This window comes from Martelella sp. FLE1502, assembly GCF_053484255.1.
This window is the reverse complement of sequence record NZ_JBAKFQ010000004.1, coordinates 1-115,343: the sequence shown is the minus strand read 5'-3', so window position 1 is coordinate 115,343 and position 115,343 is coordinate 1. Positions and strand designations below refer to the sequence as shown.

The window sequence follows — 115,343 nt, the reverse complement described above, 5'->3', positions numbered from 1 at the left end:
GAGAGCGGGGCCAAGGCTCAGTTCGGCACTGATTTGCGGCAGGAACAGGCCGAAGGCAAAACGGGCAAAGCCATAGCAGACCGCGATCAGACCGAAGCCCACGGCGCCGACAAGAAGAGCAGGGTTCATTGGCGCGCCGCCTCCAGCAAAACAGCGGCCGCCGACCGGGCAGCGGACACGGCCTCATCCCCGCGATAGGCCGCGGCATGGGTCGCCCCTTCAAAGAGGATGAGCAGCTGATCGGCCAGGGCCGGATCGGCATGGCCAAGCTCGGCGGAGACAATATCGCCAATCCGTTGCCGCAATGCCGCCTTGTGCGCGGCGACCGCCTCATAGATTTCCGGAATGTCACCGCCGGTCTCGGCAAGGGCGCGAAGGAACAGGCAACCCCGCATCCCCTCGCTCCGGATCCAGTCCGCAAGAGCGGCAAAGAGCGCATCCACGCTCTCCACCTTCATCCTCGCCATGAACCGCCGGTCACGTTCCGCAAGCACCCGCACCATGAGCTGGGCCTTGCTGCCGGCATGCTTGTAGAGCGTCCGGCTCGACATTCCCGCGGCCGCCGTCAGCAGGTCCATCCCTGTCCCCATATAACCGTGGCGGTCGAAAAGCTGTTCGGCGGCGACCGTGAGCCTGGTCGTTATGTCCATGGTCATCTTCCCTCGTGAAACGGAGGAAGATGTAAAACGATCGTTTTACTTATTCAAGTCCATGGAGGCCAAAAGCAATGAAACCGGCGTCTTCATCGCCCCGCCCCGGTACTGCCGCCGGATATCGCCGCGGCGGTACCGGGACCTTGCAAGGTGGCATCGAGCGCCGCGCGACCGCTTCCGGCAAGCCAGGACCGAAACGAGAGCAGTTCGGGATTGAGTTCACGCATGAGGTCGAAATCGACCTGTTCTGCAAGCGGGCCGTTTTCCAAACTTGATGCCATCTGCGCCAGATCGGCATTGGCGGCCAGAATCTCATCGGGAAACCGGGCATAGGCGATGGGCCTGCCTGCAACCTCGGTGAACGCGGCGGCCAATTCGTGGCCGGTCACCCGGTCGCTGGCGATTTTCATCGCCACGCCTGCAAACCGGGCCTTGTCCGCGAAGATCGCAGCGACAATCTTGCCGATGTCTTCCACGGCGATGAGCTGCATTGCGTGATCGGGACGGATCAGCGAGACGAGCCGCCCTTCCTCCAGTCCGAAGTCGGGCCGGACCAGCATTTCCATGAAGATCATCGGCCGGACAATGGTTGCGGCAAGCGGCAGATCACGGATATGCGCCTCGATACGCGGTTTGGCATCGAAGCGCGGAATACCGGTCAGTTTCTCACCGACGCTTGCGCCCGAGGAATAGACGAAATGGTCGACCCGGCTCTTTGCGGCGAGATCGGCGATGGTTTTCCCGTATCGGACCTCGTCTTGCGCCGACAGGGTGCCGGGCAGCACGCTGAAGACGCCATGGACGCCCTTCATTGCGGCCTCGATTGTCGCGGTTTCTTCGAATGACCCGCGCATGAGTTCGGCACCGGCCTGCTGCAAGGCAAGCGCGGCCGGTTTGGAAGGATCGGACACGAAGGCTCGGACAGGCCATCCGGCCTTCAGCAATGCTCTGGCCACCGATCCGCCCTGCCGCCCGGTGGCGCCGAAAACCAGAATGGAATGTCGATCATGTGTCATGGGTTACCCTCGCGTTGAACAAGGGCTATCCATATATACGGTTTTCGCCGGGCCGGAAGACGGCACATTTCTGAGCCTCAGGCACAAGAATGTAGCTTTTGGAGACAATCATGACCGACAAAACCGAGGATGGCGGCTCCTTCAGGCCATATCCATCCAATGGCATTTGCGCAAAACTGGGCGACAAATGGACCGCTCAGGTGCTCTGGCAGCTGTCACACGCCGACGGGCAAAAGCTGCGCTACTCCGCGCTTAAATCCGCCATGGATGGAATCACTCAGCGTATGCTGACGCTGACCCTGCGCAATCTCGAACGGGACGGTCTGGTGGCCCGTCATTCCTTTCCCGAGGTGCCGCCACGCGTCGAATATGAATTGACCTATATGGGCGCGGACTTGTTACGTGCGCTCGAAGGCGTCAACGCCTGGATATGGGATAATCTGCCGCGCGTTGAGGAAAGCCGGCGAAACTACGATCATGCTGACAACTGACTGACCCGGTTGCGGTCACTCGGGTTCGCTGCCTTGTCGGGCCTTGAGAGCGGACCTGACACCTTCCCTTGTCTTCTGCCATAGCTCAAGCAGTTCGCGGCGACGCCGTGGCGGTTTACGTTCCAGAACCCTGATCCCGGACATGCGCTCGGCGCGAAAATGGCGGATGGCATCGCGCTCTTCGCACCAGGCGATCAACAGGCAATGCGTATCGTCATAGCCGAGAAGGATCGGCCAGACGCTGCGCTCGCTGACGGTGCCTTCCAGAGAGCGGTAAGTGAAGGCCAGCACCCGTCCCCGCCGAAGCGCGTCGCGCAGCAATGTCGTATCCGGCCTCTCCTCCTGTGGCGTGACGTCAGCGGGACGTATGCCCAGTGTCGGCTGTTCCAGCACGAAACGGCTACCTTCAGGCAAGGCAAACCGGATCTTTGACAAGGCATCCTGCGCCAGCCGGGCAAGCGCCTGATCGGGATGCCGGGCGACCCATTGCGCGCCGAGCGCAAGCGCCTCGGCCTCTTCGGGGCTCAGCGCCAGCGGCGGCATCTCATAGTCTCAGCACATATCCAAGGCCCGCTTCGCCCTGGATCGGAACTCTTTGACCAATCAGTTCGGCAATATCCCGGTAGACCGTGCGCCGCGACACCTCGATCTCTGCCGCAATCGCCGCAGCCGTGACCGGCCGCGATGTGCGGCGCAGGATTTGAATGATCTGAAAAAGACGGTCGGCGCTGCGCATTCTGGACTCCTGTTGCCACAATGCTGGCAGCAGCGCTCATTTACAAGGCTCCTTCTCCGATCGTCGATCGCTTCCAAACAGGAGACCAAAATGAAATTCGCCTCTCTTCGCCTCATCGCGCGGGACATCAATGGCCTTGTCGCCTTTTATGAAATGGTTACCGGCTTGAAGGCCGAATGGCTGGCGCCCGTCTTTGCCGAAATCGTGACGCCATCGGCGGCTCTCGCCATCGGCAGCGCCGACACCGTCGCGCTTTTTAAGGAAGGGACGGCGGAGCCCGGGGCCAATCGTACCGCCATCATCGAACTGCAGGTGGCCGATCTGGATGCCGAGTTCGAGCGACTGAAAGGACTTGTTGAGATCGTTCATCCGCCGAAGCTCCTGCCCTGGGGCAACCGGACCTTCCAGCTACGCGACCCGGAAGGAGCGTTGATCAGCCTCTATATGCCGGTAACCGATGCGGCCAAGGCGCGTTTCGGAAACCGCTGATACTGATCGATTTTTATCCGGCTCGGTGCGCACACTATGCTGCCAGCCGTTTCGGCCCGCGAGGGCGATCCCGCTATCGAGATCAGGGAATGTCAAGCAGATGGGACGATAGGGATCGTCATTTGCGGTCCAGCCCACAAGAAGCCCGACGGCCGACGCTCGAGCCGACTCAAACCCGAGTATCCAAAATTGCCGCCTAATTGGGATGGAGCGACCCGTCCTGTAGATCAACGCTGTCAGCACGTTGGGAGGTGTCAGGCCAGTTCCGAGGATTTTCGATAGAAACGGGGCGCTGTTGTGTCCTTTCATGATGGTTTTCACCTCTTTTCGGGTTGCGGCACCGGCGGCGTCAACGCCGCCGGTGCGAGAGCGATCATTAGGCGGCAGGCTCAGCCTCTTCGCCATCGCGATCGCCGGGCTTGTCGGGGGCTCCGGTCTCTCCTGCGCTCTCCAGCTTTTCAAACTTGATCTTCCGATCATCCACGGCCCAGGTGACGCGTACCTTGTCGCCGTCCTCGATCCGGCCTGAAAGCATCTCGCGGGCGAGCTCGGTTTCCAGTTCCGACCGGATTAGCCGTCGCAATTCGCGGGCTCCGAACTCCGGCCGGAAGCCCACCGCTCCGAAATGCTCCGCAACGCTTTTGTCGTAGTCGAGTTCGACCCCTTGAGTCATCGCCGTGCGAGCGACACGGGCCAGTTGCAGCTCGACGATCTGCCGAATTTCCGACTGGTTCAGCGAATGGAAGACGATGATCTCGTCGATCCGGTTGATGAACTCGGGCCGGAAATGAACGCGCAGAACGTCCATCAGTTCGGCCTTCTGCCCGGCCTCGTCGAACTCCTTGGTTCCGCGCTTGCGAAGGTTGCGCTGGATGATGTCGGAGCCGAGGTTAGACGTGGCAATGATGATGGTGTTGGTGAAATCCACCACGCGACCCTTGCCATCGGTCAGGCGGCCTTCATCGAAGACCTGAAGCAGGATGTTATATACATCCGCATGCGCCTTCTCGATCTCGTCGAGCAGCACGACAGAATATGGCCGGCGCCGGACCCGTTCCGTCAACTGCCCCCCCTCGTCGTAGCCGACATAGCCCGGCGGGGCGCCAATCAGCCGCGCGACCGCGTGACGTTCGCCATATTCGGACATGTCGATGCGGATCATTGCGTCCTGATCACCGAAGATCGTCTCGGCCAAGGTCTTGGCCAACTCGGTCTTGCCTACGCCGGTCGGGCCGAGGAACAGGAAGGTTGCGGTCGGGCCGGAGCCCTCGCGCAGTCCGGCGCGCGCCAGTCGCACGGCATCGGCAACGGCATGAATGGCCTCTTCCTGGCCGATTACACGCTCATGCAACTTTTCCTCTAGCTTCAGGAGTTTTTCGCGCTCTTCCGTGGTCAGTTCGCTCACTGGCACGCCCGTCAATTTAGAGACGATCTGCGCCACGTGGTCGGCGCGTACCTCGGCCGTGGCAGAGGCCCGGTCTCGCTTCCAGGTCGCCATCAATTCGTCGAGTTCGACCTGTTTCGCGTCCAGTTCCTTCTTTAGCTCTCCAGCGCGGTCGAATTGCTTGCGACCGGCGGCGTAGTCCTGTTCGCGCCTGATCTGAGCGACCTCAGCTTCCAGTTCCTGCACGTCGACGGGTCGCGCGGTGGCGCTGATCTTCACCCGGGCGGCGGCCTGGTCTATCAGGTCGATGGCCTTGTCGGGCATGAAACGGCCGGTGACGTAGCGGTCGGAAAGCTCGGCTGCTGCGACGATGGCCTCGTCGGTAATCGTCACCTTGTGGTGGCTTTCCAGCGTGTCGCGAAGGCCGCGCAGAATCATGATCGTCTGTGCCACCGTCGGCTCGTCCACATATACCGGCTGGAAGCGGCGCTCTAGCGCGGCGTCCTTCTCGATATATTTCTGGTACTCGTTCAGTGTGGTCGCACCGATCAGATTCAACTCGCCACGAGCCAGTGCCGGCTTGAACGTATTGGCGATGTCCAGCCCACCTTCGCCGCCGCCCTGTCCAGCTCCGACGATGGTGTGGATCTCGTCAATGAACAGGATCATGTCGGCCTTGTTGGCCTCGATCTCTTTCAGGATCTTCTGGACCCGCTCCTCGAACTCGCCGCGATACTTGGACCCGGCGACCATCGAGTTGATATTGAGCTCGACCAGCCGCTTGTCGCGTAGCGCCTCGGGCACTTCCCCCGCGACGATGCGCTGCGCCAGCCCCTCGATGATTGCAGTCTTGCCGACACCGGGTTCGCCGATCAGCACCGGATTGTTCTTCTTGCGACGCGCCAGAACCTCGATCGTCGTCTCGATCTCTCGCGCCCGGCCGATCACCGGGTCAAGCTTGCCCTCGCGCGCCAACTTCGTCAGATCGCGGCTGTATTCATCGAGATCGGGAGTGCTCGATGGGGTCTCGACGCGGCCTTCCTCGGCCCCCTGACCGACGGCCTTCGTCACCTGTTGGCGTAGCGCCTGCGGCGTCAGGCCCAGCCGGTTCAGGATGCTCGACGCCACGCCCTCACCCTCTTCGGCAAGGCCGATCAGCAGGTGTTCGGGGCCGACATAGGAATGGCCCAACTCGTTTGAGGCTATGAAAGCGCGGTTCAGCGCATCTTTGACCCGCGGGCTGACCCCGATCTCGCGATCCTCGTGAGTGGCGTCGCCCTTCTTCGCCTCGCGCTCGATTTGGCGGCGTAGATCGTCGACGTCGATCTTGACCTGCCCCAACACCGTGCGGACAACGTCGGAGCCGGTCAGCGCCAGCAGAAGGTGTTCCGTATCGACCTCGGTGCGGCCGAATTCGTGCGCTTTCTGGCCCGCCTGTTGCAAAAGCTTGTTAGCCTGTTCGCTCAAGCGGTCGGCAATATTGATGCCGCCGCGCCGCGCGCCGCGTCCCACCTGTCGGATCGGGACGGCTTGCCCCTGATCCTCGCCCAAGCGGTCGAAAAGGCCACCGCTATCGCCGAAGAATTCATCGAAGAGCGAGCGTCCGCTGAATAGGGATTCCAACGGCGATGCGCTGCGGCCCTGCCGTCGGGCGATCCTGCGGTAGTCCTCGTCGCAAAGCTCCATCACCTTGCGTTCACCGTTTGCAGAGACCTGCGCACGAAAGCTGGCAGGTCGGGATTTGCAGATATCACAGATGCCATTTGCCATTTTCTACCTCCGTCAGGTTCCCAGTCGAACAATCCGGGCTGGGTCTATGTTTTCAGGCCGCTTCTCCCTTCTTCGCGCGGACCTGTTCTGCGATGGCCCGAAGGTCGGGCTCATTCAGCGTCTCGCGGTCGAGCAGATCGCGCGACGTTCCCTCCAGCAGCGCCCGGTTCGCCTCAAGAAGCGCGACCGTACGCGCGAAGATGTCATCGATGATTGCCTTGACAGCTACATCCATCCGCTCGGCCGTTGCCTCGCTGTGGCGGCGGTTGAGCCAAGCGGATTGATCACCCGTGCCAAGGAAGCCGGGCCGCTCGTTGTCATAGCTGACATGGCCCAGATCGGGGTCCATGCCGTAGCGTGCGACCATGCACGGGCGATGTCGGTCGCCTTCACCAGGTCATCCGCGGCACCAGTCGAGAGGTGATCGTAGATGACCTTCTCGGCCGCGCGCCCGCCCAGAAGAACGGCAATCTTATTTTCCAGCTCCTCGCGGGTCATCAGAAAGCGGTCCTCGGTCGGGCGCTGGATGGTGTAACCGAGCGCGCCGATCCCGCACGGGATGATCGAGACCTTGTGCACGGGATCGCTCCCGAGCAGCACCATTGCGACCAGCGCGTGCCCCATTTCATGATGCGCGACGATTTCCCGCGTCACTACACCAACTCCGCTAGCAACAAGGACCGCAAGGCTCTCACCAAGAAGTTTGCCCGCCCCCTATAACGAGAGGACGGGCACGATACGCTATCAAGTCTTCAATGCGGAATTCCCTCCATCATCTCGCCAGCGTCGCCAGACCGGAAACGCAATTGCAAGAATACTGAAGACAAACTGAACGGCCAAAAATGGTACGGTTACCTCCATGAAGAATATCCATGGGATAAAGGCGGCCCAAATGCCAGCAGCCATGCGCAGCCAATCGAACTCCTCACGCTTTCGCCAAACCGCAAGAGCACTTAAAACGGCAATCAGCCCCCCCATCGAAACCGAACACCAGAATGCCGCACCGGCGATTTCCGCGTAAAATGCTAGCCCGACAAGACAAACACCTGCCAGAAGGCTGATGATTTCGCCCAGTTTTTCGTTATCAGATAGCCAGTTCCTGTTCATTTCACGCCTCCCATTAATCCCGAGTTGGCCGCATCAATGACAATTGTCGTGGTTTGGTGGCAGAGAGAAAATTAGTCAGATCATCCTCGCTGATTGCACGACTTGCTATTTCCTTCATCGCCAGTTCGGCCAGTGAGCACTCAGCATCATCGACCAATGGCTGCGCACCGGCTTTCAACGCATGCCCGCGCGCGCTTGCGGCCAGAACGAGGCCGAAATGATCCGGCACGACCTTTTTCGCATCTATTACGATATATGGATTCATCACTCCACCTCCTTTCCTCACGCGGCCACGGCCTGATCGATGTGCCCTTCCAATGCCCGCAATGCCCTCTCAATCTCTTCGGTGAGCGGAGGGAGATCGGGGACCGGCATGCCATCGGTGCTGGCCTGATCCTGTAGGTATTCGTCATAGGCCCAGTTCATCAGGATCGAACGCCGTGCCTCTATCGGTAGCGATGCGTCCCGCGCCACTTCCATCGGTGAGCGTCCGTCGGCTCCGCCGACAGGGTCGCCACGCTCTGTCGCCTTCGCCATTGCCTCGCGATAGGCCACGCGGTGGCGATGAAGAGCGAGCCGTTCCAGCGTCGCATCGGAAAAGGCCGCCACGGCTCGGCCCGATCGCGCCGTATCTTTCTGCCTTGTATCGACGGACGGATGTACCGCATAGGCAACGCCCATCCGCTCGGCATGCCGAACCGCCGCCTCCAAGGTTGGAAATTCAAGCTCAATCTGCTGCAGTGTGTCGGCACTCGCGGTCCAGCCCATCACCGGCTCGATTGTACGCGGCCGGCGCGGTTCAAACCGCAGCCGCCATTTCCTCGTGCGTGCTTTGCCAGACGTCGTTGCCGATCGGGCCGGTTTGAAGATGCGCGCAACCGCATCCTCGGGGAAGATCGAACCGCCGAAAAGCGGACTTGTCGCACTCCCCGGCCTGAAACCGGTATGTGTTTTCGGTGTAAACTGTCCCAGTATCACATTCATGCTTGCGCTCTCCATTCTCAATGAAGCACACCCGGCCGCCGCAAGCGCGACGGCCGGAACGCTGAAGCTTGGCGACAACGGCCTTAACCGTTGATCGCTATGCGCTTGACCTGGGCCTGCGCCTTTTCGGATTTGGGCAGGGTAATGTTCAGAACGCCATTGGCGAACTTCGCATCGATCTTACTTTCATCGACTTCGACGGGTAGAGGAATCCGCCGTTCAAAGTGCCCGTAGAAGTGCTCTGAGAACTGACGGTCCTGATCCTCGTTCTTAGCGGTTTTCTCTCCGCGTATGGTGAGGACTCCGTTGTCGAGCAGCAGTTCGACATCCTTTTCCTCCATACCCGGCAGTTCGACGTTCACGCGGATTTCCTTGTCGGTCTCGGAAACCTCAACACTCGGCCAACCGCCGACACCGCCTTTTCCTGACCCGACAAAAGCTGGCAGACGACCATCGAAGGATCGCCAGAAATCATCGAAAAGACGGTCGAATTCACGATGGAAAGCAACAAAGGGATCGCTGCTTTCATTGCGCCAGGACGCAAGAGCCTGTTCGTCGCGGCCCTTGGCCCACGGGATCAAATCACGTACAGACATCTAAATTCTCCTTTCTGTTTTCTGGGTTGCCTCGAGAACGCGCCGGACACCCGGCGCGCCCACCGTTACGCCGCACCTCAGGCCGCAACAGGTTCTGCCTTGGTTTTACGCGCGGTTTCGATCTGCGGCACCTGTTTGCCCGGCAGGGTTTCCTGCGTCGCGATTTCAATCCGGCGCGGTTTCAGCGCTTCGGGAACCTCGCGCTTCAGCGCGATGGTCAACAGGCCCTTATCAAGACGTGCGCCTTCGACCCGCACATGGTCGGCAAGTTCGAAACGGCGCTCGAACGCATTGCCAGCAATGCCACGGTAAAGATAGCTCTGGCCATCCTCAGGCGCTTCCTTGCGTCCAGAGATAACCAGCATATTGCCGTTCTGGGTGAGGGTCAGTTCGTCCTCGGTAAAACCGGCCACCGCCATATCGATGCGGTAAACGTCTTCACCGTTCTTGACGATGTCATAAGGCGGCCATGTATCGAGTGTTTCCACCCGGTTTGCGGCCTCCAAGGCGTCGAGCATACGATCAAAGCCGATGCTCGAACGGAACAGGGGAGAAAAATCTACTCTGGTTGCCATAACCATATCCTCCTTTTGAAGCAACATGGATACTGACGTTGGATACGCTTTGTTTTCCGCGCATCCAGTGGCCCAACCCCTTGCATGGGCGATTGAGCATTAGTTCATTTAGAACAGCGTGTTAGTCTTTCAAGATCATTCTGAATATTTTTGTCTCCGGTATCATTTCGGTGCCGCCGAACAGCACATTGTCCTTGGTTCATCAACGATAGTGACCAAGGCCCCGAAAGCGCGACGGTGGTGACGGCTGCACGTCTGGAATACGCAGCGGAGGCTGAGACGATAGCAAAGGACTCGGTCGCGCCAACATCACCTGCAGCCGAGCGATCCGTTGTTCTGTTGGCGGATGGGTACGCAGTAGTGAGGGCTCAGGAATGCGCCGCCCCGGCAGGAAGACTTCTTCCCAGAAACGCCCTACTCTACGCTCAAGCTTAACCAACGCCCCCGCAAGTCCGCCCGGATCACCGGTCAATTCAATGGCCCCACGATCTGCGTCGAATTCACGGCTGCGCGACAGAGCTAGCTGCAGCAGCGCCATCAATGTTGGCGAAAACACCAGCAACAGCGGAACATGCCAGGGAATATAGGCCGCACCGCTGAAGAACAGCGGTAAGTTCATCAGGAGGATTATCTGCCCGATCCACGAAACCACAGAAACGATCCGGGACATGGCGTCGGCGACACTCATGATCCAAAGATCGCGATGCGCGATATGGGCAATTTCATGGGCTAGCACGCCCTGCAACTCACGCCGATCGAGTAGTTTCAGCAGGCCATCGGTAATGCAGACAGCGCTTTCGTCCGGCCCGCCAACGGCAAATGCATTAGGCAAACGACTCGGAACGTAGTAAAGCTCCGGCATACGCGGCAGACCGGCCTTGCGAGCAAGCGCTGCCAACATGGCGATCCCTTCGGGAAATTCCCTGCCACTTAGCCTGCGCGCGCCATAGGACGATAGCAGCAGCCTCTTGGGCAATGTCGGCGCCAGAACGAGCCCCAGCATCGCGCCCGACACGATCAAGGTCGTTATCACGGGATCGGAAAGCGTCGACACTACGCTCCACGCGATCATCCCCATACCGCTTATCAGCAAGATAGATTGAAGAAGATTGTACAACCGATGCCGTTTTGTCGGATTCATGTTCTCCTCGCGTTTTCAGCCGGAAATCTGTGATCCATTCCATCTCTTGAAGGCGACAATATCCGAACACATCTATCGTATACAGAATGTATGTATGCATAGGATGTTCGGCAAGATGACAAACCCTCAAAATGATACGGTCGGCACATTGCTGCATGATACGGCACATCTTGTCCGACTGAGGCTCGACCGGGCACTTAAACCCTTCAATCTGACGCGCACCACGTGGCTGGCGATCGGCACCATTGCGCGCCATGAAAGCCTTTCACAGGCGGACCTTGCACGCGAACTTGAACTGGGCGCGGCCACCACCGGGGCACTCGTTGACAGGCTCGAGCAACGCGACCTTGTCCTTCGTCATAGCGATCCCGGCGACAGACGCCTCAACCTGCTGACACTGACCGACAAGGCCCGCAAACAACTGAGGACGCTGGAAACGCTTGATGCGGAAATCCGCGAGGATGTGCTGCGCGATCTCGACTGCAGAGAACGCCAACAACTGGCAGAACTGTTGGGCCGGATCAAGACGAGTATGATGGAACAAACGGAAGAAAGGAAAAATAGAAATACAGGTGGATAGCGATGGAGAAGAAAACCGAATTCAACATCTGGTATTGGGTCTTGGCCTTTTTGGCCGTCATCTTCATTCACAATTACGTTGTCGGCACACGCAACGTTGTACCGATCAGTTACAGTCAGTTTGAAACCTATCTTCAGGAAGACCGCATCAACAACGTCGCCGTCGGTGCCGACCGGATCTTCGGAACATTCTCCGAGCCGGTCGACGGACACAGACAATTCGTCACCACAATCGTTGATCCGGCGATCCTTGACCGCATCGACAAGTCCGATGTCGACATTACCGGCCTGCCGCAGAATACTTGGCTGAACACGCTCCTTTCATGGATCGTCCCGGCGCTGATATTCTTCGCGATCTGGATGCTGCTTTTCCGAAAATTCGCCGAAAAGCAGGGACTCGGCGGTTTCATGCAGGTCGGCAAGAGCCGCGCCAAGGTTTACATGGAGAAAGAAACTGGTGTGAGCTTCGCCGATGTTGCCGGCGTTGATGAATCCAAGGCCGAACTTGAGGAGATCGTCGAATTTCTGAAGGACCCAGAAAGCCATGGCAGGCTCGGCGCGCGCATTCCCAAAGGTGTGCTTCTGGTTGGTCCGCCCGGCACCGGCAAGACGCTTCTGGCGCGCGCCGTGGCGGGAGAAGCGGGCGTGACCTTCCTATCGATCTCCGGTTCGGAATTCGTCGAAATGTTTGTGGGCGTTGGTGCTGCGCGCGTGCGTGATCTGTTCGAACAGGCCCGCAAGAACGCCCCGGCAATCATCTTCATCGATGAACTGGACGCACTCGGACGTGCTCGTGCATCCGGCCAGCATCCGGGCGGCAATGACGAGCGCGAACAGACGCTGAACCAGTTGCTGACTGAGCTAGACGGCTTCGATTCCACCTCCGGCATCGTGTTACTCGCAGCCACTAACCGACCCGAAATCCTCGATCCCGCTCTATTGCGTGCCGGTCGCTTCGACCGCCAGGTTCTAGTCGACAAGCCCGACAAGAAAGGGCGAATCGCAATTCTAAAAGTGCATATGAAAAAGGTCGGCCTTGCCGATGATGTCGACGCTGAAAACGTGGCTGCGCTGACGCCCGGCTTTTCCGGCGCAGACCTCGCCAATCTCGTCAACGAGGCCGCCCTGCTCGCCACCCGGCGCAAGGCTGACGCCGTGGCGATGACGGATTTCAGCAATGCCGTCGAGCGGATCGTCGCGGGACTGGAGAAGAAGAATCGGGTTCTCAATCCACGCGAACGCGAGATCGTCGCCTATCACGAGATGGGTCACGCACTGGTAGCGATGGCGCTGCCCGGCGTCGACCCTGTCCACAAGGTGTCAATCATACCGCGAGGCATTGGCGCTCTCGGCTATACCATCCAGCGCCCTACCGAGGATCGCTTCCTGATGACCCGTGATGAACTTGAAAGCAAGATCGCCGTGCTCCTTGGCGGACGGGCGGCGGAAAAGACCGTCTACGGTCACCTGTCAACCGGAGCCGCCGACGACCTGGTCAAGGCCACCGACATCGCCCGCGCTATCGTCGGACGCTACGGCATGGATCCAGAACTCGGTCATGTCTGCTATGACAGCGATCGGCCAGGCTTTCTCGCCACCGGAGACCAACAGGCATGGGCCGCCCGGCGCTATAGCGAGGCCACGGCCGAACACATGGACAAAGTGGTGCGGAGCCTGATCGAGCAAATTTTTGCTCGCACGGTCGAACTGATCGAAGCCAACCGGTCCCTCCTCGAGGAGGCGGCGTGCGATCTACTAGCGCGTGAAACCCTGGTAGAAGCCGATCTGCAGGCCGTCGCCGAACGCGTGGTGAAGCCCCAGCAGAAGACATGATCGCCGAACTTGGGCGCTACCAAACAAGGGCACCGCCTCATTGCGGTGCCTTTTTGCCTTCAGCCTCGCCCGTTCCATGGCGGTGCAGTGGCAACGCTGCATGGCTGGTGCTAGGCGTGGCGACATAACTTTGTTTATCAGCCGCCGCTGTTTTCTTGCGTCGACGAATGCGCAGAGCGCCGAAAAGGGCAAAGGCCATCAGTACCGCCGTCATGGCAAAAAACAGACCGGACGCGCCAACCTGCCCCATGACCAGACTGGCGGTCACAGGCCCGGCTGCCGAACCAACGCCATAAATCAGAACGAATCCGCCGGCGGCGGCGATCAATTCGCTTTCATCGATGCGGTCGTTGGCCTCGGCCAAACAGACCGAGTAGAGCGGCATGATGGCACCTCCAAGTAGAAAGCACAAAACCAGAACAAAAGGCATTGGTGACACGCCAAGACTGCCGGCTAGCAGCATGGAAAACAGCGCAGCGGCCAGACTTCCACCCAGGATGATATACCTTCGATCCATCATGTCGGACAGCCATCCGAGCGGCCACTGAAAGACAAGCGCTCCGACCAGGGGGGCGGACAGAAGCACGCCAATTTCGGCGTCACTGAGCCCCGCGCTCTGCCCGACCACCGGCCCCATTCCGAAAAAGGCCGCGACCACTGCACCTAGAACGAACGAGCCGACCAACGCTGTTGGAGAGATCGCAATCAGCCGTACAAGCCCCAGCCGCTTGGCGCTGACCACGCCTGGATCACCAGTTCGCGAGAGCGTTATGGGAACAAGTGACAAAGACAAGCAGATCGACACCAGAGCAAACAGGACGAATCCCTTTGGAGAGGCGATCGCTACAAGCGGCTGGCTTAGAGCCCACGCGCTATAGATCACGACCATATAGACGGCAAGAACGCGACCACGCGCGCTGCGCTCAGTTGCCGCGTTTAACCAGCTTTCGACCACGATTACCGCCCCGGCGTAGCAGGCTCCTTGCACTATGCGAAGCACAATCCAGGCAGACGGTGAGATGACGAGTACAAAGCAGAGGGCGATGGCCGAGATCGCCGAGGCAAAGGCCGCAAACGCCCTGATATGACCAACCTGCTGTATGACCCGAGGGGCAAAGAGCGAACCCAAAACAAAGCCAACGAAATAGGCCGACATCATAACGCCCACAGTTTCGTCGGAGTATCCCTCGATCCGCGCTCGCAATCCGATTACGGTCTGTTGCAGCCCGTTGCCGATATCCAGCAGAGCGATGCTGATGAGCAGCGACAGGAACCTCATTATCGTATGCTCTCTTCCGGCCATTCTTTGATTCCCAACTCACTACTGACACAAGGTTGCCATCAATACTTGTCGAACCGGTTAGTACCTCTCCCGTTCTCACTTCCAAGCTAACGTTTTAAGCGTCAATCGCAGCTGAGCGCATTGAGGAAGCTTTTACACCAGGAAAAAACATCATTGGCACGCAGCTTCTCGATCATTGCACGCCAACGTTCCTGGCGCGCCTCACGCGGCATGGAAAGCGCGGCATTAACAGCCGAAGCTACGGCGTCAAGGTCATATGGGTTAACGATCAAGGCACTGTCGAGTTCACGCGCCGCACCCGCAAAACGTGAAAGCACCAATACACCCGGATCATCCGGTGCCTGTGCGGCGACATATTCCTTAGCGACGAGATTCATACCATCCCGTAACGGCGTCACCAGCCCCACACGCGCCCGCCGATACAGACCGGCAAGAGGCGCGCGCCCGAGAGACTGATTGATATAGCGCACTGGTGACCAGTCAACCGTACCGAGTTCTCCGTTAACACGGCCTGCCAATTCAGCCACCGCTTTCTGCATGGCGGCGTATTCGGGCACGTTGGAACGCGACTTCGGTGTGACCTGTAGCAATGTCGTCTTGCCCAAGCGCGAAGGATTTTCACGTAAAAAACGGTGGAAGGCGTCAATACGCTGAGTAATACCTTTAGAATAATCGAGCCGGTCGACGCCGATCACCAGATCACTGGCGCCAAGGCTCATCTTCGTGCGGACGACCAACGGATCATCCACCGCGTCAACCGCCAGCCGTTCGAACTCGGCAGTGTCGATGCTGATCGGAAAGGCACTGCAGCGGAAAACCCTGCCATATGCACGGCAACTATTCTTTTCCAGCCGCTCGCCGACACCCTCCCGACGAAGACATTCGGAAAAATTGCCGACGTCGTAGTCAGTGTGGAATCCAACCAGATCATATGAAGAAAGCCCCCGCAGGATCACGTCATAAACCGGCATTGCAAACAGAATATCCGCCGGAGGCCATGGAATATGGAGGAAAAAGCCAATCTTGTTGGCACAGCCGCGCATACGCAACTCTTCCGCTAGCGGGATCAGATGGTAGTCGTGAACCCAAATTACGTCATCCGGCTCGATCAGCGGCATCAGCAAGTCGGCGAAAAGCCGGTTGACGCGATAATAGCCGGACATTTCACTCCGGGCATATTCACTGAGATCCAGACGGCAGTGAAAGGTCGGCCAGAGTACGCGGTTGGCGAAGCCATTGTAATATTCGGAAATATCCTTCTTCGTCAGATCCGTCAGCGCGTAGTCGATCCTTCCGATCCGCTGCCTGATTAAAGAAGGCTGTTCAGTACCGCTACACTGCCGACCAGACCACCCCATCCACAGGCCGTTCTGCTTTTCCAGCGCCGCGTGCAGGGCTATGGCAAGCCCACCCGGTGGAGGATTGCCATTCTTGTCCGGCAAGGGAACCCGGTTCGAAACGACGATAAGCCTACTCATCCTTCTGCCTCCCACTTTGCGACCGACTACCGGCAACCGACCTGAGACAAGCGCGAAGGGCAAAGGGCGACGGAAGCACCATGTCTGCAGCGGTGTCAGCTATATTGTGACCGATGCGGATTGCCGTTCCGCCCATCCGCTTTGCCGCGATGAACATATCTTCGTCCGTGAGATCATCACCGACGGCAACCGGCAGGCGTCCCTTAAAAATCGGAGTTTTCATGAAACATTTGAGGGCCTCTCCCTTGTTCGCCATAGCGGGCCTCAATTCGATTACCATCTTCCCATGTTGAATTTGCCAACCACCACCCGCAACGCGGGCGGCTTTCTTCATTAATGCCTTCACGGTTGGTGCCAGATCTGGCGCCAGACGATAGTGAAGCGCAACAGCTGCGCCTTTATCTTCAAAGATCACTTTTTCGGGCTCGGGCCGTTGGGCCTTCAACAAGGCTTTGGCAGCATCGAAACTTCGCGAGGGTTTGGTCGCGTAGTATGTTCCATCGGCATATCGAAGCTGAGCACCATGGAGTCCGGCCAAGGCAAATTGGTGTGGAGAAAAAAGTTTATCTGCGAAGGCTATACTTCTGCCCGTCAGAAGTGCCAAGGCTCCGGCAGTGCGATCAGACAGCGCTGCCAGATTTTCAGAAAGCCCCTCTGGCGCCACAACAGAATCTGGTGTCGGCGCGAGGTCGAGCAGCGTGCCGTCAATGTCGAAAAACAGAGCGAAGCAATCCGGCTCCGCATGAAATCTTTCACGCAGATCCCACAAAGACTGAGAAATATCGCCTGAGGAAAATGATGTTCCTTTCAACATCGGTTCGTGATCCCTTTCCATCACGCGAACGATATAGGCAAAGGTTTCTTGTGTTCAATGAACCTTTTAGCACTCTAGCGCCAAGAGTGCCAAAAAAAGGAATCGCGACTATTGAACAGATCGCCACACTGCCTAAATCTATAGCCGCCACGTTGATGCGTGGATGATCATTAGATCGCTGTCATTGATCGGAAGGAGCGTTTGCGAGACCGTTTCCGTCTGACCTTGTTGGCCTATTCTGCACGGCGGCAGGTTGTTTGCTAGAGCAAGCGGCGGAGCGCTTCTGCAATCCTCCCGAAGATATTGACCCGGGCAGCCTTACTGGTGTCCGGATCGCAGGCGGCAAACCCGCCTCCGGTGTTTTCATTGTCTGAACTTCGCTTCTCAAAGGAGGTTTTTTGATGAAAATCGCACAGATTGCACCATTGGCAGAACGAGTCCCACCAAAGCTCTACGGTGGAACAGAACGCATCGTCTCCTATCTGACGGAAGAACTGGTTAGGCAGGGCCATGACGTTACACTGTTTGCGAGCGGAGATTCCGTGACATCCGCCAAACTCGTGCGTTGTTCTAACATGGCGTTGAGGCTCAACCCGGCCATTCAGGACCCGATCCCGTATCATGTTATGATGCTCGAAGAGGTACGCAAGCGTGCTGATGAATTCGATATTCTGCATTTTCACATCGACCTTTTGCACTTCCCTCTGATCAGTACATTTGCTGGCAAAACCGTGACCACACTGCACGGACGGCTCGATCTGCCTGACCTCAAGCCTTTTTACGCGTCCTTTCCGAACGTTCCTCTCGTCTCGATTTCCGACGGCCAACGCCGTCCGATGCCTCCGGTCAACTGGGCTGGAACGGTCTACCATGGTCTGACAGCAGACGTTTTGCCCTTCACAGAAAAACCCAAAGGGGACTATCTCGCTTTCCTTGGCCGTATTTCTCCTGAAAAACGACCCGACCGGGCAATCGCCGTCGCCGCGCGCACGGGAATGAGACTGAAGATCGCAGCCAAGATTGACAAGGCCGACGAAGCCTATTGGCGGGACGAAATCGCACCTCTCATCCAAAAACACGACAATGTTGAATATGTCGGCGAGATCAACGAGGCACAAAAAGCCGATTTTCTCGGGAATGCACGCGCGCTGCTGTTTCCTATCGACTGGCCGGAACCGTTCGGACTGGTGATGATTGAGGCGATGGCTTGTGGCACCCCTGTCATAGCTTTCAACTGCGGTTCAGTTCCCGAAGTCATAGATGACGGCGTTTCCGGCTTCATTGTCCACAACCTTGAGGAGGCGGTAGATGCCGTCAGAAAACTGGAAGAATTCGACCGCAAAACAGTGCGCAACACCTTCGAGAAACGCTTCACATCAAGGAGAATGGCAAATGACTATGTCGACATCTACCGATCGCTTGTCAACCGATACAAGGCAGTCGGACAAATGCCGCTTCACGCTGCCAATGGCAATGCTACCTCCTTTGCGATTGGCGACACAGCCTGACCCACGCCTGATGCAGGAGCTTCGGACATGGTTACCGCAAACGCATTGATTGAAGGAAAGGAGCCAGCTCCGGCTGGCTCCGATGGCAACCAGGCAAATAGTGTTCCCGAAACCGCTGTTCGCTACGAACGCGGCTCGCGAACACTCAAACATGGTGATACGTTCGCCGTCTTCGACAATAACGGTGACGCCATCTCGTGGCCTGGCAACCCAGAAGGGATATTCCACCGTGACACGCGACATCTTTCTTACCTGAGCCTGACAGTCAACGGCCGTCATCCGCTGCTATTGTCGTCAACGTTACGCGATGACAATGCCACGTTAAGCTGCGACCTCACCAATCCCGAAATCCCTCTTGGGGGTGGCGAGATGCTTAGCCACGACCTGCTACATATCCGCAAGACGCGATTTTTGCTTAACGGTGTCTGCTACGAAAGGCTTTTACTGCGCAATTTTGATGATAAAGAATGCACAATCCGTCTCGATATCGCATTTGCAGCCGACTTTGCCGACCTGTTCGAAATTCGCGGCAAGGAACGAAACAAACGCGGAGAGATGACGGAACCGGAAGTTGCAAAAGATCGTGTGCATCTCGCTTATCACGGACTCGACGGACGAACACGCTCGACCACCCTAGTTTTCGATCCTGAACCCCAAGAAATAAGTGGGGATCGCGCCAAGTATAGGATCACGCTTGCGCCGCGTGAATCACGCTCCCTTTTCATAGAGATTATATGCGATGAAAGCGGAGAGGAAAAAGGACCGCCAAGGAAGGCGTTCTTCTCTGCCCTGCGGCGGGCGAGACGGGCGCTGCGCAAATCCTCCGCCCGCGCCGCCTCAATCGAAACCTCCAACGAGATATTCAATGAAGCCGTGCGCCGCAGCATTGCAGATCTCTATATGCTTCTCACCGATACGCCGGAGGGACCCTATCCGTATGCCGGCATCCCTTGGTTCAGCACGGTCTTTGGCCGCGACGCGTTGATAACGGCGCTGGAAACCCTATGGCTCGATCCCGCGATTGCGCGCGGTGTACTGAAGCACCTCGCGGCCAATCAGGCAACGGATTTCGACCCCCTGTCCGACGCCGAACCCGGCAAGATACTGCATGAGATGCGCTATGGCGAGATGGCCGAACTGGGGGAAGTGCCCTTCCGGCGTTATTATGGCAGCATTGATTCAACGCCGTTATTCGTCATGCTTGCTGGCGCCTATCTCGAAAGAACGGGAGACATCGACACCCTGCGCGGCCTGTGGCCGAACATCTCTGCAGCGCTCAAATGGATCACCCGTTTCGGTGATCGAGACGGAGATGGTTTCGTCGAATATGGCAGCCGCTCCGAAAAAGGTCTAGCCAATCAGGGTTGGAAGGACAGTCACGACGCTGTATTTCATGAAGATGGAAGGCTAGCCAAGGGCCCTATCGCACTGACAGAAGTTCAAGCCTATGTCTACGGTGCCTGGCGAGCGGCGGCGAACATCGCCCGACATCTGGAGAAAAACCAAGAGTCCCTTCGCTTCGAGCAGATGGCCGAAACATTGCGAATCCGGTTCGACAAAGCATTTTTCGACGAGGCGCTCCAGAGTTATATCTTGGCGCTCGACGGTGACAAGAAACCCTGCCGGGTCCGTTCATCCAATGCCGGCCACGCGTTATTTACCGGCATCGCGTTTCCTGAGCGTGCTGAGAAAGTCGTCCGGACGTTGATGGCTCAGTCTTCCTTCTGCGGTTGGGGCGTGCGCACTATTGCGGCCTCGGAGGCTCGTTACAACCCGATGAGTTATCACAACGGCTCGGTATGGCCGCACGATAACGCCTTGATAGCGGCGGGTTTCGTGCGCTATGGATACCGCAGTGAAGCCGCGCATATCTTCGAAGCGTTGTTTGCCGCCTCAACCTATATCGACCTTCGGCGATTGCCCGAACTCTATTGCGGCTTTGTCCGTCAACGCGGCAAAGGCCCTACCTTCTATCCCGTCTCTTGCATACCTCAGGCATGGGCTGCAGCAGCGCCTCTATTCTTACTGGCTACGGTAATCGGCCTCGGTTTCAATTCCCAAGCGGATCAACTCATGCTGGACCAGCCGGTGCTTCCGTCTTTTCTGGAGGAGGTCGTGCTTCGTCATTTGCGTTTGGGTTCTGCCTCAGTCGATATCGCCCTGCGCGGAAAACAATCCAAGGTAGTTGTCGATGTTCTCGAACGAACAGGAGAAATCAAAGTACTGACGACCAACTGATCGACTGGAACAGAGTGCGAGGCTTCATTCTTTACAGTCTCACGCAGTTTAGGGCTGATACTCATTTGTGAGCCGTTTGTTCACACACAGACAATACGGAAAGCTCTTTTCTGCGTGTCTCATAGCTCGATTTTGCTATGAGAATACGACGACGGTTTGATCGGCATGTGGTGCGGCTGGAATGGAACTTTCCATTTTCTCTTTCCGAAGAATATAAGGAGGTTTCGTGCCAATGAAACGCGAAGAAATAGAAATGACTTTGGGTCCTGTAGACGAGGCTCTTGCTGCCGAACTTATTGCAACAGGAGCAACTGCAGATGAACTTAGAGAGGCGTGGGGTTGGCTCAACAATGACGAAGCCCTGATGGGGTCCGGGCGGCCGCTTCCTAGCTTACGCATTGGCGAACTGATCGATATACTTGAAAGCAACGATGAATAGTCCAGCGTTCCCCAGAGGCCTCGTGTCCCAACTCCTGAGGAAAATGGCGGGGTCCTCGTTAAGGCCCCGCTGAGCACTCAGGCACGCCCCCAAGACCGCACATCCACCCCGCCGAACAGCATCTGCCGTGGAAGCTGGAAGATGAAGTAGGGGTTGATCATCGGTAGCGCACTTGCGGCCTCCAGGCGAGCTTGGTGGTCGTCGGACAATTGCAACGAAAGTGCGGCCATATTTGACGTAACCTGATCAGGGCGGCTTGCCCCTAACAGCAATGAACTGACCCCAGGCCGCGACAACACCCAAGCCAGTGCGACCTCCGCCATCGGTCGCTCCAGTTCTTTTGACACCGCGCTCAAAGCATCGACAATATCGAAATTGCGTTCGGTAAACAGCATCCCGCCATAGGGATTATCTCCAGTCAGGCGGTCGCTGTTGTCGACTTCAGTATCCATGGCACGATCGGGCACGCTGGCCACCCGCCCCGCTTCAGCCAGCATCTCTCGACCATATTTCCCGCTCAAAAGACCTCCTGCCAGCGGACTCCAAGGCATGACGCCCAGGCCGAACTCCTGCGCCATAGGCAACAGATCCATCTCGACCCCGCGGTCAATTAGGGACCAAGCATTCTGCAGTCCGACTGGACCAGGCAACCCATGAGCGATGGCCAAGGTTGCCACTTTCGCCACATACCAAGCAGGCGTATTCGAAAAGCCGTAATAAAGAATATCGCCTCGCGCCACTGCATCAGAAAGTGTACGCAGGACTTCGTCAGCTGGCGTGGTACGATCCCAGACATGCACCCAATAAAGGTCGACACGATCTGTACCGAGCCGCTTAAGCGAGCCTTCGATTCCCAGCCTGACATTGAAGGCACCGTTTCCGGCATGCATTGGATGTCCCTGCGAGCGGGAAAACCCGGATTTGGTAGAGACGACGAGACGGTCGCGCATACCGCTGTTCTTAAGGAACCGGCCCAGCATCTCTTCGCTTGCACCACCCGAATAGACATCGGCGCTATCGACGATATTCCCGCCCGCCTCGACATAGCGGTCGAAAATCGACCGCGCGCCCGCTTCTTCTGCGCCCCAGCGTCCGGCTCCGAAGGTCATGGTTCCAAGAGCGAGCGGGCTGACGATCAGGCCCGAGCGCCCGAAGCTGCGATAGGTGGTTATGGTCATAATTTTCTTCCTCAGCTGTTATGAAGCGGAAGATAGTGCCCTGAACCCTCTTAAATTAGCGGTTCCGGCTTGCATGGGCTTGTGAGTATAATTCAGCAATGACCCCATTACCTCTCAATGATCTGACCGTATTTTATGCCGTTGCAAGGCATCAGAGTTTTACCGCCGCGGCAGCGGAGTTAGGAGTCACGGCCTCGGCCCTCAGCCATGCGATGCGTGGGCTGGAAGACAGGCTGGGCGTTCGACTACTCGCTCGCTCCACCCGCTCCGTTGCGCCCACAGATGCCGGTACCGCACTTCTGGCCAGCCTTCAGCCTGCCCTGGCGCAGATTGAGGACGGGTTGAACTCTCTCTCGCACTGGCGAGAGAAACCCAGAGGGACAGTTCGCCTAACTACATTCCACTGGATCGCCTCGCGCTTTTTGGCCCAAAGGCTGCCAGGCTTTCTAATCGTAAACCCCGAGGTGTCCGTCGAGGTAAACGTCGATGATGCTCTGACCGATATCGTGGCAGCAGGGTTTGACGCAGGTATACGGCTTGGCGAAAATGTCGAAAAGGATATGATTGCCATAAGAATTGGGCCTCCGATGCGAACGATCGTGGTCGCCTCACCTGAATACTGGCGCAGACATGGCAAGCCCAAGCATCCGCGTGAATTACAGCACCATACCTGTATCGGTTACCGGCTGATATCAAGCGGGGCGATCCTGCCTTGGGACTTCGAGAAGGATGGAAAGGCTCTTCGCCTAAGGCTGTCCGGGCCACTCACCAGCAACTCGACAGATCTGGCGCTTGCCGCCGTGCGCCAAGGGATAGGGATCGGTTGGCATGTAGAGACCGATGTGGCCGCAGAACTCGCATCCGGCACCTTGGAAGAGGCTCTCAGCGACTGGAGCCCGCCCTTCGCCGGCGCACATATCTTCCATCCAAGCCACCGGCAGATGCCGCCTCCACTGCGTGCGATAATCGACTATCTTAAGCAGCATGCGGACTAGGGGCGCTTGCGAATTGATTAAATGTTTCAGATACTTCATCAAGATGGTTTAGGACCAGAAAGTTGAAACCCACCCTCTCCAAGCCTCCGTCGCGCCTTTGCAAACCCACGATCCGTGGCGATGAACCGTTCCAGCATGGGTATGATCAGCCTGACAGGATCGGGCGCGGGCTGGCAGGTCTCGTGTGCCAAAACCTCGGCATAGGCGACTAGATCGCGGTGCAACAGCGCGGGGAGTTCCACTGTCACTTTTACGGGTTTATCGTCTGGCAGCGGGCCAAGTTTCAGTTTCGTCATGGTCAACCTCCTGTGTTATCGAATATCAAGTCACGAGTGACGATGATCCTAACTGGGAAACCGGGCCGGATGGTCAGCGTGGGCGCGACCTGCAACTGGCGCTGGACGATCTGCTGGCCTGCCTGATTGACGGTATCTTGCGCCCCGTCGCGGATGGCGCGGATTAGCCGGTCCTCGTCGCTGGTCGCCAGCTCCGTGCCGACTGCGAGCAGCGTGGACAGCCCGGCGGCCTTCATCAGATCCCACCAGTGATAATCGACGCCATCCTCAAGCCCGGCATAGCCGCTGGCGTCCGCACCCGGCAGGCGCTCAAGGACGATAGAACGGCCGCCCGGCAGGATCAGGCGATTCCAGACCAGCAACACGCGGCGCTGGCCGAAGGTCACGCCGTCATCATATTGGCCGATGATGCGGGTTCCCTGCGGGATCAGGAGCAAGCTGCCGGTCGGGCTATCATAGACGTTCTCCGTCACCTGCGCGGTGATCTGGCCCGGAAGATCGGAACGGATGCCGGTGATAAGCGCGGCGGGAATGACTGCTCCCGCCTGAAGGATGTAAGGCGATGCTGGCGGCGTGACACGATCCGGCGCGACGATCTGGCGATCCACTGGCCCGTTGAGAAACGCGTGCCGGTCCTGCGAGGTGGACTGTCCTCCAAGGTCGAGACCGGCCAGACCGGGCATGGCGGTGCCGGCCGGCGCTGCCGTGCGCGGGCCGGACTGGAAAAAGACGTTGCTCAAGCGCGCGGCTTCTTCCTCGGCTCGGCGGCGTTCTTCTTCGGGATCGACGGCGGGCGTCGTGATGGCCGGTGTTGCAACGGGCTGCCCCCGGTTCTGCGCATCAAGGATCGGGCGGCCCAAATCTCCGGGCAGCGCGGGACCAAGCACCGGGCCGGTATAGTCACGCGGCAGGCCGAACAAACCGTCCGCCGTGGGTCGGTTCTCGGTCGAATAGAGTTCTTCGCCGCCCGGTCCTGCATCGCGGGTCTGGAGCGCATAGATCAGTGCGCCGCCGATGCCGAGAAGCGCGACGGCGCCAATGCCTGCCAGCATCTTGCGGGACAGGCGGGTGACGCGGGGCGGTTCTGCGCGCAGCCGCATGGGCGCGATGGTGTCGGTGATCGGGTTGTCTGTCATGACGGCGAGTCTCCGGTGGCTGCGGGCTGAGCGGCGGCCTGCCGTTGCTCGATACGGACGATCCTGACGACCTGCTGGCGGTTGCCGCTGCCAAGGCGCAGTTCGGCCGCGCCAAACAGACGGTCCACGATCAGGACGTTCCGGTGGATGCGGGAATTGACGATTTGCGGTTCGCCATCGGCACCCATGACGAAGATCGGAGGCATTTCGCCCTGCACGATCCCGGCCGGGAAGACGATGTAGACGCGGCGGCCGTCGTCGAAGACGGAAACCGGCCGCCATGGCGGGCTGTCGCCCTGCACCTGCAATCCGTAGCGATAGTTCCTCGCCGCCTCGACCGGGATGATTGGCGCGGTCGGAACGGTTCGGCGCTGGCCTGCCGGTGGCGCGGGATAGGCCCATGCAACGGAAGGCATGTAGAGGGCTTCCCGCGCGCGCAGTTCAATCATGTAGGTGCGCCGGTCGGTGGTGACGACAAGATTGGTCGAGATGTCGTCGCGGGTCGGTTTCACGAGGATATGGACACGGCGGTTTGTTCCGCTGCCGCTCTCGGTGTCGCCGATGATCCATCGGGCGGTGTCGCCGGCGGCGATCGGTCCCGCGCCGGTCAGGTTTTCGCCTGGCTCCAATGCGATATTGGTGATCTGACCAGGGGCGGCATAGACCTGATAGAGTGCGCCTTCGCTCCACGGGTAAATCTGGATGGCGTTATAGTAGCCTTCCCGGCGCGGTTCGACGCGGGCGGCGGCATTGGCGTTCTCGACGCGGCCGGTCGGTGTGCCCGCCCTCTCGCCGCCCCGTGCGACGGTCCAGGCCGGCGGAACATGCAGCGGTCGGGGCCTGTCCTCAGTCGAAGTCGCAGGCGGCGTCGGCAGCGGCGGCACGGCGTCGTCATAGGAGAATTGCGGGGTCCGGTTGGTCGCGCAGCCGGCCAGCATCGTGGCGGAAAGCAACAAGGCCGCCAAAGCGGGTTTGCGGAAAACCGGAAACCCGGCTTTACGGAACGTCGTGCGGGTCATTGGCTCATCTCCCGCGACCATGAGATTGCGTTGACGTAGATGCCGAGCGGATTGGCGCGCAGGCGTTCGGCGGTGCGCGGCGGCTGGATCACGATGGTCAGGATCGCGGTCCATCGCTCGGTGCCGGAAAGCTGGCCGTTTTCGTAATGGCGTTCGGTCCAGGCGATGCGGAAGGAGCCCGGCGATGCCCGGATGACGCTGGACACATCGACGGCGATCTGTTGGCGGCCGACGCGCGTGAACGGATCGTTGGTGCGGGCATAGTCGTTCAGGGCCGCAGCGCCCCGGTCGGTGGTGAACTCGTAGGCGCGAAGCCAGTTCTGGCGGACGATGATGGCATCGGCCGGGATGGCGCGGACCTGCTCGATGAAGCGGCCGAGATGGAAAGCGATCTGCGGGTCAGTCGGGCGATAGTCGGCGTTCGCCGGTGCGACGGTCTGGGCTTCGCCGAGCGCATCGACCTGCACCACCCAGGGCACCACGGTCCCGCGCGCCGATTGCCATACGAGGGCAGCAGCGAAACCCGTTGAAAGGATCAGCGAACCGAAGGCCATATAACGCCAGTTGCGGGCCTGCACGCGGGCCGAGCCGATGCGCTCGTCCCAGACCTGCGCGGCCTTCTGATAGGGGGTCTCGGGTTCCGGCGTCTTGCCGTAATGGGCTGCGGGTCGTTTGAAGATGCTCATGAGCGGTCACTTTCGGAAAGGTTGACGGAGGAACCGGAGCCGTGGCTGTCGCCGGAGCGGACGGCGTGCGCGGCCATGGTCGTGCCGTGGTTCATGGCCTGCGAGCGCCGCATCCGCTGCGCCCAGGCAGGCGGTGCGCCTGTGGCCGAGACGGACGCGGCAGGGGCGGATGCTTCCGCCGCTCCACCGACCGTTCCCATGGTGGACGTGCCACCACTCGCGCCGAAGCCGGCCTTGGCGCCTTCGGAGAAACTGGACTTGACGCTTTCGGACGTGCGGGAGGCAGCGCGTTTCAAAGGTGAGACGGCTGCCGATCCTGCCGCGCGAGCGACGCCGCCAACGCCGGAGGCGACGCCGGTCGCGCCAGTCTGGCCGAGCGAGCCGAGGCTGTAGGCTGCGGAAGCGGCTCCTGCGGCCGTCGCGCCGCCGCGAACGGCCGCGGCCCCGCCGGACAAAGCGGCAGCGCCGCCTTTTGCGCCGAGCATCGCCGCGCCACCCGCCGCCGCACCGCCCGCCAGCACCATGCCGCCGGCGGCGAGGCCGGTGCCCACGGCCGCGCCCGCGCCGAGCTGGGGGCCGCCCGAGACAAGGCCGGTGGCGATGCCGGGTCCGAAGATGCCGAGGCCGAGCAGCGCCAGGGCTGCCAGCACAATCGCCATGGCGTCGTCGATGGTCGGGGTCGCGCCGCCGAAACCGGCCGTGAACTGCGAGAACAGCGTCGAGCCGATGCCGATGATGACGGCCAACACCAGAACCTTGATGCCGGAAGAGATTACGTTGCCAAGCACACGCTCGGCCATGAAGGCGGTCTTGCCGAACAGGCCGAAGGGGATCAGCACGAAGCCGGCCAGCGTGGTCAGCTTGAACTCGATCAGCGTGACGAAGAGCTGGATCGCGAGGATGAAGAAGGCGAGGATAACCAGCGCCCAGGCGAACAGCAGGCAGGCGATCTGGATGAAGTTCTCGAAGAACGACCAGTAGCCCATCAGGTCGGAAATGGAATCGAGCAATGGTCGGCCGGCATCGAGGCCGGTCTGTGCCACCCGGCCTGGCCGCATGAGGTCGGCAGCGGAGAAGCCCGTGCCCGACGCCATGAGACCGAGACCGGCGAATGAGTCGAAGACGATGCGGGCGAGGTTGTTCCAGTTGCCGATGATGTAGGCGAAGACACCGACGAACAGGGTCTTCTTGACCAGCCTTGCGATAATGTCGTCATCCGCGCCCCAGGTCCAGAACAGCGCGGCAAGCGTCACGTCGATGACAATCAGGGTGGTGGCGATAAACGCCACTTCCCCACCGAGTAGGCCGAAGCCGGAATCTATGTAGCTGGTGAAGACCCCAAGAAACGAGTCGATGACGCCGGTTCCGCCCATGGATCACTGTTCCTCGTTCTGTCGCTGAGCGGTCTGCGCGGGCGTCCGGCCAAGAAAGCGGTCGCGGCTCTCGGCCCATGCGGAAAGGCAGGCCGGATCGCTCGTCGCTGCTTCCCCAAGCTGCTGGCACCGGCGGAGCGTCGCGCGGAGCGGATCGGAAGGCGGTTGCAACGCCGGTGTGGTGCTGACCGGCGCGGGATCGTCCTTGCGGGTCATCTCGATCACCGTGGCGGTGATGGCGATGGCGACGAATACGACAGCCCCGAGCCGGGCCAGCATCTTGCCGTCCATGGCGAGCCTCCCGGTCAGTTGTTGCCGTTGAACATCTGCGCATTGCCCGGCTGGTAGCCGCTGCCGGGGGTCAGGAAGCGCTCGCGCTGGACGCGGCCCTGTTCGGCGGCCGTGGCGCGCTCGGCCTCGATCAGCGCTTCCGATCGGCCGTTGGCGGCAAGCATGGCAATCAGGTCGGAAAGCTGCTGCGACTGGAGGGCGAGGATCTGATTGCCTGCCTGCGTCGCCTGCAATGCACCGGTGGCACCCTGGCTTTGGCCGACAAGCGTGGCCATCTCGGCGCGGTTGCTGTCGATGTTGCCGACGACACCGGCTTGCACCTTCATGGCGTCCTGCAAGCCGCCGACCGTGTTTTGCCAACGGTCGCGCGCATCGGCGACAAGCTGGGCGTCGGTCGCCGACAGCGAGACGTTGCCGTATTGGCTGTGGAACGCCTGGTCGATGTTCTGCACATCGAACGCGATGTTCTGCGCCTGCGCGAGAAGCTGCTGGGTGCGGCTGACGTTCTGTTGAATCTGCTGGAGCGACGAATACGGCAGGCTCGCCAGATTCCTCGCCTGGTTTATAAGCATCTGCGCTTCGTTCTGGAGGCTGGTGATCTGGTTGTTGATCTGCTCCAGCGTCCGGGCGGCCGTAAGCACGTTCTGCGCGTAGTTGCTCGGATCATAGACGATGCGGCCGAAGCCGAATTGCGCATGGGCCGGGCTTGCCAGCATGGGCGAAAGCGTGACCGGCACGGCGAGCGCCAGCGCGAGGGCCGAGGCCCCGACAAACTTGGAATAGGTCATGGAAGAATCTCCTGTGGGGTATCGAGCCGGGCCGGCGCGGCGAATTCCGGCCGGTCGGCAAGATTGGTGAGGTTCGGGATCAGGTCGGCCGCCCAATCGACACCGCGCTCGCGCAGCCATGCGGCGAGGAAGCCGTCGCGGCCATGCTCGGCGACGATCTGCGCAATGAGGGTCTGGTCGGACTTGGCGGATGCGGCGCAGAGCGCGAGGCCGACTTGCGACAGGCCAAGCTCGAACAGGCGATTGCCGCGCCGCGACTGGCAGTAATAATCCCGCTTGGGCGTGGCCCGCGCGAGGATTTCGATCTGCCGGTCATTGAGGCCGAAACGGCGATAGATGGCCGTGATCTGGGGCTCGATGGCGCGCTCGTTCGGCAGCAGGAGCCGCGTCGGGCAACTCTCGATGATGGCGGGCGCGATGTTGCTGTCGTCGATGTCGGACAGGCTTTGCGTGGCAAAGATGACGCTGGCGTTCTTCTTGCGCAGCGTCTTCAGCCATTCGCGGAGCTGGCCGGCGAATCCCTCGTCGTCGAGCGCAAGCCAGCCTTCATCGATGATGAGCAGCGTGGGGCGGCCGTCGAGTCGGTCGCCGATGCGATGGAACAGGTAGGACAGAACGGCCGGTGCCGCGCCGGTGCCGACCAGCCCTTCGATCTCGAACGCCTGCACGTCCGCCGATCCCAAATGCTCTGTCTCGGCGTCGAGCAACCGGCCATAGGCACCGCCGACGCAGAACGGCCGGAGCGCCTGTTTCAGATCGTTGGATTGCAACAGCACCGCAAGGCCGGTGATCGTGCGTTCTTCGACCGGCGCGGAGGCGAGCGAAGTCAGCGCCGTCCAAAGATACTCTTTGACCTCGGGCGTGATGGCGATGCCTTCGCGCATGAGGATGGCGGCAATCCAGTCCGCCGCCCATGCGCGTTCATAGGTGTCGTGGATGCGGGCAAGTGGCTGGAGCGAAACGGACGCCTCGTCCCCTTCCGTGAGGCCACCGCCCAAATCGTGCCAATCCCCGCCCATGGCGAGCGCGGCGGCGCGGATGCTGCCGCCGAAGTCGAAGGCGAAGACCTGCGATCCCTCATAGCGCCGGAACTGCAAGGCCATGAGGGCAAGCAACACGGATTTGCCCGCGCCCGTGGGGCCGACGACAAGGGTGTGGCCTACGTCGCCGACATGGAGACTTAGCCGGAACGGGGTAGAGCCTTCGGTCCTGGCGTAAAGCAATGGAGCGTCGCCGAAATGCTCATCCCGTTCCGGCCCCGCCCACACCGCCGAAAGCGGGATCATGTGGGCGAGATTCAAAGTGCTGATGGGCGGTTGGCGGACATTCGCGTAGGCGTGTCCGGGCAGGCTGCCGAGCCATGCGTCCACGGCGTTGACGGTTTCGGCCATGGCGGTGAAGTCGCGGCCCTGAACGATCTTCTCGACCAGGCGCAGCTTCTCTTGCGCCACGCGCGGGTCGGCATCCCATACCGTCACCGTGGCGGTGACGTAGGCCATACCCGCCACGTCCGCCCCGAGTTCCTGCAAGGCCATGTCGGCGTCGAGCGCCTTGTTGGCGGCGTCGGTGTCCACAAGAGCGGACGCCTCGTTCGTCATGACCTCTTTCAGGATCGCGGCGACGGATTTGCGCTTGGCGAACCACTGGCGACGGATGCGGGTCAGCAGCCGCGTGGCGTCGGTCTTGTCGAGCAGGATCGCCCGCGTGCTCCAGCGATATGGAAACGGCAGCCGGTTCATTTCGTCCAGCAGGCCGGGCGTCGTCGCGGTGGGGAATCCCACGATGGTGAGGACGCGCAGATGCGAATTGCCAAGGCGCGGCTCCAGCCCGCCGGTCAAGGGCTGGTCTGCGAGCAGCGCGTCGAGGTGCATCGGCACCTCGGGCACGCGCACGCGATGCTGGTTGGTCGAGATGGTGGAATGGAGATAGGTCAGCGTCGCGCCGTCATCCATCCAACGGCACTCGGGCATGAAGCCGTCGAGCAAGGCCAGCACGCGGTCGGTGCGGTCGATGAAGCCGCGCAGCAGCTCCCTTGGATCGACGCCCGCTTTCTCCCGGCCCTCATAGAGCCATGTTTCCGCCCGCGCAGCTTCCTCGGCCGGGGGAAGATAAAGGAAGGTCAGGAAGTAACCGGACACGAAATGCGCGTCCGCTTCCTCAAACCCGGCTTTCCGCTCCGCATCGACCAGCGCCGAGGCGGGATCGGGAAAGGTGCTGTCGGGATAGGTCGCCGCCTCGCTGCGCTGCGCCTCGACGAAGATGCTCCAGCCGGAGCCAAGACGGCGCACGGCGTTGTTGATACGGCCGGCGACGGCGACCAGTTCGGCCGCGACGGCGGAATCCAGATCGGGACCGCGAAACTTCGCGGTCCTCTGGAAACTCCCATCCTTGTTCAAGACGACGCCGGAGCTGACCAGCGCAGCCCATGGCAGATAGTCGGCAAGCCGGGTGGCGGTGCGGCGGTATTCGGAGAGGTTCATCATGGCCGCGCCCTCACACCGACAGAAAAGCCGGGATGCGCAGATGCCGCCGCCCGACCTCGACGAATTGGGGATCCCGCCTCGCCGCCCACACGGCCGCGAAATGGCCGATGGCCCATATCGCAAGGCCGACCAGCCAGAGGCGCAGGCCGAGGCCCACGGCCCCGGCAAGCGTTCCGTTCATGATGGCGATGGAGCGCGGAGCGCCGCCGAGCAGGATATGCTCGGTCAGCGCTCGATGGACCGGGATCGAGAATCCCGGCACCGCGTCGAGCTGTTCGAGGCCGCCCGCCATCAAACGAGCGCCCCGCCGCCGAACGAGAAGAACGACAGGAAAAAGCTCGATGCGGCGAAGGCGATGGACAGGCCGAACACGATCTGGATCAGGCGGCGGAAGCCGCCGCTGGTATCGCCGAAGGCCAGCGTCAGGCCGGTCACGATGATGATGATGACGGCGATGATCTTCGCGACCGGCCCCTCGATGGATTCGAGGATGGATTGCAGCGGCGCTTCCCATGGCATCGACGACCCGGAGGCATGGGCGGCCGGAGCCATGAAGAGGCTGACATAGGTGAAGGCCGCGGCCGTGGCGACGTGGCGGCGGATGCGCATGGCATGACGGATCATTCGGGTTCTCCTGTGCTGGTTGGGGGTGCCAAGGGGCCGGGGTGGGTGATGTGGAAATCGCCGTCCGGCCCCAGCCCTTCGACGCGGGCAAGCTCGGCCAGCCGGCGCGCGGAACCGCGCCCGGCCAGGACGGCAACCAGGTCGATGGTCTCGGCGATCAGCGCGCGCGGGACGGTGACGACGGCCTCTTGAATGAGCTGTTCAAGACGGCGGAGCGCGCCAATGCCGGTGCCTGCATGGATGGTGCCGATGCCGCCGGGGTGTCCCGTTCCCCAGGCTTTGAGAAGGTCGAGGGCTTCCGATCCGCGCACCTCGCCGATGGGGATGCGATCCGGGCGCAGGCGCAGCGAAGACCGGACCAGATCGGACAGCGTGGCGACGCCATCCTTGGTGCGCATCGCCACGAGATTGGACGCGGCGCATTGCAGTTCGCGCGTGTCCTCGATGATGACGACGCGATCCGCGCCCTTGGCGACTTCGGCCAGCAACGCGTTGGTCAGCGTGGTCTTCCCCGTCGAGGTACCGCCCGCAACAAGGATATTGGCGCGGGACGCGACGGCTTCGCGGAGCGTCGCGGCCTGGTCGGCGGACATGATGCCGGCCGCCACATAGTCGTCGAGCATGAAGACCGCGTCGGCGGGCTTGCGGATCGCGAAGGCCGGTGCTGCGACAACGGGGGGCAGCAAGCCCTCGAAGCGTTCGCCGCTCTCGGGAAGTTCGGCCGAGACGCGGGGACTGCGTGCATGGACCTCCACACCGACATGGTGTGCGACCAGCCGCACGATGCGCTCGCCATCGGCCGGCGACATCGTTTCGCCCGTATCCGCCAGCCCTTCGGAAAGCCGGTCGATCCAGATGCGGCCATCCGGGTTCAGCATCACCTCGACCACGGCCGGGTCTTCCAGAAACCGGGCAATGGCGGGACCGAGCGCGGTGCGCAGCATCCGCGCGCCGCGCTGGATCGCCTCCGCTCTGTGATGTGTGGCAGTCATGGTGGCCCCTCTTTCGACGGGGCGCGCGACAGTCGGTCCCCGCATCGGGGTCGATTAAAAGAACCTGATTTTTGGCTGACTCAACAACTATTTACGCGCGTGCGGCCATCGGCGGTGATCGGCGGCAAATAAGACGGTTTGAAAATTCAGGGTCGGCCGTTATCGGCATCGGACGGCCCCTGCGCGGGACTGTGCCCAGGCGAATCGACATCGCGCGACAGCTCCTTGAGGAATCTATCCCCCGTCGCAAGGCGCTTGCCGAGGGTCTGAATGAATCCCTCGAACCGTTCCACGCCTTTCGCACGGGCGGACGATTGCCCGGTGTCGGAGATCGGCGGCGTGATGGTCAGCCAGAACTGGACGAACAGCGAAAGCGTCTCGCCGAGCACGGCGAGATCTTCGTCGAGCCCGTCCATCTGGCGGCCGAGCTTGTCCAGACGGCGCGCCATGGCCGCTTCCATCCGATCCGCCGCATCGTTGGACAGGAAGGAGGCGACGGACGCCTCTACGATGGCGGATTTGGAAACATTGCGGCGCAGCGCCAGCATCTCGACCTGTTGCAGCAGGTCCGGGTCGAAATAGACGTTCATGCGGGTTCGTGTTGCCATTGGCGGTTTCCTCAAAGCTCAATGCCGTCATCGGGGTTCATCGACGCCTGACGGGCGACCGCGCGCATACGCTGGCGCAAGGCACGGGCCTTGGCCGTATCTAGGTCCGGTTCGTCGTCGAGGATGTCGAACTCCCGCGCCGAAGTTGGCGGTGGTGGAACGATGTCCTCATGTTCGGGTAATTCCGGTTTACGACGGATGCCGGCATTGTCGGGATCGCCTTCGGTCCCGCTGGCGGCATTCGTCGCCAGCTTGTTCGCCGTCACGATGACGCGGCTCGTCCAGTCATCGGTTGGAGTTGGCGGCGCGGCGGTCGATGCGGTTGCCAGTTCGGGCGGTGGCAGGATGCGCTCCTGCAATCGCACATCCTCGAAATAGCGCGCTTTCTCCGCCCGGATCGGCGGCGTGCCGGCGACCATGACGATTTCGTCGGTTGGCGGAAGCTGCATGATCTCGCCGGGCGTCATCAGCGCTCGCGCGGTCTCCTGCCGTGAGACCATCAGATGCCCAAGCCAGGGTGCGAGGCGATGGCCGGCATAGTTGGTGGAATCGCGCAGTTCCGTCGCGGTGCCGAGCGAGTCCGACACGCGCTTGGCGGTGCGCTCGTCGTTCGTGGCGAAGGCGACGCGGACATGACAGTTGTCGAGGATCGAATTGTTCTGGCCGTAGGCCCGCTCGATCTGGTTAAGGCTCTGTGCGATCAGGAAGGATTTGAGGCCGTAGCCCGCCATGAACGCAAGGGCGCTCTCAAAGAAGTCGAGCCGACCGAGAGCGGGAAACTCATCCAGCATCAAAAGCAGGCGATGGCGCTTGCCGGAGGCGGTCAAATCCTCGGTCAACCGTCGGCCGATCTGGTTGAGGATGAGCCTGATAAGCGGTTTTGTGCGGTTGATGTCGGATGGTGGTACAACAAGATAGAGGCTGACCGGCTCCTTGCCGCCGACCAGATCGGCAATGCGCCAGTCGCAGCGCGCTGTGACCCGCGCCACTACGGGATCACGGTACAGGCCGAGAAAGGACATCGCGGTGGAGAGTACGCCTGACCGTTCGTTCTCGGACTTGTTCAGCAACTCGCGGGCCGACGAGGCTATGACGGGATGAACCCCAGCCTCGCCGAGATGCGGCGTATCCATCATCGCGCGCAGTGTCGCTTCGACCGGGCGGCGGGGATCGGACAGGAAATTGGCGACGCCCGCCAACGTTTTATCCTTTTCCGCATAGAGAACATGCAGGATCGCGCCGACAAGAAGCGCATGCGAGGTCTTTTCCCAATGGTTGCGCTTCTCGAGACTGCCTTCGGGATCGACCAGAATATCCGCGATGTTCTGCACGTCACGGACTTCCCATTCACCCTGACGAACCTCCAGCAGCGGATTGTAGGCCGACGAATTCGCATTGGTTGGATCGAACAACAGAACGCGACCATGCTTCACGCGAAAACCCGCGGTCAGCGTCCAGTTCTCCCCTTTGATGTCGTGGACAATGCAGCTTCCCGGCCAGGTCAGCAGCGTCGGCACGACAAGGCCGACGCCCTTGCCGCTGCGGGTCGGGGCGAAACATAGGACATGCTCCGGCCCGTCATGGCGCAGATAGTCTTGGTCATATCGACCGAGCACGACGCCATCGGGACCGAGCAACCCGGCGGCACGGATATCACGATCTTCCGCCCATCGCGCCGAACCGAAGGTTGCCACGTTTTTTGCCTCCCGCGCCCGGATGATAGACATGAGGACGGCGGCGGCGATGGCGAGGAAGCCACCCGAGGCTGCGATTGTCGCCCCCTCGATGAAGATCGGCGGAGCGTAGGCGTCAAAAGAGAACCACCACCAGAAAAAAGCCGGCGGATAATAGACCGGCAGGCCCGCTAGCTTGAACCACGGTGCACCAAGCTGAGGCTGGAAGCCGAGGCGAAATGCTACCCATTGCGTCGCCGCCCAGGTCATCACTAGAACAATGGTGAAGACGACAGCGATCTGTCCCCAAAGGATTCGGCCTGCGCGCATAAGGATTCCAGTAGGCAAGAGAGACGGTGTCGATCAAAGAATAGTCAAATCTATTACACGCAACAAGAAATCGGATGCGGCCGGGCTGCCGGATACGATTGGCGGCAAATAGGACGGTTCATGTCATTGCGCGCCGTCGTGGCGCTCATTCTGAGCATCACCCTGAACCGATTCGTAGATAGGCCCCAGTTTACCCGCAAGGACCAGTATATTGCGGATGGCCGGATTTTGGCTAAATGGCGACCAGATAGCCGAGAACGAAATCGGCTCCGGCTCATCGGCTAGGGGCAAAAAAACAATACCGGTTGTCGGCAACAGTGCCGTCGCTGCCCCGACGATGGTGATGCCGAACCCCTGCTCCACCATGGACAGAAGCGTAACGCGTCCCACATCGAAACGCTGAATCGAGGGTGGAAACAAGCGTTCCGTAAGTCTCAGGACGATATGTTCGTGGACCTGCGGGCCGGTACCGCCGTAGCGCACGAGGAATGTCTCGCTCGCCAGATCAGGCCAAGTGACGGTCGACTGCCCGGCGAGCGGATGCCGTTCCGGCAGCACCGCCATTAGCGGCTCGTTCCAGACGTGCCTCGAGTGGAAATCGGGCAGTTTGGCTGGACCGGCTATAAACGCGAGGTCCAGTTGGTCGGCGCGCAGTTGCGTCAGCGCATCGCGGGCCGTGCTTTCTGCAATCTCGACCTTGATGCCCGGATGGGCATCCCGGTATTGCGCGATAAGTTTAGCGAGAAAGCTGCGTGGGATCATCGTGTGAATACCGAGACGCAAGCGACCGCGTTCGCCTGACGCGGCCATGCCCGCAGTCTTCACCGCATGGTCGAGTTGATCTACACCGACCGACACTTGTTCGATAAAGCGCCGACCGGCCTCAGTCAGCCGCACACCACGTGCATGACGCTCGAATAATAGGATACCCAGATCTTCCTCCAGGGTTTTCACACGAGCGCTGACACTCGAAACGCTGACCCCGAGTGCAGCAGCAGCATGACGGAAGTTAAGATACTCCGCGACAACAAGCGCCTGTATCAAAGACGCAAGGGGAATGCGCGAACCCAGCGGAGTCGGTATTCCCGATTGACGATCCATCATATGTGCTGATCGCCACCGACGCATCAACACCTCCCTATCAAATCCATTCGGTGAGGGACAAATCGCAGACGCAACTGTTGCCCGCGCTGAACACATTGCGAGTTACAGACCACATCAACTTCTCTTGGATGGTTTGGTAAACGGTTTTCAAACTGGACCGAAAGCCGAGACCCGGGCAAGCGGTTACGTGTGCTTGTCTCCTCTCGTATTCGATGCTGGAAAAATCCAGTCAGCTAAAGTACCGTTAAAAATGGAATCTGGTTCCATATATATGGAACCAGATTCCGCTTATCAAGCCTCAATACAATGCCGGAAACAAATGGACGACGACGGGAACAGTGAAAGCAATAGCAAACCTATGCGGGCGGATGCACAACGCAACATCGACTCGCTTCTGCGCGCAGCAGCGGAGGTCTTCGATAGATCAGGCGTGGATGCACCGGTAAAGGAGATTGCCGACAAGGCAGGGGTCGGAGTCGGGACGCTGTATCGCCATTTCCCTCAGCGGCCAGATCTCATCAAGGCAATCATTCGGCACGACGTCGATGCCTGCGCCGATGCGGCCTCGTTGTTTGCAACAAATCACCCGCCCTTGGAAGCATTAGCGGCATGGATGCAACGACTGGTGGATTTGGTGGCATCCAAACGGGGTTTGGCCGCCGCCCTCTATCCGAGTAACTCGTCCTATCGGTCACTCCCCGACTATGTGTTCAGCCAGTTGACACCCGCTTTGCGGGGGCTACTCGATGCTGCCTCAGATGCCGGTTCGATACGAAGCGGCGTAGACGCCCATGAATTGTTGCTCGCAAGTATGAGGGTCGCAACGTCAGCCAGCGAGGGGGATACTGAACAGGCGCGGCGCATGGTGGCGTTGATAGTGGACGGCCTACGCTTTGGGGCCACGAACACCGGTCACGGAGCCTGATATTATCCCAATAGCTCCCTGTTCATCACAAAAATAAACAATGATATATTAAAGGCTGATCCCCCTTTTCCGCCCCAACTGCCATGACACCGATCCACCCTGCACAATGCCCATGACCTCACGACCGAACTGACGGTCGATGACCGGCCGCCACGGGACCAGGGTGAACTCATGGGATTTCTCGACTACGGCAAACTTGCCGCTGGATAACTGCACTGTGCCGGTGAATTTGCCGCTGACGCTTTCGCCGTCCGCCGCCGCCCGGAACGGCAGCGCCTTACTGTCTGCCATCTCCGCGCCGACGCGAGCAACTTCACACTCGCGCAACGTGGCGAGAAGGTTGCGCCGGTAGAACACGCGGCCGTCCCGCGCGCGTTTGGCGTCACCCTGTTCAACGTGATGCTCACGGCGGCGGTCGATGGCCTCGCGCACCTCCTGACCGAATCCTGCTGCTGCAAGGTCGGCGGTCTCGCCGTGTATCATCCGGTGGTCGAGCCAAGTCACGCCGTCCGCGACGATCTGCTTTTCCAGATCGAACGCCGACAGGATGCGAACACTGGCCTGCCGGGTGCGGCCAGCGTCATAGGCAGCAGCGCGGCTCTCGAAATCCTCGGGGATGCGCCAGCGGTCGGCGTCGATCCGCTCGGCGAGCCCAGCACGGCGCAGCGCCTCCAGCCGGCGCACATGGGCATCGACATAGCCCTCATAGTCGCCGCCCGGAACGCGGCCCTCGAACTTCACCTGCTCCAGATGACGACTCGGGCGATAGATGCCGTCCTCGGTGATGGCGGCAATGGCGCGGTCGGACGGCCGTGCTGTCGCCTCGGCGTGGCCGATCTCGATTACGCTGCCAATCCGGGCGTCCTCCAACTGCATGGGGTCGATATTGGCGATGTGATGTGTCCGTCCGTCGATCCCGTCCACGACGACGGTCAGATTATCGCCCAGCTCGTTGGCGAGATATTTGTCGAGGACGCGACCAATGACAGGCGTTGCAGGTGCGTCCTCATGGATACGGAAGGTCATGGGATCTCGTTCGTTTCCATCGGCGGCGAGCGATCTCTGCATGGTGCGGATAATGTCTCCGCGCTCGCCAAGTTCGCGCAGGGTCGGTTCCAGCCGCTCGTTCAATTCCCAGACGCCAGGCGCGTGTTCGGTGGCGAGGCCCATACGCCACAGCTTGGCGAGCCGGCGCAGCCGAAGCGTCCGCTCGAACTGCCGCTTCGGCTCGCCCGGTTCGCGGCGGAGGTCAAGGAACCGCTTGTCGGCTTCCTCGACCATGGCCCGGTCGATGCGGGTGAAACGGTCCTGGTCGATCTCGGCCGTGAGCTTGCGGCTCTGCTCGATCTCGCTGACATGGCCGAGTTCCAGCGTCGCCAACTCGCTGGCCCTCTCGCGGATACCATGAACGATATAGTCGCCATTGATGACCAGATCCTGCCCCATCTCGTCCTTGCCCCGGACGATGACATGCACGTGAGGATGGCCGGTGTTATAGTGATTGACCGCCACCCAATCGAGCCCGGTGCCGAGGTCGGCTTCCATCCGGCCCATGAGGTCGCGGATATAGGCCGTGAGGTCGGACAGCTCTGCACCATCCTCGGGCGAAACGATGAACCGGAACTGGTGGCGGTCGTCCTGGCCGCGTTCCAGGAAAGCGTCGCCATCGGCACGGTCCTCGATGCCCGAATAGAGTCGACCGCGCTCGCCGTCGCGTGAGGTGCCGTCGCGTTGGATATAGCGCAGATGGGATTGTGCCTTCCGGCCCTTTCCGGGGTGAAGAATGTAGCGCTGCTGAACCATGACGCGACGCGCGCCCGGCTGCCGGTGATGCCAGCCGCCGCCGAGATTGCGGGTGCGGACGAAGACCGCGCCGCGCCCGTGCTTCACGCCCTTGCCACTCGACAAAACGGCATGGCGACCGGCGGGCGCGGATGGCGTGAACGCCGCCGTTCCGAGACTGACGCGAGACGAGGTGCGACGCTGCTGCCGGGCGATCTTCTTGGCCTGGGTAAGAAAGCTCTTTGTCTTGCCCGTGCGTGGCGCGTCCGGGCGGATACGGCCGGGCTTGGGCCGGAAGCGGTTTTCGTCATCGGCACTCATGGATGCGCCTCCGGCCGAAATCGCGGAAAATCGGGCAACCGGCGAGTATGGTGCCGGTCGAAACCCCGCAACGCTAAGGCGTTGCACGGAATCGCGGCACTCCGTCGCTCAAGATCATGGTGCCGGAAACGGCGGCCTAACCAGTGTGCAGACAACAAGAATTTCGGAAACCGATCCGACATGGTGCCGGTTCCTTCAATCTTGCCCTCCCTCCTTACCGCCCTTTCCGTCCTTCCCGCAGGGATTCCAGCCAAGCGCGAATCTGCCTGACTGGACACTGAGACGGCGCGCAGCGAACGCGTGAACGCAGTTCTCATGGCGTTCCTCCGTCGCTGCTGCGGGCCACGAACATGCTGCCGGGGTCGGGTTCCAATTCGGTGGAATTGCGCACCGGGACGGTCGCGCGCGCGTCGCCCGATTGCGCCCCGGATGTTTGCGCGGCGGCAGTCCGCGCGTCGGCCGGCCGTCTGGCAAACAGAGGTGCTTCGCGCCAGTCGGGTGGCAGCGCAGGCATCAACGAGGGAGCTTCGCCGTCCAGGACCGGCACGAGGGCAGCAACATAGGCGCGCGTCTCCGGTGGCAATGCACGGCCGGTTGCAAGGTATTCGTCGTAGCGACCGGGACCGGCATTGTAGGCCGCCAGCATCGCCGCGACATTGCCGTAGCGATCGAACATTTCGCGCAGGTAGGCCGTGCCTGCAAGAATGTTGGCGCGCGGCTCAAAGGGATCGCGGCTGAGCCGATGACGGATGCGCAGGCCCGCCCAGGTATCGGGCATGACCTGCATCAACCCCATCGCACCGGCCGATGATACCGCGCGCACGTCGGCAGCGCTCTCAGTGCGCAGCACGGCGACGATCCAGTGCTCAGGGATGCCGAAGCGCCGCGCCGCTTCGGCAATGTGGGCGGCATGAGGATCGACGGCGGCGGTTCGGACCATCGGCGTCGATTGCACAACGGCCATCGCCGATCCCGCGCCGAGCGACAGCATGGCGGCGGTCAGCAGAACGGCATAACGCCATGCCGCCCTGTCTCCGCTTTGAGCCCAGCCTGCCAGCGTGCTCGCTGCGGTCAAGGGCAAGGCGCAAGCGCCGGTGAAACGCCGCCCCTGACCTTCGCTGCGCGCTCCGGCCGTCCTGCGCCTGAGCGGGACGACGGGATGAGCCGGTCTTTCCGCGAACAACGGGATGAGGGTTATGAGCGCGGGGATGACGCCGGATCGCATGGCCTTAGTCCCGCTCGTCGCGCGGCTTCGGGCGACTCCAGTGCAGCGACCACGACGCGCCCGCGTCGTCGTCGCGGAACAGGTTGGCGCGGATTGGATGAAAGAATGTGGGATCGTCCAGCAGCACGGAAAGATACTCGCCGGCCTTCTCGCCGGTGCGTTTCCAGGCTGCGCCGATTTCCGGACCGGTTTCGTTGCTCAGGCTGTCGAAGAGGTGAACGCGATAGTCCGGTGCGTTCTCAGCGTCGGACGGCTCGGCCGCGACGATGATGATGTCCTGATGCAGCAAGAGCGTCCTGAGGTTCCCGATGAAGCCGGCATCGTCGCGTGTAAATTCACCAATCTGGGGCATGAGAGTCTCCTAGGCGGTGAGGTTGGGAAAACCATCGGGAGCACCGCTTCCGCCGATGGCGAAGCGGTCAGTGCGGCGCTGGGCTGATCCGGGCGCGCCATTCGTAGCGGCCGTCGCCTTCCTCATCGGTCCCGAGCGGGACCGCGCGACCGATGACGGAACTTGCGGGGATGGCTCCGAAGTAACGACCGTCGAGGCTGTCGGGAACGTCCGAATTCATGAGGAAGATTTCGCCGTCGCGGATGATGCGGCAGCCCTGCCAGACGGGCAGTTCGCGGCCGATCCGATCGCGCTCCAGAGCCTCGCCCATCTCGATCCCGTCCACCGTGATCGTAGATCGCAGACGGCAAATTCGCTGACCAGCCACGCCGAGGACGCGCTTCAGGAGCGGCACGCCGCGTCGGACATAGCCGCGTTCGACCATGAAGTCGGCGAGCGGTTCGGGCGGCATGACGGCGACTAATTCCGGCACTTCGATCGGGTCGGCCGGTTCAACGGTGTAGAAACCGATCGGTGCGCTCGCGGTGACGTTCCAGATCAGTTTCGTGGGCGTTGGAATGAACGTCGCAACGGCGAAGCTGACGCCCACAAAATACGTCACCATGACATATCCGAACCGCGTCATGGCGCTATCCTCCTGCGATGAAGCCAGGCGGCGTGACGCTCGGGCGTATAGGCGTGCGGCTCCAGACCGGCGGTCAGACGGTTGTGGACGTGCCGCCAGTGCTCCGGGGATATGTCGGCCGGATCGAGGCCGAGTGCTTCCACGGCGTCGATGGCCTGCAATGCGCGCTGCACCTTCACCCAGCCATGGACGCGCAATAGGATCTCACCACCGGGGCGGACGAAGGGCAGCGTCTGGAACGGTTTGCCTCGGTCGATGGTGCGCACGATATCGATGCGGGAAACAATCGTGCCATGCTCGCCGGCCGCCCATCGGACGAAGGCGAATATACTGCCCGGCGCGAAGCCGACAACGCTGCGGCGGCGGTCGAGGATCTGTTCGTAGCTCTTCCGGCCGAAGCGTATCCAGTGCTCGACCTTGCGTTTCTGGAAAGTCAGTTCGACCAATGTGGTGAAGGGCGCGGGATCGTCCGGAAGCGGACGGCCGTGCAAACGGCGGGCCGCCTTGCCGGTCATGTGAGGTCTCCATCTTTGGGCAGAAATTCTCGGGTGAGTAGACCACTCAGCATGTCAGTGACGGCGATGCCCCGTTGGAAGGCCACGACACTGACGCGGCAGAGCAACACCAGCCGGGTCTTGCTGACGCAGCCATTCTGAGTGAAGGACGCTACGATCATGGCGCACCTCGCCCCGACCCAAGAGAGTTGGCACCGGCACCATGGGTCGTGCGCACGCGCGTCAAAGAAGAAGAGTTAGATTCTCTGTTAGATTCTTCTATAGAGTCCGGCGCGCGATTTGCGCCTAATGTCCCGATAGTTCGTGCGCCTAATGTCCCGACAGGGTTCACAGGGGTTTCCACAGGCACTGTGGACAGGTTTTCAGGGAGAAAACGCAGTAGTTCGCGCCCGTTCTCCCACTCGATCTGGAGCCGATAGCCAGGTAGCCTCTGGCGAGCAGAGAGGCGGCGCAGGTCGAGCGCGAAATCGGACGGACGTGCCGCGCTGCCGGATTTCTGATACAGATGGGAAATCTCGAAGGCCCAGCCTTCCGGCTGGCGTCCGGCGTGTTTGCGGGCAACGCGATACAGCCACCGCTCAATGCCGCCGGTCAGGCGGAAATAGGCCGGGTCTATCGTCAGCACCAGGGAGCGGTCGATGACGCTGTTGTAGAACCATTCCGGCAGGACGAACTCCATGCCCTCAACGCGGCCCGCGCGCGTCGCGATCTCTTCCCATTCGTTGATCCATGAGAATTGCCTCCGCCGCCAATGCTTCCCGTTACGGATTGTTGTGGCGATGACAGTTGATTGCAGGCGTGCGAGCGCAGCCTTGAGCAATAGATAATCGCGGTTGCCGGTGGATCGGCCAACGGCGCGCAGGAGCTGATAGGGCATGAAACGGAAAAAGCGCGATGTGGGGAAGCCATTGTTCTCTGCCGCGACGATCTGGCTTGCCGCCCAGATCAGCACGTCGGCGTCCCAGATCGTCGCCATGCCATGCTCTGGCATGGCGAGAACCTGCACCTCGACATCGGCGGCCCGGTAGAGGATGGGCTTGGTCCGGGGTCGCTTCCCTAGCGAAAAGAATGGTCGTTCCATCAGATCGCGCTGATCGCGTGGCGCGGCGTCGCCGGTTGCGATCACGAAAGGATCGAGACGGCTGCGTTCGTTTCCACTATCAGGCTGGTCGGGCATATGATTGACTTTGCGCAGCATTCAGAGCTTGCTCCGCTCTTCTGGCGTAAGCGGCCGCGCCGGGAAGACCGTGCCGGCCCCTTCGTCGCTGGTGGATTTGCGGGCGCCAATCTCGGTCCACGCTTCCAGATCCCGAACGGTATAGAGAACCCGCCCGCCCACCTTTCGGTACGTCGGACCGGTGCCATAAGTCCGGTGCTTTTCGAGTGTGCGCAGCGATATGCCAAGGAAACGGGCCGCCTCCTGTGTACGAAGCAGGCGCGGCGGCAGGCCGGTGTCGTTGCGGTTTGCCATGAGATTTCCCTCCGGTTCGTCAGTTGTTGGCGCCGTCAATGACGGCCGCGGTGTATGGCGAACCATGGCGAGGTACTGGCGGTCTGTAGCGTGCCGCAATTGCGGCGACACGCCGGCGGCACCCCGCTTCAGGCGATGATCAGACTGAAAAGATGAGAAAATTCAGCATGTCGCTGACTTTCTGGCCGAATAGACGAAGACAATGACATGCAGTTGAGGTAAGTCTGCCGCCGGAGCAGACGCGCTGCTCTGGGGCTTAGTAACCCCTGACTAGCGGTTGGTGCCGACCGTAACGGCACTGCGATCCTCGGACCTTATGGTCGGGGAGCCCATGGCGTATGTCCAGGGCTTCTCGCCTAAAGGTCATGGGGCCGTCTAGTCACGGTTACTAACTCCCCGATCACCAGGTCAGAGGGGCCAATTGCGGGGGCGCACCGCAAGCCACGGCTCTTCCCATTGGAAGGGGAATGACGATGCAAACACCCGTCGAACTCGATCCCGATGTGGACGATGAAGCGCCAACGGGAAAAGATATCACGCCATACGACGAACGGCATTACGTGACGTATCTGCGCCTGCTCGATGCGAAGGCGGAAGGCGCCGACTGGAAAGAAGTGGCTGTAATCGTGTTGCACCGCGATCCGGTCGGCGACGCGTTCAGGACACGCCGATGCTGGCAAAGCCATCTCGACCGTGCGCAATGGCTTTCGCGCGAGGGTTACACGCGGATACTGGAACAGACCGCCGCAAATAAGACGTGAAAAGGCGAATTCTGACCGTTATGTAGGTTCGACTTTTCCCAACTTGGCGACGACAGCGGCGGCGTTGCAATCGGTCGTACGACCACGACGTTCGCTACGGTCTGTACGAACGTCTGCGTGCACCACTGGCGCAACAAAATACGGCAGTCGCACATGCTACTTCAGCGCAGAGTTTGCCTTTTCAAATAGCTTTGTCCAAGCTGATCGCTCTTCTTCCAGCAAGTCATTGAGGCTGTGGTTCCGGCACCACCGCACAAATGCTTTGGCAAGCTGATATTTGGACAGCTTCTCAGACTTGAGGATCGACGCCACCGAGCGTGATGTTTGGCCCGCCACCGCCGGTAGCTCATGACCGAGTTCATCCTTTGCAATGGAGGCCAATGTAGTTCGCAGCAAATCCTCGATCTCCGGATTGGTCACTTTTCCATCAAGTACATCAGCCGTGCGTAAGATACCCTTATGCCCGACACTATGAATAAGCGTCTCTTGTTGGGCAGCGGAATCCCCTGCGCTGTCAGAATCTAGAAGTGCGGCCACCTTCAGATTGTGTGCGTGGAGGATAGTCGCAAAATAAACGATCTTTCCCGCCGTTCCGGCCGGAATCACGGCTATATTTTTCCGAAGACCGTCCAGCCCCCCCTCCTCGAATAATTCCGAGACGGCACCGACGTACCAATAATCGGTCAGCCCTTCGACGATGAAATTGCGCTGCTGGGAGAAGAGACTTTGCGCGAGGTCATAGCCGAGAGCTTCCTGCAGTGGCAGCAGGGCTGCCGGATCGTTCGATGTGACGCTGGTGTGGACTTTCGTCCCGACTTCCCGATCCGTCATTTCCACCACACGAACGCGATCAAGTTCGTCGGGCCCGACGAGAAACGGCGAATGAGTTGTATAGAGCGTCTGGTTGCCCTCCGCGAGGCGAGAGAGGGTGTCACGGAAGTCACGCTGTTTAAGTCCATGAAGATGCAAGCCGGGCTCATCCAGTAGTAAGACCGCGTTCTCATGCTTGTCCTCGGCCTCAGCGAAGAAGACCACAAAGAATGAAACCAGCCACTGAAAGCCCTCTGACCGCTGATCGAGCTCAACTTCAACGCCTAGGTCGTCCACCACAACCACTTTGAGGTACTGGCCGTCTGAAGTGATGCGGAGGGTATCGGCCTCGCCTCGGTTGACTTTCGGCTTCCATGCCGAACGAATCTCTTTCGTTAGCCGAATGCTAGCTGCGTTGAGTTGATATTGGCGGGCGTCCAGTTCGTCCCGGATGGTGTCGAGTTGGGCGCTTTGTTGCCCACGTGCATCGACGCCGGTTTTACCCATTTCGGACAGTTTGGCCGCATCGAGACCGAGTAGCTTCAACAGACAGACGTTCCCGTAATCGTATTGGTCATCATCAAAAGCCTGGCTCGCGATTCTCTGCGCAAGGTGCCCCAGGTGGATGAGCGGACGGACACGGAAGTAATTGCTGAATAGCACGAATACCGGGAGGCGCTTGTTTAGGACACCAACGGCAACATCACGATCAATTGAGATCATGACTCGGTTCCTCACCTTCTTGAGGCGGTCGTTCTCGCGTTCATTGTCTTCATCTACGACAGCGAGCATGTCGCCGAGCCACTTCGACATGCTCTGCGCCTTGTTGCCCGTGAGGACCGTAGAGCTTTGCCATCCGTCCGTGATCTGCGTCAGCGATGCGCTCGGCTTCACCTCATCTTCCTCGACCTGGGTATCAAGATGGCGAGCGAGGCGAGAAAGATCGGCTTCCAGTTCGCCGTAGGACGGTTTTGAAGGAATATCGCCTTCTAGACAGTGGACCGAACTGTCGTCGAGGTATCGCGTGAAGCGATATACGATAGAACTCGACTGAAGCGACGGCGGCAAAGTTGCGACATCTTCCTTATCCAGCGCAAACCAACCCGTTGCGACGGGGACGTTGGTTGGTTTGATCTTTCCTGTTGTGATGTCGTTGAGCAGCGCACGCGGGTAATCACGAAGCTGATCGAACGGCTTCACCTCGTCGGGCCGGGATATCTGTTGTAGCGCCTGAAGAACGGCGGACTTACCGGCCTCGTTCGGTCCGACGAGAATCGTCTTGCCACCCTCCACGTCGAATTCACCAGTATCCCGGACACTACGGTAGTTCTGTATACGCGCTTTAACTAATTTCACCCTATTTCCCCCGCCATGAAAACCCAACCAAGCCTATCACCGAACGAACGCGCTTCAATGGTTATACGCGCAAAGCTCGACAATTGACACGGCTACCGTCGAGACCACGCTGACAGCGAGGACCTTATCTTGGCTGAACCTTGATCGGATAGTGCAGCAGAAGCCGATAGCCGCCGCGCATCATCCCGATGCCATGAGCCACGAGGCGACGCGTCCTGTTCTTCCGCGGGTCGCTCTCGAAGTCTTCCTTCGTGCCGCAAAATCCGAGCAGCCCTTCGGCGATGGATCGATAGCTCTCGCTCTGCAGGCGCGCATCAAGCGCACGCAATGACAGAATATGCCACGCGCGGAGTTGATCGGGAATGTTTCTGAAGTCCTGCCCCGGTTTTCTGCCGCGCAGGGCCCTCCAGAAGCGGCGTGCTGCATGGGCGCGCAATTCGAAGAATTCATCCATCGGCAGAGTGACGATGTAGAACGCCGCCGTATCAGGCAAGGATTCGGGCAGCCAGAACTGATGTTCGACGCCATCCATCCGCCAGATACCATGCCAGCCATCGGCGGCGCGGCGCAGTTCGAGGCCGTCGAGATGGGCGAGAACGACGGTCGGTTGGCCGGTGGCCTTGTCCGGATCGGCCGGCACCAGTTTGACGGCCTGCGGCTGAAACCGGGGTGACCAAAACAGCGGAACTTGCTTTGGCGATACTTCGGGATCGTGCGGGAAACCGCAATCCCCACCGTCGAACGAAGTTTTCGAGTTCACTCTCATTCGAACGCCCGGTCCGGGCCAGACGCTGAAAATCCCTTTGATACTCGTCATTGCGACGAAGATACTCCCAGGCGAAACCGGCAGCGGGAAGGGTCTTAGCATGCCCGTAAGCCGCTGGCGCCCGCCAATCGATTTTGATCATGGCGTGTCCTCCTCACGGACGTGCGAGACCACGCCCGATCCATGAGTTTCCACCACGGATCAATCGGCCAGTAGAGGGAATAGCGCGATATGTTGTTCGGGAAACCCGAACACTTGTCGTTGCTCAGGTACATGGTTCTGCTGTGATTTCGCGAGCCGGGCGCAGCCCGGCGAGCGGTGGCCATGTTTCCGGACATGGGCGCAACGCCGATCCACAACGCCGGATCGGCGGAAAATTCGGGAACCCTGAAAGCCGGAAAAGCGGAAAGCCGCGCAACCGGGTTTCCAGTTGCGCGGCTCTGCTGGTTATGCGGCCTTTTCCAGCAAGGTCTTGGCCTTTGCCTCCAGTTCAAGGCGGCTGTCCTGATGGGCCTTGCTGCGGGCATGGGCCGTCATGCCTTGCACGAAATCGAAGATGCTTTCGGGCGGGCGGCCTTCCTCCTGCAACACGGTTTCGATGATCTTGCCGGTTTCCGCCTTGCTGAACCCGCGCCTGCGCAGGAAGGTTTGCCTGTCCTCATCGGTGCGGGCGACGATCCGCTCCCGCGCAGCCCTGATCCCGGCCACGAATGGCGCGGGCGAGGAATTAGCGAAGCTGGACAAAGCCGGGGCCGCTTCATGGGCGAAACGCTGCGCGGCAAACTTGCTGTGCCGGATGCTGATTTCCTCGAACCCTTCCACGCCCCAAAGGTTGCGGTTCATGCAGACCGCCCGGAGATAGAAAGAGGCGATGCCGAGGGCCTTCGATCCGACTTCGCTATTCCAGCAATAGAAGCCCCGGAAATACAGATCGGGGTCGCCGTTCGACAGGCGTCCGGCCTCGATGGGATGCGTATCGTCCACCAGAAACAGGAACACGTCGCGGTCGCTGGCGTAAAGCGTGGTCGTGTCCTTGGTCACATCCACGAAGGGATTGTGCGTCATGGTCGCCCAATCCAGCACACCCGGCACCTTCCACATGGTATCCCCGACGCCATTGCCCGCGATCTTCATGACGGCGGCGACAAGCTCATGGTCCCAGATACGGCCATAATCCGGGCCGGTCACGGCGCGAAGCTCAACGCGCCCGTCCTCGGCTTCCAGCGTCTTCACTAATTCGCCACGATGGCTGACAAGGCCATGTTGCAGATTGATGCCCGCCAGCGGCGCAGGAAGATCGCGCAGGTAGCGGGCCGGTGCGCCGACAAGACTGCACAACTGGCCGAAACTCCAATGCGTCGGAGCGACGGGCTGCTCCTGTCCGGGGACGATCAACGAAAGCCGTTCCGTATCGTCGCGGCTGGCTTCCACGCGCACGGCGCGGCTCTCCACGGTGCGGGCCTTGGCGCAATCCGCGCGGGTTTTCACGGCATCATAAAGCTCGGTCAGCGACAGATAGCGTTCGTCATCCGGGCGCGAAAACCATTCCGACGAAACGCGGCCGATATTCTCGCCGCGCGAAATGTCCACGCGGAAGCCCTTGGAAACGGGCTGCTGGTGATGGTTCAGGGTCATGGTGTTCATGGTCTTTTCCTTTCATGGGCTTGGGTTGGAGCGCAGCGCTGCGCTGCAACCCTGCCCGTCGGCGAGACCGGGGGGTGCAAGGTACAAGGGCGGACGGGCGGAGGGGGATCACCCGGCCTGCACAAGCGGATCGAAGTCGTGGCGAAGATGCGAAGCATGTATCCGCGCGGAAGGCTGGGGATACCGCCCGGCCGCCCTTGTGCCGCGCCAGGGGGCAGCGCCCCCAAGCACCCGGCCCGGCCAAAGCGAAGCGGCGAACGGGGAAGAAGACCTGATCGGGATACGCAAAGCCTGATAATCGGAAAGCCGTGTGTCCCGATCTCCTTGTTCCTTGAGAGGCGGCGGCCATGAGCAGAAAGAAGCCCCGCTCGGATGAGCAGGGCAATCTCGGGTTTCGGTCTCAGTCGCCGTTGCGACGGGACCAGATGAGGTTGTGGGACTTTCCGTCCTCGGCTTCGACCAGGCTGGCGTAGATCGGTGCGGGGAAGCTCGGATCGTCCAGCTTGACGGAGAGGTATTCGCGCTGCGTCTCGCGGGCGATCTTCTTCCAGGCTGCGCCAAACTCGGTGGCTCCGGCGAAGATGCGAAAGTCGGGGCCGCGCTCGCTGTCGCCCTCGGTGGCGGTGAACTTGGCCTTGACGTTGAGGGTCAGGGTCTTGACCGCGCCGGTGAAGCCCGCGCCGTTCTCGTTCTGAGTGAAGGTGCCGATGGTTGCCATTGTCGTGTTCCTTTTCCTGTCGGGCCGCACCATTGCGACCTCGATGGCGGTCGTGAGACCGGGGACGATCGGCCCCGCACCCCTTGGGGCTGGAACGAAGTGAAAGGCGGCCGGCGACAGCATTTTTGCTTCGCGATGCAAAGCCGAAGGCGGCGGAAAAAAGCTGGCGACGGGCGTTGCGGGAAGACGAGCGAGGCGAAGCCGGTCTTCGGTCAGACCTTGCCAGATCGAGGACGCGGATGGAGCGCCCATAACAGGAAATCGAGGGGAATACCGCAATGGCGGCCGTCCTGCGCCGCGCCGGAATCGGGGACTCTCTGCGGGTTCATTGGCTGCGGTTTTCTCTGATCCGACCGACAAGGCCAAAGCGTCCTGTCGCCAGCGAGGGCCTGCGGATGTGGCTTTGTCTGACCTTCGCGGGGGATGCCGTGTCCGGTGCGGCCAGAAGTTTGCTTGCAGGGTGTTGCATCATGCTCGGCTAAGCGGATGGACCGGGCTCTCCTGGCGCTGATCTGCCTGCCGGTTGAAGCGGACGGAAAGCCCAATCTGATAGGCCTGCCATGGCGACCGGGATCAACCCCGTGGATAACTCCCGTTTATCCGCATGGGCTTGCCGCGAAATGGCCGCCACCGCCTCGCGTTAGGGATTGAAGCCGAATGGCGGAAACGCGCCAAGGGCGTGGTTCCGGCGCAGCCGAAAGCCCGGCCCGAAGGGCAACGCCATCAAACGCAAACTAGCATCGCAGATCATGCCTCACGTCTATCGTCACCTGCGACAAAGACATGTGATATCGAGACATCTGATTTTTCCGGCGCCAACCAATCTGCCGTAGGTTTGAGGAATTCTGAGACAAGATGGCCACCTACGCCCACCCCTTCGCATTGCGTAGCCGGATTCCGCTGGCATGAAGGGTCGTTTCCCAAAGAGCTTTCAGGGGAAGCAGGCTATCGACCACACGCAAGTCCACTCCCCGAGATGTGAAGGTTGAGGGAAGATCGAACAGGGTATCGCAGCCTAGCGGCTCTACCGCCGCCCGGCTAACCCACATGCCTGCATCGTGCAAATCCTCAAAGCTATCGGTGGGCAGATCGTAACGATACAGCTTGGCGGCCGAGAGATCGGCAAATCGTTCACGTTCGACGTAGGCCGCTGCGCGATAACTGCCTAGCCATTTTAACTTGTCCGCGTCGCTCGTTTGCTCGGTTGCCCATATCAGGATGCGGGGGCAGTCGCGGGGAAACAGATACATGAAATCCACCCGTTCCTCGATGGCCCACACCAAGGGGGCATTCAGCCACTCCATACCCGGGGCGCGTTGCGAGGGCACCAGCACCAAACGCGGCTTGAAGAGAGGGATAGCGGCATCATCGCTGAAATGAAACAGGCGCATATAGGCTAATATTCAACTCCTGAATTGTCGCAGAAATCTCGAAACCTGCGACAGTCTTGTTTTCGGCGGCGGCGTTACTCAGTGTCGTGCAGTCCAGGGGTCGATAACCGGAACGCCTGCCGCGTCGAAGGCGCTGGCATCGCGTGTCGCAACCGCGAAACCATGGGCGGTTGCGATGGCCGCGATGTAGCCGTCAGGCGTCGGAAAGCCCCTGCCCGCCTTGCGAGCTGCCACGGCAAGGTCGGCATAGTGGCGAGCAGCATTGCTATCAAAGGCGAGGATTCTGCCCTCGAACAACGGCAGCATTCCGTCGAGCGTGGCGGCGAGCTTCTGCTTGCGTCGCCCCTCCGGCAGCGCGCCGATGCCGAACAGGAGTTCCGCGACAGTTACGCTGGAGATGTAGAGCGTTTCGGCAGCCTGTTCGTCCAGCCAGTCCCGCACGGCGGCGTCCGGCTCCGGCTTCATCGCCTCGGAGACGACATTCGTATCCAGAACGATCATTCAAAGCTCATCGGCGTGGCGGGCGTCTTGTCACGGTCCTGTTCCAGCGCCTCGAAATCGGCATTGGTCAGCCCAGCCTTGCGGCTCAACGCCGACAGGGCAGAGCCGAGGCGCAGGCGTTCGGCGGGACGCACCGCCGATTCCAGAATGTCGCGCATTTCCGCCTCGGCGCTGCGGCCATGCTGGGCTGCGCGCACCTTGAGGGCGCGGTGGGTCTCGTCGGAGAGGTTGCGAATGGTGACGGCAGGCATATGATGGCACCTCCTGAACAGTGATAGCTGCGATAGCAATATAGGGAAAATGCTATCACACGGCAAGGTGTGCCTGGCTATTGTTCCATTCCGTCGAGGTGATCCGGTCGCGCGGGAAAGCCGCGCGGCCGCGATTTTTCCGATAAAAGACCGGGACCGTTTTCGCGGTCCCGGCCCGCCTTTCATTCTGCCGCGACGTGTAAGACTTTGACGCTCTCGGCCTCCGGCATGTCCTTGGCAGCGGAGACTTCCTGCTGGTCGTCGATCGGCCATGCGCGCCGTTCGGTGCGCAGCACGGGCGGCAGCCAGCCCGTTCCGGCCAGAAGCCGCTCGGCCGCTTCCGCCATTTCCGGCTTCTTCCTGTCCGCGATCCGCTCCGCCGCCTCGTCGCCGAGGGCATCGCGCACGGCGGCGAGGATTTGCGCCTTGGTGACGCGCCCGAGATAGGCGCGAACCGTTGGCGTCCAGTGCGCCGTCATGTCGAGAGCAACCGCCGTCGCCAGCCTGTCGGCGGTGGCAAGAGCATGGCGCTTGTGGGCCTCCCACGGCTGTTTGACGGCATTGACGGTCAGCGAGGCGCAATGGGCGAACAGGGCCATGACGCTGGCATGGTCTAGCCTGGCGATGAAGCCCCAAAGCTCCGCCACGTCGCGCGGGATGTCCGCCGCCCATCCGGCATGACGATCCTCCAACGCCTTCGCCGCCGCCGTGTCCTCGATCCCCTCCGCGTGGTTGGCAAGGTAGCTGCTCGTCGGGCGGATGTCGAGGCAATGAGCGTCCCCGCCGCCGCGATAGAAGGTCTGCGCGGCAAGCGCATGGGTAGCGGCGATCAAGGCCATGTCCGGCTGCTCGCCAAGTGCAAGACGCAGAGCAAGGGTGCGATGCGCGGTCATATCTCGGATGAGCGCGTCTGACAGTGGCTTGCCGTCTTCCGCCGCGTCCTCGCCCTCCGGTTCATGGCCGGAAACGGGATGGCCGTCGCCGTTATGTTCGCCATCGTCCATGACTTCGCCATCACCATTGACGCGCACGCCGTCGATAACGGTGCTGCCGTCCTCCACTCTTTCTTCCTCTGATTCCGGGGCTTCGTCTTCGGGCCGGATGAAACCGCGCTCGATCCGGGCTTCGCCGTCATGGGACAGAACAACGAACACGCCACCGCGCGCAATCTCGTCGGCGTCATAGTCATGACGCTTGGCGTTGATCCGCTCGATCTCGGCTTCAAGCTCCGCGAAGCGCTGATCCACGTCCGGCGGCAGGTCCACGTCCGCGTCCTCCCATTCCGCCGAGAGGCGTTCAAGTTCCTCCTGCGCGGCGTCGTAGGCGGTTTCGTCTTCCTTCGAAAGCTCCACCGGCTGCGGATAGCTGCGGCGCAGACCATGGGCGTGGGGCCAGTCGATATGAGCCGAAACCCATTTCCATCCCTCTGCCTCCTGAACCTGCGCCGCGATGCCTTCCAGCTTTTCGAGGGCCAGCCTGTCCAGCAACGCGGCATCTTCAAAGAAGCCGCCGCGATCCTCGGTGAACAGGTCGCGGATGATGGTGCCGCCTGCCTCCGCATAGGCTTCCGCGCCGACAAGGATCGCGCGCCGGTCGGTCGCCGCCACGTTGCTGGCGGTCAGGTCGCGGCGGATGATCCACGGCTCGCGGTTATAGGACAGGTTTTCGTAAACCTGCTCCTGCCGGGCATGGTCCTCGGTGATGGCGAAGGCCATCAACTGATCCAAGGTTAGATCGCCGTCACGGTAGACCTGCATCAATATGGGGCTGATCGCGCCGAGGCGAAGCCGTTGCTTCACCACATGCGCGGTGACGCCAAAGCGGGCGGCGATTTCCTCCGCGCCCCATCCGCGCGTTTCCGCAAGCTCGCGGAAACGTTCGAACTGGTCGGCGGGGTGCAGGTCTTCGCGGGTCACGTTCTCGTCAAGGCTGATCTCCGCCGCATCGTTCGCCGTGTCGATAACGCAGCGGATCGGCTCGGTCTGCTTGATCTCCCTGCGCTTGGCGCGCAACAACTGCGCCAGCCTGCGGCCTTCGCCGACACTCACCAGATAGCTGCCGGTCGGCTCGCCCTCCGCGTCAAATTCCGGCTCCACCACAAGATTTTGCAGGATGCCTTTGGCGGCGATGCTCGCCGCCTTCGCCTCGATGGACGCCTCGCTATGCGGCGTCTTACGGGCATTCGTCGGGTGCTTTTTGAGCTTGTTGAGCGGGATGAAAACCGTTTCGCCATGTTCGGGAACGGTCGGGGTCTGTGTCTTCGTCGTCATGGTCTTTCCTTTCATGGGCTTGGGTTGGAGCGCAGCGCTGCGCTGCAACCCTGCCCGTCGGCGAGACCGGGGGGTGCAAGGTGCAAGGGCGGACGGGCGGAGGGGGATCACCCGGCCTGCACAAGCGGATCGAAGTCATGGCGAAGGTGCGTAGCGCGCATCAGCGCGGAAGGCTGGGGATACCGCCCGGCCACCCTTGTGCCGCGCCAGGGGGCAGCGCCCCCAAGCAGATAGCTCTGCCGAAGCGAAGCAAAGTCAGACACAGAAAGACGATCCCGAGCTCGCGCCGCCTGCAGGTTGTGGGTGTGCGATGGTTGCCGCTCCCCTCTCACTGTGTTGCCGTGCGGAAGACTTGCAGCGACACTGGACAGAAGCCCCCTGCCCTTCGCCTTCATCCAGATACAATCTCCGATCCAGAGCAACCGTCCTATTTGTACGCTATGCTATCCGTTTCCACGACAACAGGCTGACGGTTCTTCTCCAACCTGGCCCGCCATGTTTCACTGCAAAATCATGAACACGGCATTTCTGTTGATAGCGATGTATTCCGGGCGACCGATCATTCCTGCGGAAGATGTAGCGAGGGATTTCTTCGGCTTGAGCGCCGATAAGTTCGTGCGGAAAGTATCGGCCGGGGTCATCGCCCTTCCCCTTGTCCGCATGGAAGCATCGCAGAAATGCGCCAAAGGCGTCCACATCGATGACCTCGCCGACTATCTGGACAAGAGACGGGCGGCGGCGGTCAAGGAATGTGAACAGCTGCAGGGGTTAAGATAATGGCTAAGAGGTTATGCCTCGGCAATTTGCGTGATTCAACTACGTAGAGAGATGGCTCGGTTTCTCACGACGCTGCTCGATGTGAGAGGAGCCAGAAGGAAAATCGAAGGCGACGCATCACCATGGGCGCTAGCTCCGCCGATCGATACACGACACTTCATCGAACCGCATTTCACGCGTGAGCGTTGCCATAAGCTCTGCCGCGGGCATGGCACGCGCGAGCGGCGCACCTTGCCCCGCCCATTGCGCACCGTAACCGGCCTCGCCGCGGGCTTTGGCGGCTGCGTGAAGGGCCTTTCCGGCGTCGTAGGCAATGGGATAGTCGGGCGGCGTGGTTCCGCGAAGCGTTGCTTCCGCCAGTTCCGTGAACCGGTTGGCAAGCGCACGTGCCGGCCGGCCGGAAATTGCAGTCGTCAGCCGCGTGTGGAATGCGCCCTGCCCCTTCAGCGCCGCGCGATAGGCATCATCGGCGGCAGACTCTGGGCAGGCGATGAAGGCCGTGCCGAGCTGCGCGGCGATTGCACCGAGATCACGCGCGGCGGCAATGCCCGCGCCATCCATGATCCCGCCTGCCGCGATGACGGGGATGCCAGTCTTCCTTGACAGAAGCCGCGTCAGCGCAAACGTGCCAAGGCCATCATCAACGGCCAGAGGATCGAACACGCCGCGATGCCCGCCAGCCTCGACCCCCTGCGCGATGACGGCATCGAGCCCGGCGGCCTCGACGGCTTCGGCCTCGGCAAGGCTCGTCGCCGTCGCGAAAAGCCGGATGCCGGCGTTCTTCAGGGCAGTGATCGTTTCAGCCGGCGGCAGACCGAAATGAAAGCTGACGACCGCCGGCTTTTTCTCGACCAGAAGAGACAGCATCTCCGGGTCATCGGAAAAGCTCTTGTAGATCACGCGCAGATCGGACGGCGGCGCGGCGCCGAATTCGGCGAAGACGGGCTCGAGTGCCGCCAGCCATGCCGCCTCCCGTTCCGGGTCGTGCACGGCAGGGCCATGCACGAAGACGTTGACGTTGAAGGGCCGGTCCGTCTGCGCGAACGTCTCGTCGATCATCGTGCGGGCGCCAGCGACATCGCTCGCGCCAATGCCGATCGAGCCGAGCCCGCCAGCGTTTGAGACCGCTGCCGCCAGCGCCGGCGTCGAGACGCCGGCCATCGGCGCCTGAATGATTGGCAGCTTCATTCCGAGTCCTTCAAGCATTTCGCCATCTCCTTTCACCGTTCCGCATACATACCGATCAGGCCAGCACAAATTCCATGAAAGAGAATTCATCTTGACGTTCATTACCATTTAAAGAATATATATTTCCATTGGTTCTGCAATGGAGAATTTCGATGGACCTCGCCACACTCGCCGTCTTCAGGGCCGTCGCCAGAGAGGAAAGCATCACCCGGGCCGCCGAACTCCTGGGTCGCGTGCCATCGAACGTCACAACCCGGATCCAGCAGCTTGAGGCGGAAATAGGCGTGGCCTTGTTTGCCCGCGAGACGCGACGCATGGTGCTGACCAGCGAGGGTAAAACCTATCTCGACTATGCCGAACGCATCCTCAATCTCGCCGACGAGGCGCGCCAGCAAATCAATCCCGAAGGACCCGGCGGCACACTGCGCATAGGCTCGATGGAAAGCACGGTCGCAAGCCGCCTGCCCACATTGCTTGCCGCCTTCAACCGCGACTGTCCGCAGGTGACGATCGAGCTCTCGACGGCGCCAACCCGCCAGCTTGTCGATGCGGTTCAGGCCCACCGTATCGACTGCGCCCTCATCGCCATTGCGGCGGACGATAGCTGGAGCGCGCTCGACGCGGTGGAAACAGTCTCCGTCTTTCGCGAGCGGCTCGTCCTGCTCCTGCCAAAGGGGCACCACGCGGTTCGCTCGCCGGCGGACGTGAAACCGATGGCGCTGGCCGCCTTCGCGCCCGGCTGCACCTACCGCATGCTGGCTGAGGAGTGGCTGATGGGCGGAAGCGCCGCCCGCGCACGCCTGAAAATCCAGGAGGTCGGCTCCTATCACGCCATGTTCGCCTGCACCGCAGCGGGGACCTGCGTCAGCGTCATGCCGAAAAGCGTCGCCGACACGCTGTCCCATCTCGGCTCCGTGGAGGAGCATGAACTGATGGCCGTCGACACCCATCTGGCCTGTCGTCCGGGGTTCGCCACTCCTGCATTCCTCGAATGGCGCAAACGTCTCCTGACGGCCTCGAACATAGAACCTTCAACGAGCGCGTGAGAGACCGGCAGTCCAAAGAACGATGCCGGCGCGACAGACGCAGCCGGTCTGGTCCTGATCGTCCGCTTGGGGTTGGCCACTCCGCCTTCACCGGTGTCTATCGATGATGGTCTGTCAGGCATTGCCCTGGAAATCCGACATCGACAGCGCCACCTAAGTGCAGAATGGTCGAGAGCCAGCGGCCGAGCGGTACGACGGAAGCGATGCGGAAAAGATGACGGTAGATTTCGACTTCGATAACAGCTACGCCCGTCTCGGCGCCACCTTCCACCGGCCATCCATGCCGTCGCCCGTCGCCGCGCCGCATCTCCTGAAGCTTAACCGACGGCTCGCCGAGGAACTCGGGCTCGGCGCGGATGCGTTGGACAGTGACGGGGCTGAAATCTTCGCCGGCAACCGGCTCCCAACAGGCGCCGAGCCGATCGCGGCCGCCTACGCCGGACATCAATTCGGACACTTCGTGCCGCAACTCGGCGATGGGCGCGCCATCCTCCTCGGCGAGGTCGTCGACCGAGAGGGTCGGCGTCGCGACATTCAACTGAAGGGGGCCGGCCCCACCATCTTCTCGCGCAACGGCGACGGACGGGCAGCACTCGGCCCGGTCTTGCGCGAATATCTCGTCAGCGAAGCCATGGCCGCGCTCGGCATTCCAACCACACGGGCGCTGGCCGCGGTCGCGACGGGAGAGCCAGTCTACCGGGAAACGGCCCTGCCGGGCGCGATCCTGACGCGTGTCGCCTCCAGCCATATTCGCATCGGCACCTTCCAGTTCTTCGCGGCACGGGGCGACGACGCCGCGGTTCGCCAACTCGCCGACCATGTGATCGACAGGCATTACCCCGAGGCCGCGGACGCTTCCAATCCCTACCGCGCTCTTCTCGAAGGCGTCTGCGCCCGCCAGGCCGAACTCGTCGCACGCTGGATGCAGATCGGCTTCGTGCACGGCGTCATGAACACCGACAATATGTCGATCGCCGGGGAAACGATCGACTACGGCCCGTGCGCCTTCCTCGACGTCTACGATCCCGCGACCGTCTTCTCCTCGATCGACCGGAACGGGCGTTATGCCTACGCCAACCAGCCCGGCATCGTGCACTGGAACCTCGCCCGTCTGGCGGAATGTCTGCTTCCTCATCTCGATCCGGACGAAAACAAAGCCATTGAAGCCGCGCAGGAGGTCCTCTCCGGCTTTGCGAACGCCTTCAACACCGCTTATATCGACGGCTTCTGCGCGAAGATCGGTTTGCAGACGCCTCAGGAGGGAGACGCCGCGTTGATCGAGGATCTTCTTGGGCGCATGGCACAGCAGAATGCGGACTTCACAGTGACCTTCCGAAATCTCGGAGAAGCGGCGGAAAGCGAGCAGGCTGACGGGTCGCTGCGCGGACTCTTTGCCGATCCAGCCGCCTATGACGGCTGGGCGGAGCGCTGGCGTCAGCGCCTCGCGGCCGAACCGGGAGAGCCAGGTGAACGCCGCGTTGCGATGGATGCGGTGAACCCGGCGATCGTTCCGCGCAACCACCTCGTTGAGGAAGCGCTTGCCGCTGCTATGGCCGGCGACCTGGCACCCTTCGAACGCCTGAACGAAGCACTGGCCACGCCCTTCGAGGATAAGGCGGAATTCGCCGATTATGCGGGCCTTCCGCCGGTGCCCGAGGCGGCCTATCGAACCTTCTGCGGCACGTAAACGCGACGCCCGCGAGCGACGCAATCCTATTCGATGGACCGAGGAGCGGCTCTTTCAGTGGCGGCTATCGTTCCCGTTTCTGTCCGTCCGCAAGGCGCCGCCATTTCGGTCGTTCAATTGAAACTCATGACTTTCAAAAAGCCGACATTGCTGATGGTGTAGCCAAGCGCGGATTGACGAGCGTCAGCATCTATGCGGACAAACCATTCTAATGAAAGTTCAGTCCCTAAAGCCGTCAGGCTGCCAACTGCCCATGTCGTTCGAGGAGCCGCATCAACACGGCATTGGCATGGGTGAAATTCGAGAGCTGGCCCTGGAGCTGATACGCCCACTTCTCGCCGTGGAACAGGTTGTTGCGAAAGCGCCACACAATGATCAGCACTGTCAGCAACCGTTCTCAAGGGGCGTTGTTGCGCCCGTCCAAGACCGATCTGACGATATGGGGCTGATCGGTGGGGCGCAGATGTAGGTGGTCGAAGTGATGAGTGAATTCCCCGTTGGCGAAGTAGCGCTGCCGGAAATAGGCTAACTCTTTATCATGCTGGTCGGCGTCGAGCATGTCCGCGTCGCGCCACTCGTCGGCCTTCGCGCAAATCCGGTCGGCGCGGGCAAAATTGCCCATCACCTGGGCCTCGAACAGGCTCCACAGAAAGGTGAAGTTGAAGATGGCGGCGCGGTCGTCCTCGGGCAGCACTTGGAATCCTGGTGCTCGCGCCAACAGCCATTGCATACTCACCCTATTCTCCCATTCTTTGTTGGTTTAAATGCCAATCGATCCTCTCGCCCGTCGCGGTTATAGGTCCTGCACCGTTACGTCCGTCCACATTTGCAATCAGTCATTCCCGTAGTCCATTTCACGCTCTTGTTGGTCCTCATGGATGTAGTTCAGCCCAAGGGCGTCGATTTCGTCGCTTCCCATCAGCGTCAAATCGCATGTCGGGCAGCGAAACTCTTCACCGACGAACTCGCGGGTCAACGACTTCCGAGATCGCATGCTCATCGCGCTCCTCGCTGATGTCTTCACCGGTTTGCTCGCCGGCCATGAAGGCTCGGCATTTGCAGGCCGGGCAGTTCTCCGACCAGATCTCGTCGTAGCGGCCCTTGAATCCTGCAAGGTCAAGTGAACGGCCGCCATTTAATGACGTGCCCTTTGAATGACCTGCAGCGGACGACGTGCCAGCTCGAATGCATCGATGAGAACGTATCCTGGATCGATTCTCAGAACCCTCCTCGTCTCGTCCCGGTTCCAGAGCGAATGCACGACGACGGCCCACCGTCTCCTGGCATCGTCCAGAGAGAAGACCGGAATGTCCGGCCAACCTTGAAGCGTCGTGACCGTGTTGCCGGGAATGAACGTCGTCGTCTGCCGGGCAAGGCGCATGGCAGCCTCAGGCCAGTCTGCAAGCTCGAACCTCCCGCTCCAGTTTCCGTCCATTCCACAGTCGTGACCGGGATCGGACATCGCCCTGAGGTATGAAAGGCCGAGACGCCAGTCGAGAAGACCGTGCAGGTTTCTGTTGTTGTATTTCTGCAGGCACCTGTAGCACGACGAGCCACACCGTCCCATGTGCTCCTTCTCGGACAGGGTCTTGCGCGGCCAGGCCTGCGGATCGTCCAGAATACTGTCCAGGAGCTTGAACACCGGGATCCGGCTGCTGCTCAGCAGATGACGGCAGAAGCCGGAACCGTTGGGCAGTGCGTCGGAGATCTGAAGGTGTGGAACATGCCTGCCATCCGACATCGTGACGACGTTCGGAGCAAGCGAGTCGAACTCCTCCGGAGCGATGTCCAGCTCGAGAGCCGCCCGCTGCATCAGGATCTCCGTCGCCGTTATCGCCGCAGCCCTGACGCTTGTCTTGTCCGCATCTCTGCGCTGGATCGAAAGGCCGACGTCCATGTCGGCAAGCCTCAGCCTCGGGTTCGTCTTCAGAGGAGCGATCTGGAGAGAATTAGTGATCTTGGGAGACGCAAGCCACGCGCTGATTTCGGTGCCGTCGCCGCGCCAGCGGCTTCCATCCTCATTGACGACGTCGCTCGCCACGGCCTGATTGGCCAGCCTGAGCGTCGGAGCCCCTCGCATCCATTTCAAATCCCTTGCGTCGACGTCGGTCACCTCCTGAACCACGTATCCGCTGAAACCGTCTTCGGTTCTCTCCCCCGGATTGACGAGGAAAACTTCCGAGCGGTCTGCGAACTTGACCTCGATGTTCCTGTCGGTGCGGTGCTCATCGACCTTTCCAAGGCTGGCAAGCGTTATGCGCTGCCCCACCTTCGATCCGACAGCCTCTTCAGCAGGCCTGAAATCCGTCCGATACGCGGCGGGCGTGATGCAGCGGATCGGTGTGTTGGTCAGATCCGCATCGCACGATCCGCATTTGAGCGTATGTTCCGTTCCCTTGGTCCATGCACCGCATGACGAACAGAACCAAAGGGAGAAGTCGTCCTTTCGCCAGTCGTTGAACGGCGTCTGCGGAAGCGAAAGATCGTCTTTGTAGGGATCCGGCGCCTTGAGGGATCCTGTGAAACCGACACACAGGTGCTTGAGCTTCTCGCGCGTCCTGACGCTTCCCGGCGCGAAGTCGAAGATGGCCATGTCCTGATCGCGGTCGATGGTGTCCCACTCAGTCTCCCTGTCTGCTCCGAGGTTGAGGCCCACATAGAGATTTCTCGATCGCGTCGGCATGCCGTAAAGCGGCACGAGGCCTCGTTCGGCAAGGGCGGCCGCCAGTCCGATGTCGAGGAGCCCGAATTCATCTTCCAGGCCATCGATCTGCGCTAGAACCGTCGGCACGGACACCTCGTTCAGTATCGCTTCCCGACTGCATTCCGAAGCGGCGGCCAGTATTTCAGCAAGCTGGTCACGCCGCGGCTCTGTCCTCCTCAGCGCCTCCTCGAGTTCGGATCTCCACGACTTGTCCTGACGGAAGTATTCGCTGCAGTAGAGAAACTCCCCATGGATGTCTCCCGGAACGAGAGCGTCGCCCGCCCAGTCGTCCTCATGCGCCTCGCGCAGGAGCCTAAAGGCCTCCACGAGCCAGAACTTGCGAAGCAGGCGCGAAGGAATGTCCGGCAGCCCGGTCGTAATGAACGGAGGCGGCGGAGCCGAACCGGTGATCTCCAGCGGATTGTGGAAGTAATGTATATCGTGGCTCTTGCTCCGGCAGACGGTCATGACCGTCGAGAAGGCCTGCCCCCTTCGCCCCGCGCGGCCGACGCGCTGCTGGTAGTTGAAGCGCTGTGGCGGCATGTTTCCTTGGTAGACAGCCTGAAGCGATCCGATGTCGACGCCGACCTCCATGGTCGTCGTGACGGACAGCAGGTCGGCTGCATCGAAGAGCTGCCGGGAGGCGAACTCTTCGTCGCTCTCCCGGTCTTTCCTGACAAAGACGCCCTTGAACTGCTGCAGCCGAAGGGCGGGATCCTTGGTCTGACCCGTCAGCTCCTCGCATTTCAGCCGGAAATGAGGTTCCTTGTTATCCAGGGAACGCATCACCCGCCGTCCGAGGAAGTTGTTCTCGGCTATGAGACCGGCTGTCATCTTTCCATCATCTATCAGATCGGCTCCGCACCGCGTGCACTTGCCGAAGCCCGCATGAAGATGGACGCGGCCGCACCTGTCGCAGCGCCATGCCCTTCCGTCTTCGTCCGCCGTTCTGAAATGGAGCCTTGTCACGTCGATAGAGCCGTCGTTGCGGAGCTGGCTCAGAGACGTGCGCAGCAGGTTCAGGAAGGCGCCGCACTCCGTCTCGACGGCACTCCCGAAGATCGTTTCGAGAAGGCGTCTCAGCCTGTTCGTACCCCTGCCGAGCATGTCGTGTACGTCGTTCCAGTCCTTGTTGGCCTCGTTCTGAAACTGGTTCGGCGTTATCCGGTATGCATCCGCAAAGATGCGCAGCCATGCATCGTGTCTGGATTTTTCCAGCGTATATTCTTCCGGTCCGTAGAAGCTCGGCCACCCAAGCCCGGTCTCCTCCAGAGCAAAATAGGTCTTGCTGAACAGGAGATCGGTCGCCTCCGGGGGCTGTTCGGTATGCACGCGGCGGCGCGCATCTGCCTGCAGCCCGATATTCTCGTTTGTGTCGTCCTGCTTCCACTCGATGTCACCCTGGGCGTCCTTCTCGAAGAAGGAATACCACGGCCGCCCTTTCATGCGCGTCTTGTAGGTGTCCGCCCCCTCGATCGGCGTCGATCCAAGCTTCAGCAGCTCTGAGAGGATCGGCCGCACCTTGCCACCTCTCGCACCGCGGTCGAACTCGAACAGATCGGAAAGCGGAACGCTCGGCGGATGCCCCTTCGCATTCTTTCGCTTCTCAAGGCTCGTCAGCATTTCGATGTCATCCGCCGCTTCGGCCGTCCTGCCGCTCATCATCAGCGGCATGATGCGGTCGGTAAGGTCTTTCATCCGACGTTCGTCTTCAGTGGAGAACCCGCTGCTTCGCGCCAGAGATTTCGCGGCGCTCATGAGTATCTCGCGGCGCAGATCCCGCTGATGCTGCACTTCGACGTCGAGAGCAAGATTGGCGGCGTCCTCGCGGCTGTCGGAGAAGGCGACCAGCTTCCCGTCTCCATTCTGAGCCTTCAATGACGCGACCAGTTCGGTGGCCAGAAGCTGGGAGGTCTTCCCGAAGCCAGTCCTGAAGCTTCGGATAGGCGACTTGCGGCCGTCGCGCCGGGTTGAGTTCTGCGCCCGGAAGCGTCCCGAATAGTCGGTTCCGCATTTCGCACAGCAGTATGGCACCGCGGTTCCGTCGTCCTCGGTCGTTCTGCGATGGAAGTCGGTCTGGCCGTTCCAGTGAAGCAGGTATCCCGGCACGCTGCCCTCCTGCCGGATCTCCTCCACGATCCCGGTCGTCGGGTTCAGGAAGGCCGGAAGCCATCGGTACGGCGACCCTGCCTTTATCTCCGTTTCCGGTTCCGAGGTGCCCGGCCAGAACAGCGCGAACTCCCCGAAGTTGGCGTCTTCGAACCTGAGTGAGCCGGAACTTTCAGGAAGCTTTTCAAGTTCCTGGGGAGCCGGAAGAAGCGACACGCGCCGCGACGAACCCCGCTGGGTGTCTCCGCGCTTTCCACCGAGATAGAGGTCTCCGCAGGCTTCGCAGTAGAGCATTTCGAAGAGCCTGCTCGGGATTGCGTCGCCTTCCGCTGCTTCGTGGTCCTGCCCGCGTTCTATCGTCGGCTCGCCCCACAAGAGCTTCCCGTTCGCATCGATGCCGACCGAAGCGAACATGCCTTCGACGTTTCTCACGAAGCAATGCATGCGGAACCCCGGAAGACCCGCGACCGCCGCGCGGTCAGGACGGATGGAGGCATCGATGATGACGTCGGGAAAGTCCGGAATGGCGCGCAGCGCAAGCAGCCCCCTGGAGATCTCCGCGTCGCGGCGGCCGTAGAGCGCTTCGGCGATGTCGCGTGACGACAACGGCTTCCGACCGCCTGCCGAGGATGCGTCCTGCATGACGAAGTCGAGCATGCCCGCTGCGACCTCCGTGGCTTTGAGAAGCACCGCAGCGTCCGACAGCGGCGCAGTGCCCGGCATCGATCGGCCAGCCTTCAGCAGGCAGGCTCGCAGATGCGAGGCAGATTTCGCATAGTCCTGATCCTGAAGCGCGCGCGACAGTTCGATCAGGCTGTCCGCAGTCGGTTTTTCGGATGGCGCTTCCACGCGCACGGGCGTCCCGGTGACGACGCTCGTCTTCCAGACGGAAGTCGGATCGGCCGACCCTGCCGTGCCGGCGGCACCGAACATGTTGATCAGATACTTTAAGCTTGCCTCGGCGTTTTCCGGATCCATCGGAAGAGACGCAGAAGACGAGAGGATGCGGAGCTTGTGCGCATGCCGCGGATCCGTCAGACCGAGCCTGTCGATGAGTATTCTCAGCAGGCCCGCCATTTCAGCACCTGCCGAACCTCTGATGAGATGAAGCTCGTCGAGGACGAGATAGAACCTCGCCTGCTCGTTCTCCATCAGCCATTCGCGCGTCTGCGACAGGATTGGATCATCGACTTCGCGCACGAGTATCGCATTGAGGATCGACTGGTTGGTCACGAGAATGTCCGGCGGCGTTGCCTGCATGTCCCATCGCGATGTCAGCTCGCCGCCGTCCGTTGATGGGAATACGTAGCGCAGCTCGGGATCGGCACCGTCCTGAACCAGCCTCTGCTGGATGTCCCTGTACATGCTGACCTGCTTTTTCAGACTGCTTCTCGAGCGGTCACGACGCTTCTTCCAGGCTGGGCTGTCGGCGAGCCGCGGATGTTCCTGAAACCCGGTGACAGGCGTCTTCCCCGTGTACCGTCCGAAGAAAATGCGGTTCCCGCTGAAGCAGCTGTCCATGACGGCGCGGGCCTCGGGAGAATCCACGGCCTTGCGAAGGCGGACCATCTGGTCTTCGACGAGAGCGTTGAGCGGATAGAGGATCATGGCCCTCACGGCCTTCGGGCGGTCGGGATGCTCGTTTCGGCGGTGCAGCCGGAAGCTCCGTCCGGAATCCAGCCAGTCGTCATCGAGAGGCTGGAGCGGGGCTGGCCAGCTCGTGGCCTCCTTGGCCAAATGAGCGAGGATCGGAAGCATGAACGACTCCGTCTTGCCCGAGCCTGTGCCAGACGTCACGATGCCCGGCGTGCCATCGCATACGCCGCGGAAAAGCATCTCGATCTGATGGGAATAGGGCCTGTACGAACCGACGAATCCAGCCTTCCTGCGATCCCGTTCAAATAGGCCCGACAAAGCCAGTTCGACGAATGCGCGCCTTTCGTCAGCCGTGTATCCGCGAAGCCTGCCCTCTTCGTCGGCAAGGAGCGCTTCCAGACCGCGGTCCCACGTCTGATAGCGAGGAACGACCTCGAATATCGGATCGAGCGCCAGCTCGCCGTCCTTCGACAGGAGATCCCGGCGCATGCGGGCAACCGCAGGATCCTTGATCCGGTATGCCGTATCGAGATAGGCCATGAACTGGTCGATCATTCTGTTGAAGCCGCCGATGGGATCGAACATGTCTACTTCCTCGTATTCTGTAATTCCTTGATGAGATCGTGGTCGCCGCCGGACGCGATGGCAGTCAGCCATTCGAACTGCTCTTTCGAAGCGGAGACGAGATCCCTGACCTTGAAACCAGGCTTGCCGATTTCGGCGGAAATTGTTTCCGCGGCAAGCCTGAAGAGATCTGGGCGTTTCGATGGATCGACGCCCGTGGTTGTCAGAAGGGGCAGAGCCTCTCGTTGGCGCTCGACATCGACCGCAATGTCGGCCGGCCACGCATCGCGTGCCAGATCTGAAGACGAGCCGACGGGAACGCCCTCGGTCTTGAACGGAACAAGATAGCCGAGAACCGAACGGGGCACGGACACCAGCATGCCGTCCGTGGACGCGCTGGCGAAGCAGACCATGTTCGATGGAATGTGTCCCACTCTGCGAAGCTCCATCAGCTCAGGCAGCCAGAACTCACATGGTCCCCTGTTGATGTTGCAGAACGCGATCGGGACGATCCTGTCGGGGAAGCGCCGGGCCATCTCCAACGCATGGGAAAGCCCCTCGCCGTTCCCGCTTCGCTTGATGTCGTCCATCGATATCTTGGTCGGATCGCAGAAGACGGCATGAACCTCTCCCCCGCCCACGGCCCTTGCCACGTCGATCACCCGGCGCGCAGAACCCTCGCCCACGAATACGGGCAGCAAGGATGAACGCCCCCAAGCCATGAAAAGCGAAAGCCTTTCCTTTGAAACGCCGATGGCCCCCGCAAGCTTCTCCACCTGCTCCGCCCGCTCCACCCCGGACGCGAGCTTCGTCTGCTGCGCATCCGTCGGCTGCGGCTCCGCAGACATTTCAACGGCCGCAGCGCGGGCAGGCTCTTCCGACAGCCTCTGCCTGACGGCGTCGACCTCCCTGCGAAGGCTTGAAATGTCGTCTGCAAGAAGGCTCGCATTCTCTGCATCTCCGACCGCAACGGTGCGCGCCGCGCGCTCGATCATCCCCTCGATGTCCTTGTGAATGGCTTCGCTTTCCGCCTTGAGAACGCTTTCCCGGTGGGCCGCCTGGGCGATCCTGAGCTCCATGTCCGCTAGTTCGGCACGCTTCCGCGCAAGCTCTTCCTCGAGTCGGGAAGTCTCTTCTCCTGCCTTCGCTTCAACCTCCGCCTTCATCCGTTCGAGCTCGGCGGCTCTCATCTCGTCCGACACCGCCTTCCACTCCGGCGTTTCCGACAGGAGCTTCGGAGCAATCTCCCTAATGGCTGGTCTCGCGGCGAGGATTCCTGCAACGGCTTCGAGATCCCGCAGATCGTCGTTGGAAGCCGTACGCCGTTCCACCTGACGGATGAGCGCGCCGAGATTCTCTACGGATGGATGATCCTCGCCCAGGGTGGCCTGAAGACGGTCGGCCCATTTCTCCACCGACCGAAGCACCTCGTCGTCGCTGCGCAGGTCCGTTCTGAACGGCCCCTCCCATTGCATGCCGGGCTGAAACAGAACAAGCCCGGAAGGCAGGACAACCGCCGTCGACGGATCAGGGATCGAGAAGGTTTCCGCAGATCGGACGTCGACGCTGCGATCAAGCCTGCACGTCCCGGCCTCTCCCTTTCTCAGCCAGCTCTTCAGCCATACGTTCTCCCTGATCTCGATCGCATCGACCATGGCGCGCGACGGCAGCGAAACCGAGCGGTCCCGCAGAAATCTTGAAACAGCCTCCGCAGTACCTGACGTGTAGAGGCTGTATCCGACGGATAGCTGGGCACACTGACTGAACGAAATCGTTTCCGGCGCGGAACCGTTCAGACCGGAAAGATCCATGCCGCCGCCAGACTGCCGCGCCTTCTGCAGGATGCCCACGGCGGTCTCGGCCGCCGGCATGACGGGAGGTCTTGACGCACCGCGCTTCTTCCCGGCCTTCGGCTCCAGCTTTTCATTGAGGACCATCCAATAGGAGTCGACCCCCGCAAGCCACATGCGGTCGTTTCTCGCTTCCTTCAGAGGCCCGCCGGTCGGCCGGCCGTCTTCGATGCGCAGCTCGGTGAGCAGAACCGTGTCCGTGCCCGACGTCTCTCTTACGCGATAGATTTTGCCTTTATGATGCAACGTCATTCAAAACTCTTCTCGATTACGGTTCTCCCCGAACGGACGCACGCCGACGTCGGCGCAAATATCGCTCGGCCTCTTCGTGATGCGGACTTCAAAAACATCTCCACCCACTCGTCGTCCTCGCATTTCCCAAGCCTGACAGGCACGAGATCTGCCACCGCCGAAGCCCCCGCCTCGGTCGCCGGATATGCGTATCTCCATTCGCTTCCCGAGCGGATCATGCCAGGATTTGCAAGCGTCACGTCCGCCAGCCAGCGCGCCCAGGACGAAGGAAGATGGATCCGCCTGCCCGTCGGCGTGATCACGCCGTCTTCGAAGCCGAATGGCGGTCGGCCGCCGCTTCTGACCTGATGGAAGAGCATCGCGATCGAAGGCGACTGATAGGCCCTTTCAGGCTTGCCCGGCACGATCGAATTGTAGATGTTCGGATTGCGCTCGGTTCCCCTCTCCATCCTGAAGAGGCCGTCGGCTTCGCCTTTCGGCGCATTGAAGTAGCCTCGGGCTTCATCCAGGCGGTCCATCACGTGGTAGCCGTGAACCGAGGGCCACCCCTGGTCTCCGACAGGCTCCGCCCGGCGGCGATGAACGACCGCCGGAACGCCGATCCGCCTGATGAAATCCTGACGCATCGTTTCCGATTCAGCTCTGACGACGATCCTCGGAAGGCTCCACTCGGACACGCCGCCCAGGACCTGGACCTTCGCTCCGGATTTCGCGGCGGTGGCCATGATCCGCTTCGAAAGCATGACGGTGGTCGGCCCGGACATCCTGACTTCGAGGCCGCCCAGCAGCTCGACGCCAAGCTGACGCATGACGAGCACTCTGGATGGAAAGTTCCTCAAGAGCGCGCCGTCGAACCAGCCCGCATCCACGAATATCCTGATCACTTCCCATGGTGAAGGATGATCGTCCATGCCGGACATTCCCCTGCCGACGATCTCGAAGGCGTCCCGAAGCGGCAGCGTCCGCGCGGCGCGCGCATAGAGAGCCTCTCCTATGGAGACCATTTCCTCGCACGAATCATGCCTTTCGCCATTCCAACGGTCGACAGCGGCCTCCGGCTCCGGTGACGTGCCAGCATAGAACTCGTCCTCGCTGATATGCCGTTCCGGATCGAAAGGCTGCCGCATGATCTCCGGAATGTCGTTGGCGCAGGGAACGAGCCTGATTTCATGGCTTCCCGCCGACATCTTCGCCTTCGCAGTTCCCGAATACTGACCAGAAGGAAATGAAAGCACCGTGCCGTCTACCTTCATCGCCATCGGGCGGCCGTCGAAAAGAACCGTCGGAACGCGGCCGGCCTCGAAGCAGAGGTGCGGCGCAAACTGACCTCTGCCCAGATATGCCGCCGTCCCGACGCGTATGCCGCCATGCCATCCGAACCTGGCTTCGCCTGCAGCCTGATGCGCTTCCGAAGCGCCGGACTTCAGCGTGACGAGATACCACTCCGACGTCACTGCGCTGACGGATTTGACGACTCCGTCCGGAATTTCGGAGAGCATCCGTCTGACGACCATCCACGCCGCATGCCTGCCTTTTCTCGCCGCAAGCACCTTGAAGCAACCGAACCCGACGTCCTCCAGAAGGACCTTTCCCGACCGAAGCGCGTTCTTCAGGTCTCGAGGAATGTACTCGAAGGCAGCGTCCGGCTTTGGAATCCTGACCCTGTCTCCCAGCGGACTGACACGATAGAGCGCATGCTCTCCGTATTCCTCCTCCCTGATTTCGAGAGACTCCAGCTTCTTGATGAGCGCCACGACGTCGTACCACGCACGCCAGAACGGCGTGTCGCGATATTCCACGCCGCCATGAAGCTGGATCTGGTCGAAATACCTGAAATTGTATTCGAGGGAGTGGGCTGAACTGCCCAGTTCATGGCTGGATGCCCTTATGATGTTTGCGACGTGCCGCGGATCCATGAGCAGATGCTCAGGCATGCTGTCCCTGATCTTGCGCAGCGCATTCCTGGCACGCCATGTAGGAAAGGCCAGCTTCAGCGTTCGTCCGATCAGAACGTAGCTGTCCTTCTCCGGCAGATCGAGTTCGACCTCGTAGTTGCGCGCGAGGTAGGCCTTGAGATGCTCCCACATCCTATCAAGCCCATTCATAGAGGCTCCAGAGACACGATCTCCCAACTGCGAGACGAGCATCCTTCGGAAGTTTCGTTCTCCCGCCTGCCCTTCGGTGCCCTGCCGAGTCTTGGACGTCTGCATCCAGCAGAGAAAGAGAAGGATGCGCACGTATCGAGGCGTGCGGCCTTCGACTTCAGACAGTGAAATGTCGCCGGTCAGGTAGTCCTTGAGCAGATTGCCGCCCGGCAGGCTCAGCTTGAACGCCTCTATGGCGCTATCGAGGTCTTCCGTCCTGAAGATCCGCTTGAGATCCTCGTCATCGACGTGGATGCTTCCGATCTTTCTCGCGTTTCCGGGCGCGATGAAATACCGCTCAAGCAGCACGTCGTCCAGATCACCCTTCACTCCCTTCATTGCCTCCCCCCTTCAACCTCACAACCGTGCATAGGCGTACGGAAATTGTAGACTATCGAGGCGTCTTCCTCCGTTCCGCACCTCCGGCAGGCAAGCCCTGAAGTGGCGTCATCATGAGGACGAGGCCAGGCTCGCCCTCCACCGCATCTGCCGCAGGGTCATCGAAGAAGAGCTGCGCCGGAACCAGGCGGCCGGACTTTGCATTGCCGATCCGGACATGCCCTTCTTCGTCAATCTCCACGTCAGGAAGGTTGGACGCTCCGGCGTCGGACAGACCTGCATGAAGGAGACCTATCCGGGAGCGCAGGTAGCGCACGTCGGAATGCACGAGAAGACTTCTTTTCATTCGCGAGATGCAGCCGAGCATTCGGACTACCGCGCTGTCTATCGCATCGAGATTGCCGCTGCGGGCAAGTGCGAACCTGTACGCGCCGTCTTCAAGCGGCGGCGGCACCGAGGTTTCGAAAAGCGCAGAAAGGTCATGATTCCGAAAACTGTCCCGCGCAGCTCGCCACTCGTCCCTGCGTCGATATCTGACTGGCGTGTCTGCAAGCCTGTAGCCGTTCGCGGCGATCTGGTCGGCTGCGATAGGCTCGCCCCATCCTGCAGGCCAGTACGTTCCACCGCCGTATCCGCCGATCGACCGCTCGGAATCATTCTTCCTTCCCATGAATCTTCGCACCATGGGAGGCAGCTTGGCTCCGCGTTCCATGACTTCCGCCGTGATCCGCGCCTGAACGCCATCCTTGCCGGATGAGATGTGTTCGACCAGCTTCCGCATGAAGAACGGCGGCACGGCGTTGCCGACCTGCCTGTATTGCGCATGCTTCGATCCGAAGAACTCGAAGCTGTCTCGGAAGCCCTGAAGCCGCGCCCCCTCTCTGACGGTCAGGGGACGGTCATGGATCGGATGAGTGAAGCATCCCGACGTCACGTTGGAGAAGCCAGCGGAAATCGTGTAGGCGGGACTGTCTTCGTGTAGACGCCCGTAGAGCGTCGCATAGTCTGTCAGCCTGACGCGACGGAACCTCTCTGGGAGCAGTTCTGGAGGAATGTCCTTCCAGCAGCCGCCCTGCGGGACGGTCGATACTCTCCTCCGGTTTATTTCCGAGAGATTGGGGCAGTGATGGTTGGCCACGTGTCCGGCCGTGTCGGCGACGAACTTGTGAAATTCCGTCTCCATGACCGCATTCGAGCACCGGGCCACGCCCGAAGGTCGTTCCCCGAAGAGATCGCCGATGGCTTCGGCGACGCTTACATAGGGACAAAGGCCGCCTTCACCGTCCAGACCGTGCGTCGGCTTTGGAAAGGTGGGAGGAATGCTCCTGTCGGTCGCAACGAGGATGAAGCGGTTGCGAAGCTGTGGAAGTCCATGGTCGGCCATGTTCACGACATCGGCGAAGACATTGTATCCGCGGTCACGGAAGAGCCTGAACAGCTCCTTCACGATCACGAGATTGCGGCCGTACACGACGCCAGGGACGTTTTCCATCACGATGTTCGCCGGGCGGCAGCCCGCAATGGTGAAGCCGTCAAGAAGTCGGATGAAATGCACGAACAGCGCATTCCTCGGATCGTCCAGATGAAAGATCCCCATCGTACTGACGGCCTGGCAGGTCGGCCCGGCGAAGAACCAGTCGATCTTGTCTATGCCTGAGCGCCTGATGATGTCTGGCGCTGACACTTCCGACACGTCCCTGCAGTCGACGACTGCCTCCGGGTGGGCCGCCTTGAACGTCTCGGTCGCCTGACTGTTTATATCGAGCGCCCATCTGACTTCGAGATCCGGAATGGCCGCCGCCGCTCCTGCCGACATTCCGCCGCAGCCTGAATAGAGATCGATCGCTACTTGCCGCATGATTTCCCCAAAATTATTCAATTTAGCGTAGCAGCACAAAAACGGTAGATCGAGATTTTTCGGCTCCCTTAATAGTTTTAATTGCTGCACTGGCAATCAACACTCTGAGGGCGGCATCCTTGTCGATCAGTGCCCTGATCGCCCCGTCAACGGCTTCCAGTTGTTCTTCGATCTGCTTGAGCCGAGCCTCGTTCTGTTTCCTGAGCAGACGTTGGGTTATAGTCTTCTGCCGGTTTTTGGCGGCCGTCCTGTCCTTCACGAGGGCAAGCCGCACAACATGCAATTCCTTCAGATCATTGAGAATATCGGAATTTGCCTGAAGCATGCGCGGCTCAAGCAGCGCGCCGAACCGGGCCAGGAGTTCAGCATCGATCCGGTCCGTCTTGGCAAGCCTTCCCGCCGCTTCGGCAAACCGCCTGGCAAGGCGTGGGTTGACCTTTGAGAGCGGTAGACCGTGCGCCGTCATGAACCGCTCGAACGCCTTGTGATAGGCTCCTGTCGGTTCGTAGACGATGCGCGCCACAGCGTCGTTTCCAATCCAGACGAGGATGGCGGCAAGGCGCCCTCATTTTGGACGTCTAGGTCGCCTTCGCGCTTGCCTCAAAGCAGACATTACGTTTGCAATGGCGCTAGGCCGCCAAGTGCGCATAAGCTCCATCCGTAGCAGAAAAAGTCCGGAAACTCCTTCAATGCTTAGATAAATCACCGTGACGCTTCGGAGGGTCTCGGGCGTAATGCAGCGACCTTGACGACTAGGATGCCGTAATCAGAGGCCCCCCTGGTGAGGATCATGGGCTTATATATAAACTCAATATGTTCGGGCTCTTTGCCCGGGCGCGTCTTGTCAAGGACGAGCAACACGCCTAGGCGCGCGTTGGTCACCTGATATTGACTGGCTTGACTCCCGTATCCGGAAAGAAGCGCCTCGAATGAAGCGTCATTACTCTCCTGCTTGACTTCGATGACGATCTCACACGACTTATAGGTGTAACGAAGGTCGGCGCGCCCGCCGCCCTTCCCTTTGACCTCGTCGTCAATAGCCATCCCTCGCGAACGACTCCAGGAATGGAAGTCCTGTTGGAGGTCTTTCTCGACCGGGTTCGTTTTCACGTGCTTGAAAAGATAGCCCGCCTGCTGATTTTGCTCGAAGGAGCTATTTAGGCGATCTTCCGCGAATCCCAAGACGGCATGGGCAAGGTCCATGAACCCAGCTTTGTAATCCGCATCCTGGAAGTCAGGCAGTTCGGAGAAAGCCGATTCGACGGTCTGAATCGCCTCAATGATGTATCTCGTAGTCCGCTCCCGAACCCTTTCCATCCTGAATTGAAGAAGGGCCTCGAGTTCAGTGAAGCCTTTCTTGCCTGCCGCCCGGTCGAGTATGGCGGAGGCCGACGGGCTGGCGGCTTCCGCGTTCGTAGGGTCCGCAGATCGCTCCGCAAAGGCTCTTATGTCCGCAACGATGCCGTCATCCATGTCCATGGCATATGCCGCGATCCACTCCTTCATCGCCGCCATGAAGAGGTGATTGCCCAGGAGGCTCGTCTCGATCCTATACCGGACAAGAAGTTCGACTGCCTTTCCTTGTCCAGGACTGAACACCATAGAACTCGCGTTGTACGCGATGAGCAGTTGATCGTTGATCACCGCAGCAGCATGAAGCCATGTCGACTCGGATAGGCTGTCAGCCAGACCTGACAATCGGATCGACAGAGTTGTGAATGCAGAGGCTTGCGCCGCCACGTATTCGAGCAGCGGATCGGGATCGGCCCGGGTAACGTATGCGTCATAGGCGAAGGCCGCTTCCGTCAGCTCGGCAAGTGTTTCTCGAAGGCCGGAAAGATCTCGTGATCGGATGAAGCCTGTCAGGAGATCGATCGCCAAGGCGAAGCTCCTGGCTTCGTGTCGGCTGTCGCGCGCTTCTGCTGCCGCCGAGAAGAGGTCGCGGGCTTCGATAAGTGCCGACATGGCATCTTCCGTATTACCGGCCGCCATGGCTCTACCAAGCGCAAGAAGTCCCAACTCCAGCTTCACCTGGTCGGCGCAAGCGCGATGGTCTTGGTACGCGCGAAGGAATTCGATCAGTCCCTGATCGTCCCGACCCGAGAGCACCAAACCTGCGACCCGCGCCGCATAGGGAACGATCAGAAGTTCGCTCTCGTCATCGATCTCGGTGATAGCGGCACTCAATCGGGTCAATTGACGCTCGTGACCCAATGCGGAGAGATAGGCACCCTTCAGCGCCGCGATCCTGGCCGACCGATTGTTCGAGCGTTCTTTGAAAAGCGAGAGGAAGTGGTTGAAAATCCGTTTCGCGGGTTCGTTTGTGAGGACTGGGCGTCCCGCCATGCGAGCGGTTATGTCCAGAAGAGCCAGATCGTCAGTGATCTCCTCGACAAGGTCCGCGAGGAAGGTTTCGACGTCGGCGGCACGCTCGTCACGATGCAGCGTGACCAGATCGTAAAACAGTTCTGGAAAACTGGATGCCCCCGCTTCGCGTCCGCGGCCAAGGAGCGCGTCGAGACCGCCGAACGAGGCAGCGTCATACGGCTCATCCCGCTCCAGATAACCTGTTATCGCACTGTCGAGCGACATCTATGTTCTTACCACATCCATTCGTCTTCTCGAGAATTCCTTACATTATCGCAAGAAACATGCTCGAGGACTGCCGGTACGGCGAGGCTGGTGACGAAAACTTGGACGTAGGGCATTTCGTCCGAGAGCGAGGCGAGACCCTTCACAATTTCCGAGACGTTGTCGTCGACGGTCTCGTCCGTACGTGGGGAATCGATGAATAGGAGGCCTGGGTGGCGGCCGACACCCCGCGCCTCGCTCACCCGCAACATCGCGAGCACTGTTGCGATCTTGAGGCGTTTGCGTTCGCCCGGCTGGCAATCACCGAAGAACTGCTGCCCTCCGGCTTTCCGCAGCTTCATTCGCGTGCCTTGGAATTCGATGTCCTCAAGCATGATCATTCCGAAGGACCGGGCGAATTTCGTCGCCTCGGTCGCCACCTCCGCAAGTATCGCCTTCTGCTCGTCAATGAAGAATGAATTCGTGACCGTGTCGGCGGCGTTGAGTACTTTAAGATCGTCGTTCGGCGGAGGGGCATCTCCGCCAGTCAGGCGACGAACTTCCTCGATCTGCGCGTCCAGCTTGAGCGCTTCTTTCCAAGACTCCGTCGGCGTCTCCGAAGCGGCAATCTCCGTCTGGAGGTTCTTTAGCTCGGTCTCCAGGCCCTCGCGTTCCTTAATCTTGGTTTTGAGGCCCCCGTCGACCTTCTTCTCGGCTACCTTTAGCTTGCTGAGCCGGTTCTTCGCTTCTTCTTCCCTCTCGACCAACGTCTCCCGCACGCCGGTCACGTCGTCTTCTGCCTTCGGTTCATGACGTCCGCAGACGATGCAGTCATGGTGCTGCTGCCGTTCCTCGCGGAGGTCGTCGGTAAATACCTCATCGCAGCTGGGGCAGTATTCCGGGCGCAAAAGCCGGAAGACGGCACCTGCCTGCCGTGCCTCATCGAAACCGTGCCGTTCCCGCACTGCATAGGTAACCGCCTCTTCGGCGGCTGACAGGTCGGATACGATGTCCGCCTGCCTTCGCGTCAGGGCGTGGATTTCTGCAGATACGGCCGCCAATCGGTGGATTGCCGTCCGTTCCCTCGATACCACCGCTTCGACACGATCCGGCCCGGCCAGACGCTTGCCGACCTTTTCCCGGTCCGATTCCAGCTCGGTGAGCCGGAGTCGCGCCGCGCTTTGGCTGCGTGCGGCGGCCTGCCCGATGCGCTCGCCCTCAATGCCAATTCGCTTGATCACCGCCTTGATGGTCGTGTGGGTCCCAACCCAAGGCAGACCGATGAACATCCGCATGAGATAGGTTTCCATGCCCCCGACTCCCGCGGGGCTATTGCCGAAAATGTTTTCGGGGTTGGGATCGATTGCCAAGACCGACGACAACCATGACCAGCCGTGATCCTGGGCAACATCCTTGCCCTTCTGGTTCACCACGATCCGCGTGGAATTCAGCCCAAGCTTGTCGAAGAAGAACGTCTCCATTGCGGCTTCAAACGACGTGGCGTCCTGGAATGTCGACACCACGAACTCGCGGCCATTCTTCAGTTGCACCAGCGAGCCTCGTTGGGCGTGAAAGTCTTTGATCCGGGTCTCGAACACCTCATTGTCCACCGAGAAGCGCAGCGTCATCGCTTCGAACCAGCGCTCCATGTCTTTTGCCAGAGAGCTGCGTCCGACGAGTCCCAGCTGCATGAACCTCAGGAGCGTAGTCTTGCCCCTGAGATTGCTGTTGCTGACGATGGCGTACAGGCCTGCCCCGAGGTCCTTCCACTCGAAGTCAATTTCGTCATCGAGAATTCCGGCTTTCTTGCCATTGAACCGTAGTGACAGTATCCGCACCCGCTGCGGAACGGCGGGACGGATGATAGGTTTAACCGAGTACCGGTCGAGTACTTCTTTGACATCCTCCCTGCCCACACCGGCCTTCTTGGCGATCGCCTCATACCAGGCGTTGATGTCCGTGTTGATCATGTGGGGCCGCCTCCGAACTTGTCGAGCTTGGACTTCACGAGGTCTGTGATCGTGGGAATGTACGTCATGATGGCGGTATCGTGGTATTGGCGCGTCGAGTGCTGCACGGACTTGAGTTCGTTGCCACGTCTGGGGCCGGCGACATCAACGACCAGCCGTGCGCGGTCGCGGTACCAGCCAAGCAGCGGGAAAGCCTTCGTGATCGTCTCGCAGAACTCATCGGTCTTCTTGGTTAGGAAGAAGAAGTGCGAATGACCGACCGCTGTCTTCCGGCGCTCCGGTCTCACGAGACCCCGGCATTCGAGTAGGGCCAACGCGGTGTCCAACGGCTCGTATGCACCGAAGTGCTTGCGCAGCATTGGGATCGTGCGGAGAGAGGGTTCACCGTCATCGCATATCGCCCTGGCGATATCCAGCTTGGTCGGTTCGCCAGTCAACTCGTGCTGGGCAATCAGTTCGAGCGCTAGGTAGTCTGGGTAACGAACCCAGAAGTCCATCGCTTGTAGCCGCTTTTCGCCGCCGAACACATGCGGGTATGTCTCGACCATCTCCTTGTCCGAGTTATCGGCTTTTCCTGCATTCAAAAGAAACAGCAATCGGATGGCATCACGCTTGTAATCTCGCGCCATACATCCTCCCTATATGCGTGCTATGTGATTAGCTTATGCGGGGAATGCAACCTAGTAAAGTGCTCGCGAAACCCATGCAGAGATCAAGTCGGAGGTCGGCCACCTCTTTATGGCAGCTAATTCGTCCGCGAGCTTCAGAACCGGACGGTCGGGGAAGCGACCCCCATTTCTACCGGTCTGGAAAGCGCCCCCATTTCGGACGTTCAAGCTTCGACTTGGTACTACATAAACTTGCCATTCGCTTGCATTGCTCGCCTATCCTCCTGACGGCCAATCATGGCCGAAGGAGAAACGACATGGGTATAGCACAATACGATCCTGCCATGCACGGCAGGCCAGCATGGAACGCCGGACGAATCGTCGGTATTAAGAAACCCCTGAAGCAGCGCCAAGTCTGGGCGATCCGCTTCTTTCTCGATCGCGAAGGGCGAATGCGTGATCGCGCCCTGTTTGATCTCGCCATAGACAGCAAGCTTCGGGGCTGCGATCTCGTCAAGATCAAGATCGGTACGCTGGTTTCGGGGCCATCGATCCGGACCCGCACCATGGTGGTTCAGCAGAAAACGGGTCGCCCGGTTCAGTTTGAGATCACGACGGACGTGAGAGCCAGCTTGCTCGCCTGGTTGGAGCGAAGAGGTGGAACGGTTGACGACTACGCTTTTCCCAGTCGGGTCGATCCTGCCGGTCATCTGAGCACCCGACAATATGCACGATTGGTCGACGAATGGGTGACAGCAATCGGCTTACGACGGGAAGACTACGGTACACATTCACTCCGCCGGACCAAGGCGGCGATGATCTACAAGGCAACCGGTAACCTCCGTGCAATCCAGATTCTGCTCGGTCACAGCAAGATCGAAAATACGGTCCGGTACCTCGGTGTGGACATCGATGATGCCCTTGAACTAGCAGAGCACACCGAGATCTAGCTTTGTGCGGTTTCGTTTGGGGCGGGCCGCGCATCCTTATAATTGCCTGCCGCGCATAACGACAATCATCGAGCGGAAAGCAGTTTATGCTTGCGGAAGGCTTAGGTCATGCATCTCTCTCGAGAGAAAAGGTCTCTGCCTTCAACTCTTTTGGGCCGGTTGGCAGATCAGAAACGGAGGTGCGCTTTTCCACTTCGCAACGGTCTGCCCATTGACCCATACCACTTTAGGAGCGCGGTCAGACTCGCTTGATGATTTTGTACTTCTCGAAGGGCTGCCGCAGTCGGCTTAGCACTACCGTGTCAAGTCTGTTCCATAGTGCAAATCTCCAGGTGGCAGGAGAAAGACACCACCAAGTTCAGGAGGCAATCACCTGTCCATTTCTTATTCTTCCGAAGCACAACTATGCCAAAAAGTCCGGCAGCGCGCTTCACGCCAGAGTGCGCTTCACACCATTGCGATAGGTGCTTGGCGAACAGCCCATCCAGCGCTGGAAGGCTCGGCTGAAATTCGCATGTTCCTCATAGCCGAGCGCGAAAGCGATCTGGGCGACGGACGAATCTGTCTGCGTCAGAAGCGCCATGGCCCTATCGCGCCGCGCCATCTCGACGATCTCGCGATAGGTATATCCCGCGACGCGCAGACGCCGCTGCAGGCCCTGAACACCAAAGCCGGCGATTTCCGCAGCACCGTCGATATCGGTTTGGCCCGCCAGAAGCCGCAAGGCGACGACCGCTGAAAACGAACGCGCCGGTTCGGGCGCTTCGCTCAACGCGACATCGCCAGTCACCTCCCGCAGTGTCAGGGGTTTTAATGCAAGAGCGTCAGCGGCGGGATGAGGCTCGGCGATCTCCTCAATTGAGAATGGAATGGCGATGCCGGAACCATTGCATCGCAGATCGGTCTTCAACGCGAGCTCGATCATCGATGACGACTTGTCGCGCGGATAGCAGACCTCGATGAAGTTTGGTCGCCAATCGGCGCCGAGATAGACCTGCGCGAACGCCAGCATGGGAAAGATGATATGATCGGCATATTGCGTGGTGGTCTCGCCGATGATCGGCGGGGTGACCCGCCATATCCAGCGTCCATTTTCCAACTCCAGGGTCATGGTCGTGCCGAACAGCTGGGTCCCAACCGTCGCACAGGCGCGGCGAAGTGCACCGCCCAGGCACCCGGCCTGCGCGGAATAATCGGACCATTTTCCATAGACCCGATAGGACATAGCCTTGCCGACCGACAGTCCCAGGCTTCGCTCGCCAAGCACCCTCGCGCTGCTTTCGAAGAGCGCACTCATTAAACTCAGTGGTATCGGCATATTCTTGTGTTCGAGGACCTCAAGCGGCAGGCCGGACTGCTGAAACGCCCTGATCAGTCCGCGCATTCCGCCGGTCTCCTCGACCATGGCCGGTAATGGCCCGATCCCCCTCAAACGCGCAAGCGCAACCGAACTGCTTCTTTTCGTCACCGCCATCTCCAAAGTGACGTCAAATGAAAAGCGCCGCCCTCCAATTGATCGTATTGAACAAGAGTACCAAGGGACGGGTGCAAGCCGACTTGAACCGAACAATTGTCAAACGTCAACGCATCATGCCCTTCAGGGGCTGCCGTTTGTCGGGTCTTGTGTTCCACATAGCAATTTTGGACATCAACCTCAACGCGCATATGACAGAAAACACGTTCAGACAGATGGAAGAGGAAATTTCTCCGGTTCGCGGTTCCAGACCGGCTTCGGTCTACGCGGCGACTTGCTGCAAGACACGTCATTCAATGTATTCGCAACCAGATCAGCGACGCTTGGGCAAACGCCGGAGCGAGATGGAGGGAAAACCCATGACACTGAGTTTCAAGCCCGCACGGGCGGCGAAGACGGGGGCCGTTCTCGCAGCCGCCCTGTGCGCTTCGGCACTGACAAGCATGAACGCTATGGCCCAGGACAGCCCTAGCACAACCGCGCCCGCGGAACAGCCCAACATCATGTTCATCATGGCTGATGACGTCGGCTACATGCAGCCCAGCATTTACCACCGTGGCCTGATGGTCGGCGAAACGCCGAATATCGACCGTATCGGCCATGAAGGCGCGATGTTCACCGACTACTACGCCCAGCAGAGTTGCACGGCGGGCCGCACCTCCTTCTTCACCGGTATGAACCCGGTGCGCGCCGGCATGCTGCTGCCGGAAATTCCAGGCTCCGAATCCTATCTGCGCAAGGGCACGCCTTCGCTTGCCGTTTTCCTGCGCGATCTCGGCTACACCACCGGTGAATTCGGCAAGAACCACCTTGGCGACACGGCCGAATCGCTGCCGACCGCTCATGGCTTTGAAGAGTTCTGGGGCTATCTCTATCATCTGGATGCCATGCAGGGCGTCAGCTTCCCAGACATCAATTCCAGCCCGACCGAGCAGGCCGTTGTGCCGCCTTGCACAAACACCCCGGTACCCGGCCTGTCCGATCCGCCCGGCGCGATCGACCCGGCTGACGGTCTGTGCATGACGCCGCCGCGCCCGGTCATCGCATGCTCCTCGTCGGATGGCACGGAGGCAAACCAGAGCTGCACCGATGAAGGTCCGCTCACGCTTGAGCGCTCGAAGACCGTTGATGAGGAAATCTCCGCCAAGGTCGTCGACTTCCTCGACCGCAAGGATCCGGACAAGACCGGCAAGCCCTTCTTCGTCTGGTACAATCCCGCGCGCATGCATGTGACCACGGTTCTGTCCGACAAATATCAGGACATGATCGGCACCAAGGGCGGCAAGGACTGGGGCCTGAACGAAGCCGGCATGAAACAGGTCGATGACAATATCGGCCTTGTTATCAAGAAGCTGGAAGAGATGGGCGAACTGGACAACACCATCCTCGTGTTCACCACCGATAACGGCGCTGAAACCATCACCTTCCCCGATGGCGGCGTGACGCCGTTTGCGGCCGGCAAACTGTCGACCTGGGAAGGCGGCATGCGCGTTCCGCTCGTCGTTCGCTGGCCGGGCCACATTGAGCCGGGTACGATCAACAATGACATGTTCTCCTCGCTTGACTGGCTGCCAACGCTGGTTGAACTGGCTGGCGGCGCCAAGGGCGATGATCTGAACAAGCAGATCCAGGCCGGTGATTATCCGGGCATCGTCAAGACCAAGCTGGACGGCTTCAACCAGGTCGGCTCGCTGACGGGCAATGAGGGGTCCGCGCGCGATACGTTCTTCTACTATTCAGGGCAGACGCCTTCGGCGGTGCGCTACAAGAACTGGAAGATGTATTTCGCCATGGTGGATCAGGATCCGTCCAAAACTTTCCTTGGCCCCGTCAAGTACAGCTGGACACAGGTCGTCAACATCAAGCGTGATCCCTTCGAGCAGTCGATCGGTTCTTTCTCGAAGACGTTCAACGGGATCGGCGGTGCGCTCGGTTCGCCTTCGACAGCCTATGCCTATGACTGGAACATGCTGCCGATCGGTCAGGCCCTGTGGCTGAAGGAGCTGGAATCCTACAAGGAATTCCCGCCGCTCCAGCACCCGGCCGCCTATAACCTTGATGCTGTGATCGCCGGTGTGAAGGCGTCCAGCACATCGAAGGAATAGGCCTCCGCCTGCCTAGCGAAGAGCGAAAAGGGCGGTCGGAAGTCCGCCCTTTTCGGTTGAACGAGAACCGAGGAGAGAGGCAATGACGATGAACAGAGATATCCGCGCCGCACTGATTGCGCCCGTTTTCGCATTGGCCATGGCGGCATTCGCCGAGGCTGGGGAAGTTGCCCCGCTTGCCTCCTGGAATGACGGCGACACAAAACAGGCCATTCTTGATTTCGTTGCAAGCGCGACGGATGAAGGCGACCCGAACTATGTCGCGCCGGCCGACCGGATCGCGGTGTTCGACAATGACGGAACGCTGTGGACCGAGCACCCGATGTATACCCAACTCGCCTTTGCGCTCGATCGCGTCAAGGCGCTGGCGCCCGATCACCCCGAATGGAAGACGACCGAGCCGTTCAAATCCGCGCTTGCCGGCGACATGAAGGGTCTGGCAGCAAGCGGCGAGAAAGGGGTGGCCCAACTGGTCATGGCGACCCATACCGGTATGAGCACGACAGACTTCGAGGCCATCGTCGCAGATTGGTTCAAGACCGCCAAGCATCCGCGTTTCGACCGGCCCTATACCGAGCTCGCCTACCAGCCGATGTTGGAAGTGCTGGACTATTTCCGCGACAACGGGTTTCAGACCTATATCGTGTCGGGCGGCGGCATCGAGTTCATGCGCGTCATTACCGAGGAAGTCTACGGCATCCCCCCGCAGCAGGTCGTTGGCTCGTCAGTCAAGACCAAATTCGAGATCATCGATGGCAAGCCGCAGCTAACGAGAGAAGCCAAGCTCGCCTTTGACGATGACAAGGACGGCAAGCCCGTCGGCATCAATGCCATGATCGGCAAGCGCCCGGTTGCCGCCTTCGGCAACTCCGATGGCGACCGCCAGATGCTGGAATGGACCGCAGCAGGCCCCGCCGCGACCTTGATGATGCTGGTCCATCACGATGACGGTACCCGCGAATATGCCTATGGCCCGGCAGGCGGCCTGCCAGAATCGCCCTTTGGTCACATGTCGCAATCCACCCTGGACGAGGCGGACGCCAGCGACTGGACCGTGATCAGTATGAAAAACGACTGGACAACGATCTTCCCGGAAACGGCGAGGTAACCCAGCTGCGCCGCGGCGCGAATGCCGCGGCGGCTTTTCCGGCGGACGGGTTTCGCAAGGAAACTCACTTGAAACATTTTGTAGTTCTTTGTCTTTTTCTTCTGACGTCTCCGGCCTTTGCTCAAAAACAAGCGCATTACGTCGGATCCGAGCAATGTGCCAACTGCCATGATTATGAAACGCGCGGCTGGATCGGGTCCGATCATGAACGCGCGTGGACTGCCGCGACTGCTGACAATATCCGCGCCGATTTCAACGGCACTACGTTTGAGGGGGCGGGCATGTCCGTTGTTTTCTCACACGATGAGGCGGGTTATCATGCGCTGGTGACGGAATCCGATGGCACGACGACGCAGCGCGATGTGCATTCGGTCGTCGGCATCGAACCGCTGCAGCAATATCTTTTCGAGACGGAGCCCGGCCGTTTGCAAAGCTTCGATGTCGTCTGGGACACCGAAAAGAAACAATGGTTCCATCTCTATCCCGACCAGGTTTTGCCGCCCGAGGACGGCCTGCATTGGACCGGGCCTTATAAGAACTGGAACGCGCGTTGTGCGGAATGTCACGCGACGGGTTTTGAAAAGAACTACGATCCGGGGACCGAGCGTTATCACTCGACTGAAGCCGAAATCGGAGTCGGTTGCGAGGCGTGTCACGGGCCGGGGTCAGGCCATGTGGAATGGATGAAGACCCATTCTAAAGCCGAAGCGAAGGAAAATCCGGGTTACGGCCTGACGATGGAGACGAATGCGGGCACGCAAGCCTGGATTGAACAATGCGCCGGTTGTCATTCCCGCCGCGAGGCCTACGGCGATGGCAATCCGCGGCCCGGCACGCCGTATCACGATGCCTACCGGTTGCTCACGCTGAACGGCGGCCTCTACTATCCCGATGGCCAGATCCGCGGCGAAGTCTATGTCTACGGTTCGTTCCTGCAGTCGAAAATGTATCGCAAGGGCGTCGGCTGTCTGAACTGTCACGATCCCCATACGACCGAACTGATTGCCGAGGGTAATGCGCTTTGCACGCAGTGCCACTCGCCAGCCGGCAATGCCGAATTTCCGACGCTGCCGCTGGAGGACTATGACATGCCGGAACACCATCACCACGAAACAGGGACAGCCGGCGCGGATTGCAAAAGCTGCCATATGGCGGAGCAGGTCTATATGGGCAATGACTGGCGGGCCGATCACAGTTTTCGCGTTCCTCGACCCGATCTCGATGCCATCACCGGTGCACCGGATGCCTGCACCGGTTGCCACACAGACGAAACGGCAGACTGGGCAGCACAAACACTTGCGGAATGGTATCCACAATCCAGCCACCGTGGACCGCATTTTGGCGAAGCCTTTGCCATGGCTTTGCAAAATCCCGTACTGTCAAAGAACAGGCTCGTCGAGATCGCCAATGACGACGAGACTGCGGATATCGTTCGGGCGACGGCGCTTGCTCTGCTGAAGCCGCTGCAGGACCGGGACGCGGCCGATGAAACGGCTGCGCTTCTGGACGATGAAAGTCCGATGATGCGCACATTTTCTGTCGGTTTGCAGCCTGTTGCGCCGACAGAAGCCGCTGTCGGCAACGTCGCGCCACGATTGTCCGATCCGTCCCGAACGGTGCGCTTTGCCGCACTGCGACAGCTTTTCGGACTGCCCGTCGAGAGCCTACCGCAAGACGTCCGCATCGATCATGATGCGGTGATGGCCGAATGGCGCAGGTCGCAGTCCTACAGAGCCGATTTTCCGGAAACGCATCTGGTCCTGGCAGGCAATGCGCTGCTCCGGCGCGACTATGAGGAAGCGCTTGCGGAATTCCGGAAATCCGTCGCGCTCGATCCGCAAAGGCTGGATGCCTGGAGCATGATCATACGCCTCACAAGTGCGCTCGAGGATGAGAGAGCCTTAAGGGCGGTGGTATTGGCGGCGCTTGAGGCCAACCCGGGATCCACTGAGCTACGGAATTTTGCTCATCAGCTCGAAGTGGTGGTTCCTTCTAAAACCACATCTGACTAGCCGTTCATTTCCAGAACGGACAAGCCCACACTTCTGATGAATGACTAATGTTTAAGAGACCTCATTCCCACAAGCAGCTTGGCATTCTCAGCCTATCAAATGGCAGCTATTCCCTCAATTCTCCCTCAAAACCGGACAGTCCGCAGACGGCCCCAGAGCGGCTACTCATTTTCCGACGAAACAGACTTCGCTTTCGTGCTATTCATCTCGTCTTGTGAGCTGGAATATGCTCTGATACGGCGTCTCTTATTTTTCTCCGTCGATATTTTTCGCTTAGAAAAATCTTGGTACATGGTACACGACGAGCTTGCCTTTCTAATTGACTTTATAGAGTTTTTTTAACTCAGTTCGTCCAATCGATCATGGGGGCCACGGCAAAGCGGGAAGCCGCTGGAAACTCTCGTTTTTTAGTTTTTTCAGACACTTATAGGAACTCTTTATCTGCCTCTTTATCTGCCTCTTTGCCGCTCATTCGGTGCCAAAGGCGTCAATCTCAACACCGGCCTGGGTACAAAGTGTCAAATAGACATCGTGTACCAAATCAGGAGATCATCAGGGGCTCGATCAGGACACGCAAACGCAAAGCTGGCAGCAGCATCAGCCGTGCGCGCATGCGAGTGATGCGAGAGGGAACGTCCTATCATGAGACCAAGACTTTTGCCAAACGCCCTACCGCAACCCCTTGGATAAAGAAGCGTGAGAATGAACAATCCAGACCTGGCGCGCCGGAGGAATATCGGCGCCTCTGGATAACGTTTGAACATGTCAGCCGGCGATCGAACTGGCGCAAGCGCGGTTATCGGCTGTCACGATCGAAAGCTGTTGCCGCGCTCTCAAAAGCCAATTTTCATAAAACCGAAAACCCACTGAAACAGAACTGTCACACGGCCGGTGCATTGATGGCGGCGAAGTTTGCAAAGCATTGCAAAACGCCATTCCACCGGTCTCGGAAGGGTTTCCCGACTGCGGCCGACAGCGCGGGGCAGCCTATGAGCGCGATCGAACTCGAGAACGTCGACAAGTCTTTCGGCAAGACCGGCGTGTTGCACGGCATATCGCTTTCGATCCGTTCGGGCGAGTTCGTTGCCGTCCTCGGCCCCTCCGGCTGCGGCAAGACCACGCTTTTGCGCGCCCTTGCCGGCTTCGAACAGATCGACCGCGGCGCAATCCGGGTTGGAGACGCGCTTCTTTCCGGCCATGGCCGGCATGTCGCGCCGGAAGAGCGCGGCATCGGCGTGGTGTTTCAAAGCTATGCGCTGTGGCCGCATATGACTGTCTCCGGCAATATCGCCTACGGACTCAAGGTCAAGGGCCTTGGCCGCGCCGAGCGCGAGGCGCGCACGGCCCGCGTTCTCGAGACGGTCGGGTTGACCGCGTTTGCGGATCGGCGGCCAACCGAACTTTCGGGCGGCCAGCGACAGCGCACGGCGCTCGCCCGCTGCCTGGCGATGGATGCCGGTCTCGTGCTTCTCGATGAGCCGCTTGCCAATCTCGATGTCCATCTGCGCGGCGAGATGGAGGAGGAGTTTGCCCGCTTCCACAAGGCCTCGGGCGCGACGATGTTTTACATCACGCATGATCAGTCGGAGGCGCTGGCGCTCGCCGACCGCGTCGCCGTGATGGACAAGGGCAGGATCAGCCAGTTCGCCAGCCCCTCCGAACTCTACAGCCAGCCGGCAAATGACATGGTCGCGACCTTTATCGGCGAGGGCCAGATCGCGCCGATTACGGATTTAAAGCCCGATCGCAGCGGCTATGGTTTCGCCCGCTTCTTCGGCGAGCAGGTGCGGGTGCGCAGCCGGCCTTCGGCACGTCCTTGCGCCGAAGCGCGCATTGCCTTTCACCCCGCCGACCTGAAGCTGACCGAAACCGGCGGCCTTGGCGCGACCATCCGCCGCATCACCTATCGCGGCGACATTGTGCGGGTCGAGCTTTCGCTCGGCCCGGATGAGAAAACCTTTTTCATGAACGTCCCTGCCCCGGCACGCATCGAAGCCGGGCAGCGCGTGGCCGTCACGCTTGCAGACGGCTGGGTCCTGCCGGACCCGAAAACAGCAGAAGCCTCCCACTGAGCACCAACAATCGAGGATATCCCCGATGAAACTCTCCATGCTTGCCCTTGCGACCCTCAGCACGCTTGCCTTCACGGCGGCCCATGCCGAGGAAACCATCACGCTTTACACCAGCCAGCCGCCGGAACAGGCCCAGCAGACGGTCGACGCCTTCGAGGCCGCCAATCCGGATATCAAGGTCAACTGGACCCGCAACGGCACCTCAGCCCTGATGAACGTGATGCGCGCCGAAATCGAAGCCGGCAACATCCAGCCCGACGTGCTGCTGGTCGCCGACCCGATCAATCTCGGCACGCTGAAGGCCGAAGGCCACCTGATGGCCTATCCGGAAGCACCCGTCGACGGCTATGACAAGGCCGCCTACGACAAGGACATGACCTTCTTCGGCACCAAGGCGATCACCACGGGCATTGCCTACAACACCGAGATCGCCGAGCCGGTCGAAAGCTGGAACGACCTTCTGGTCGAAGACAATCGCGGCATGATTGCCGTTCCGAGCCCGCTTTATTCGGGCGCGGCGCTGAACCACCTGCACGCCCTGATCAACACGCCGGAAATCGGCTGGGACTTCTATGAGGGGCTCAACGATCTCGACATCGTGCCCGAGGGCGGCAATGGCCCGGCAACCAAGGCCGTGGCCTCCGGCATGGCCAAATACGCCATCATCGTTGACGCCAACACGCTGCGCGCCAAGGCCGATGGTTCGCCCGTCGACTATATCGCGCCCAAGGAAGGCGTGTCCTTCATCGGCGAACCGGTTGCCATCATGAGCACGACCGATCATGAAGAAGCCGCCAAGAAATTCGTCGATTTCCTGCTTTCGAAGGAAGGCCAGGAACTGGTCTCCGCCCAGGGCAATATCCCGCTTCTGCCGGGCGTCGCAGCACCCGAGGGCTATCCCGACCTCTCCTCGATGAAGCTCATCGGCTATGATGTCGACGAAGCCGTGAAGAACAACGACCAGGTGCGCGAGCAGTTCGCCGAGATCTTCGGTCTGTAATCGCAATGTCGCTATCGACCACAGCCGCCGGAGGGCGTCCTTCATGGACGCTCTCCACCCTTTCCGGGCTTTTGAAGAACGAGCGGGCGCTGATGCTGGCGCTGGCGCTTTTTGTCGGCGTCTTGTCGATCCTGCCGCTCGGACGGCTCGTCTACGCGGCGTTTGTGACCAGCGCTGGTTTCGAGCTCGACCGCATCGCCGACGTTCTCGGCGGCCGCCGCGTGTTCGAGGCGACGGTCAACACGATCTGGATTTCGCTTTCAGCCACCGCGCTTGCCACTGTTGCCGGAACGATCGCCGCGCTTCTGGTCGGCGCGAGCGACATGCGCGGGCGAACCGCGTGGGTGTTCGGCTTCGTTCTGCCACTGATGATCCCGCCACAGGTCATCGCGCTCGCCTGGATCCAGGCCTTCTCGCCGGCAAGCCCGGTCATGAACCTTCTGGGCATTGCCCTTCAGCCAGGCATGCGGCATCCGCTCTATTCGGCGGGCGGCATCGTCCTGCTACTCGGCCTCTACAACGCGCCTCTGGTGTTTCTGGCCGTCAGGGCCAATCTGCGCCGCGTGCCCGCCGATCTGGTGGAAGCGGCCCGCGCTGTGGGCGCGACGCCCTTGAAAGCGACGCTTGGCGTCATCTTGCCCTTGATCCGCGGCGGCATTTTCGCGGGCGCGGCGCTTGCCTTCGTGTCGTCGATCGGCAATTTCGGCATCCAGGCGATGCTCGGCATTCCGGCCCGCGTGCCCACGCTGATCACGCTGATCTACCGGCAGCTCAATTCCTATGGTCCGTCGGCATTGAACGACATGGCGCTTCTGGCGCTGCTGCTCGCGGTTCTGACAATCCTCGGCATGGCCATTGCCGGATTTCTGAGCCGCATGGGCGACCAGCGCGTCGATGGCGCGTCCAGACCGTTCAAGTTTCCCCTCGCCGGATTCCGCCTTCCCGTCACCGCGCTGGCGTGGGGCTATCTTCTCATTGCGCTGGTGCTGCCGCTGTCCGCACTAGCCGCTTCGGCTCTGGTGCGCGGATACGGGCAGCCGCTCACACTGGAGACGCTGACCTTGGAGAATTTCTCCAACGCAATCTTCCATCACGAGGGCATTCGCGAGGCCTTCTTCACAAGCCTCTGGCTGACGGGGCTTGCGGTCGCTATCCTGATCCCGGCCTCGGTCGCGCTGGGCTATTTCCTGAGCTGGCGAAAGGGCGTCACCCCGCGCCTGCTCTACCTCTCTTCCCAGCTCGCCTATGCGCTTCCCGGCATCATCATCGGGGTGGCGATGATCCTGTTCTTTCTGAAACCCATGCCCGTCCTGGGCACAAGTCTCTATGGAACGATCTGGGTCATTCTCGCGGCCTATCTTTCGAACTTCCTGGCGCTGGCGCTGCAGCCGGTGCTTGGCGGGTTTGCGCAGATCGAGCGGTCGCTGGATGAAGCCGCGCAGGTGGTCGGCGCGGGCATCTTCCGCAGGCTGAAGGATATCATCCTGCCGGTGCTGGCGCCTGCCGCTGCGGCCTCTGCCATCCTGGTGTTCATGACCGCCATAAACGAGATCCAGACCTCCGTGCTGCTGGTCTCGTCGCGTGCGCAGACCATCGGCCCGATGATCATCTTCCTGGAGGAAGCCGGGTCATCGACGCTCGCCGCCGCCGTCGGTTGCCTGATGGTCATCGTCATCCTCGCGCTGATGCTTTTCAGCCTCACCTTCGCAAGAAGGCTTCCGCAGGGAGTGCTGCCGTGGCACGACTGACAGTGATCAGCGGATTGAACCGCAAGAGCGCCGCCATCTTCCTCGTCGAGGCGGCCGGCAAGCGCGTCCTGTTCGATTTCGGCGACGGCCTCGACAAGGACGAACATCCCGATATCGACGCCATCGGCGCCGTCGATGCGATCTTCCTCAGCCATGCGCATCAGGATCATGCCGGATCGATCGAACGTCTCGATGCGGTCGGCAATCCTTGCGTCTTCGCAACCGGCCGGACACTCGATTTCCTTCAGGGTCGCATATCCGCGGAGCGTGCGCGGGTCATTCCGGAACAAGGCTCTTTCGAGGCCTGCGGGTTCAGGCTGACCACCGGACGCTGCGGCCATGCGCCGGGCGGCGTCTGGTTCCATATGGAGACGGCAGCAGGCGGCTTCCTCTACACCGGCGACATCAGCCTAGAATCGCGATGCATGGCATTCGACTGTCCTCCGCCGGCAGCGACCGTTGTGGTCGACGCCTCCTATGGCGACCGTGCGGAAAATCTCGACGACCAGATCGCGGCCATTTCCGACTACGCCGAAGGCGGCGCGGTGCTCTGCTGTCCGGGCGCCGGACGGGGCACCGACATGGTGCTCGCAATGGCATCACGCGGACATGACGTCCATGTCTGCGCGGCCGTCGGCAGGGAAGTCGAGGCCGCGACCGGTGAGGCGTTCCCGGTCGTGGACGGCGAAAGCGCGGAGCCTGGCCAGGTGATCGTCGCGACGGAATCCAACGCCGAGGCCGGTCTTTCGGCAGCACTTCTGCAAAGGAAGGATTTTCGCCTGATATTTTCAAGCCATGTCCCGAACGGCACGCCGGCGCGTGCTCTCATTGAGCGCAACGAGGCCGTCTGGCTTCCCTGGAACGTCCATCCGCGACGGGACGATGTCATAGACCTTGCCGACCGTTGCGGCGCGCGGCAGGTTCTGCCAGCCTTTGTCGACATGACAACCGCCCCTGAACTTGCGCGAGCCCTCGGCAAACGCCTGAGACTGGAACGCGAGACGGAGATTTAGACCGTGACAGAAAAGCGCCTTGGCGTTCCAGATCACGTGCCCGAGGGAGAGGAACGCGAGGACGGGCTACCGCTTCTCTTCCCCGTCATCGAAGATTTCGGCCCGCACGCAAAGACGCTGTTTCTCGGCAATCTCGCGGCCGCCGAGGATCGCGAGTGTCTTCTCGCGGCGGGGATCACCGAGACCCTCAACGTCTCGATCAACATGTTTCCCGGTCCGCTGTTGCTTGCGGACGGGACCCATATCCGCCGCTACCAGATCGGGATGATCGACGGCGACGGCAATGATCCGCATCTTCTGGCGGCAGCCGTGTTCACGATCGAAGGCCTGATGCGCGGCTATGTCCCCGCGAAACCGCATTATCCAAAGCATCGCAAGGGCAATATCCTGGTGCATTGCCGCGGCGGACGCTCGCGCTCGGTTGCGCTGATCGCGTTGTGGCTTTCCACTTTCGCCCGCGACAGGTTTGAAAGCTTCGAGAGCGCGCTTGCGCATCTTCGAACCTTGCGCGGTCTGAGCGACGGCTACCCGCTGCCGCCGATGCTCGCCCTTGCCGAAGAGGTCAGGCGGCGCGACCTGCTGGGCGCAAAACACGCGATATAGGTGGCGCATGGCCGAGAAATTCATCTCCGCAGGCGATGTCGCCCGTCTTGCCGGCGTTTCCCGCTCCGCCGTCTCGCGCACGTTCACCGAAGGCGCGAGCGTCGCGCCCAAGACCCGCGCCAGGGTGATGAAGGCGGCCGAAGAGCTTGGCTACCGCGTCAACCTCCTAGCCCGCACGCTGCACAAGGAACGCTCGGATCTCGTCGGTCTTGTCGGCGCGAACCTCTCCAATCCCTATATTTCCGCCCAGGTCGATGCGCTGACGGCAGCGCTTTACGAAAACGGTCTGCAATGCATGCTGCTCAATCTGGCGGGCCAGCAGGACGACATGGAGAATGCCGTCGCAAAGCTGCTTGAGTACAGGGTCCGCACAGTCGTCCTTCTGTCCGGGGCCGTGCCGGATACGCTGATGCGGCTGGCGTCGGCGAATGGCACGCGTCTCGTACTCATCAACCGGCCGCTGCCGGAAAAGATCGGCCTTGTCGACCAGATCGAGGCGGATTCGGCCGCCGGCGGCGCGCTGGCGGCGCGGCGGCTGATCGCGGCCGGTTGCAGGAACGTGGCCGTTGTGCTGTCGGGTTCGCGCACGTCCGCCAAGCTGGCACGCGCGAAGGCATTCATCGCAGTGATGAGGGATCATCATGTTCCGGTCACCCAGTGGAGCCAGGGGCGCAACACTTACGAGACCGGCGTCGAGGCCGCCCGCGGGCTTCTCGGAAAGCCGGGCATCGACGGAATTTTCGGGGTAACCGACGAGATCGCGCTCGGCGTGATGAACACGGCCCGCCACGAACTCGGCCTGTCCGTTCCAGAAGACGTCTCGGTGATCGGCTTCGACGACGCGCCGATCTCCAACTGGTCCTCGCACCAGCTCACCACCATCAGCCAGTCGCTGTCCTCGCTGACACGGGCCACGCTGAAAGCCATCACCGGCCCCGCAAACGCCCCCTCCTCCCACCACTTCATCCCCGTACGACTGATCGAACGCAGATCGGTGCGCGCGTAAGGTTCTCCGGGTGAAAGGACAGGCATGTGAAGCGCCCGCGGAACAACGGCTGGATAACGCCGAGGGGCAGACGACCCCGAAGTCCCGCCGGAGATTTCTCATAGCTTTGCAGTCTGCCCCTTCACGACTTCATCGTAATCGTTAGCAACGGATTCCACCGTCTGCGGCGAACAGGTCGCTATGGGGATCGCGAGGGCAGAAATGTCTCAACTGCGCGGCGCAGGCCCCGAGACATTGCGATAGGCGGCGGGGAACTGCGCGCTGCGGATGGCGAAGCGCTGCGGCTGTTCAACATTTTCGGCATAAGTCAGGCGCTTTCCAGCCCCTATACGGGCGTTCTGGCAAACTCGCCTCGCCACTCGAGAAGCGCCGCTTTCGCCATACATCAGAGCCCAAAGCCGGAAGTTTCCCTCGTCGAGTGGGCAGAGCGTTACGGGGAGCGCCTTCTCCTGCCGTTCCGGATTGAAACCGTGCATTTACCACTTGGCCAAAGGCTCTGCGGCACCCGCTGAATGCATCCTCCCGCACCCGCCAGGAACAAAACCGCCTTCCGCCTGTTGGGGCCGCGTTCGAACGCAAGGAGGTTACGCTCATGCATACACGACAGAACGCGGTGGGCAGGTATCCCTACCGCTCCGTATTTGTCCCGTTTCCGCTGGTGGCATTCAGCTTCGCGCTGATCACGGATATCCTCTATTGGCGGACGTCCGTTTTGATGTGGCAGCACTTCTCCGAATGGCTGTTGCTGGGCGGGCTCGTTTTCGGCGCGCTTGCGGTGCTTGCCGGCATCGGCGACGCGCTGCGCCCCAACGCCCGCCATTACCGACCCGGCTGGGGCGAAACGGTCGGCTACATCGTCGTTCTCGCACTCGCGATCCTGAACAGCTTCGTCCACGCTGGCGACGGTTGGAGAGCGGTGGTGCCGGGCGGTCTGATCCTCTCCGCGATCACCTTCATCGCGATCCTCGCCACGCTCTGGCTTTCCGCCGTCCGCCCGTTTTCCCATGAATGGAGGATCCTCCATGACTAAGTTCAGCCTTACAAGAAAACGCGTCCTCGCCCTCACGGCGGGTTCGGCGCTCATTACGCTGTCCGCCTGCGGCGACGGCGGCCAGGTCGACCCTTCAGAGCAGATCGGCGCCGATCCGGTGCTGCCCGAGCCGGAGCATTCCCTGCTGCCGAGCATGAAGGTCGCCGAAGTCGTCGGCTGGGACGAGGGCGAGACGCCCGATGTGCCCGATAACCTGACTGTCTCGGCCTATGCCGGGGATCTCGCCAATCCGCGCACGGTGCACACGCTTCCCAATGGCGATGTGCTGGTTGTCCAGGCGCGCGGACCGGCCGGCCAGCCGCCGGACCGGCCGAAAGACCTGATCCGCGGCTGGATCATGTCGATGGCCCATGGAGGCGGCGGGCAGCCGAAGGAAAGCAACCTGATCACGCTGCTCAGAGACACCGATCGTGACGGCGCGGTAGATGAACGCCACGACCTTCTGACCGACCTGAACTCGCCCTTCGGCGTCGCCTGGGCCGACGACACGCTCTATGTCGCCGCGACGGATGCGATCCTGACCTATCCTTACGAACTCGGCCAGACCGAGATCACGGCAGCGCCCGAGGTGCTGACGCCGCTTCCCGGCGGACCGATCAACCACCACTGGACCAAGGATTTGGCGCTGAGCCCGGATGGCGAAACGCTTTATGCCTCCGTCGGGTCCAACTCCAACATCGCCGAAAACGGCATCGAAGCCGAAAAGGGCCGCGCGGCGATCTGGCAGGTCGATCGCGAAACCGGCGCCGCGCGTATCTACGCGTCCGGCCTGCGCAATCCCAATGGCCTTTCGATCAATCCCGATACCGGCGCGCTCTGGACCGTCGTCAACGAACGCGACGAACTCGGCCCCAATCTCGTGCCGGATTACATGACCTCGGTTGAAGACGGCGCGTTTTACGGATGGCCATGGAGCTATTACGGCGATCATGTGGACGCGCGGGTTCACCCGCAGCGCCCGGACATGGTGGACCAGGCGATCGCCCCGGACTATGCGCTCTCCAGTCACGTGGCCCCGCTCGGCATGGCCTTTTCGCAAGGCTCGGCACTGCCCGAGGATTATGCCGCAGGCGCATTCGTCGGCGAGCACGGAAGCTGGAACCGGACCGTGTTCAACGGCTACAAGGTCGTGTTCGTGCCGTTCGTGAACGGCGAGCCGGCTGCCGCCGCGGTCGACGTCGTCACCGGATTTCTGGACGGGGATGAGGCGCGCGGCCGGCCGGTCGATGTCGGCATCGACGGAACCGGCGCATTGCTCATTGCCGACGATGCCGGCAACACGGTCTGGCGGGTCGCCGCCGCCGATGGCGCGATCACGCCGGAGCCGCTCGGAACCGACGAAATGCCGGCAGGCTCCATAGCCGCGGGCATGGCGGCGGCAGGCGGCGAAGGCAACACCGGTTCACAGCCCTCGGAGATACCTGCCGCGGCGACCGGCGACGACGGCAATGCGTCTGGCGACGGGGAAGCCCCGCCGCCCTCCGCCGACGAACAGCTCACCGGCCAGGAGCCGGTGGAAGGCGGGCAGGCGGACACGCCACCGCAGACCGATATCGTTCCGGCCACGGAGCCGCCCGGCAGCATCAAGGACACGCAGTAACCGATAGACGCGGCGGGCGCAGGGCGTCCGCCGTTTTTGAACGGTCGCCGGTTACCCTGAAAGGAGATAAGCATGAGAGGTTGGAGCATTGCGGGCGCAGCCATCATCATCGTGGTGATCATCGCTGCCTTCGCCATAGGCAGAAGCAGCGCCGACAATGATGATCAGGCCGACAAGGCGCCCCCTCACGCGATGAACCCGAGCAACTGATCGGCGAAAGAAAAGCGCCGGACGCAAGCCCGGCGCTGCTATTTGGAATCGAACTTCACGCTACTCGTCCTTGCGGCGGTTGGCGCTGTGGTCCTTGTATTCCTCGCTCTGCACGTTCTTGCCATCAAGCCCGCGCTCCTCGGAGTGGCGGGCCTTGTCGCGGTTGGACAGAACCTCGTTCTTCGGCAGGATTTCGTCCTCAAGGTCCGTCAGGGCGCCTTCGCCGCTGCTCTTGCCCTTGGAACCCGGTCCGAAATGTTTCTTGTCGGCATTTGCCATCGGTTTCTCCTATCGTTTTGGTCCGTCAAAGACCGGCCTTTGCGCCTAACCGGAGAGAGGTCGCGATGTTCCGGGAAGAGCGGAATCATGTCCTGTCGTCGATCAGGCGGGCATTGCGCTGGCCCGTGAGGAAGGTCCAGATCCACTGGACGCTGACGAGCAGTCGTTTTTCAAAGTTCACCAGCAGATAGACATGGATGAGCGCCCAGAGCCACCACGCGAGGCGGCCCGTCAGCTTGAACCGGCCGGACTGGAAGACCGCCGCATTGCGGCCGATGACTGCGGTGATGCCGCGATTGCGGAAGCGGAACGGTGTATCGTCATCACGGTCTTCGGTTTTTCGTCTCAGCTTCCTGCCGAGATATTTGCCCTGCTGCTTGGCGACCTGCGCCAGCGCCGGGAACGGCCCGCCTTCGGCCTGAACCGAGGCCGCATCGCCGAGAATGTAAATATCCTCGAAGCCGATGGCGCTGAGATCGGCCGCCACCGGCACCCTGCCCCCGGACTGAGGTTCCACGCCAAGCCACTCCGCCACCGGCGTCGCCCTGACGCCCGCGCCCCAGATGACGCAGCCGGTCGGGATTGTTTCACCGCCCGCGGTGACCTCTTCAGCAGCGATCGCCTCGACCGGTGTGTTGACGCGGACATCCACGCCCCTCGCCTCAAGTCGCCTCAGCGCGTAGCGGGAGAGCTTCTCGTCAAAGCCCGAGAGAATGCCCGGCCCGGCCTCCAGCAGGATGATGTTCAATTCTTCGGGCGCGATGTTCCTGAAATCCCGCCGCAACAGAAACACGCCGAGTTCGGCGATGGCGCCGGCGAGTTCAACCCCGGTGGGCCCGCCGCCGACGATCACGAAGGTCAAAAGCTTTTGGCGCTCTTCCGGTTCAAGCGTCAGTTCGGCCCGCTCAAAGGCGAGAAGCAGCGTCTCGCGCACCTGCCGGGCATCGCGGTTGGTCTTGAGGCCGGGGGCATGTTGCTTCCATTCGTCATGGCCGAGATAGTTGTCGACGGAGCCGGTCGCGATCACCAGCGTATCATATTCCACCGGCGCGCCGTCCCGCGTCAGAACCGCCTTGCGTTTCGCATCGATGCCGACAACTTCGGCCATCACCACATCGACATTGCGCTCCTTTCCGAGCGTTCGCCGCAGCGGCTCGGAAATATCGGCGGGCGACAGGATGGCGGTCGCGATCTGGTAGAGCAGAGGCTGAAACAGATTGTGGTTGCGCTTGTCGATGAGCGTCACATCGACCAGCGCGCCGCCGAGCTTCGATGCGCAGGCCAGACCGCCAAATCCGCCGCCGACGATGACGATGCGGTTCGGCCGTCGGGCCGCTGCGTCAGCCTCCGACTTCGTTGCGCGGCCGGTCTCCGGAAGTCTCTCGACGCCATTGGCTGCCCCGGCCGAGCGGGTGTCTTCGCTGGATGCGATCATTGGCAATGCTCCTTGGCTGAAATCGGGTAGCAAGCGATCTCCGCTTCGCATCGAACCTCAACACGGAAGAAATGTTCCGCACCGGACAAAAAGCTCAGGAACAAATCTCGAAGTCGGATGTTCGGCGACAGCGAATTCATGGCGAGTATCCATGGCGAGAGCGCCATGGCGCGCGGTCAAAAGCCGGAACCATTCGGGCATGCCGGTGTTAACCAATAAAGTTGCCCTGCCGGGGCGACGCCGATCAAGGGGGCCGGCGTGGCACAGATTTTCAGCGCTTCAGCGGATGCGAAGCTTCGGCTTTTCGCCGGAGCGTTCGCGCTTGCCGTGGTGGTGGGCGGCGCGCTGTGGTGGTCGGCGGCCAGTTCCAGCTATCGCACCGGCGTCGACTGGGTCAGCGAACAGCCCGTCCCCTTCAGCCATCAGCACCATGCCGGCGAACTCGGCATCGACTGTCGCTATTGCCACGACACGGTCGAGACAAGCGCGAAAGCCGGCCTGCCGCCGACCGAGACCTGCATGACTTGCCATTCGCAGATCTGGACCGATACGCCGATGCTGGCGCCGGTGCGCAAGAGCCTCGCCACGGGAGAACCGCTTGAGTGGAACCGCGTCGCGCGGGTTCCTGACTATGTCTATTTCGATCACTCGATCCATGTGGCCACCGGCGTGCCCTGCGAGACCTGCCACGGTCGGGTCGATACCATGCCGCTGATGAAACAGGCAAAGCCGTTCGAGATGGGCTGGTGCCTCGATTGCCATCGCGATCCCGCTCCCGAACTGCGCCCGCCGAGCGAAGTCACCCGCATGGACTGGTCGGGCTTCGATGACGATCTCGCGGCGCATCGCGATTACGGCGCGCTGGTGGTCGAGGCGCGCGGGATCGAGCCGGACCGTCTCGACGACTGCAATGTCTGTCACCGATGAAGGAGGGTATGTGACGCAAGGATCCGACATCGTCCGCAAACATCTCAAAGGCCGTTCGGGCAAGGCGCTCTGGCGCGGACTGGAGCAATTGTCCGCCACGGAAGAATTCAACGCTTTCCTGACCTCGGAATTCCCGGCGCTTCAGGCCATGGGCGACGGCATCACCCGTCGCGGGCTGCTGAAGACCATGGCCGCGTCCTTCGCCCTTGCCGGCCTCACGGGTTGTGAGGCAAGCGCCGACGAGGATGCGCTGCCCTATGTGCGCGCCGCCGCAAACCGCGAAGAGCCGGTGCTGTATGCGACCGCAACGTGTCTTTCGGGCTATGCGCTCCCTGTTCTCGGCCGGACGGTCGCGGGGCGGCCAGTGAAGCTCGAGGGCAATCCCGATCATCCGGCCACTGGCAGGGCCACCGATGTCTTCCTGCAGGCGGCCCTCCTCGGCCTCTACGATCCGGACCGGTCGCAAGCGCCCAGGGAATTCGGCGATCCCGCGAGCTGGGCTTCCTTCGACGCCTTTCTGGCGGAAAAACGCGCGACCCTGGACGCGACCGCCGGCGCGGGTCTCAGCATTCTCACCGGCCAGATCACGTCTCCGACCCTGATCCGCCAGCTCGAGGCGCTGCTTGCCCGCTGGCCGCTGGCGCGCTGGCACGTCACCGAACCGGTCAACGAGGACAATCGCATTCTCGGCGCCGAGGCGGCCTTCGGCCGGGCGCTGATGCCGCAGCCGGATTTCAGCCGCGCCGAGACCATCGTCTCGTTCTCCGATGATTTTCTGGGCCCCGGCCCACGCCAGTCGGTCAACGCCCGGCAATGGAGCCAAAGACGCAAGGCTTTTCGCGACGGCAACGGCGAGAGTCGCATCCTTATGGCCGAGGCAAGCCCGAGCCTCACCGGAGCCCGCGCCGACGAGCGGCTGATCGCCGCCGAACAGCGGATGCCTGCGCTGCTGTCGGCACTTGCGGCACGGCTTGGCGTCGTCGATGAGGCGCCGGACCTGAGTGAAAGCGAAAGCCGCTGGGTCGATGACGCGGCGGCGAAGGTCGCGGCGGAACGCGCGCTGGTAACGGTCGGGGCGCATCACGCGCCGGCGCTGCATGCGCTTGCCTACAGGATCAACCAGCGTCTCGGCGCGATCGGCGAGACACTTGCCTTCACCGACCCAGTCGCCGCAACGCCGGCCGGCCAGCGCGATCTCGACAGCCTAATTGCAGATATGGATGCGGGCGCGGTTTCGACGCTGTTCGTGCTCGACTGCAACCCCGCCTATGCCGGGCCGCCCGCCTTCGCCGCGGCGATGGCCAGGGTCGAAACGTCGCTACATGCCGGGCTTTATAGTGATGAGACGGCCGCGCTCTGTCGCTGGCACCTGCCGATCCCCCACGATCTCGAAAGCTGGAGCGATGCGCGCGCGGTCGACGGCACGGCGAGCGTCCTGCAGCCGCTGGTGCGGCCGTTCTATGCCGTCCGCTCGCCGCATACGCTGCTTGCCAACCTGATGGGCGAAGCCGAGACGGATGCCCGCGCGATCGTGAGGACGACTTGGCGGGAACGGCTTACTGGCGACTTCGAAGCGCAATGGAATGAAGCCCTGTATGCCGGTTTCGTTGACGGCACGGCGGCCCCGGCGATCGCCCCACCTGAAGCCGCCGGCGGGCCATGGGCGATGCCCGCCCCGGAAGAGGCCGCGCTCACCCTGCTCATCCAGCCGGATCCGTCGGTCTGGGATGGCCGTTTCGGCAATAATGGCTGGCTTCAGGAAACGCCGAAGCCGATGACCAAGCTGACATGGGGCAATCCGATCCTCATCAGCCCGGCGCTCGCCGAGCGCGAAGACCTCGCCGCCGGCGACGTCATCCGGCTCCGCCATGGCGACAGAACGGCGGAAGGCCCGGTCTGGATCCTGCCCGGCCAGCAGGCCGAGACACTCACCCTCACCCTCGGCTATGGCCACCGAAGCTTCGGCACACTCGCCGATGGTCTGGGCACCAATGCCTATGCGCTGGCGGTGGGCGGCGCCATGCTGAGCGGGATCACGCTGGAGAAAACGAGCGCGCGCGAAAAGCTCGCCTCGACCCAACTTCACCAGGCGATGGAGGGGCATGATTTCGTCAAGACCGTCACCGCCGAGGCATCGCGTCAGGCGGCCGCAAAGTACGAAGAAAAGCCGGGAAGCTTCTATCCGGAAAAACCAAAGACCAGCCCGGCCTGGGGCATGTCGATCGACCTCGACGCCTGTATCGGCTGCAATGCCTGCGTGGTGGGCTGCAATGCGGAGAACAATATTCCGGTGGTCGGCAAGGACCTTGTGGCCGAGGGGCGCGAGATGCACTGGCTGCGCATCGACCGATATTACGAAGGCCCGCCGGAGGCGCCGCTTTCCTATTTCCAGCCCGTGCCCTGCATGCATTGCGAGGATGCGCCCTGCGAGATGGGCTGTCCGGTCAATGCCACCGTCCACAGTTCCGACGGGCTCAACGTACAGATCTATAACCGCTGCATCGGCACCCGCACCTGCGCCTCCTACTGCCCCTACAAGGTGCGCCGCTTCAACTGGTTCGACTATACCGGCGACGACCCCGAGCAACTGCGCGCCATGCGCAATCCGGAGGTCACCGTCCGCTCCCGCGGCGTCATGGAGAAGTGCACCTATTGCGTCCAGCGGATCGAAACCGCGCGCATCGACGCCGACCGCGAAAACCGGCCGCTCCGCGATGGCGAGGTGGTGACAGCCTGCCAGCAGGCCTGCCCGACACAGGCGATCAGCTTCGGCGATGTCGCCGATCCTGACACCGAGGTCAGCCGGCGGAAGGCGGAGCCGCGCGACTACCTGCTGCTGGAAGAGGTCAACACCAAGCCGCGCACATCCTATCTCGCACGGGTGGAGGTGTGATGACGGAGGCAAGACCACTTTCTGCCGAACGGATCGACGCCGTCACCGACCTGCCGCTCGGTTTTCCGGCACCACGGGCGTGGGCGCTCTCGTTCGCCTTCGCCCTGCTGCTGCTTCTCTGCTTCGCCGTCGCCGTCACGGTGCTGTTCTGGCGCGGCGTCGGCGTGTTCGGCAACAATATCCCGGTCGCCTGGGGCTTTCCGATCGTCAACTACATCTGGTTCCTCGGCATCGGCCATGCCGGAACGCTGATCTCCGCGCTGCTGCTCCTGACCGGCGTCGGAAAGCGCAATGCGCTCAACCGCTTTGCCGAGACGATGACGCTCTTTGCAGTCGTCTGCGCCGGGCTCTACCCGATCCTCCATCTCGGCCGGCCGTGGCTGTTCTACTGGACGGCGCCCTATCCGAACACCATGGGCATCTGGCCGCAGTTCAAGAGCCCGCTCTCCTGGGATTTCTTCGCCGTGCTGACCTATCTCGTGGCCTCCGCCGCCTTCTGGTATGTCGGCGCGATCCCCGATTTCGCCCGCCTGCGCGACCGGGCAAAGGGCCGCCTCGGCCAGGTCTGCTACGGGCTCGCCGCCCTTGGCTGGCGCGGCTCCATGCGGCACTGGCGGCGCTGGGAGCAGGCCTATCGGCTCTGCGCCGGACTTGCCGTCACGATGGTGTTCATCATCACCGCGGCCTATTCGCTGCTGCTCGGCGGCGGGCCAATCCCCGGCTGGAACTCGTCGATCTTTCCGCCCTATTTCCTCTGCGGCGCGGTGTTTTCCGGCTTTGCGGTGGTGGCGGTGATCATGGCGGTGTTGCGCCGCGCCTTCCGGCTCGATGATATCCTCACCGATGCCCATAGCGACCTGATCGGCAAGCTGCTGCTCGCGGTCGGGCTGATGACGGCATACGGCTATCTCGCCGATATCTTCAACGCGCTCTATTCCGGCGAACAATCGGAGCTCGCAACGCTGCATGACCGTCTTTCAGGCGCCTATGCCTGGAGCTTCTGGGGCGCGGTGATCTGCAATTTCGTGCCGTTGCAGCTGCTCTGGCTGCGGCGTGTGCGGCGAAACAGCCTGCTGCTTGCCGCCATCGGCGTTTCGGTCGCCGCCGGCATGTGGATGGAGCGGTATATGCTGATCGTCACCGGGCTTTACCGCGATCATCTCGTCTCCTCCTGGGGCACGTTTCAGGCGAGCCTCTGGGACTGGGCATTGTTTGCCGGCATGATCGGCGTCTTCCTGGCGCCGTTCCTGCTCTTCGTCCGCCTGCTGCCGATCGTCTCCGGCTTCGAGCTGAAAAAAGCGTCAGAGGAGGCCCGCCATGTCCGCTGACCATCCCGAGACGCATTATCATGCCGCAGCCGCCGGCTTCGCCGGACCAGAGGGGCTTGCTTCCCATCTCGCAACATTGCGGCAGCGCGGCTATAGCAAGCTGGACGTTCTCGGCCCCTATTTCTCCGAGGAGATCGCCGATGCGCTCGACGCTGGCGACAACCGCGTTGCCTGGATCACGCTTGCCGGCGGGCTTTTCGGCGCGCTTGCCGGGCTGGGCGTCCAGCTCTACGCCAATTACGCCTATCCGCTGAATATCGGCGGGCGGCCCATCTTCGCCTGGCAGCCGCTGCCGATCATCACGCTCGAAGTTGCGGTGATGTCTGCCATCGTCTTCGCGGTCATCGGCACACTTCTGTCCTGCCGGCTGCCGAAGCTGCACCACCCCGATTTCGAAATCCCGGATTTTTCCGCCGGCGACCGCTTCTACATCCTCGTCCACGCCACCGACGAGCACTTCGACACCGCGCGAACCCCGGATGACCTGAAGAACCTCGGCGCAGAAACCGTCGCACTGGTGCCGCTGCCGGAGGCGCCGTCGTGACCATCCGAGCGCTTCCCCTGTTGGCCTGCCTTCTCATCCTTGCCGCCTGTGACGGCATGAATGATCAACCGCGCTATGACGACTATGAGGAAAGCTCGCTCTTCTCCGATGGCAAGGCGCTCCAGCATCCGCCGGAGGGCACGGTCTCGCGCAGCGCCCCGGCCCAAACCGCCGCGCTTCAGACCCGCCCGCCGATGGACCGCGCGCTGCTGGAGCGGGGGCAGGAGCGCTACGCGATCTTCTGCGTTCCGTGTCATGATCCCGCCGGCTACGGCAATGGCCGCATCCCCTCGCGCGGCTTTCCCGCCCCGCCGAGCTTCCATTCCGAACGTCTGCGCAACGTCGATCCGCGCTACATTGTGAACGTCATCACCGATGGCTATGGCGTCATGTATCCCTATGCCGGCCGCGTTCCGCCACGCGACCGCTGGGCGATCGCGGCCTATGTCAAGGCGCTGCAGCTCAGCCAGGATGCGCCGGAGCCGCTGCTATCGGCGGAAGACCGGCAAAAGCTTGCGGAGGCGCGGCCATGACCCTTCGACCAACCGTCCCGTTGATCCGCCTGATTGCCGGCCTGCTGCTGTTGGCGGTCGCCGGATTGCTGATCGCCGACCGGCCGGAACCGCGTCTCGCCGGCCTGCTCGCGGCCAGCGTTTTCGCGAGCGCCATCCCGATCGGCGCTGCCTTCCTGCTGCTCGTCATGGCGCTCACCGGCGGACGCTGGCAGCGCGAGTTCGCCGGCGCGACGGCGGGTCTCGTCCGGCTTGCGCCGATCTTCGTGGCCTTTCTGCCTCTGCTTCTGCTCTCACAAACACTCTACGGCTGGCAGGGGATGGAGCGCGACACCACGTTCCGCGCTCTGTTTCTCAACGAATGGGCCTATGCGCTGGTAACGATCGGCTTCCTGCTGGCACTGCTGATCGCGCCATGGTGCGCGGCGCGCTCCCGCGCTGCTGCCGCAGTCTCCCTTATCCTGTTCGTCATCCTGCAGGGGCTGGCGACAAGTCTGTGGCTGATGCCGCTCGCGCCGGGTTATTTTTCCTCCGGCTTCGCGCTCTATGTGCTGTCGCTCCAGGTCAATATCGCGCTCTGCCTGCTCGTGCTTTCAGCCCCTGCAGCGCGCACGCTGCTCTCCGGCACGCTGCTGCTGGTGGCCGTGCTGTTCTGGCTCTATTTCGCCTACATCCAGTATTTCGTGTCCTGGAACGTCAATTCCGCCGCCGGGCTAGAATGGTTCGCGCCGCGCAGCGCGGGGATCTGGCGCTATGTCGAATACCTGCTGGCGGCAAGCGGCGCAGTGCCCGCAGCGCTCCTGCTCTTCCCCCCGATCCGCCAGTCGCGACGCTGGGTCGTGGCGCTCGCCCCCATCGTCCTCGCCGGCAAGGCTGTCGAATGCCTCTGGCTTACGCTTCCCGGCCGCGGCGGCCTTGCCGTGGCACTCCTTTCCGGCGCGGGCCTGATGCTCGCGGCAAGCGCCGGGCTTCGCCCGCCGCGGGAGGTCCGGCCATGAGCGAGAACAATAACAGCGCAGAGTATGAACAGCGCGATGTCTCCGTCCGTATGGTCCTTTATGCCGGCGCCATCCTCGTGGTCTTCGTGGCCGTATCGCTGGCCTTTGTCGCGTTCCTGACCGGCCTTTTCAGCGTGCCGGACCGCGAACCGACGCCCGTCCGGACCGCCGAAAGACCCGTCGCCGGCCCACGGCTGGAAGTCTATCCGAAGGCCGATCTCGAGGCGCTGAACGCGAGGAACCGACGCCTCATCGAAACCTACGGCCGCAGCGAGGACGGCCGCATACGCATTCCCGCCGAGCGCGCCATCGATATCCTCGCCGACCGCGGTTGGCCGAACGATACCAATGGAGATGGCCGATGATCAAGCTCCCGTTCCTGGCGTTGCTCCTCGCGCTGCTCGCCGTTCCGGCACTCGCCGCCCGCGACGCCAATTTCGACCCTTTCGGGCTTGCGGGCATTGACGAGCGGCCGGACGCCGAGATCCCCCTCGATCTGCCTTTCCGGAACGCCGATGGCGAGACGGTAACGCTCGCCGAACTTGCCGATGGAAAGCCGATCGTGCTGGTCCCGGTTCTGCACGACTGCCCGAACATCTGCGGGGTGACGCTCTCCGGCGTCATGCAGGCGATCCGGGCGCAGGAATTTGAGCCGGGCAAGGATTTCACCATGATCGCCTTCGGCATCGATCCGGCCGAAGGGTCGGAGGATGCCCGCGCCGATCTCGCAGTGCTGCAAACATCCTTCCCGGACATCGACATGACCGGCATTCACGCAACGACCGGCACGAAGGAGAACATCCGCGCGGTCACCGATGCGCTTGGTTATCGCTATGCCTATGACGAACGCATCAGCCAGTATGCCCATGTCGCCGCCACCGCCTTCCTGACCCGCGACGGACATTTGAGCCGCTGGATCTATGGCTTGACGCCGCAGCCGACCGACATGAAGCTGGCGCTGACGGAGGCCGGCGAAGGCAGGATCGGCGACTGGGGCGACCAGATCCTGCTGCTCTGCTACCACTATGACCCGGTCACCGGACGCTACGGCTCGCTGGTGCAATCCATGCTGAGGATCGGCGGCGGGCTGACCGCGCTGGCCGGCGGCGGGCTGATCGCAATGGCGCTTATGCGCGAACGCCGGAAGCGGAAGGAGGCGGCGGAATGAGCGATTTCATTGCGCTCTGGCCAGAGTCCGCCTCCGCCTATAGCGGCCGGATCGACCTTTTGATGTGGGTGTTCACGGCGCTCGTCGTGGCGCTTTCGGCGCCGGTCTTCATCCTGATCGCCTATTATGCCTGGAAATACCGCGCCGGCCGCAAGGCGGACCGCAGCGACCGGGTCAACCGCAACACCCTGATGGAGATATCCTGGGCGCTGATCCCTTTCATCCTGATCGTCATCCTCTTCGTCTGGTCGACGCGGATGTTCTTCACCGTCCATCAGCCGCCGCCGGATGCGATGGAGATCAACGTCGTCGCCAAGCAGTGGATGTGGAAATTCGAGCATGCCGGCGGCCAGCGCGAGATCGATGAGCTGCATGTGCCGGTCGGCGAGCCCGTCAGGCTGTCGATGGCCTCGCAGGATGTGATCCACAGTCTCTATATTCCGGCGCTCAGGCTGAAGCAGGACGTCGTTCCCGGCCGCTATACCTCGCTCTGGTTCACAGCCGATAAGCCCGGCACCTACCACCTCGCCTGCGCGGAATTCTGCGGCGCCGACCATTCGGAGATGACCGGCCGTTTCATCGTCATGGAAAAACCCGCCTTCGCCGCCTGGCTGGAACAGGCGGGAACCGATGCGTCGCTGGCGGCGGAGGGCGAAAAACTCTTCCGCGACAATGGCTGCAGCGGTTGCCACAGCCCCGCCGCCACCGTGAAGGCGCCCGATCTCGAAGGGCTTTACGGCAGCCCGGTTCCGCTTGCCGACGGCAGCATGGTGACGGCCGATGACCAGTATATCCGCGACAGCATCCTGCTGCCGCAGTCTGAGATCGCCGCCGGCTATCCGCCGATCATGCCGACATTCAAGAACGTGCTCAGCGAGGACGAGGTGATGAAGCTCGTCGCCTATATCAAGTCGCTCGCCACGCCGGAGGACACGCCGTGACTGAAAACCCGCCAAGCTATCTCAATGCCGGCCATACCATCCGCTCCTGGCTGCTGACGACCGATCACAAGCGCATCGCCGTTCTCTATCTGGTTTCGGTGACCTTCTTCTTCCTGGTCGGCGGGGCAGCCGCCGGGCTGGTGCGCGCTGACCTGTTGACGCCCGAAGGCGACCTCCTGACCAATGAGGGCTATAACCGCGCCTTCACGCTGCACGGCGTCATCATGGTCTGGTTCTTCCTGATCCCGTCAATTCCCAATGTCTTCGGCAATTTCCTGATCCCGCTGATGATCGGGGCGCGCGATCTCGCCTTCCCCCGGCTGAACCTCCTGAGCTGGTACATCTATATGCTGGGCGGCCTGTTCACGCTGATCGTGCTGCTTGTCGGCGGCGTCGATACCGGCTGGACGTTCTACACGCCGCTGTCATCGATGTTTTCCAACGGCCATGTCGTGCTGGTCGCCGCCTCTGTATTCATCGTCGGCTTCTCGTCGATCCTGACCGGCCTCAACTTCATCGTCACCATCCACAAGCTGCGCGCGCCCGGCATGGGCTGGGGACGCATGCCGCTGTTCGTCTGGTCACACTACGCCACCTCGATCATCCTGGTGCTGGCAACGCCGGTGCTGTCGATCACGCTGGTGCTGATTGCGGCCGAACGGCTGTTCGGCCTCGGCATCTTCGATCCGTCACTCGGCGGCGATCCGCTGCTGTTCCAGCATCTCTTCTGGTTCTACAGCCACCCGGCGGTCTACATCATGGTGCTGCCGGCGCTCGGCGTTATCAGCGAACTTGTGGCCGCCGCCGCCCGCAAGCCGGTCTTCGGCTACAGCTTCGTCGCCGGCTCATCGATTGCGATCGCGATCATCGGCTTCTTCGTCTGGGGCCACCACATGTTCGTCTCCGGTCAGTCGATGTATGCAAGCGCGGTGTTCTCGTTTCTGAGCCTCGCCGTCGCTGTTCCCTCCGGCATCAAGGTCTACAACTGGACGGCGACGCTCTACAAAGGCAATATCCTGCTCGATCCGCCCTTCCTGTTCGCCATGTCCTTCATCGGGTTGTTCGTCGTCGGCGGGCTGACGGGGATCGCGCTGGCGATGCTCTCCATCGACGTGCATGTCCATGACACCTATTTCGTCGTCGCCCATTTCCACTACATCATGGTCGGCGGCACGATCTCGGCCTATTTCGGCGCGCTGCATTTCTGGTGGCCGAAGATGTTCGGGCGGATGTATCCGCTCACCTGGGGACGGATCACTGCGGTCACGATCTTCTTCGGCTTCAACCTGACCTTTTTTCCGCAGTTCATCCTCGGTTTTCTCGGCATGCCGCGGCGCTATCACGTCTATGCGCCGGAGTTCCAGACGCTGCATGTCCTCTCGTCCGCGGGCTCCACCCTGCTCGGCTTCGCCTACCTGCTGCCCTTCGTCTATCTCGGCTATTCGCTCGTCGCCGGCAAGCGCGCGAGCGCCAATCCCTGGGGCGCGACGGGGCTTGAATGGACGGTGCCATCGCCGCCGTCGAAGCATAATTTCGTCGAGATACCGAACGTGACCGGCAGGCCCTACGATTATCCGGTCGACACGGAGGGCAGAAAATGAGCCAAGACCTGCCGCGCCTCAAGGAGCCCTACAGCACGCGCGGGCAGCAGCGCGAGGCCGATATGCTCGGCGTCTACCTGTTTCTCGCAAGCGAGATCATGCTGTTCGGCGGCCTGTTCGCCGTGATCTTCGTCGCCCATTACCTGCACCCGGAAGAATTCATCGCGGCATCGAAGAAGATGCATGTGGCGATCGGCGCCGCCAACACGATGATCCTGCTGACATCGAGTGCACTGGTGGCAATCGCGGTGAAGGCGGCGCGCGCCGGGCATGCCCGGCCGGTCTCGCTCTGCCTCGCGCTTGCGGCCGTGCTCGGCGTCGCCTTCCTCGGCCTCAAGGCCTATGAATATTGGAGCGAATATCAGGAAGGCCTGCTGCCCCTGCCCGGCCTCCAAACTGATTTCACCTCGCCCGGCGAGCACCTGTTCATGAATATCTACCTCGTCGCGACCTCGCTCCACGCGCTGCATCTGACCATCGGGGTCGCGGTGCTGAGCCTGTTCGCCTGGCTTGTCCATTCCCGACGCGTGAAGCTCCCGGCAGGCGCCACGGCCACAGAGACGGCGGCGACCTACTGGCACCTCGTCGACATCATCTGGATCTTCCTGTTTCCCGTCCTTTATCTCGCACGGTGATCGCTATGCGCCAATATCTGCAGACCTCAGTCATCTGGCTGTTTCTTGCCCTCCTGCTGGGCCTCACGGTGCTGGCGAGCTACATGCTCACCGGCCCCGTCAGCCTGTTCGCGGGCCTGCTCATCGCGTCGATGAAAGCGGGACTGGTCCTCTGGTTCTTCATGGGCATGCGGCATGAGACGCCGATGATCCGCCTGTTCGGCACCGGCGCGCTGTTCTGGTTTGCAGCTTTGCTGCTGCTGACATTCGTGGACTACCTGTCGCGGGGCGCGGTGTGAGCGGAGCGGCCGCACGAAACAATAAGGCCCGCGAGCTATTAACAGGGTGAACAGCTTTTATTCGAAAAGGTCTCGCCCGCGAACACAGAAGGAATCGAACACATGCCCGTCTGGATCCATGTTCTCTCCATTCTATCGCTGATCGTTGCAATTGCCTGCGCCTTCGTCATCGCGCTCGACGTGAAACGGCATCCGCAGCACATGTGGATCATGAACCTCGTCTGGCCGCTGGTGGCGCTTTTCGGTTCGGTGGCCGCGCTCTGGGCCTATTTCCGCTATGGCCGTCTCGCGACGACGGAAGCGCACCATGAAGCGATGCAGCACGACCGCAAGCCGCCGAGCCAGGCCGTGACGCCGTTTGCGGTGATGGTCGGCAAGGGGGCGGCGCATTGCGGCAGCGGCTGCGCGCTGGGCGACCTGATTGCCGAATGGCTCGCCTTTTTCGTGCCGGCGGTCGCCGTCTGGTTCGGCTGGCAGACGATCTTTGCGGAAAAGATGTTCGCCGTGTGGGTGCTGGACTATATCTTCGCCTTCTCGCTCGGCGTCGTGTTCCAGTATTTCACGATCAAGCCGATGCGCGGACTGTCCGTGGGCCAAGGCATCATCCAGGCGATCAAGGCCGATTTCCTGTCGCTGACGGCCTGGCAGGTCGGCATGTATGGTTTCATGGCCTTTGCTCAGTTCTTCCTGTTCCGCCACCTCCTCGGCATCAAGCTGGAAGTCGCGACGGTCGAGTTCTGGTTCATGATGCAGATCGCCATGTGGGCGGGGTTCGCGACCGCCTATCCGGTCAACTGGTGGCTCTTGTCAAAGGGCATCAAGGAGAAGATGTGATTGTCAGGCCTGAACCTTTTTGCGCGATTGCGGCGCGCAGGCTATGAACGGTGCATGACCCGGACGAATCCCCGATTTGTTCATCACGATGTAAGGCAGGAACCCGCATGACGCTCACGCCCAAAACCTTCCTGACTGTCGGCGTGAGCGCCTCGGCCCGCAACATTGGCGCAGTGGAGCGCTTCTTCCGGGGCCTGCCTTCTGACCACGACATGACCTTTGTGCTCGTGGTCGGCGGCCATGGGGATGCCGGAGACCTTACCGCGACCCTTGGCGAAATGACCCCGATGCGGGTGATGAACGCAGCCGACGGCCAGCGGCTGGAAAAGCGCACGGTCTATCTCGCCGCCGAGGACGGCGCGCTTTCCATAAAAAACGGCGCGTTCTATCTTCCATCGCCTTCGGAAACCTCCGACCTGCGTCCCGCCGATACGCTGCTGAGCGCGCTCGCCAGGGACCAGGGCGATCATGCCGCCGCGGTCATCCTCGCGATCCCGGATGGCATGCTCGGCGCAAAGGCGATCAAGGAACAGGGCGGCCTCACGCTCGCCCAGGCGAGCGACACAGCCTCTGCGGAATCCGGTTTCTTCCACAATGCGCTGCGCGAAAGCGTGATCGACATCACCGAAGATGCCGAGCGGATGGGCCAGCGGCTTGCCGACTACGCCCGCGGCTTCCTGCTGCTCGCCGACCTGGAACGCGATGACGACCACGTCGACCGCATCCTCGATGCCGCCCGCCTGTCGATATGCGCGGTGCTGAAGGACCATACCGGCCACGACTTTTCCGGCTACAAGACCAAGACCTTCCTGCGCCGGGTCCGCCGCCGCATGCAGTTGAAGAACATCGAAAAGATCGAGGACTATCTCGACGTTTTCGAGAAGGACGAGGCAGAGGTCGACGCCTTCTACCGCGACCTGCTGATCAATGTCACAAGCTTCTTCCGTGACGCCAGGGCGTTTGAGACCCTTGCGAACGACATCCTGCCGCGCATCTTCAAGAACAAGCGGGCGACCGACAGCGTCCGCATCTGGGTACCCGGTTGCGCCACCGGCGAGGAGGTCTACTCGATCGCCATCCTGGTGCGGGAATATCTCAACGCCCATGAAGGGCCGAAGCCGCGCGTCCAGATCTTCGCGACCGACATCGACGAGGACGCGCTGACGGTGGCGCGGGCCGGCCGCTATCCGGACATCCTGCTCGAAGGCGTGTCGGCCGAACGGCGTCGCCGGTTCTTCACCCGCGAGGGTGCTGCCTATGTGGTCAAGAGCGATATTCGCGAACTCTGCATCTTCTCGCCGCACAGCGTCATTCAGGATCCGCCCTATTCCCGCATGGAGCTGGTGTCTTGCCGCAACCTGCTGATCTATTTCGGCCCCGAACTCCAGAACCGGGTGATCCCGACCTTCCATTACGCGCTCAAGCCCACCGGCTATCTATTCCTCGGCACATCGGAAAGCATCGGCCGCCATACCGATCTGTTCACGCCGGTCGACAAGCGCAACCGCATCTATCAGGCAAGCCCCTACGCCAACCCGACCAGCCATCTGCGCCATTTCTTCGGCGAGGGACCCGCCGTGACGCGCAATACGGGCGAGCGCAGCGAAGGCCAGCGCTCGTCGCGTTTCGCGCTCACGGCGAATGTCGAAAAGCAGGTGCTCGAACACTTCTCACCGCCCCATGTCGTGACCGACAAGGACGGCGACATCGTCTATTATTCCGCGCGCACCGGCCAGTTTCTCGAAGCCCAGCAGGGCTTGCCCAACCGCCAATTGCTGGCGATGGCGAAATACGGTCTGCGGCTTGAACTGCGATCCGCTTTTGCCGAAGCGGTGGCGCGCGGCGAGAGAGTGGTTCACGACAACATCGCATTCGATGAGGCCGGCGAGCGCGCGCAACTGGTGCGCATCACCGTCGAGCCGCTGCGGCACGGAAAGGACGACGCCAATCCGCTCTATCTCGTGCTGTTCGAGAAGACCGGCGCGAAGCCCGAACCCGCCGACAGGCAAACGCCGCCGCCCGGCGCCGACGCGATTGCGAGCCTGGAACGGGAACTCCAGGAAACGCGCGAGCGCATGCACTCGACCATCGAGGAATATGAAACCGCGCTGGAGGAGTTGAAGTCCTCCTATGAAGAGCTGATGTCAGTGAACGAGGAGGCGCAATCCACGAACGAGGAGCTCGAAGCCTCCAAGGAGGAAATGCAGTCGCTCAACGAGGAACTGGGCACGATCAATGCGGAGCTGAATAGCAAGATCGAGGAGCTCGGCCGGGTCAACAACGACCTGAAACATCTGTTTGCCAGCACCGAGATCGCGACGATCTTTCTCGACCGGACGCTTGTCGTGCGCAATTTCACCCCGGCGGCGAGCGGCCACTTCAATCTCAGAAGCCATGACGTCGGCCGCCCCCTGACCGAACTCTCGAGCACGCTCGATTATCCGGACCTGGCGGAGGACCTCGCAACCGTTCTCAACACGGACACCGGACTGGAAAAACATATCCGGCAGGAGGGCGGCTCGCGGACCTATCTGGCGCGCATCCTGCCCTACCGCACCGCCGACGGCAAAACCGACGGCGCGGTGTTCACGCTCACCGACATCACCAATCTCAAGGAAGCGGAAGAGCATCAGAAGGTTCTGATCTCCGAGCTCAATCACCGGGTCAAGAACATGCTGGCCGTGGTCGCCGCCGTGGCCGACCAGATGCTCGATTCCTCCTCATCCGTGGAACAGTACCACGGCGCGCTGGTCGGGCGGCTCAACGCCATGTCGCGCGCCTATGTGCTGCTGTCGCGCGAGCAGTGGCGCCAGGCCTCGATCCGTCAGATCCTGACCGCCGGTCTTGAACCCTTCAGCCTGCCGCGCATCACCCTTGATGGCCCGGAGCTGAAGGTCACGCCGGAAAGCAGCCTGGCGCTCGGCATGGTGGTCCATGAGCTGGCGACCAATGCCGCCAAATATGGCGCGCTCAGCACCAGCGGCGGCAAGGTGGAGGTCACCTGGCTCGTCAGCGACGGTCATTTCCAGATGAACTGGCAGGAAAAATGCGAGAAGCCGATCGAGACGCCCGAACGCAGCGGCTTCGGCAGCAGCCTCATCAAAGGCGAGATTTCGTATCGCCTCGGCGGCACGTTCGAAACCGAGTACGCGGCTTCCGGGCTGATCGCGACGATCAGCATTCCCTTCGACAAGCTGAATGCCGCCGAGGAATAGGGCTTCCGGGCCGATCTCGCATGCAGGGGTATCTTTTGCCGGTTGAAGCGCCTATGCTCCTGGCCAAGGTTGCAACGTCTATCAATGCCGGACAAGCACTTGCGAAACCCGCGAGTATGCATCCAAGGGAACAGCAACCGTTCCCGCGCGTGCTGTTCAGGAAGCCGGCCACTCCAGCGTGATACCTGCTTTTCAGGAAAGCTCAGTCGCGAATGCGCTGGTCACCCGTTCTTCGGTTGGAGGCCTTGCGTCGTGCATACTGACATGTTCACAGAATTGGAGTTTTCAGATGCAACTCTTACCGGAAACCTCTTCCAGCAGATTACAGGATCCGGACGAAAACAGCTTGCAGGGGAACCTGGACAGGCTGCGCGGATCACGGATCCTGATCGTCGAGGACGAATATCTGATCGCCCGAAACCTTGCCCGCACCTTCGAAAAGATCGGCGCCCAAGTGCTGGGGCCTGTCGCGTCGATTTCTCAGGCCATTCCGCATCTCGGCCGGGCCGACGCAGCCGTTCTGGATATCGATCTCGACGGTTCGCCGGTATTTCCGTTGGCCGATATTCTTTACCAGAACCACACGCCTTTCGTCTTCTTCTCCGGATGCGCGGAAATCATCATTCCCCATCGTTTCCGCTTCATCAATACGCTGCCGAAGCCGAACGGAATCCGCGAAGTCATCGCGTCGCTGATCGCGACCTATGACCGGTCTGCGACGGTTGCCGCCGAGGGCGACGGCGAAGACGTGATAACGCTGATGCCGAGCCTGAGGCTGGCCGCCCGGCTGCTGGTCGCCGATGACGCCGCTGCCGACCGGCTTGTGGAGCGGACCTTCGAATACGCCATCGCCCATGTCGACGAGAGACCTGCCGGAATGTCCCGGCTGGAATGGCTGCTCTCGACGCTTGAGGATCTGCGTCTCGTCGAAGGCCGAAGCATTCACAACTGAGCGTCTGGCCGCCGTCGCTTTCCATGGCCGTCGTCAAAACGCCGATCCTCTCCATCGATGCCGATATGTTCCCGTCCGGCTTTCACGGATTTCATGGAACAAAATCGTTGTCGTCGCGATTAGGGGACGTGTTGAACGGAGGTCGAAGTCATGACATCGCAGGCTATCCACGCAACGCCGGATCACCGCACGGTGGTGTTCAGAACGGCGAACGACGCCACCGTGACGGTAACGTTCCCTCAGCCGGTTGAACATCCCGAAACTTCCGCCCTGTCCGTAATCAACGGACTTGCCGACAGCCTTGCTACCCGTGAAGACGATACAAAGCTGGAGAGCGAACTCGAAGAGGGGCTGGAAGACAGTTTCCCGGCCAGCGATCCCGTTTCCGCCAGCATCACCACGACGCTTCCCAAAGGCCAGATGGGCAGAAACTGATTTGCGCTCACTGCCAGGAACATTTGCCCGGACACCCGGTTAGGGGCGGGTCAACACGCCAATAAGGGAGCAACATCCATGGCTGAGAAGACACTCAACGACCTGTTTTACGAAACGCTTCGCGACATCTACTACGCCGAGCGGAAGATCGTGAAAGCCCTGCCGCGCATGGCCCATGCCGCAAACGAGGACAAGCTGAAACAGGCCTTCGACCACCACCGCGAGGAGACCGAAGACCACATCAGCCGCCTAGAGGACATTTTCGAAATTCTCGGGAAGCCGGCGCGCGGGCGCACCTGCGACGCGATCAACGGTATTCTCGATGAAGGCGACGAAGTGATGCAGATGTTCAAGGGCACAGCCGCCCTCGATGCCGGCCTTGTTGCTGCGGCGCAGGCCGTCGAACATTACGAGATCGCCCGCTATGGCACGCTCAAAACCTGGGCCAAGCGCCTTGGCCATGACGACGTGCGGGCGCTGCTGGAACAGACGCTTTCGGAAGAAAGCAACGCCGACAGCAAGCTCACCCAGATCGCCGAAACGGCAGCCAATGCCGAGGCGGAAAAGAAGGCCGCGTAAAAAGCCGGGAGTGGATGCGCCACTTCGAAGCCCGTCGTTTGCGAGCGGCGGGCTTTTTCGTCGCCGGTTGGTATCAGCAACAGCGCTGGTGGAATCGAGCCTCAGGAAAACTGGCTACTGCACCTTGAACCGCTCCGGGTTTGCCGGAGGCTTGGTTTCAATAGTTACGCGGCTTGGACT

The 115,343-nt window shown here is 61.2% G+C and carries 102 protein-coding genes and 2 pseudogenes (1 of these 104 running past the window's edge); 43 read left to right on the top strand and 61 right to left on the bottom strand.

Features of this window, described 5'->3' with window-relative positions; all coding sequences use genetic code 11:
• The 3 genes from V6767_RS05175 to V6767_RS05165 form a co-directional block, all read right to left on the bottom strand.
• A protein-coding gene (locus V6767_RS05175; protein WP_448472469.1) for an MFS transporter crosses the window boundary here: on the bottom strand, positions 1-129 show its beginning. Its footprint begins 1,008 nt before the window's first position; the window shows 129 of its 1,137 coding nt (coding positions 1-129); its start codon is at positions 127-129; its stop codon lies off the left edge, out of view.
• On the bottom strand, positions 126-650 hold the full coding sequence (locus V6767_RS05170) for a TetR/AcrR family transcriptional regulator (RefSeq protein ID WP_448472468.1): 525 nt from the start codon (positions 648-650) through the stop codon (positions 126-128). Before V6767_RS05170 ends, V6767_RS05175 begins: the two co-directional genes overlap by 4 nt.
• 92 nt (positions 651-742) lie before the next feature.
• Positions 743-1,669 (bottom strand): NmrA/HSCARG family protein, encoded by a 927-nt coding sequence (locus V6767_RS05165; protein WP_448472467.1) that lies wholly within the window; start codon positions 1,667-1,669, stop codon positions 743-745.
• Between the two features lie 110 nt (positions 1,670-1,779).
• Here V6767_RS05165 and V6767_RS05160 point away from each other — a divergent pair, with 110 nt between their 5' ends.
• Complete coding sequence (locus tag V6767_RS05160) at positions 1,780-2,160, top strand: winged helix-turn-helix transcriptional regulator (RefSeq protein ID WP_448472466.1); 381 nt, start codon at positions 1,780-1,782, stop codon at positions 2,158-2,160.
• Positions 2,161-2,175: 15 nt separating this feature from the next.
• Here the strand turns inward: V6767_RS05160 and V6767_RS05155 are convergent.
• Positions 2,176-2,896, bottom strand: a pseudogene (locus V6767_RS05155) (helix-turn-helix transcriptional regulator).
• A 90-nt stretch (positions 2,897-2,986) separates the two neighbouring features.
• Here V6767_RS05155 and V6767_RS05150 point away from each other — a divergent pair.
• On the top strand, positions 2,987-3,385 hold the full coding sequence (locus V6767_RS05150; RefSeq protein ID WP_448472613.1) for a VOC family protein: 399 nt from the start codon (positions 2,987-2,989) through the stop codon (positions 3,383-3,385).
• On the opposite strand, the gene V6767_RS05145 is transcribed toward V6767_RS05150, so the two are convergent.
• The 9 genes and pseudogenes from V6767_RS05145 to V6767_RS05105 form a co-directional block, all read right to left on the bottom strand.
• The gene (locus V6767_RS05145) at positions 3,305-3,694 is read right to left on the bottom strand and encodes an NADH dehydrogenase ubiquinone Fe-S protein 4 (RefSeq protein WP_448472612.1); all 390 of its coding nucleotides are present in this window, start codon (positions 3,692-3,694) and stop codon (positions 3,305-3,307) included. The two genes, V6767_RS05150 and V6767_RS05145, sit on opposite strands and share 81 nt — an antisense overlap.
• A 67-nt stretch (positions 3,695-3,761) precedes the next feature.
• Positions 3,762-6,539: an ATP-dependent Clp protease ATP-binding subunit gene (locus V6767_RS05140; protein ID WP_448472465.1), complete on the bottom strand. Its 2,778-nt coding sequence runs from the start codon at positions 6,537-6,539 to the stop codon at positions 3,762-3,764.
• 52 nt (positions 6,540-6,591) lie between these two features.
• Positions 6,592-7,187, bottom strand: a pseudogene (locus V6767_RS05135) (ATP-dependent zinc metalloprotease FtsH); the annotation flags it as partial.
• 96 nt (positions 7,188-7,283) lie between these two features.
• On the bottom strand, positions 7,284-7,646 hold the full coding sequence (locus tag V6767_RS05130; protein ID WP_448472464.1) for an SPW repeat domain-containing protein: 363 nt from the start codon (positions 7,644-7,646) through the stop codon (positions 7,284-7,286).
• 13 nt (positions 7,647-7,659) lie between these two features.
• Positions 7,660-7,911 (bottom strand): DNA-directed RNA polymerase subunit omega, encoded by a 252-nt coding sequence (locus tag V6767_RS05125; protein WP_448472463.1) that lies wholly within the window; start codon positions 7,909-7,911, stop codon positions 7,660-7,662.
• A gap of 17 nt (positions 7,912-7,928) precedes the next feature.
• Positions 7,929-8,630, bottom strand: a complete 702-nt coding sequence (locus tag V6767_RS05120; RefSeq protein ID WP_448472462.1) for an ETC complex I subunit — start codon at positions 8,628-8,630, stop codon at positions 7,929-7,931.
• A gap of 83 nt (positions 8,631-8,713) precedes the next feature.
• Positions 8,714-9,226, bottom strand: coding sequence for an Hsp20/alpha crystallin family protein (locus V6767_RS05115; RefSeq protein WP_448472461.1), 513 nt, complete (start codon positions 9,224-9,226; stop codon positions 8,714-8,716).
• A 77-nt stretch (positions 9,227-9,303) separates the two neighbouring features.
• Complete coding sequence (locus V6767_RS05110) at positions 9,304-9,801, bottom strand: Hsp20 family protein (protein WP_448472611.1); 498 nt, start codon at positions 9,799-9,801, stop codon at positions 9,304-9,306.
• 202 nt (positions 9,802-10,003) lie between these two features.
• Positions 10,004-10,942, bottom strand: coding sequence for a zinc metalloprotease HtpX (locus tag V6767_RS05105; RefSeq protein ID WP_448472460.1), 939 nt, complete (start codon positions 10,940-10,942; stop codon positions 10,004-10,006).
• A 103-nt stretch (positions 10,943-11,045) separates the two neighbouring features.
• On the opposite strand from V6767_RS05105, the gene V6767_RS05100 reads away from it, so the two are divergent.
• Together V6767_RS05100 and ftsH are read left to right on the top strand one after the other, a co-directional pair.
• Positions 11,046-11,522, top strand: coding sequence for a MarR family winged helix-turn-helix transcriptional regulator (locus tag V6767_RS05100; protein ID WP_448472459.1), 477 nt, complete (start codon positions 11,046-11,048; stop codon positions 11,520-11,522).
• A gap of 2 nt (positions 11,523-11,524) precedes the next feature.
• A complete protein-coding gene (ftsH, locus tag V6767_RS05095; protein ID WP_448472458.1) occupies positions 11,525-13,354 on the top strand; it encodes an ATP-dependent zinc metalloprotease FtsH in 1,830 nt (609 codons plus the stop codon).
• A gap of 37 nt (positions 13,355-13,391) precedes the next feature.
• On the opposite strand, the gene V6767_RS05090 is transcribed toward ftsH, so the two are convergent.
• The 3 genes from V6767_RS05090 to otsB all read right to left on the bottom strand — a co-directional run bounded on the left by V6767_RS05090 (position 13,392) and on the right by otsB (position 16,949).
• Complete coding sequence (locus tag V6767_RS05090; protein WP_448472457.1) at positions 13,392-14,657, bottom strand: MFS transporter; 1,266 nt, start codon at positions 14,655-14,657, stop codon at positions 13,392-13,394.
• A gap of 101 nt (positions 14,658-14,758) precedes the next feature.
• On the bottom strand, positions 14,759-16,135 hold the full coding sequence (gene otsA, locus V6767_RS05085) for an alpha,alpha-trehalose-phosphate synthase (UDP-forming) (protein WP_448472456.1): 1,377 nt from the start codon (positions 16,133-16,135) through the stop codon (positions 14,759-14,761).
• Positions 16,128-16,949: a trehalose-phosphatase gene (otsB, locus tag V6767_RS05080; RefSeq protein WP_448472455.1), complete on the bottom strand. Its 822-nt coding sequence runs from the start codon at positions 16,947-16,949 to the stop codon at positions 16,128-16,130. Before otsB ends, otsA begins: the two co-directional genes overlap by 8 nt.
• Positions 16,950-17,350: 401 nt before the next feature.
• On the opposite strand from otsB, the gene V6767_RS05075 reads away from it, so the two are divergent.
• The 3 genes from V6767_RS05075 (at position 17,351) to V6767_RS05065 (ending at position 21,134) form a co-directional block, all read left to right on the top strand.
• Positions 17,351-18,457, top strand: a complete 1,107-nt coding sequence (locus V6767_RS05075; RefSeq protein ID WP_448472454.1) for a glycosyltransferase family 4 protein — start codon at positions 17,351-17,353, stop codon at positions 18,455-18,457.
• A 27-nt stretch (positions 18,458-18,484) separates the two neighbouring features.
• A complete protein-coding gene (locus V6767_RS05070; protein ID WP_448472453.1) occupies positions 18,485-20,695 on the top strand; it encodes an amylo-alpha-1,6-glucosidase in 2,211 nt (736 codons plus the stop codon).
• A gap of 232 nt (positions 20,696-20,927) precedes the next feature.
• Positions 20,928-21,134, top strand: a complete 207-nt coding sequence (locus V6767_RS05065) for a hypothetical protein (protein WP_448472452.1) — start codon at positions 20,928-20,930, stop codon at positions 21,132-21,134.
• A gap of 77 nt (positions 21,135-21,211) precedes the next feature.
• Here V6767_RS05065 and V6767_RS05060 read toward each other — a convergent pair whose 3' ends face one another.
• Entirely contained in the window at positions 21,212-22,312 is a 1,101-nt protein-coding gene (locus tag V6767_RS05060) for an aldo/keto reductase (RefSeq protein ID WP_448472451.1), read from the bottom strand.
• Between the two features lie 98 nt (positions 22,313-22,410).
• Between V6767_RS05060 and V6767_RS05055 the strand changes: the two genes are divergently transcribed.
• Entirely contained in the window at positions 22,411-23,307 is an 897-nt protein-coding gene (locus V6767_RS05055) for a LysR family transcriptional regulator (RefSeq protein WP_448472450.1), read from the top strand.
• A gap of 38 nt (positions 23,308-23,345) precedes the next feature.
• Here V6767_RS05055 and V6767_RS05050 read toward each other — a convergent pair whose 3' ends face one another.
• From V6767_RS05050 to V6767_RS04985, 14 genes are all read right to left on the bottom strand, one after another.
• Positions 23,346-23,603: a DUF2274 domain-containing protein gene (locus V6767_RS05050; protein WP_448472449.1), complete on the bottom strand. Its 258-nt coding sequence runs from the start codon at positions 23,601-23,603 to the stop codon at positions 23,346-23,348.
• Between the two features lie 2 nt (positions 23,604-23,605).
• Positions 23,606-24,739, bottom strand: a complete 1,134-nt coding sequence (locus tag V6767_RS05045) for a TrbI/VirB10 family protein (protein WP_448472448.1) — start codon at positions 24,737-24,739, stop codon at positions 23,606-23,608.
• On the bottom strand, positions 24,736-25,758 hold the full coding sequence (gene trbG, locus V6767_RS05040; protein WP_448472447.1) for a P-type conjugative transfer protein TrbG: 1,023 nt from the start codon (positions 25,756-25,758) through the stop codon (positions 24,736-24,738). Before trbG ends, V6767_RS05045 begins: the two co-directional genes overlap by 4 nt.
• Entirely contained in the window at positions 25,755-26,444 is a 690-nt protein-coding gene (gene trbF, locus V6767_RS05035; protein ID WP_448472446.1) for a conjugal transfer protein TrbF, read from the bottom strand. The genes trbG and trbF overlap by 4 nt, the downstream gene beginning before the upstream one ends.
• The gene (trbL, locus tag V6767_RS05030) at positions 26,441-27,817 is read right to left on the bottom strand and encodes a P-type conjugative transfer protein TrbL (protein ID WP_448472445.1); all 1,377 of its coding nucleotides are present in this window, start codon (positions 27,815-27,817) and stop codon (positions 26,441-26,443) included. The genes trbF and trbL overlap by 4 nt, the downstream gene beginning before the upstream one ends.
• 3 nt (positions 27,818-27,820) lie before the next feature.
• On the bottom strand, positions 27,821-28,108 hold the full coding sequence (trbK-alt, locus tag V6767_RS05025; protein WP_448472444.1) for a putative entry exclusion protein TrbK-alt: 288 nt from the start codon (positions 28,106-28,108) through the stop codon (positions 27,821-27,823).
• A gap of 14 nt (positions 28,109-28,122) precedes the next feature.
• On the bottom strand, positions 28,123-28,896 hold the full coding sequence (trbJ, locus tag V6767_RS05020; RefSeq protein ID WP_448472443.1) for a P-type conjugative transfer protein TrbJ: 774 nt from the start codon (positions 28,894-28,896) through the stop codon (positions 28,123-28,125).
• A complete protein-coding gene (trbE, locus tag V6767_RS05015; RefSeq protein WP_448472442.1) occupies positions 28,893-31,379 on the bottom strand; it encodes a conjugal transfer protein TrbE in 2,487 nt (828 codons plus the stop codon). The genes trbJ and trbE overlap by 4 nt, the downstream gene beginning before the upstream one ends.
• Positions 31,380-31,389: 10 nt before the next feature.
• A complete protein-coding gene (locus V6767_RS05010; RefSeq protein ID WP_448472441.1) occupies positions 31,390-31,671 on the bottom strand; it encodes a VirB3 family type IV secretion system protein in 282 nt (93 codons plus the stop codon).
• On the bottom strand, positions 31,671-32,003 hold the full coding sequence (locus V6767_RS05005) for a TrbC/VirB2 family protein (protein ID WP_036739977.1): 333 nt from the start codon (positions 32,001-32,003) through the stop codon (positions 31,671-31,673). The genes V6767_RS05010 and V6767_RS05005 overlap by 1 nt, the downstream gene beginning before the upstream one ends.
• Positions 32,000-32,995, bottom strand: a complete 996-nt coding sequence (trbB, locus tag V6767_RS05000) for a P-type conjugative transfer ATPase TrbB (RefSeq protein ID WP_448472440.1) — start codon at positions 32,993-32,995, stop codon at positions 32,000-32,002. Before trbB ends, V6767_RS05005 begins: the two co-directional genes overlap by 4 nt.
• Before the next feature lie 146 nt (positions 32,996-33,141).
• Positions 33,142-33,603, bottom strand: coding sequence for a ribbon-helix-helix domain-containing protein (locus V6767_RS04995; RefSeq protein WP_448472439.1), 462 nt, complete (start codon positions 33,601-33,603; stop codon positions 33,142-33,144).
• Between the two features lie 11 nt (positions 33,604-33,614).
• Positions 33,615-35,606 carry a conjugal transfer protein TraG gene (locus V6767_RS04990; RefSeq protein WP_448472438.1) on the bottom strand — a complete coding sequence of 664 codons (1,992 nt, stop codon included), beginning with the start codon at positions 35,604-35,606 and terminating at the stop codon, positions 33,615-33,617.
• Between the two features lie 123 nt (positions 35,607-35,729).
• Positions 35,730-36,710: a LysR substrate-binding domain-containing protein gene (locus V6767_RS04985; RefSeq protein ID WP_448472437.1), complete on the bottom strand. Its 981-nt coding sequence runs from the start codon at positions 36,708-36,710 to the stop codon at positions 35,730-35,732.
• A 319-nt stretch (positions 36,711-37,029) separates the two neighbouring features.
• Here V6767_RS04985 and V6767_RS04980 point away from each other — a divergent pair, with 319 nt between their 5' ends.
• A complete protein-coding gene (locus tag V6767_RS04980) occupies positions 37,030-37,635 on the top strand; it encodes a TetR/AcrR family transcriptional regulator (protein WP_448472610.1) in 606 nt (201 codons plus the stop codon).
• A 48-nt stretch (positions 37,636-37,683) separates the two neighbouring features.
• On the opposite strand, the gene V6767_RS04975 is transcribed toward V6767_RS04980, so the two are convergent.
• The 7 genes from V6767_RS04975 to V6767_RS04945 all read right to left on the bottom strand — a co-directional run bounded on the left by V6767_RS04975 (position 37,684) and on the right by V6767_RS04945 (position 43,926).
• Entirely contained in the window at positions 37,684-38,916 is a 1,233-nt protein-coding gene (locus V6767_RS04975; protein WP_448472609.1) for a DUF3363 domain-containing protein, read from the bottom strand.
• Positions 38,917-40,051: 1,135 nt separating this feature from the next.
• A complete protein-coding gene (locus V6767_RS04970; RefSeq protein WP_448472436.1) occupies positions 40,052-40,963 on the bottom strand; it encodes a lytic transglycosylase domain-containing protein in 912 nt (303 codons plus the stop codon).
• Between the two features lie 4 nt (positions 40,964-40,967).
• Positions 40,968-41,315: a DUF736 domain-containing protein gene (locus V6767_RS04965; RefSeq protein WP_448472435.1), complete on the bottom strand. Its 348-nt coding sequence runs from the start codon at positions 41,313-41,315 to the stop codon at positions 40,968-40,970.
• Positions 41,316-41,382: 67 nt separating this feature from the next.
• Positions 41,383-41,940 (bottom strand): S26 family signal peptidase, encoded by a 558-nt coding sequence (locus V6767_RS04960; RefSeq protein WP_448472434.1) that lies wholly within the window; start codon positions 41,938-41,940, stop codon positions 41,383-41,385.
• Entirely contained in the window at positions 41,937-42,455 is a 519-nt protein-coding gene (locus V6767_RS04955) for a DUF2840 domain-containing protein (RefSeq protein WP_448472433.1), read from the bottom strand. Before V6767_RS04955 ends, V6767_RS04960 begins: the two co-directional genes overlap by 4 nt.
• 157 nt (positions 42,456-42,612) lie before the next feature.
• Positions 42,613-43,653 (bottom strand): replication initiator protein A, encoded by a 1,041-nt coding sequence (locus V6767_RS04950; protein ID WP_448472432.1) that lies wholly within the window; start codon positions 43,651-43,653, stop codon positions 42,613-42,615.
• Positions 43,654-43,926, bottom strand: coding sequence for a helix-turn-helix transcriptional regulator (locus V6767_RS04945; protein WP_448472431.1), 273 nt, complete (start codon positions 43,924-43,926; stop codon positions 43,654-43,656).
• A 473-nt stretch (positions 43,927-44,399) separates the two neighbouring features.
• On the opposite strand from V6767_RS04945, the gene V6767_RS04940 reads away from it, so the two are divergent.
• On the top strand, positions 44,400-44,687 hold the full coding sequence (locus V6767_RS04940; protein ID WP_448472608.1) for a DNA -binding domain-containing protein: 288 nt from the start codon (positions 44,400-44,402) through the stop codon (positions 44,685-44,687).
• Between the two features lie 156 nt (positions 44,688-44,843).
• On the opposite strand, the gene V6767_RS04935 is transcribed toward V6767_RS04940, so the two are convergent.
• From V6767_RS04935 to V6767_RS04895, 9 genes are all read right to left on the bottom strand, one after another.
• Positions 44,844-46,853, bottom strand: coding sequence for an AAA family ATPase (locus V6767_RS04935; protein WP_448472430.1), 2,010 nt, complete (start codon positions 46,851-46,853; stop codon positions 44,844-44,846).
• A 124-nt stretch (positions 46,854-46,977) separates the two neighbouring features.
• Positions 46,978-47,307, bottom strand: coding sequence for a DUF2285 domain-containing protein (locus tag V6767_RS04930; protein ID WP_448472607.1), 330 nt, complete (start codon positions 47,305-47,307; stop codon positions 46,978-46,980).
• A gap of 31 nt (positions 47,308-47,338) precedes the next feature.
• Positions 47,339-47,761, bottom strand: a complete 423-nt coding sequence (locus V6767_RS04925; protein WP_448472429.1) for a transcriptional regulator domain-containing protein — start codon at positions 47,759-47,761, stop codon at positions 47,339-47,341.
• Positions 47,762-48,066: 305 nt separating this feature from the next.
• Positions 48,067-49,263: a DUF932 domain-containing protein gene (locus V6767_RS04920; RefSeq protein ID WP_448472428.1), complete on the bottom strand. Its 1,197-nt coding sequence runs from the start codon at positions 49,261-49,263 to the stop codon at positions 48,067-48,069.
• A gap of 400 nt (positions 49,264-49,663) precedes the next feature.
• Positions 49,664-49,981: a DUF736 domain-containing protein gene (locus tag V6767_RS04915; RefSeq protein WP_448472427.1), complete on the bottom strand. Its 318-nt coding sequence runs from the start codon at positions 49,979-49,981 to the stop codon at positions 49,664-49,666.
• Between the two features lie 863 nt (positions 49,982-50,844).
• Positions 50,845-51,372: a DUF6886 family protein gene (locus V6767_RS04910; protein WP_448472426.1), complete on the bottom strand. Its 528-nt coding sequence runs from the start codon at positions 51,370-51,372 to the stop codon at positions 50,845-50,847.
• Positions 51,373-51,450: 78 nt separating this feature from the next.
• Positions 51,451-51,873, bottom strand: a complete 423-nt coding sequence (locus tag V6767_RS04905) for a PIN domain-containing protein (RefSeq protein WP_448472425.1) — start codon at positions 51,871-51,873, stop codon at positions 51,451-51,453.
• Positions 51,870-52,124, bottom strand: coding sequence for a FitA-like ribbon-helix-helix domain-containing protein (locus V6767_RS04900; protein ID WP_448472424.1), 255 nt, complete (start codon positions 52,122-52,124; stop codon positions 51,870-51,872). The genes V6767_RS04905 and V6767_RS04900 overlap by 4 nt, the downstream gene beginning before the upstream one ends.
• Positions 52,125-52,306: 182 nt before the next feature.
• Positions 52,307-54,394, bottom strand: coding sequence for a ParB/RepB/Spo0J family partition protein (locus V6767_RS04895; RefSeq protein ID WP_448472423.1), 2,088 nt, complete (start codon positions 54,392-54,394; stop codon positions 52,307-52,309).
• A gap of 513 nt (positions 54,395-54,907) precedes the next feature.
• On the opposite strand from V6767_RS04895, the gene V6767_RS04890 reads away from it, so the two are divergent.
• On the top strand, positions 54,908-55,171 hold the full coding sequence (locus tag V6767_RS04890) for a pyocin activator PrtN family protein (protein WP_448472422.1): 264 nt from the start codon (positions 54,908-54,910) through the stop codon (positions 55,169-55,171).
• A 129-nt stretch (positions 55,172-55,300) separates the two neighbouring features.
• On the opposite strand, the gene V6767_RS04885 is transcribed toward V6767_RS04890, so the two are convergent.
• Entirely contained in the window at positions 55,301-56,377 is a 1,077-nt protein-coding gene (locus V6767_RS04885; RefSeq protein WP_448472421.1) for an NAD(P)H-dependent flavin oxidoreductase, read from the bottom strand.
• Between the two features lie 134 nt (positions 56,378-56,511).
• On the opposite strand from V6767_RS04885, the gene V6767_RS04880 reads away from it, so the two are divergent.
• Positions 56,512-57,405, top strand: coding sequence for a LysR substrate-binding domain-containing protein (locus tag V6767_RS04880; RefSeq protein ID WP_448472420.1), 894 nt, complete (start codon positions 56,512-56,514; stop codon positions 57,403-57,405).
• Between the two features lie 214 nt (positions 57,406-57,619).
• Complete coding sequence (locus V6767_RS04875) at positions 57,620-59,092, top strand: protein adenylyltransferase SelO (RefSeq protein WP_448472419.1); 1,473 nt, start codon at positions 57,620-57,622, stop codon at positions 59,090-59,092.
• Between the two features lie 235 nt (positions 59,093-59,327).
• Here the strand turns inward: V6767_RS04875 and V6767_RS04870 are convergent, their stop codons facing one another.
• From V6767_RS04870 to V6767_RS04825, 10 genes are all read right to left on the bottom strand, one after another.
• Positions 59,328-59,483 carry a hypothetical protein gene (locus V6767_RS04870; RefSeq protein ID WP_448472617.1) on the bottom strand — a complete coding sequence of 52 codons (156 nt, stop codon included), beginning with the start codon at positions 59,481-59,483 and terminating at the stop codon, positions 59,328-59,330.
• A gap of 6 nt (positions 59,484-59,489) precedes the next feature.
• Positions 59,490-59,828 (bottom strand): hypothetical protein, encoded by a 339-nt coding sequence (locus V6767_RS04865; protein ID WP_448472418.1) that lies wholly within the window; start codon positions 59,826-59,828, stop codon positions 59,490-59,492.
• 399 nt (positions 59,829-60,227) lie between these two features.
• The gene (locus V6767_RS04860; RefSeq protein WP_448472417.1) at positions 60,228-66,086 is read right to left on the bottom strand and encodes a DEAD/DEAH box helicase; all 5,859 of its coding nucleotides are present in this window, start codon (positions 66,084-66,086) and stop codon (positions 60,228-60,230) included.
• A 2-nt stretch (positions 66,087-66,088) separates the two neighbouring features.
• Entirely contained in the window at positions 66,089-67,936 is a 1,848-nt protein-coding gene (locus V6767_RS04855; RefSeq protein WP_448472416.1) for a hypothetical protein, read from the bottom strand.
• Positions 67,937-68,163: 227 nt separating this feature from the next.
• Positions 68,164-70,650 (bottom strand): hypothetical protein, encoded by a 2,487-nt coding sequence (locus V6767_RS04850; protein WP_448472415.1) that lies wholly within the window; start codon positions 70,648-70,650, stop codon positions 68,164-68,166.
• Positions 70,651-70,702: 52 nt separating this feature from the next.
• A complete protein-coding gene (locus tag V6767_RS04845) occupies positions 70,703-72,598 on the bottom strand; it encodes a DNA cytosine methyltransferase (protein WP_448472606.1) in 1,896 nt (631 codons plus the stop codon).
• Complete coding sequence (locus V6767_RS04840; protein WP_448472414.1) at positions 72,531-73,031, bottom strand: IS110 family transposase; 501 nt, start codon at positions 73,029-73,031, stop codon at positions 72,531-72,533. The genes V6767_RS04845 and V6767_RS04840 overlap by 68 nt, the downstream gene beginning before the upstream one ends.
• A 179-nt stretch (positions 73,032-73,210) precedes the next feature.
• Positions 73,211-75,100 carry a hypothetical protein gene (locus V6767_RS04835; RefSeq protein ID WP_448472413.1) on the bottom strand — a complete coding sequence of 630 codons (1,890 nt, stop codon included), beginning with the start codon at positions 75,098-75,100 and terminating at the stop codon, positions 73,211-73,213.
• An 8-nt stretch (positions 75,101-75,108) separates the two neighbouring features.
• A complete protein-coding gene (locus V6767_RS04830) occupies positions 75,109-77,049 on the bottom strand; it encodes a hypothetical protein (RefSeq protein ID WP_448472412.1) in 1,941 nt (646 codons plus the stop codon).
• On the bottom strand, positions 77,046-77,678 hold the full coding sequence (locus tag V6767_RS04825) for a hypothetical protein (RefSeq protein ID WP_448472411.1): 633 nt from the start codon (positions 77,676-77,678) through the stop codon (positions 77,046-77,048). The genes V6767_RS04830 and V6767_RS04825 overlap by 4 nt, the downstream gene beginning before the upstream one ends.
• Before the next feature lie 296 nt (positions 77,679-77,974).
• Here V6767_RS04825 and V6767_RS04820 point away from each other — a divergent pair, with 296 nt between their 5' ends.
• Positions 77,975-78,607, top strand: a complete 633-nt coding sequence (locus tag V6767_RS04820; RefSeq protein WP_448472410.1) for a tyrosine-type recombinase/integrase — start codon at positions 77,975-77,977, stop codon at positions 78,605-78,607.
• Between the two features lie 430 nt (positions 78,608-79,037).
• Here V6767_RS04820 and V6767_RS04815 read toward each other — a convergent pair whose 3' ends face one another.
• Entirely contained in the window at positions 79,038-79,991 is a 954-nt protein-coding gene (locus V6767_RS04815) for a helix-turn-helix domain-containing protein (RefSeq protein WP_448472409.1), read from the bottom strand.
• A 542-nt stretch (positions 79,992-80,533) separates the two neighbouring features.
• Between V6767_RS04815 and V6767_RS04810 the strand changes: the two genes are divergently transcribed.
• The 12 genes from V6767_RS04810 (at position 80,534) to V6767_RS04755 (ending at position 95,609) form a co-directional block, all read left to right on the top strand.
• Complete coding sequence (locus V6767_RS04810) at positions 80,534-82,186, top strand: arylsulfatase (protein ID WP_448472605.1); 1,653 nt, start codon at positions 80,534-80,536, stop codon at positions 82,184-82,186.
• Positions 82,187-82,268: 82 nt separating this feature from the next.
• Positions 82,269-83,294 (top strand): HAD family hydrolase, encoded by a 1,026-nt coding sequence (locus V6767_RS04805; protein WP_448472408.1) that lies wholly within the window; start codon positions 82,269-82,271, stop codon positions 83,292-83,294.
• Between the two features lie 68 nt (positions 83,295-83,362).
• Positions 83,363-85,306, top strand: coding sequence for a multiheme c-type cytochrome (locus tag V6767_RS04800; protein ID WP_448472407.1), 1,944 nt, complete (start codon positions 83,363-83,365; stop codon positions 85,304-85,306).
• Positions 85,307-86,295: 989 nt separating this feature from the next.
• A complete protein-coding gene (locus V6767_RS04795) occupies positions 86,296-87,378 on the top strand; it encodes an ABC transporter ATP-binding protein (protein WP_448472406.1) in 1,083 nt (360 codons plus the stop codon).
• Between the two features lie 25 nt (positions 87,379-87,403).
• On the top strand, positions 87,404-88,378 hold the full coding sequence (locus tag V6767_RS04790; RefSeq protein WP_448472405.1) for an ABC transporter substrate-binding protein: 975 nt from the start codon (positions 87,404-87,406) through the stop codon (positions 88,376-88,378).
• A 5-nt stretch (positions 88,379-88,383) separates the two neighbouring features.
• A complete protein-coding gene (locus tag V6767_RS04785; RefSeq protein ID WP_448472404.1) occupies positions 88,384-90,126 on the top strand; it encodes an ABC transporter permease in 1,743 nt (580 codons plus the stop codon).
• Positions 90,114-91,139, top strand: a complete 1,026-nt coding sequence (locus V6767_RS04780) for an MBL fold metallo-hydrolase (protein WP_448472403.1) — start codon at positions 90,114-90,116, stop codon at positions 91,137-91,139. Before V6767_RS04785 ends, V6767_RS04780 begins: the two co-directional genes overlap by 13 nt.
• A 3-nt stretch (positions 91,140-91,142) precedes the next feature.
• On the top strand, positions 91,143-91,742 hold the full coding sequence (locus tag V6767_RS04775) for a dual specificity protein phosphatase family protein (RefSeq protein WP_448472402.1): 600 nt from the start codon (positions 91,143-91,145) through the stop codon (positions 91,740-91,742).
• Between the two features lie 7 nt (positions 91,743-91,749).
• Positions 91,750-92,748 carry a LacI family DNA-binding transcriptional regulator gene (locus tag V6767_RS04770; RefSeq protein WP_448472401.1) on the top strand — a complete coding sequence of 333 codons (999 nt, stop codon included), beginning with the start codon at positions 91,750-91,752 and terminating at the stop codon, positions 92,746-92,748.
• A 592-nt stretch (positions 92,749-93,340) separates the two neighbouring features.
• A complete protein-coding gene (locus V6767_RS04765) occupies positions 93,341-93,778 on the top strand; it encodes a DUF2231 domain-containing protein (protein WP_448472400.1) in 438 nt (145 codons plus the stop codon).
• Complete coding sequence (locus V6767_RS04760) at positions 93,771-95,399, top strand: PQQ-dependent sugar dehydrogenase (RefSeq protein WP_448472399.1); 1,629 nt, start codon at positions 93,771-93,773, stop codon at positions 95,397-95,399. Before V6767_RS04765 ends, V6767_RS04760 begins: the two co-directional genes overlap by 8 nt.
• 72 nt (positions 95,400-95,471) lie before the next feature.
• Entirely contained in the window at positions 95,472-95,609 is a 138-nt protein-coding gene (locus V6767_RS04755; protein ID WP_448472398.1) for a hypothetical protein, read from the top strand.
• Positions 95,610-95,669: 60 nt separating this feature from the next.
• On the opposite strand, the gene V6767_RS04750 is transcribed toward V6767_RS04755, so the two are convergent.
• Together V6767_RS04750 and V6767_RS04745 are read right to left on the bottom strand one after the other, a co-directional pair.
• On the bottom strand, positions 95,670-95,888 hold the full coding sequence (locus V6767_RS04750) for a hypothetical protein (RefSeq protein WP_448472397.1): 219 nt from the start codon (positions 95,886-95,888) through the stop codon (positions 95,670-95,672).
• A gap of 85 nt (positions 95,889-95,973) precedes the next feature.
• Positions 95,974-97,323 (bottom strand): NAD(P)/FAD-dependent oxidoreductase, encoded by a 1,350-nt coding sequence (locus tag V6767_RS04745; RefSeq protein WP_448472396.1) that lies wholly within the window; start codon positions 97,321-97,323, stop codon positions 95,974-95,976.
• Positions 97,324-97,581: 258 nt separating this feature from the next.
• On the opposite strand from V6767_RS04745, the gene V6767_RS04740 reads away from it, so the two are divergent.
• From V6767_RS04740 to V6767_RS04660, 17 genes are all read left to right on the top strand, one after another.
• Entirely contained in the window at positions 97,582-98,250 is a 669-nt protein-coding gene (locus V6767_RS04740) for a cytochrome c3 family protein (protein ID WP_448472395.1), read from the top strand.
• Between the two features lie 10 nt (positions 98,251-98,260).
• On the top strand, positions 98,261-101,143 hold the full coding sequence (locus V6767_RS04735) for a TAT-variant-translocated molybdopterin oxidoreductase (RefSeq protein WP_448472394.1): 2,883 nt from the start codon (positions 98,261-98,263) through the stop codon (positions 101,141-101,143).
• The gene (nrfD, locus tag V6767_RS04730) at positions 101,143-102,471 is read left to right on the top strand and encodes an NrfD/PsrC family molybdoenzyme membrane anchor subunit (RefSeq protein ID WP_448472393.1); all 1,329 of its coding nucleotides are present in this window, start codon (positions 101,143-101,145) and stop codon (positions 102,469-102,471) included. Before V6767_RS04735 ends, nrfD begins: the two co-directional genes overlap by 1 nt.
• Positions 102,461-103,015 carry a DUF3341 domain-containing protein gene (locus V6767_RS04725; RefSeq protein ID WP_448472392.1) on the top strand — a complete coding sequence of 185 codons (555 nt, stop codon included), beginning with the start codon at positions 102,461-102,463 and terminating at the stop codon, positions 103,013-103,015. The genes nrfD and V6767_RS04725 overlap by 11 nt, the downstream gene beginning before the upstream one ends.
• Before the next feature lie 56 nt (positions 103,016-103,071).
• Entirely contained in the window at positions 103,072-103,548 is a 477-nt protein-coding gene (locus V6767_RS04720; RefSeq protein WP_448472391.1) for a c-type cytochrome, read from the top strand.
• Positions 103,545-104,525 carry a hypothetical protein gene (locus tag V6767_RS04715; protein WP_448472390.1) on the top strand — a complete coding sequence of 327 codons (981 nt, stop codon included), beginning with the start codon at positions 103,545-103,547 and terminating at the stop codon, positions 104,523-104,525. Before V6767_RS04720 ends, V6767_RS04715 begins: the two co-directional genes overlap by 4 nt.
• Complete coding sequence (locus V6767_RS04710) at positions 104,522-104,890, top strand: hypothetical protein (RefSeq protein WP_448472389.1); 369 nt, start codon at positions 104,522-104,524, stop codon at positions 104,888-104,890. Before V6767_RS04715 ends, V6767_RS04710 begins: the two co-directional genes overlap by 4 nt.
• Complete coding sequence (locus V6767_RS04705; RefSeq protein WP_448472388.1) at positions 104,887-105,693, top strand: SCO family protein; 807 nt, start codon at positions 104,887-104,889, stop codon at positions 105,691-105,693. The genes V6767_RS04710 and V6767_RS04705 overlap by 4 nt, the downstream gene beginning before the upstream one ends.
• Positions 105,690-106,634, top strand: coding sequence for a cytochrome c oxidase subunit II (gene coxB / locus V6767_RS04700; RefSeq protein ID WP_448472387.1), 945 nt, complete (start codon positions 105,690-105,692; stop codon positions 106,632-106,634). Before V6767_RS04705 ends, coxB begins: the two co-directional genes overlap by 4 nt.
• On the top strand, positions 106,631-108,235 hold the full coding sequence (locus V6767_RS04695) for a cytochrome c oxidase subunit I (protein WP_448472386.1): 1,605 nt from the start codon (positions 106,631-106,633) through the stop codon (positions 108,233-108,235). Before coxB ends, V6767_RS04695 begins: the two co-directional genes overlap by 4 nt.
• A complete protein-coding gene (locus tag V6767_RS04690) occupies positions 108,232-108,870 on the top strand; it encodes a cytochrome c oxidase subunit 3 (RefSeq protein WP_448472385.1) in 639 nt (212 codons plus the stop codon). The genes V6767_RS04695 and V6767_RS04690 overlap by 4 nt, the downstream gene beginning before the upstream one ends.
• A gap of 5 nt (positions 108,871-108,875) precedes the next feature.
• On the top strand, positions 108,876-109,148 hold the full coding sequence (locus V6767_RS04685; protein ID WP_448465993.1) for a cytochrome C oxidase subunit IV family protein: 273 nt from the start codon (positions 108,876-108,878) through the stop codon (positions 109,146-109,148).
• A 102-nt stretch (positions 109,149-109,250) separates the two neighbouring features.
• Positions 109,251-109,982: a DUF4396 domain-containing protein gene (locus V6767_RS04680; protein ID WP_448472384.1), complete on the top strand. Its 732-nt coding sequence runs from the start codon at positions 109,251-109,253 to the stop codon at positions 109,980-109,982.
• A gap of 107 nt (positions 109,983-110,089) precedes the next feature.
• On the top strand, positions 110,090-113,197 hold the full coding sequence (locus V6767_RS04675; RefSeq protein ID WP_448472383.1) for a CheR family methyltransferase: 3,108 nt from the start codon (positions 110,090-110,092) through the stop codon (positions 113,195-113,197).
• 346 nt (positions 113,198-113,543) lie between these two features.
• Entirely contained in the window at positions 113,544-114,149 is a 606-nt protein-coding gene (locus tag V6767_RS04670; protein WP_448472382.1) for a response regulator, read from the top strand.
• Between the two features lie 150 nt (positions 114,150-114,299).
• Entirely contained in the window at positions 114,300-114,584 is a 285-nt protein-coding gene (locus V6767_RS04665; protein WP_448472381.1) for a hypothetical protein, read from the top strand.
• Between the two features lie 78 nt (positions 114,585-114,662).
• Positions 114,663-115,163 carry a YciE/YciF ferroxidase family protein gene (locus V6767_RS04660; protein WP_448472380.1) on the top strand — a complete coding sequence of 167 codons (501 nt, stop codon included), beginning with the start codon at positions 114,663-114,665 and terminating at the stop codon, positions 115,161-115,163.
• The last annotated feature ends 180 nt before the right edge of the window (positions 115,164-115,343 follow it).

Coding starts and splice junctions, on each gene's coding strand:
- V6767_RS04810 (WP_448472605.1), top strand. CDS start 80,534: ATGGCCCAGGACAGCCCTAGCACAACCGCGCCCGCGGAACAGCCCAAC.
- V6767_RS05075 (WP_448472454.1), top strand. CDS start 17,351: ATGAAAATCGCACAGATTGCACCATTGGCAGAACGAGTCCCACCAAAG.
- V6767_RS05110 (WP_448472611.1), bottom strand. CDS start 9,801: ATGGCAACCAGAGTAGATTTTTCTCCCCTGTTCCGTTCGAGCATCGGC.
- V6767_RS04985 (WP_448472437.1), bottom strand. CDS start 36,710: ATGATGGATCGTCAATCGGGAATACCGACTCCGCTGGGTTCGCGCATT.
- V6767_RS04665 (WP_448472381.1), top strand. CDS start 114,300: ATGACATCGCAGGCTATCCACGCAACGCCGGATCACCGCACGGTGGTG.
- V6767_RS04835 (WP_448472413.1), bottom strand. CDS start 75,100: ATGTCGCTCGACAGTGCGATAACAGGTTATCTGGAGCGGGATGAGCCG.
- V6767_RS04990 (WP_448472438.1), bottom strand. CDS start 35,606: ATGCGCGCAGGCCGAATCCTTTGGGGACAGATCGCTGTCGTCTTCACC.
- V6767_RS05090 (WP_448472457.1), bottom strand. CDS start 14,657: ATGGCCGGAAGAGAGCATACGATAATGAGGTTCCTGTCGCTGCTCATC.
- V6767_RS04925 (WP_448472429.1), bottom strand. CDS start 47,761: ATGATCAAAATCGATTGGCGGGCGCCAGCGGCTTACGGGCATGCTAAG.
- V6767_RS05100 (WP_448472459.1), top strand. CDS start 11,046: ATGTTCGGCAAGATGACAAACCCTCAAAATGATACGGTCGGCACATTG.
- V6767_RS04710 (WP_448472389.1), top strand. CDS start 104,522: ATGAGCGAGAACAATAACAGCGCAGAGTATGAACAGCGCGATGTCTCC.
- V6767_RS04855 (WP_448472416.1), bottom strand. CDS start 67,936: ATGCCGGCGGCCGAGACCGCCGTGGGCATCCTGCAGAAGGCGCGGCAG.
- V6767_RS04940 (WP_448472608.1), top strand. CDS start 44,400: ATGCAAACACCCGTCGAACTCGATCCCGATGTGGACGATGAAGCGCCA.
- V6767_RS04785 (WP_448472404.1), top strand. CDS start 88,384: ATGTCGCTATCGACCACAGCCGCCGGAGGGCGTCCTTCATGGACGCTC.
- V6767_RS05050 (WP_448472449.1), bottom strand. CDS start 23,603: ATGACGAAACTGAAACTTGGCCCGCTGCCAGACGATAAACCCGTAAAA.
- V6767_RS04880 (WP_448472420.1), top strand. CDS start 56,512: ATGGACCTCGCCACACTCGCCGTCTTCAGGGCCGTCGCCAGAGAGGAA.
- otsB (WP_448472455.1), bottom strand. CDS start 16,949: ATGTTGAAAGGAACATCATTTTCCTCAGGCGATATTTCTCAGTCTTTG.
- V6767_RS05105 (WP_448472460.1), bottom strand. CDS start 10,942: ATGAATCCGACAAAACGGCATCGGTTGTACAATCTTCTTCAATCTATC.
- V6767_RS04705 (WP_448472388.1), top strand. CDS start 104,887: ATGATCAAGCTCCCGTTCCTGGCGTTGCTCCTCGCGCTGCTCGCCGTT.
- V6767_RS05165 (WP_448472467.1), bottom strand. CDS start 1,669: ATGACACATGATCGACATTCCATTCTGGTTTTCGGCGCCACCGGGCGG.
- V6767_RS04715 (WP_448472390.1), top strand. CDS start 103,545: ATGACCCTTCGACCAACCGTCCCGTTGATCCGCCTGATTGCCGGCCTG.
- V6767_RS04910 (WP_448472426.1), bottom strand. CDS start 51,372: ATGCGCCTGTTTCATTTCAGCGATGATGCCGCTATCCCTCTCTTCAAG.
- V6767_RS05115 (WP_448472461.1), bottom strand. CDS start 9,226: ATGTCTGTACGTGATTTGATCCCGTGGGCCAAGGGCCGCGACGAACAG.
- V6767_RS04945 (WP_448472431.1), bottom strand. CDS start 43,926: ATGGCAAACCGCAACGACACCGGCCTGCCGCCGCGCCTGCTTCGTACA.
- V6767_RS04770 (WP_448472401.1), top strand. CDS start 91,750: ATGGCCGAGAAATTCATCTCCGCAGGCGATGTCGCCCGTCTTGCCGGC.
- ftsH (WP_448472458.1), top strand. CDS start 11,525: ATGGAGAAGAAAACCGAATTCAACATCTGGTATTGGGTCTTGGCCTTT.
- V6767_RS04745 (WP_448472396.1), bottom strand. CDS start 97,323: ATGATCGCATCCAGCGAAGACACCCGCTCGGCCGGGGCAGCCAATGGC.
- V6767_RS04900 (WP_448472424.1), bottom strand. CDS start 52,124: ATGCCTGCCGTCACCATTCGCAACCTCTCCGACGAGACCCACCGCGCC.
- trbK-alt (WP_448472444.1), bottom strand. CDS start 28,108: ATGGACGGCAAGATGCTGGCCCGGCTCGGGGCTGTCGTATTCGTCGCC.
- V6767_RS04890 (WP_448472422.1), top strand. CDS start 54,908: ATGAACACGGCATTTCTGTTGATAGCGATGTATTCCGGGCGACCGATC.
- V6767_RS04950 (WP_448472432.1), bottom strand. CDS start 43,653: ATGCTGCGCAAAGTCAATCATATGCCCGACCAGCCTGATAGTGGAAAC.
- V6767_RS04955 (WP_448472433.1), bottom strand. CDS start 42,455: ATGACCGGCAAGGCGGCCCGCCGTTTGCACGGCCGTCCGCTTCCGGAC.
- V6767_RS04915 (WP_448472427.1), bottom strand. CDS start 49,981: ATGGCAACCATCGGCACCTTCACTCAGAACGAGAACGGCGCGGGCTTC.
- V6767_RS04975 (WP_448472609.1), bottom strand. CDS start 38,916: ATGGTCGAGGAAGCCGACAAGCGGTTCCTTGACCTCCGCCGCGAACCG.
- V6767_RS05010 (WP_448472441.1), bottom strand. CDS start 31,671: ATGGCGGGCGGCCTCGAACAGCTCGACGCGGTGCCGGGATTCTCGATC.
- trbF (WP_448472446.1), bottom strand. CDS start 26,444: ATGAGCATCTTCAAACGACCCGCAGCCCATTACGGCAAGACGCCGGAA.
- V6767_RS04970 (WP_448472436.1), bottom strand. CDS start 40,963: ATGCGATCCGGCGTCATCCCCGCGCTCATAACCCTCATCCCGTTGTTC.
- V6767_RS04825 (WP_448472411.1), bottom strand. CDS start 77,678: ATGGCGCGAGATTACAAGCGTGATGCCATCCGATTGCTGTTTCTTTTG.
- V6767_RS04660 (WP_448472380.1), top strand. CDS start 114,663: ATGGCTGAGAAGACACTCAACGACCTGTTTTACGAAACGCTTCGCGAC.
- V6767_RS04885 (WP_448472421.1), bottom strand. CDS start 56,377: ATGCTTGAAGGACTCGGAATGAAGCTGCCAATCATTCAGGCGCCGATG.
- V6767_RS04720 (WP_448472391.1), top strand. CDS start 103,072: ATGAATGATCAACCGCGCTATGACGACTATGAGGAAAGCTCGCTCTTC.
- V6767_RS04920 (WP_448472428.1), bottom strand. CDS start 49,263: ATGAACACCATGACCCTGAACCATCACCAGCAGCCCGTTTCCAAGGGC.
- trbB (WP_448472440.1), bottom strand. CDS start 32,995: ATGACTGCCACACATCACAGAGCGGAGGCGATCCAGCGCGGCGCGCGG.
- V6767_RS04680 (WP_448472384.1), top strand. CDS start 109,251: ATGCCCGTCTGGATCCATGTTCTCTCCATTCTATCGCTGATCGTTGCA.
- V6767_RS05055 (WP_448472450.1), top strand. CDS start 22,411: ATGACCCCATTACCTCTCAATGATCTGACCGTATTTTATGCCGTTGCA.
- V6767_RS04850 (WP_448472415.1), bottom strand. CDS start 70,650: ATGAAGGGAGTGAAGGGTGATCTGGACGACGTGCTGCTTGAGCGGTAT.
- V6767_RS04875 (WP_448472419.1), top strand. CDS start 57,620: ATGACGGTAGATTTCGACTTCGATAACAGCTACGCCCGTCTCGGCGCC.
- V6767_RS04750 (WP_448472397.1), bottom strand. CDS start 95,888: ATGGCAAATGCCGACAAGAAACATTTCGGACCGGGTTCCAAGGGCAAG.
- trbG (WP_448472447.1), bottom strand. CDS start 25,758: ATGACCCGCACGACGTTCCGTAAAGCCGGGTTTCCGGTTTTCCGCAAA.
- V6767_RS04960 (WP_448472434.1), bottom strand. CDS start 41,940: ATGACGCGGTTCGGATATGTCATGGTGACGTATTTTGTGGGCGTCAGC.
- V6767_RS05130 (WP_448472464.1), bottom strand. CDS start 7,646: ATGAACAGGAACTGGCTATCTGATAACGAAAAACTGGGCGAAATCATC.
- V6767_RS04760 (WP_448472399.1), top strand. CDS start 93,771: ATGACTAAGTTCAGCCTTACAAGAAAACGCGTCCTCGCCCTCACGGCG.
- V6767_RS04820 (WP_448472410.1), top strand. CDS start 77,975: ATGGGTATAGCACAATACGATCCTGCCATGCACGGCAGGCCAGCATGG.
- V6767_RS05150 (WP_448472613.1), top strand. CDS start 2,987: ATGAAATTCGCCTCTCTTCGCCTCATCGCGCGGGACATCAATGGCCTT.
- V6767_RS04690 (WP_448472385.1), top strand. CDS start 108,232: ATGAGCCAAGACCTGCCGCGCCTCAAGGAGCCCTACAGCACGCGCGGG.
- V6767_RS04895 (WP_448472423.1), bottom strand. CDS start 54,394: ATGACGACGAAGACACAGACCCCGACCGTTCCCGAACATGGCGAAACG.
- V6767_RS04905 (WP_448472425.1), bottom strand. CDS start 51,873: ATGATCGTTCTGGATACGAATGTCGTCTCCGAGGCGATGAAGCCGGAG.
- V6767_RS05160 (WP_448472466.1), top strand. CDS start 1,780: ATGACCGACAAAACCGAGGATGGCGGCTCCTTCAGGCCATATCCATCC.
- V6767_RS05065 (WP_448472452.1), top strand. CDS start 20,928: ATGAAACGCGAAGAAATAGAAATGACTTTGGGTCCTGTAGACGAGGCT.
- V6767_RS05045 (WP_448472448.1), bottom strand. CDS start 24,739: ATGACAGACAACCCGATCACCGACACCATCGCGCCCATGCGGCTGCGC.
- trbL (WP_448472445.1), bottom strand. CDS start 27,817: ATGGGCGGAACCGGCGTCATCGACTCGTTTCTTGGGGTCTTCACCAGC.
- trbJ (WP_448472443.1), bottom strand. CDS start 28,896: ATGACCTATTCCAAGTTTGTCGGGGCCTCGGCCCTCGCGCTGGCGCTC.
- nrfD (WP_448472393.1), top strand. CDS start 101,143: ATGACGGAGGCAAGACCACTTTCTGCCGAACGGATCGACGCCGTCACC.
- V6767_RS04830 (WP_448472412.1), bottom strand. CDS start 77,049: ATGATCAACACGGACATCAACGCCTGGTATGAGGCGATCGCCAAGAAG.
- V6767_RS04755 (WP_448472398.1), top strand. CDS start 95,472: ATGAGAGGTTGGAGCATTGCGGGCGCAGCCATCATCATCGTGGTGATC.
- V6767_RS04725 (WP_448472392.1), top strand. CDS start 102,461: ATGTCCGCTGACCATCCCGAGACGCATTATCATGCCGCAGCCGCCGGC.
- V6767_RS04795 (WP_448472406.1), top strand. CDS start 86,296: ATGAGCGCGATCGAACTCGAGAACGTCGACAAGTCTTTCGGCAAGACC.
- V6767_RS05140 (WP_448472465.1), bottom strand. CDS start 6,539: ATGGCAAATGGCATCTGTGATATCTGCAAATCCCGACCTGCCAGCTTT.
- V6767_RS05005 (WP_036739977.1), bottom strand. CDS start 32,003: ATGATCCGTCATGCCATGCGCATCCGCCGCCACGTCGCCACGGCCGCG.
- V6767_RS04675 (WP_448472383.1), top strand. CDS start 110,090: ATGACGCTCACGCCCAAAACCTTCCTGACTGTCGGCGTGAGCGCCTCG.
- V6767_RS04805 (WP_448472408.1), top strand. CDS start 82,269: ATGACGATGAACAGAGATATCCGCGCCGCACTGATTGCGCCCGTTTTC.
- V6767_RS04930 (WP_448472607.1), bottom strand. CDS start 47,307: ATGGATGAATTCTTCGAATTGCGCGCCCATGCAGCACGCCGCTTCTGG.
- V6767_RS05145 (WP_448472612.1), bottom strand. CDS start 3,694: ATGAAAGGACACAACAGCGCCCCGTTTCTATCGAAAATCCTCGGAACT.
- V6767_RS04685 (WP_448465993.1), top strand. CDS start 108,876: ATGCGCCAATATCTGCAGACCTCAGTCATCTGGCTGTTTCTTGCCCTC.
- V6767_RS05125 (WP_448472463.1), bottom strand. CDS start 7,911: ATGAATCCATATATCGTAATAGATGCGAAAAAGGTCGTGCCGGATCAT.
- V6767_RS05070 (WP_448472453.1), top strand. CDS start 18,485: ATGGTTACCGCAAACGCATTGATTGAAGGAAAGGAGCCAGCTCCGGCT.
- V6767_RS04790 (WP_448472405.1), top strand. CDS start 87,404: ATGAAACTCTCCATGCTTGCCCTTGCGACCCTCAGCACGCTTGCCTTC.
- V6767_RS04965 (WP_448472435.1), bottom strand. CDS start 41,315: ATGCCCCAGATTGGTGAATTTACACGCGACGATGCCGGCTTCATCGGG.
- V6767_RS05120 (WP_448472462.1), bottom strand. CDS start 8,630: ATGAATGTGATACTGGGACAGTTTACACCGAAAACACATACCGGTTTC.
- V6767_RS05060 (WP_448472451.1), bottom strand. CDS start 22,312: ATGACCATAACCACCTATCGCAGCTTCGGGCGCTCGGGCCTGATCGTC.
- V6767_RS04995 (WP_448472439.1), bottom strand. CDS start 33,603: ATGGCAACACGAACCCGCATGAACGTCTATTTCGACCCGGACCTGCTG.
- V6767_RS04980 (WP_448472610.1), top strand. CDS start 37,030: ATGGACGACGACGGGAACAGTGAAAGCAATAGCAAACCTATGCGGGCG.
- V6767_RS05170 (WP_448472468.1), bottom strand. CDS start 650: ATGGACATAACGACCAGGCTCACGGTCGCCGCCGAACAGCTTTTCGAC.
- V6767_RS04860 (WP_448472417.1), bottom strand. CDS start 66,086: ATGTTCGATCCCATCGGCGGCTTCAACAGAATGATCGACCAGTTCATG.
- V6767_RS04815 (WP_448472409.1), bottom strand. CDS start 79,991: ATGCGCGGACTGATCAGGGCGTTTCAGCAGTCCGGCCTGCCGCTTGAG.
- V6767_RS04765 (WP_448472400.1), top strand. CDS start 93,341: ATGCATACACGACAGAACGCGGTGGGCAGGTATCCCTACCGCTCCGTA.
- trbE (WP_448472442.1), bottom strand. CDS start 31,379: ATGATGAACCTCTCCGAATACCGCCGCACCGCCACCCGGCTTGCCGAC.
- coxB (WP_448472387.1), top strand. CDS start 105,690: ATGAGCGATTTCATTGCGCTCTGGCCAGAGTCCGCCTCCGCCTATAGC.
- otsA (WP_448472456.1), bottom strand. CDS start 16,135: ATGAGTAGGCTTATCGTCGTTTCGAACCGGGTTCCCTTGCCGGACAAG.